Annotated in this window: 98 protein-coding genes, 1 tRNA gene, 1 other RNA gene and 1 pseudogene (1 of these 101 running past the window's edge); 50 read left to right on the top strand and 51 right to left on the bottom strand. The window is 67.4% G+C overall.

The window, feature by feature from the left end:
- The 5 genes from LTI14_RS04040 to LTI14_RS04020 all read left to right on the top strand — a co-directional run.
- A protein-coding gene (locus tag LTI14_RS04040; RefSeq protein ID WP_241475876.1) for a DUF3159 domain-containing protein crosses the window boundary here: on the top strand, positions 1–591 show its 3' portion. It extends 180 nt beyond the left edge of the window; the window shows 591 of its 771 coding nt (coding positions 181–771); the start codon falls outside the window, past its left edge; it ends in the stop codon at positions 589–591.
- 7 nt (positions 592–598) lie between these two features.
- Positions 599–2,128, top strand: coding sequence for a class I SAM-dependent RNA methyltransferase (locus tag LTI14_RS04035; protein ID WP_241471029.1), 1,530 nt, complete (start codon positions 599–601; stop codon positions 2,126–2,128).
- A 126-nt stretch (positions 2,129–2,254) separates the two neighbouring features.
- Positions 2,255–5,074: an aconitate hydratase gene (locus LTI14_RS04030; protein ID WP_241475875.1), complete on the top strand. Its 2,820-nt coding sequence runs from the start codon at positions 2,255–2,257 to the stop codon at positions 5,072–5,074.
- 177 nt (positions 5,075–5,251) lie between these two features.
- Positions 5,252–7,255 (top strand): 1-deoxy-D-xylulose-5-phosphate synthase, encoded by a 2,004-nt coding sequence (gene dxs, locus LTI14_RS04025; protein ID WP_241475874.1) that lies wholly within the window; start codon positions 5,252–5,254, stop codon positions 7,253–7,255.
- Between the two features lie 2 nt (positions 7,256–7,257).
- Positions 7,258–7,749 carry a hypothetical protein gene (locus LTI14_RS04020; RefSeq protein WP_241464865.1) on the top strand — a complete coding sequence of 164 codons (492 nt, stop codon included), beginning with the start codon at positions 7,258–7,260 and terminating at the stop codon, positions 7,747–7,749.
- A 15-nt stretch (positions 7,750–7,764) separates the two neighbouring features.
- On the opposite strand, the gene LTI14_RS04015 is transcribed toward LTI14_RS04020, so the two are convergent.
- From LTI14_RS04015 to msrB, 6 genes are all read right to left on the bottom strand, one after another.
- On the bottom strand, positions 7,765–8,196 hold the full coding sequence (locus LTI14_RS04015) for a Rieske (2Fe-2S) protein (RefSeq protein ID WP_241464864.1): 432 nt from the start codon (positions 8,194–8,196) through the stop codon (positions 7,765–7,767).
- Positions 8,197–8,363: 167 nt separating this feature from the next.
- Positions 8,364–10,523 carry a 3-hydroxyacyl-CoA dehydrogenase NAD-binding domain-containing protein gene (locus LTI14_RS04010; RefSeq protein ID WP_241475873.1) on the bottom strand — a complete coding sequence of 720 codons (2,160 nt, stop codon included), beginning with the start codon at positions 10,521–10,523 and terminating at the stop codon, positions 8,364–8,366.
- Positions 10,524–10,630: 107 nt separating this feature from the next.
- The gene (locus LTI14_RS04005) at positions 10,631–11,860 is read right to left on the bottom strand and encodes a ribonuclease D (RefSeq protein WP_241465099.1); all 1,230 of its coding nucleotides are present in this window, start codon (positions 11,858–11,860) and stop codon (positions 10,631–10,633) included.
- 19 nt (positions 11,861–11,879) lie between these two features.
- Complete coding sequence (locus tag LTI14_RS04000) at positions 11,880–12,488, bottom strand: DUF3000 domain-containing protein (protein WP_241465098.1); 609 nt, start codon at positions 12,486–12,488, stop codon at positions 11,880–11,882.
- Positions 12,489–12,616: 128 nt separating this feature from the next.
- Positions 12,617–13,675, bottom strand: a complete 1,059-nt coding sequence (locus tag LTI14_RS03995) for a threonine aldolase family protein (RefSeq protein ID WP_241475872.1) — start codon at positions 13,673–13,675, stop codon at positions 12,617–12,619.
- Positions 13,676–13,678: 3 nt separating this feature from the next.
- On the bottom strand, positions 13,679–14,095 hold the full coding sequence (msrB, locus tag LTI14_RS03990; RefSeq protein ID WP_241475871.1) for a peptide-methionine (R)-S-oxide reductase MsrB: 417 nt from the start codon (positions 14,093–14,095) through the stop codon (positions 13,679–13,681).
- Positions 14,096–14,140: 45 nt separating this feature from the next.
- On the opposite strand from msrB, the gene LTI14_RS03985 reads away from it, so the two are divergent.
- Positions 14,141–15,511 (top strand): alpha/beta hydrolase family protein, encoded by a 1,371-nt coding sequence (locus tag LTI14_RS03985; protein WP_241475870.1) that lies wholly within the window; start codon positions 14,141–14,143, stop codon positions 15,509–15,511.
- On the opposite strand, the gene LTI14_RS03980 is transcribed toward LTI14_RS03985, so the two are convergent.
- Together LTI14_RS03980 and LTI14_RS03975 are read right to left on the bottom strand one after the other, a co-directional pair.
- Positions 15,456–15,950 carry a SufE family protein gene (locus LTI14_RS03980; protein ID WP_241464859.1) on the bottom strand — a complete coding sequence of 165 codons (495 nt, stop codon included), beginning with the start codon at positions 15,948–15,950 and terminating at the stop codon, positions 15,456–15,458. The genes LTI14_RS03985 and LTI14_RS03980 overlap by 56 nt on opposite strands.
- The gene (locus LTI14_RS03975) at positions 15,947–16,837 is read right to left on the bottom strand and encodes a sulfurtransferase (RefSeq protein ID WP_241475869.1); all 891 of its coding nucleotides are present in this window, start codon (positions 16,835–16,837) and stop codon (positions 15,947–15,949) included. Before LTI14_RS03975 ends, LTI14_RS03980 begins: the two co-directional genes overlap by 4 nt.
- Positions 16,838–16,925: 88 nt before the next feature.
- Here LTI14_RS03975 and zapE point away from each other — a divergent pair, with 88 nt between their 5' ends.
- The 4 genes from zapE (at position 16,926) to LTI14_RS03955 (ending at position 21,892) form a co-directional block, all read left to right on the top strand.
- Positions 16,926–17,981 (top strand): cell division protein ZapE, encoded by a 1,056-nt coding sequence (gene zapE, locus LTI14_RS03970; protein WP_241464857.1) that lies wholly within the window; start codon positions 16,926–16,928, stop codon positions 17,979–17,981.
- 108 nt (positions 17,982–18,089) lie between these two features.
- On the top strand, positions 18,090–19,013 hold the full coding sequence (ppk2, locus tag LTI14_RS03965; protein WP_241464856.1) for a polyphosphate kinase 2: 924 nt from the start codon (positions 18,090–18,092) through the stop codon (positions 19,011–19,013).
- A 234-nt stretch (positions 19,014–19,247) separates the two neighbouring features.
- Complete coding sequence (gndA, locus tag LTI14_RS03960; RefSeq protein ID WP_241464855.1) at positions 19,248–20,708, top strand: NADP-dependent phosphogluconate dehydrogenase; 1,461 nt, start codon at positions 19,248–19,250, stop codon at positions 20,706–20,708.
- A gap of 44 nt (positions 20,709–20,752) precedes the next feature.
- Positions 20,753–21,892, top strand: coding sequence for an NAD(P)H-dependent flavin oxidoreductase (locus LTI14_RS03955; protein WP_241475868.1), 1,140 nt, complete (start codon positions 20,753–20,755; stop codon positions 21,890–21,892).
- Here LTI14_RS03955 and epsC read toward each other — a convergent pair.
- From epsC to msrA, 3 genes are read right to left on the bottom strand one after another with little or no spacing between them, the layout of a single operon-like run.
- Positions 21,889–22,476, bottom strand: a complete 588-nt coding sequence (gene epsC / locus LTI14_RS03950) for a serine O-acetyltransferase EpsC (protein WP_241464853.1) — start codon at positions 22,474–22,476, stop codon at positions 21,889–21,891. The genes LTI14_RS03955 and epsC overlap by 4 nt on opposite strands.
- A gap of 49 nt (positions 22,477–22,525) precedes the next feature.
- Positions 22,526–23,461, bottom strand: a complete 936-nt coding sequence (cysK, locus tag LTI14_RS03945; RefSeq protein ID WP_241475867.1) for a cysteine synthase A — start codon at positions 23,459–23,461, stop codon at positions 22,526–22,528.
- Positions 23,461–24,015 carry a peptide-methionine (S)-S-oxide reductase MsrA gene (gene msrA / locus LTI14_RS03940; RefSeq protein WP_241464851.1) on the bottom strand — a complete coding sequence of 185 codons (555 nt, stop codon included), beginning with the start codon at positions 24,013–24,015 and terminating at the stop codon, positions 23,461–23,463. The genes cysK and msrA overlap by 1 nt, the downstream gene beginning before the upstream one ends.
- A gap of 62 nt (positions 24,016–24,077) precedes the next feature.
- On the opposite strand from msrA, the gene LTI14_RS03935 reads away from it, so the two are divergent.
- From LTI14_RS03935 to LTI14_RS03925, 3 genes and pseudogenes are all read left to right on the top strand, one after another.
- Positions 24,078–24,965 carry a Nif3-like dinuclear metal center hexameric protein gene (locus LTI14_RS03935; RefSeq protein WP_241475866.1) on the top strand — a complete coding sequence of 296 codons (888 nt, stop codon included), beginning with the start codon at positions 24,078–24,080 and terminating at the stop codon, positions 24,963–24,965.
- Between the two features lie 61 nt (positions 24,966–25,026).
- A pseudogene (locus tag LTI14_RS03930) lies at positions 25,027–25,464 on the top strand (reverse transcriptase-like protein); the annotation flags it as partial.
- 704 nt (positions 25,465–26,168) lie between these two features.
- Positions 26,169–26,702 carry a sigma-70 family RNA polymerase sigma factor gene (locus LTI14_RS03925; RefSeq protein WP_241471037.1) on the top strand — a complete coding sequence of 178 codons (534 nt, stop codon included), beginning with the start codon at positions 26,169–26,171 and terminating at the stop codon, positions 26,700–26,702.
- A 435-nt stretch (positions 26,703–27,137) separates the two neighbouring features.
- Here LTI14_RS03925 and LTI14_RS03920 read toward each other — a convergent pair whose 3' ends face one another.
- Positions 27,138–28,667, bottom strand: coding sequence for a glyceraldehyde-3-phosphate dehydrogenase (locus LTI14_RS03920; protein ID WP_241471038.1), 1,530 nt, complete (start codon positions 28,665–28,667; stop codon positions 27,138–27,140).
- Positions 28,668–28,815: 148 nt separating this feature from the next.
- Positions 28,816–29,222, bottom strand: an RNA gene (gene rnpB, locus LTI14_RS03915) — RNase P RNA component class A.
- A gap of 103 nt (positions 29,223–29,325) precedes the next feature.
- Here rnpB and LTI14_RS03910 point away from each other — a divergent pair.
- Complete coding sequence (locus LTI14_RS03910) at positions 29,326–30,135, top strand: YaaA family protein (protein ID WP_241475865.1); 810 nt, start codon at positions 29,326–29,328, stop codon at positions 30,133–30,135.
- 90 nt (positions 30,136–30,225) lie between these two features.
- Entirely contained in the window at positions 30,226–31,908 is a 1,683-nt protein-coding gene (gene ettA / locus LTI14_RS03905) for an energy-dependent translational throttle protein EttA (RefSeq protein ID WP_241464846.1), read from the top strand.
- A 146-nt stretch (positions 31,909–32,054) separates the two neighbouring features.
- Here ettA and ssb read toward each other — a convergent pair whose 3' ends face one another.
- Entirely contained in the window at positions 32,055–32,600 is a 546-nt protein-coding gene (gene ssb / locus LTI14_RS03900) for a single-stranded DNA-binding protein (RefSeq protein ID WP_241464845.1), read from the bottom strand.
- A 252-nt stretch (positions 32,601–32,852) separates the two neighbouring features.
- Between ssb and LTI14_RS03895 the strand changes: the two genes are divergently transcribed.
- From LTI14_RS03895 to LTI14_RS03885, 3 genes are all read left to right on the top strand, one after another.
- Positions 32,853–32,925, top strand: a tRNA-Arg gene (locus LTI14_RS03895).
- A gap of 37 nt (positions 32,926–32,962) precedes the next feature.
- Positions 32,963–34,384 carry a DUF2079 domain-containing protein gene (locus tag LTI14_RS03890; RefSeq protein ID WP_241464844.1) on the top strand — a complete coding sequence of 474 codons (1,422 nt, stop codon included), beginning with the start codon at positions 32,963–32,965 and terminating at the stop codon, positions 34,382–34,384.
- A 77-nt stretch (positions 34,385–34,461) separates the two neighbouring features.
- The gene (locus tag LTI14_RS03885; protein WP_241464843.1) at positions 34,462–35,748 is read left to right on the top strand and encodes a glycosyltransferase; all 1,287 of its coding nucleotides are present in this window, start codon (positions 34,462–34,464) and stop codon (positions 35,746–35,748) included.
- A gap of 20 nt (positions 35,749–35,768) precedes the next feature.
- Here the strand turns inward: LTI14_RS03885 and LTI14_RS03880 are convergent, their stop codons facing one another.
- From LTI14_RS03880 to LTI14_RS03870, 3 genes are all read right to left on the bottom strand, one after another.
- Positions 35,769–36,806 carry an acyl-CoA thioesterase gene (locus LTI14_RS03880; protein ID WP_241464842.1) on the bottom strand — a complete coding sequence of 346 codons (1,038 nt, stop codon included), beginning with the start codon at positions 36,804–36,806 and terminating at the stop codon, positions 35,769–35,771.
- A 78-nt stretch (positions 36,807–36,884) separates the two neighbouring features.
- Positions 36,885–38,285 (bottom strand): GntP family permease, encoded by a 1,401-nt coding sequence (locus tag LTI14_RS03875; protein ID WP_241464841.1) that lies wholly within the window; start codon positions 38,283–38,285, stop codon positions 36,885–36,887.
- Entirely contained in the window at positions 38,282–38,797 is a 516-nt protein-coding gene (locus tag LTI14_RS03870; protein WP_241475864.1) for a gluconokinase, read from the bottom strand. The genes LTI14_RS03875 and LTI14_RS03870 overlap by 4 nt, the downstream gene beginning before the upstream one ends.
- A gap of 187 nt (positions 38,798–38,984) precedes the next feature.
- Here LTI14_RS03870 and LTI14_RS03865 point away from each other — a divergent pair, with 187 nt between their 5' ends.
- Together LTI14_RS03865 and LTI14_RS03860 are read left to right on the top strand one after the other, a co-directional pair.
- Positions 38,985–39,683 (top strand): FadR/GntR family transcriptional regulator, encoded by a 699-nt coding sequence (locus LTI14_RS03865; protein ID WP_241464839.1) that lies wholly within the window; start codon positions 38,985–38,987, stop codon positions 39,681–39,683.
- A 5-nt stretch (positions 39,684–39,688) separates the two neighbouring features.
- Positions 39,689–40,396 (top strand): hypothetical protein, encoded by a 708-nt coding sequence (locus tag LTI14_RS03860; RefSeq protein ID WP_241464838.1) that lies wholly within the window; start codon positions 39,689–39,691, stop codon positions 40,394–40,396.
- Between the two features lie 19 nt (positions 40,397–40,415).
- Here the strand turns inward: LTI14_RS03860 and LTI14_RS13020 are convergent, their stop codons facing one another.
- Positions 40,416–40,877 carry a globin gene (locus tag LTI14_RS13020; RefSeq protein ID WP_370642757.1) on the bottom strand — a complete coding sequence of 154 codons (462 nt, stop codon included), beginning with the start codon at positions 40,875–40,877 and terminating at the stop codon, positions 40,416–40,418.
- A gap of 282 nt (positions 40,878–41,159) precedes the next feature.
- On the opposite strand from LTI14_RS13020, the gene LTI14_RS03850 reads away from it, so the two are divergent.
- The 6 genes from LTI14_RS03850 to LTI14_RS03825 are packed head-to-tail and all read left to right on the top strand — an operon-like array spanning position 41,160 to position 46,701.
- Positions 41,160–41,633: a ribose-5-phosphate isomerase gene (locus tag LTI14_RS03850; protein ID WP_241465096.1), complete on the top strand. Its 474-nt coding sequence runs from the start codon at positions 41,160–41,162 to the stop codon at positions 41,631–41,633.
- A gap of 3 nt (positions 41,634–41,636) precedes the next feature.
- The gene (locus tag LTI14_RS03845; RefSeq protein ID WP_241475863.1) at positions 41,637–42,560 is read left to right on the top strand and encodes an Fpg/Nei family DNA glycosylase; all 924 of its coding nucleotides are present in this window, start codon (positions 41,637–41,639) and stop codon (positions 42,558–42,560) included.
- A 56-nt stretch (positions 42,561–42,616) separates the two neighbouring features.
- A complete protein-coding gene (gene thrS / locus LTI14_RS03840; RefSeq protein ID WP_370642756.1) occupies positions 42,617–44,704 on the top strand; it encodes a threonine--tRNA ligase in 2,088 nt (695 codons plus the stop codon).
- A gap of 6 nt (positions 44,705–44,710) precedes the next feature.
- Positions 44,711–45,253: an HIT family protein gene (locus tag LTI14_RS03835; protein ID WP_241464835.1), complete on the top strand. Its 543-nt coding sequence runs from the start codon at positions 44,711–44,713 to the stop codon at positions 45,251–45,253.
- Entirely contained in the window at positions 45,254–45,868 is a 615-nt protein-coding gene (gene pgsA / locus LTI14_RS03830) for a phosphatidylinositol phosphate synthase (RefSeq protein ID WP_241464834.1), read from the top strand.
- 35 nt (positions 45,869–45,903) lie between these two features.
- Positions 45,904–46,701, top strand: coding sequence for a DUF429 domain-containing protein (locus tag LTI14_RS03825; protein WP_241475862.1), 798 nt, complete (start codon positions 45,904–45,906; stop codon positions 46,699–46,701).
- Between the two features lie 143 nt (positions 46,702–46,844).
- Here the strand turns inward: LTI14_RS03825 and LTI14_RS03820 are convergent, their stop codons facing one another.
- Complete coding sequence (locus tag LTI14_RS03820) at positions 46,845–47,255, bottom strand: four-helix bundle copper-binding protein (protein ID WP_241464832.1); 411 nt, start codon at positions 47,253–47,255, stop codon at positions 46,845–46,847.
- 393 nt (positions 47,256–47,648) lie between these two features.
- Positions 47,649–49,832 carry a M3 family metallopeptidase gene (locus LTI14_RS03815; protein ID WP_241475861.1) on the bottom strand — a complete coding sequence of 728 codons (2,184 nt, stop codon included), beginning with the start codon at positions 49,830–49,832 and terminating at the stop codon, positions 47,649–47,651.
- A 103-nt stretch (positions 49,833–49,935) separates the two neighbouring features.
- On the opposite strand from LTI14_RS03815, the gene LTI14_RS03810 reads away from it, so the two are divergent.
- The 8 genes from LTI14_RS03810 (at position 49,936) to LTI14_RS03775 (ending at position 59,175) form a co-directional block, all read left to right on the top strand.
- The gene (locus tag LTI14_RS03810; protein WP_241464830.1) at positions 49,936–50,694 is read left to right on the top strand and encodes a YebC/PmpR family DNA-binding transcriptional regulator; all 759 of its coding nucleotides are present in this window, start codon (positions 49,936–49,938) and stop codon (positions 50,692–50,694) included.
- Between the two features lie 48 nt (positions 50,695–50,742).
- Positions 50,743–51,462 carry a crossover junction endodeoxyribonuclease RuvC gene (gene ruvC, locus LTI14_RS03805; RefSeq protein ID WP_241471044.1) on the top strand — a complete coding sequence of 240 codons (720 nt, stop codon included), beginning with the start codon at positions 50,743–50,745 and terminating at the stop codon, positions 51,460–51,462.
- Between the two features lie 81 nt (positions 51,463–51,543).
- Positions 51,544–52,152, top strand: a complete 609-nt coding sequence (gene ruvA, locus LTI14_RS03800; protein ID WP_241471045.1) for a Holliday junction branch migration protein RuvA — start codon at positions 51,544–51,546, stop codon at positions 52,150–52,152.
- A 38-nt stretch (positions 52,153–52,190) separates the two neighbouring features.
- Positions 52,191–53,183, top strand: a complete 993-nt coding sequence (ruvB, locus tag LTI14_RS03795; protein WP_241471085.1) for a Holliday junction branch migration DNA helicase RuvB — start codon at positions 52,191–52,193, stop codon at positions 53,181–53,183.
- 77 nt (positions 53,184–53,260) lie between these two features.
- Positions 53,261–53,602, top strand: a complete 342-nt coding sequence (gene yajC / locus LTI14_RS03790) for a preprotein translocase subunit YajC (protein WP_241464827.1) — start codon at positions 53,261–53,263, stop codon at positions 53,600–53,602.
- Positions 53,603–53,612: 10 nt separating this feature from the next.
- Positions 53,613–55,598 carry a protein translocase subunit SecD gene (gene secD, locus LTI14_RS03785; RefSeq protein WP_241475860.1) on the top strand — a complete coding sequence of 662 codons (1,986 nt, stop codon included), beginning with the start codon at positions 53,613–53,615 and terminating at the stop codon, positions 55,596–55,598.
- Entirely contained in the window at positions 55,598–56,725 is a 1,128-nt protein-coding gene (secF, locus tag LTI14_RS03780; RefSeq protein WP_241464825.1) for a protein translocase subunit SecF, read from the top strand. Before secD ends, secF begins: the two co-directional genes overlap by 1 nt.
- A 158-nt stretch (positions 56,726–56,883) precedes the next feature.
- Positions 56,884–59,175 carry a RelA/SpoT family protein gene (locus LTI14_RS03775; RefSeq protein WP_241471086.1) on the top strand — a complete coding sequence of 764 codons (2,292 nt, stop codon included), beginning with the start codon at positions 56,884–56,886 and terminating at the stop codon, positions 59,173–59,175.
- Positions 59,176–59,208: 33 nt separating this feature from the next.
- On the opposite strand, the gene LTI14_RS03770 is transcribed toward LTI14_RS03775, so the two are convergent.
- From LTI14_RS03770 to lipB, 7 genes are all read right to left on the bottom strand, one after another.
- The gene (locus LTI14_RS03770; RefSeq protein WP_241471048.1) at positions 59,209–59,934 is read right to left on the bottom strand and encodes a hypothetical protein; all 726 of its coding nucleotides are present in this window, start codon (positions 59,932–59,934) and stop codon (positions 59,209–59,211) included.
- Positions 59,935–60,056: 122 nt separating this feature from the next.
- The gene (ruvX, locus tag LTI14_RS03765) at positions 60,057–60,584 is read right to left on the bottom strand and encodes a Holliday junction resolvase RuvX (RefSeq protein ID WP_241475859.1); all 528 of its coding nucleotides are present in this window, start codon (positions 60,582–60,584) and stop codon (positions 60,057–60,059) included.
- A complete protein-coding gene (gene alaS / locus LTI14_RS03760) occupies positions 60,577–63,276 on the bottom strand; it encodes an alanine--tRNA ligase (protein WP_241475858.1) in 2,700 nt (899 codons plus the stop codon). Before alaS ends, ruvX begins: the two co-directional genes overlap by 8 nt.
- A gap of 185 nt (positions 63,277–63,461) precedes the next feature.
- Positions 63,462–64,094 carry a 30S ribosomal protein S4 gene (gene rpsD / locus LTI14_RS03755; protein WP_133726351.1) on the bottom strand — a complete coding sequence of 211 codons (633 nt, stop codon included), beginning with the start codon at positions 64,092–64,094 and terminating at the stop codon, positions 63,462–63,464.
- Between the two features lie 302 nt (positions 64,095–64,396).
- On the bottom strand, positions 64,397–65,197 hold the full coding sequence (locus LTI14_RS03750; RefSeq protein WP_241464804.1) for a DUF4191 domain-containing protein: 801 nt from the start codon (positions 65,195–65,197) through the stop codon (positions 64,397–64,399).
- A gap of 23 nt (positions 65,198–65,220) precedes the next feature.
- Positions 65,221–66,228, bottom strand: coding sequence for a lipoyl synthase (lipA, locus tag LTI14_RS03745; RefSeq protein WP_241475857.1), 1,008 nt, complete (start codon positions 66,226–66,228; stop codon positions 65,221–65,223).
- A complete protein-coding gene (gene lipB, locus LTI14_RS03740; RefSeq protein ID WP_241475856.1) occupies positions 66,225–66,968 on the bottom strand; it encodes a lipoyl(octanoyl) transferase LipB in 744 nt (247 codons plus the stop codon). The genes lipA and lipB overlap by 4 nt, the downstream gene beginning before the upstream one ends.
- A gap of 102 nt (positions 66,969–67,070) precedes the next feature.
- Between lipB and LTI14_RS03735 the strand changes: the two genes are divergently transcribed.
- On the top strand, positions 67,071–68,714 hold the full coding sequence (locus tag LTI14_RS03735) for a protein kinase domain-containing protein (protein ID WP_241475855.1): 1,644 nt from the start codon (positions 67,071–67,073) through the stop codon (positions 68,712–68,714).
- Positions 68,715–68,875: 161 nt separating this feature from the next.
- Here LTI14_RS03735 and sucB read toward each other — a convergent pair whose 3' ends face one another.
- From sucB to LTI14_RS03720, 3 genes are all read right to left on the bottom strand, one after another.
- A complete protein-coding gene (gene sucB / locus LTI14_RS03730) occupies positions 68,876–70,765 on the bottom strand; it encodes a 2-oxoglutarate dehydrogenase, E2 component, dihydrolipoamide succinyltransferase (RefSeq protein WP_241475854.1) in 1,890 nt (629 codons plus the stop codon).
- A 103-nt stretch (positions 70,766–70,868) separates the two neighbouring features.
- A complete protein-coding gene (lpdA, locus tag LTI14_RS03725) occupies positions 70,869–72,248 on the bottom strand; it encodes a dihydrolipoyl dehydrogenase (RefSeq protein WP_255727545.1) in 1,380 nt (459 codons plus the stop codon).
- A gap of 143 nt (positions 72,249–72,391) precedes the next feature.
- Positions 72,392–73,981, bottom strand: a complete 1,590-nt coding sequence (locus tag LTI14_RS03720; protein WP_241464798.1) for a leucyl aminopeptidase — start codon at positions 73,979–73,981, stop codon at positions 72,392–72,394.
- Between the two features lie 199 nt (positions 73,982–74,180).
- On the opposite strand from LTI14_RS03720, the gene LTI14_RS03715 reads away from it, so the two are divergent.
- From LTI14_RS03715 to LTI14_RS03705, 3 genes are all read left to right on the top strand, one after another.
- Positions 74,181–75,392 carry a PAC2 family protein gene (locus LTI14_RS03715; RefSeq protein WP_241464797.1) on the top strand — a complete coding sequence of 404 codons (1,212 nt, stop codon included), beginning with the start codon at positions 74,181–74,183 and terminating at the stop codon, positions 75,390–75,392.
- Between the two features lie 135 nt (positions 75,393–75,527).
- The gene (locus LTI14_RS03710) at positions 75,528–76,826 is read left to right on the top strand and encodes a DUF4192 family protein (protein WP_241475853.1); all 1,299 of its coding nucleotides are present in this window, start codon (positions 75,528–75,530) and stop codon (positions 76,824–76,826) included.
- Between the two features lie 180 nt (positions 76,827–77,006).
- Positions 77,007–78,503, top strand: coding sequence for an RNA polymerase sigma factor (locus tag LTI14_RS03705; protein ID WP_446740377.1), 1,497 nt, complete (start codon positions 77,007–77,009; stop codon positions 78,501–78,503).
- Positions 78,504–78,578: 75 nt separating this feature from the next.
- Here LTI14_RS03705 and LTI14_RS03700 read toward each other — a convergent pair whose 3' ends face one another.
- Complete coding sequence (locus tag LTI14_RS03700; protein WP_241464794.1) at positions 78,579–78,794, bottom strand: DUF7455 domain-containing protein; 216 nt, start codon at positions 78,792–78,794, stop codon at positions 78,579–78,581.
- Between the two features lie 230 nt (positions 78,795–79,024).
- Between LTI14_RS03700 and LTI14_RS03695 the strand changes: the two genes are divergently transcribed.
- A complete protein-coding gene (locus tag LTI14_RS03695; protein WP_241471057.1) occupies positions 79,025–81,106 on the top strand; it encodes a DNA gyrase/topoisomerase IV subunit B in 2,082 nt (693 codons plus the stop codon).
- Between the two features lie 173 nt (positions 81,107–81,279).
- Positions 81,280–82,263 carry a heme o synthase gene (locus tag LTI14_RS03690; protein WP_241464792.1) on the top strand — a complete coding sequence of 328 codons (984 nt, stop codon included), beginning with the start codon at positions 81,280–81,282 and terminating at the stop codon, positions 82,261–82,263.
- Here LTI14_RS03690 and LTI14_RS03685 read toward each other — a convergent pair.
- On the bottom strand, positions 82,238–82,657 hold the full coding sequence (locus LTI14_RS03685; protein ID WP_241464791.1) for a hypothetical protein: 420 nt from the start codon (positions 82,655–82,657) through the stop codon (positions 82,238–82,240). The genes LTI14_RS03690 and LTI14_RS03685 overlap by 26 nt on opposite strands.
- 299 nt (positions 82,658–82,956) lie before the next feature.
- On the opposite strand from LTI14_RS03685, the gene LTI14_RS03680 reads away from it, so the two are divergent.
- On the top strand, positions 82,957–83,760 hold the full coding sequence (locus tag LTI14_RS03680; protein WP_241475851.1) for a GAF and ANTAR domain-containing protein: 804 nt from the start codon (positions 82,957–82,959) through the stop codon (positions 83,758–83,760).
- Between the two features lie 71 nt (positions 83,761–83,831).
- On the opposite strand, the gene LTI14_RS03675 is transcribed toward LTI14_RS03680, so the two are convergent.
- Positions 83,832–84,569, bottom strand: a complete 738-nt coding sequence (locus tag LTI14_RS03675; protein WP_241475848.1) for an IMPACT family protein — start codon at positions 84,567–84,569, stop codon at positions 83,832–83,834.
- 51 nt (positions 84,570–84,620) lie between these two features.
- Positions 84,621–85,811, bottom strand: coding sequence for a transcriptional regulator (locus LTI14_RS03670; RefSeq protein ID WP_241475847.1), 1,191 nt, complete (start codon positions 85,809–85,811; stop codon positions 84,621–84,623).
- A gap of 215 nt (positions 85,812–86,026) precedes the next feature.
- Between LTI14_RS03670 and adh the strand changes: the two genes are divergently transcribed.
- Both adh and LTI14_RS03660 read left to right on the top strand, forming a co-directional pair.
- The gene (gene adh / locus LTI14_RS03665; protein ID WP_241471058.1) at positions 86,027–87,550 is read left to right on the top strand and encodes an aldehyde dehydrogenase; all 1,524 of its coding nucleotides are present in this window, start codon (positions 86,027–86,029) and stop codon (positions 87,548–87,550) included.
- A gap of 36 nt (positions 87,551–87,586) precedes the next feature.
- Positions 87,587–87,976 carry a DUF779 domain-containing protein gene (locus LTI14_RS03660; protein WP_241471059.1) on the top strand — a complete coding sequence of 130 codons (390 nt, stop codon included), beginning with the start codon at positions 87,587–87,589 and terminating at the stop codon, positions 87,974–87,976.
- A gap of 22 nt (positions 87,977–87,998) precedes the next feature.
- On the opposite strand, the gene gdhA is transcribed toward LTI14_RS03660, so the two are convergent.
- From gdhA to LTI14_RS03640, 4 genes are all read right to left on the bottom strand, one after another.
- Positions 87,999–89,357, bottom strand: coding sequence for an NADP-specific glutamate dehydrogenase (gdhA, locus tag LTI14_RS03655; protein WP_241471060.1), 1,359 nt, complete (start codon positions 89,355–89,357; stop codon positions 87,999–88,001).
- Positions 89,358–89,426: 69 nt separating this feature from the next.
- Positions 89,427–90,374 (bottom strand): sugar ABC transporter permease, encoded by a 948-nt coding sequence (locus tag LTI14_RS03650; protein WP_241464784.1) that lies wholly within the window; start codon positions 90,372–90,374, stop codon positions 89,427–89,429.
- Position 90,375: 1 nt separating this feature from the next.
- Positions 90,376–91,983: an ABC transporter permease subunit gene (locus LTI14_RS03645; protein WP_241475845.1), complete on the bottom strand. Its 1,608-nt coding sequence runs from the start codon at positions 91,981–91,983 to the stop codon at positions 90,376–90,378.
- Between the two features lie 3 nt (positions 91,984–91,986).
- On the bottom strand, positions 91,987–93,300 hold the full coding sequence (locus LTI14_RS03640) for a sugar ABC transporter substrate-binding protein (protein WP_446740375.1): 1,314 nt from the start codon (positions 93,298–93,300) through the stop codon (positions 91,987–91,989).
- A gap of 253 nt (positions 93,301–93,553) precedes the next feature.
- Between LTI14_RS03640 and LTI14_RS03635 the strand changes: the two genes are divergently transcribed.
- On the top strand, positions 93,554–95,281 hold the full coding sequence (locus tag LTI14_RS03635) for a glycoside hydrolase family 13 protein (RefSeq protein ID WP_241475842.1): 1,728 nt from the start codon (positions 93,554–93,556) through the stop codon (positions 95,279–95,281).
- Positions 95,257–96,303: a LacI family DNA-binding transcriptional regulator gene (locus LTI14_RS03630; RefSeq protein ID WP_241475841.1), complete on the top strand. Its 1,047-nt coding sequence runs from the start codon at positions 95,257–95,259 to the stop codon at positions 96,301–96,303. Before LTI14_RS03635 ends, LTI14_RS03630 begins: the two co-directional genes overlap by 25 nt.
- A 99-nt stretch (positions 96,304–96,402) precedes the next feature.
- On the opposite strand, the gene LTI14_RS03625 is transcribed toward LTI14_RS03630, so the two are convergent.
- Positions 96,403–97,617 (bottom strand): MFS transporter, encoded by a 1,215-nt coding sequence (locus LTI14_RS03625; protein ID WP_241471065.1) that lies wholly within the window; start codon positions 97,615–97,617, stop codon positions 96,403–96,405.
- Positions 97,618–97,713: 96 nt separating this feature from the next.
- On the opposite strand from LTI14_RS03625, the gene LTI14_RS03620 reads away from it, so the two are divergent.
- The 3 genes from LTI14_RS03620 (at position 97,714) to LTI14_RS03610 (ending at position 102,841) form a co-directional block, all read left to right on the top strand.
- Positions 97,714–100,764, top strand: coding sequence for a DEAD/DEAH box helicase (locus LTI14_RS03620; protein WP_241475840.1), 3,051 nt, complete (start codon positions 97,714–97,716; stop codon positions 100,762–100,764).
- A complete protein-coding gene (locus LTI14_RS03615) occupies positions 100,757–102,028 on the top strand; it encodes a hypothetical protein (protein ID WP_241475839.1) in 1,272 nt (423 codons plus the stop codon). Before LTI14_RS03620 ends, LTI14_RS03615 begins: the two co-directional genes overlap by 8 nt.
- Before the next feature lie 78 nt (positions 102,029–102,106).
- Positions 102,107–102,841, top strand: a complete 735-nt coding sequence (locus tag LTI14_RS03610) for a polyprenol monophosphomannose synthase (protein WP_241464776.1) — start codon at positions 102,107–102,109, stop codon at positions 102,839–102,841.
- Between the two features lie 108 nt (positions 102,842–102,949).
- Here LTI14_RS03610 and LTI14_RS03605 read toward each other — a convergent pair whose 3' ends face one another.
- The 4 genes from LTI14_RS03605 to LTI14_RS03590 form a co-directional block, all read right to left on the bottom strand.
- The gene (locus tag LTI14_RS03605; protein ID WP_058889192.1) at positions 102,950–103,291 is read right to left on the bottom strand and encodes an RNA polymerase-binding protein RbpA; all 342 of its coding nucleotides are present in this window, start codon (positions 103,289–103,291) and stop codon (positions 102,950–102,952) included.
- Between the two features lie 77 nt (positions 103,292–103,368).
- Positions 103,369–104,601: an SPFH domain-containing protein gene (locus LTI14_RS03600; protein WP_241475838.1), complete on the bottom strand. Its 1,233-nt coding sequence runs from the start codon at positions 104,599–104,601 to the stop codon at positions 103,369–103,371.
- A 38-nt stretch (positions 104,602–104,639) separates the two neighbouring features.
- Positions 104,640–105,155 (bottom strand): NfeD family protein, encoded by a 516-nt coding sequence (locus LTI14_RS03595; RefSeq protein ID WP_241471068.1) that lies wholly within the window; start codon positions 105,153–105,155, stop codon positions 104,640–104,642.
- Positions 105,156–105,193: 38 nt separating this feature from the next.
- Positions 105,194–106,000 (bottom strand): putative RNA methyltransferase, encoded by an 807-nt coding sequence (locus LTI14_RS03590; RefSeq protein ID WP_241475836.1) that lies wholly within the window; start codon positions 105,998–106,000, stop codon positions 105,194–105,196.
- A gap of 410 nt (positions 106,001–106,410) precedes the next feature.
- On the opposite strand from LTI14_RS03590, the gene LTI14_RS03585 reads away from it, so the two are divergent.
- Positions 106,411–107,601 (top strand): heparan-alpha-glucosaminide N-acetyltransferase domain-containing protein, encoded by a 1,191-nt coding sequence (locus tag LTI14_RS03585; protein ID WP_241475835.1) that lies wholly within the window; start codon positions 106,411–106,413, stop codon positions 107,599–107,601.
- 92 nt (positions 107,602–107,693) lie between these two features.
- Here the strand turns inward: LTI14_RS03585 and LTI14_RS03580 are convergent, their stop codons facing one another.
- The 8 genes from LTI14_RS03580 to LTI14_RS03545 form a co-directional block, all read right to left on the bottom strand.
- On the bottom strand, positions 107,694–108,830 hold the full coding sequence (locus LTI14_RS03580; RefSeq protein ID WP_241475834.1) for a sensor histidine kinase: 1,137 nt from the start codon (positions 108,828–108,830) through the stop codon (positions 107,694–107,696).
- A complete protein-coding gene (locus LTI14_RS03575) occupies positions 108,827–109,549 on the bottom strand; it encodes a response regulator transcription factor (RefSeq protein ID WP_241475833.1) in 723 nt (240 codons plus the stop codon). The genes LTI14_RS03580 and LTI14_RS03575 overlap by 4 nt, the downstream gene beginning before the upstream one ends.
- 425 nt (positions 109,550–109,974) lie before the next feature.
- A complete protein-coding gene (locus LTI14_RS03570; RefSeq protein WP_241475832.1) occupies positions 109,975–110,253 on the bottom strand; it encodes a hypothetical protein in 279 nt (92 codons plus the stop codon).
- An 866-nt stretch (positions 110,254–111,119) separates the two neighbouring features.
- Positions 111,120–111,662 carry a carboxymuconolactone decarboxylase family protein gene (locus tag LTI14_RS03565; RefSeq protein ID WP_241471073.1) on the bottom strand — a complete coding sequence of 181 codons (543 nt, stop codon included), beginning with the start codon at positions 111,660–111,662 and terminating at the stop codon, positions 111,120–111,122.
- Positions 111,663–111,722: 60 nt separating this feature from the next.
- Positions 111,723–112,433, bottom strand: a complete 711-nt coding sequence (locus tag LTI14_RS03560) for a Crp/Fnr family transcriptional regulator (RefSeq protein WP_241471074.1) — start codon at positions 112,431–112,433, stop codon at positions 111,723–111,725.
- A gap of 201 nt (positions 112,434–112,634) precedes the next feature.
- Positions 112,635–112,943, bottom strand: coding sequence for a hypothetical protein (locus tag LTI14_RS03555; protein WP_241475831.1), 309 nt, complete (start codon positions 112,941–112,943; stop codon positions 112,635–112,637).
- Positions 112,944–113,325: 382 nt separating this feature from the next.
- Complete coding sequence (locus tag LTI14_RS03550) at positions 113,326–113,529, bottom strand: hypothetical protein (protein ID WP_241471076.1); 204 nt, start codon at positions 113,527–113,529, stop codon at positions 113,326–113,328.
- 132 nt (positions 113,530–113,661) lie between these two features.
- Positions 113,662–114,123: a hypothetical protein gene (locus tag LTI14_RS03545; RefSeq protein WP_241475830.1), complete on the bottom strand. Its 462-nt coding sequence runs from the start codon at positions 114,121–114,123 to the stop codon at positions 113,662–113,664.
- 348 nt (positions 114,124–114,471) lie between these two features.
- Here LTI14_RS03545 and LTI14_RS03540 point away from each other — a divergent pair, with 348 nt between their 5' ends.
- Positions 114,472–114,966: a hypothetical protein gene (locus LTI14_RS03540; RefSeq protein ID WP_241471078.1), complete on the top strand. Its 495-nt coding sequence runs from the start codon at positions 114,472–114,474 to the stop codon at positions 114,964–114,966.
- The last annotated feature ends 377 nt before the right edge of the window (positions 114,967–115,343 follow it).

Genomic DNA, 115,343 nt, shown 5'->3' with positions numbered 1-115,343 from the left:
GCCGCGGCCTTCCTGATCGCCTTCCTGGTCACCGAAGAGCTGATCACCGCGCTGATCATCTCGGTGGCGATCGGCGTCGGATTCGCCATCGTCCGGCTGGTGCAGAAGGGCTCGCTGGTTCAGTCCCTGGCCGGACTCGCCGGCATCCTGATCTGCGCCCTGGTCGCCTACCGGACCGGGGACGCCCGCGACTTCTACGCCTGGGGCTTCCTGATCAACGCCGGCTACCTGTTGGCATTCCTCATCTCGATCCTGGTCAAGTGGCCGTTCCTGGGCCTGCTCTTCGGCGTGGTTCGGGGTGAGGGGCTGGACTGGCGCAAGGACCCGGCGCGTCGTCGGCGATACTCGCTGGCCACCTGGCTGCTTCTCGCCGTCCCCGCGCTGCGCCTGATCGTCCAGGTCCCGCTCTACCTGGCCGACGATGTGGCCGGACTGGGCACCGCGCGCCTGGTCATGGGCATCCCGCTCTATGCGCTGGCGCTGTGGGTAGGGTGGCTCATCTCACGACCGGCGCAGAGTCCGCTCGAGCCCTCCGCAGCAGAGGCCGAACAAGAGCCCGCAGAAGAGGCCGAACAAGAAAAGAGATGGTGATTCCGCGATGACGCAGACCCTGACGCTGGACATCGGACCGATGGCCCATGGCGGCCACTGTGTCGCCCGCCACGAGGGTCGCGTCGTCTTCGTGCGCCACGCCATCCCGGGGGAGACCGTGCGAGCCCGCGTGACCGAGGGAGGACCGGGCGCCAAATACTGGCGAGCCGACGTCGTCGAGGTGTTGAGTCCCTCCGACTACCGCCGCCGGCACATCTGGAAGCTCGCGGACTCGCTGCGCGCCCACGAGAACGATCGGCTCCCGGTGGGCGGTGCCGAGTTCGGCCACATCACCGACCAGCACCAGCGCCGGCTCAAGGGCCAGGTCTTCCGCGACACCATGCAGCGGATCGGGGGATTCTCGATCCACGATCAGCGCCTGCCGCTGGCCTCCGGCGACGGAGAGGTCCACGTCCACGACGTGCTCTCCGACGGGCCCTACCACGGGCTGCACTGGCGGACCCGGGCCAGCTTCGCGGTCAGCGCCCTGGGTGCGCTGAGCATGAAGCCGCACCGCAGCAACGAGCTCATCGAGCTGCGCGGGATGCCGCTGGCAGTGTCATCGATCCATGAGAGCGGCATCTTCGGCTTCAACTTCAAGGGCGTCGACCGGGTCGACGCCGTGGCCGCCGGCGCCGGCCCACAGGTCACTCTGGTGGTGCACGTCCGGCGCGGGCTTCCCGCAGTCGAGCGTGAGGAGCTCAACGAGCGGCTGCTGCACCTGCACCAGCGGGAGCCGGCCATCGCCAACATCGTGCTGGCCACGTCCGCGCCGGAACCCAACCCCAGCCGGGGTCGCGCCGGTGCCCGCGGCGCCGGACGTCGAGGTCGCGGCGAGCGATCCGGCCCCGGGGCGCGCGCCCAGGATCAGGCGTCCGCGCCGCGCCCGGAGCGGATCAGCTACACCGTGGTCGCCGGGTCCCGCACGGTCACCGAACCGCTGCCCCTGCCGCAGCCCCCGACCGCGGATTCAGCGTCACCTGCGGGGACGTTCTCCACGGTGGAGATCCAGCCCGAGGATTTCTGGCAGATCCACCGCAATGCCCCGCGCTGCCTGGTCGAAGCCGTGAACACGATGACACAGGTGCCCTCCGGCGCCTCGGTGGCAGACCTCTACGCCGGGGCCGGCCTCTTCAGCGCCTGGGCGGCCGAGCTCGCAGGCGCAGCCGGGTCGGTGCTCAGCGTTGAAGGGGCACCCGGCTCCAGCGCCAGTGCAGCACAGCTCTTCGCCGGGTCCCCGCAGGTCGAAGTGCTGCAGGCGCCGGTTGAGGCGGTCCTGGATCGTCTCGCCCAACGTGACCTGATCCTGCTGGACCCTCCGCGCACCGGAGCCGGTGAACGCGTCATCGCGGGGATCGACGCCGCGGGCCCGCGGGAGGTCCTCTACGTCTCCTGCGAACCCTCCTCCTTCGCCCGGGACGCCAAGTCTCTGATGACCCGGGGCTGGGAGCTGGCAGACCTCAAGGTCTTCGATCTGTACCCCAACACCCACCACATGGAATCGGTCGCTCTGTTCCGAGCACCTCATCGCAGGTGAACGGCGCGCCACGCTCCCTATGACGTGCGTCTCAGAAAGCTGAAAGAGTAGACTGAACATCGATCCATCGGCCCGGCTGTTCATCGGCGCGGGCTGGCACGACTGGCAACTAACAAGGAGTCCCGAGTGAATAAAGCGGACAGCTATGGGGCCAAAGGCGTCCTCAACGTCGACGGCACCGACTATGAAATCTTCCGACTCAAGGCTGTGGAGGGATATGACTCCCTTCCCTACAGCCTGAAGGTCCTGCTCGAGAACCTCCTGCGCACCGAAGATGGTGCAAACGTCACCGCCGAGCACATCAAGGCTCTGGCCCAGTGGGATGAGAACGCTCAGCCGGACACCGAGATCCAGTTCACCCCCGGCCGCGTCCTGATGCAGGACTTCACCGGCGTCCCCTGCGTGGTGGACCTGGCGACCATGCGTGAGGCCGTCAAGGAGCTCGGCGGCAAGCCCGAGCAGATCAACCCGCTGGCACCCGCCGAGATGGTGATCGATCACTCCGTCCAGATCGACTCCTTCGGCAACTCCGACGCCATCGAGCGCAACATGGACATGGAGTACCAGCGCAACGGTGAGCGGTACCAGTTCCTGCGCTGGGGCCAGACCGCGTTCGACGACTTCAAGGTCGTCCCCCCGGGCATGGGCATCGTCCACCAGGTGAACATCGAGAACCTGGCCCGCACCGTGATGACCCGCGAGGTCGACGGCGCCCTGCGCGCCTACCCCGACACCTGTGTCGGCACCGACTCACACACCACCATGGAGAACGGCCTCGGCGTGCTCGGCTGGGGTGTGGGCGGCATCGAGGCCGAGGCAGCGATGCTCGGCCAGCCGATCTCCATGCTGATCCCGCGCGTCGTCGGCTTCAAGCTCAGCGGATCCATCCCCGCCGGCGCCACCGCCACCGACGTCGTGCTCACCATCACCCAGATGCTGCGCCAGCACGGTGTGGTCGGCAAGTTCGTGGAGTTCTACGGCGAGGGTGTGGCGGCTGTGCCGCTGGCCAACCGCGCCACCATCGGCAACATGTCCCCGGAGTTCGGCTCCACCGCGGCGATGTTCCCGATCGACGACGTCACCATGGGCTACCTGCGCCTGACCGGGCGCACGGAGGATCAGCTCGCACTGGTCGAGGCCTACGCCAAAGAACAGGGCATGTGGCACGATCCCTCCCGCGAGCTGCGCTTCTCGGAGTTCCTCGAGCTGGACCTCTCCACCGTGGTGCCCTCCATCGCCGGCCCGAAGCGTCCGCAGGACCGCATCGAGCTCACCGATGCCAAGGAGCAGTTCCGCAAGGACATCCACAACTACGCCAAGAACGGGTCCACCACCAGCGGCGCCGTCGACGAGGCCTCCGAAGAGTCCTTCCCGGCCTCCGACGCGCCGTCGCACGACGCGACCGACGAGCAGTCCGCAAAGGACAAGCCGCGCGACACCTCAGGGGCCCCCGTTGACGGCCGGCCGTCGAACCCGACCCCGGTCTCCATGCCAGACGGTCGCGAGTTCCACCTCGATCACGGCGCGGTCTCCATCGCGTCCATCACCTCCTGCACCAACACCTCGAACCCGAACGTGATGATGGCCGCCGGCGTGCTGGCCCGCAACGCGGTCCAGAAGGGCCTGACCAACAAGCCCTGGGTCAAGACCTCCCTGGCTCCGGGCTCCAAGGTCGTCACCGACTACTACGAGAAGTCAGGACTGATCGAGTACCTCGAGAAGGTCGGCTTCTACGTGGTCGGCTACGGCTGCACCACCTGCATCGGCAACTCCGGTCCGCTGGAGGAGGAGATCTCGCAGAAGATCCAGGAACAGGATCTCGCCGTGACCTCGGTGCTCTCGGGCAACCGCAACTTCGAAGGCCGGATCAACCCGGACGTGAAGATGAACTACCTGGCCTCCCCGCCGCTGGTGGTCGCCTACGCCCTGGCCGGAACCATGGACTTCGACTTCGAGAACGAGCCGCTGGGCCACGACGAGTCCGGCAAGGCCATCTTCCTCGCCGACATCTGGCCGGACCCGGTCGAGGTGCAGAAGATCATCGACGCGTCCATCGACACCGAGATGTTCACCTCCAAGTACTCCACCGTCTTCGACGGGGATCACCGCTGGCAGGAGCTGGAGACCCCCGAGGGCTCCACCTTCGCCTGGGACGAGGACTCCACCTACGTCCGGAAGCCCCCCTACTTCGACGGCATGAAGCTCGAGCCCTCCGATGTCACCGACATCGAAGGCGCCCGGGTGTTGCTGAAGCTGGGCGACTCGGTCACCACCGACCACATCTCCCCGGCCGGATCCTTCAAGTCGGACACCCCGGCCGGTCGGTACCTGCTGGAGAACGGCGTGGCGCGCAAGGACTTCAACTCCTACGGCTCCCGCCGTGGCAACCACGAGGTCATGATCCGCGGCACCTTCGCGAACATCCGCATCAAGAACGAGCTGCTCGACGGCGTGGAGGGCGGCTACACCCGCGACTTCACCCAGGAAGGCGCTCCGCAGTCCGCGGTCTACGACGCGGCGGTCAACTACCAGGAGGCCGGCATTCCGCTGGTGGTCCTCGGCGGCAAGGAATACGGCTCCGGCTCCTCGCGTGACTGGGCCGCCAAGGGCACGAGCCTGCTCGGCGTCCGCGCGGTCATCACCCAGTCCTTCGAGCGCATCCACCGCTCGAACCTGATCGGCATGGGCGTGCTGCCGCTGCAGTTCCCCGAAGGCGAGTCGGCCGACACCCTCGGCCTCGACGGCTACGAGACCTACTCCATCTCCGGGGTGACCGAGCTGAACAGCGGCACCACCCCGAAGACGGTCAAGGTCACCGCGGTCAAGGAGGACGGCGCAGAGGTCAGCTTCGACGCCGTGCTCCGCATCGACACACCGGGCGAGGCCGATTACTACCGCAACGGCGGCATCCTGCAGTACGTGCTGCGCCAGCTGGTGAAGAAGTAGTCAGCCTGATCCTGGGCTGTTGAGCGGCTCCGGTCGTCTCATCCGCGAAGGGGCGCTTCGATCCACGGATCGGAGCGCCCCTTCGTGTCTGGGAATGTGTCTCGGGAATGTGTCAGAGAAAGTGTCGGAGAACCGTCAAGGTCCGTCCGCGCAGGACGCGAGAGGTAGAATGCACCAATGAGTATTCTGCAGACAATCACGTCTCCGCAGGAGCTGTCCAAGCTCAGCGACGAGCAGATGGAGAGGCTCTCGGCAGAGATTCGGCAGTTCCTCATCGCCAACGTCTCCAAGACCGGCGGGCATCTCGGACCCAACCTCGGCGTGGTCGAGCTGTCCCTGGCGATCCACCGGGTCTTCGACTCCCCGCGGGACTCCATCATCTTCGACACCGGCCACCAGTCCTATGTGCACAAGCTGGTCACCGGGCGGCAGGACTTCTCCACGCTGCGCCAGACCGGCGGCATCGCCGGATACCCGGAGCGGGCCGAATCGGTGCATGACATCGTCGAGTCCTCCCACGCCTCCTCCTCGCTCTCCTGGGCCGACGGGATATCCAAGGCCCGCGTGCTCGCAGGGGAAGCTGACCGCTGCGTCATCCCGGTGATCGGCGACGGCGCGCTCACCGGCGGCATGGCCTGGGAGGCGCTGAACAACATCGCAGCCGACAAAGACCGCCGCGTGATCATCGTGGTCAACGACAACGGGCGCTCCTATGCGCCCACCGTCGGGGGTCTGGCCGATCAGCTGGGCCGGCTGCGCCGGAACTTCCTGGACAAGGTGCGGACCCACCGCACCTATGAGAACGTCATGGACGGCACCAAGACCAGGCTGCAGAACGGCGGACCGGTCGGCAAGATGGTCTACCGCAGCCTGCACGCCGCCAAGAAGGGCGCCAAGGACTTCTGGGCCCCCCAGGGACTCTTCGAGGACCTCGGCATGAAGTACATCGGGCCGGTGGACGGCCACGATCAGGGCGCCCTGGAAGAGGCGCTCACCGACGCGAAGAACTACGGCGGACCGGTGATCGTGCACGCGCTGACCGAGAAGGGCAAGGGATACGCTCCCGCCCGGGCCGATGAGAACGACCAGTTCCACGCCGTCGGCGTCATCGACCCGGAGACCGGGGAGCCGGTGCACCGCGGCGGCGCACGCTCCTGGACCTCGGTGTTCGAAGAAGAGATCACCGCCATCGCTGATGAGCGTGAGGACATCGTCGCGCTCACCGGTGCGATGATGATCCCGGTCGGTCTGCGCAGCTTTGCGCAGAAGCATCCGGAACGCGTCTTCGACGTCGGCATCGCCGAGCAGCACGCGCTGACCTCCGCCGCCGGACTCGCCTTCGGGGGACTTCACCCGGTGGTCGCGATCTACGCGACCTTCCTCAACCGCGCCTTCGATCAGCTGCTGATGGATGTCGCCCTGCACCGAGCAGGTGTCACGGTGGTCCTCGACCGGGCCGGAGTCACCGGACCCGACGGGCCCAGCCACCACGGCATGTGGGACCTCTCGCTGCTCCAGATCGTCCCGGGCCTGCGGATCGCCGCCCCACGTGACTCGACCCGGCTGCGCGAGGAGCTGCGCGAGGCGGTGGCTGTGGACGACGCTCCGACGGTGCTGCGCTTCTCCAAGGGCTCGGTCAACGGTGAGATCGATGCGCTCGAACGTCTTGAGGATGGCGTGGACGTGCTCTGGCGCTCCGCGGCCAGCTCCGAGGCGCAGAAGCCCTACGCGCACGACGTGCTCATCGTCTCCGTCGGCACCATGGCCGAACTTTCCCTCGACGTCGCTCAGCGGCTCGCCGATCAAGGCATCAGCGCCACCGTGGTAGACCCGCGCTGGGTGCTGCCGGTGCCGTACTCGGTGGTCTCGCTGGCCGCTCGGCACCGGACCGTGATCTGCATCGAGGACGGCGTCAAGGCCGGCGGCGTGGGTTCGCGCATTCGGCAGAGCATGCGCGAGGCCGGCGTTGACACCGGCCTGAACGAGGTGGGACTGCCGGTGGAGTTCCTCCGCCACGGCACCCGCGGCGAGGTCCTCGAACGCGTGGGCCTCACGGCACAGAAGATCACCCAGGACGCCGTCGGACAGGTCCTCGGCACGAAGGTCCCCTACGCCCGTCCGCTGCCCGGTGAACCGTTTCCCACCGGCCAGATCCCCAGTCTCCGCACCCGAAAGGTCTGACATTGATCACTCTCTACCGCCGCGACGAGCAGGCCTGGAACTACCGGGAAGCCTGGTACGACGAAGCGACCGGAGAGTTCGTCATCCACCACGGGGTGCTGGGCGCCAACGGCAAGCTCTCCTCGGAGGGTGCCAGCGCGGAGGAGGCCGAGCAGCTGCTCGAGAGCTTCACCGCCCAGTGCCGGGCCGACGGCTTCACCGAACCTCCCGCCGAGGCCCAGATCGAGATGCGCCTGCTCTACCCGCTGAAGGGCGCACAGCCCAGCGCGTCTGAGGAGCGCAACATCGGCGCCGTGCACCGTGAGGTGCTCGCCACGCTGGCCTGGCGCGGCCTGGGTCTGCTCAGCGACCCGGTGACCGAGCCCCACGCCGGCGGTCACGCCTCCGTGATGCGCATCAAGACGCTGCACCAGGGCAAGGCGAAGGAGGCCGTGAAGGCCGCCATGCGCGCCGGCGACGTCCCTGCCTCGAAGATCGAGCTGCGCGTCGGCTGAGTCCGGAGGCGGACGCTACGCCTGGACCCGGATGGCTTCCCCGTCGATCTCGGCGGGGTAGCGGGTCAGCGGATCACGCGCCGGGCCGCCCTCGGCGGCCCCGGTCTCCAGATTGAAGATCGAGCCGTGGCACGGGCAGGCGAAGCGCTCGGGCTCGGTGCCCACCGCGCATCCCTCATGCGTGCAGACCGCGGAGAAGGCGTGGACCGTGTCCTCATCGCTGCGGTGCAGCAGCAGCTGCGTCTCACCGATCTCGGCTGTGCTGCTGGCCCCCACCTCCAGGTCGGCAAGCGGCATGACCTCGGTCCAGGAGCCGCCCTCGGCCCGGGTCGGCGTGGCAGGCTCGGGCGACTCATCAGTCCCGCAGGCGGTGAGCAGCGCCGCCGAGCCCGCAGTCAGGGCTGAGGCGTGCAGGAATCGACGGCGGTCACAGCATGGCGAAGTCATGGGGCCCAGTCTACGAGTGATCGGTCCGGGACCAGCCTCTGTGTCAGCACCCTGTACCGGGGCTGATCCAACAGCTGGCCCGGACCGCTGACCTGGACCAGCTGGCCCGGATCCCGCTGGCCCTGGAGCTCATCAGCCCCGGAGCTCAGCGCGGACCCGGCAGCGGCTCAGTCGCGCGCGCTGAACGTACGACCATTGACCCGCTCGCTGGCGCCGACCTGATCCAGGTAGGGGGTGATCCCACCGCGGTGCAACGGCCAGCCGGCCCCCAGGATCATGCACAGGTCCACATCCTGGCGGGAGGCGACGACGCCCTCATCGAGCATCATCCCGATCTCCTCGGCGAGGGCGTCCTGGACCGTGGTGAGCAGCTGCCCCGCGGTGCGGGGTGCGCTGCCGAAGCTCATCAGGCCGATGGTGCTGTCCTTGATGAACGGCTGCCCGGCGTCGTCGGTGCTCCAGATCTCGGTGACGCCCGCGTCGATGAGGCGCTGCAGGTTGGCCGAGACGTGGAATCGGTCCCCGAAGCTGGTGTGCAGCGACTCGGTGACGTGCTGGGCCACCGGGATGCCCACCATCGCCAGCAGCGTGAAGGGGCTCATCGGCAGGCCGATGGGCTTCAGCGCGGCGTCAGCCGTGGCCGCGTCGGTGCCCTCGTCGAAGGCCTTCTGCACCTCGGCCATCAGCCGCAGCAGCACCCGGTTGACCACGAACGCCGTCGCGTCGCTGGTCAGCACCGGGGTCTTGCGCAGTCCCGCGGCGAGGGCGAAGGCCGTGGCGATGGGCTCATCAGCGGTCTGCGGGGCCCGGGCGATCTCGACCAGCGGCATGGCGGCGACCGGGTTGAAGAAGTGGAAGCCGATGACCCGCTCGGGGTGGGAGAGGTCAGCTGCCATCTCGGTGACCGAGAGCGAGGAGGTGTTCGTCGCGAGGATCGTCTCGGCCGGCACGATCTGCTCCAGCTCGGCGAAGACCTGCTTCTTCACGCCGATCTCCTCGAAGACCGCCTCGATGACGAAGTCCGCGTCGGCGTAGACGGACTTGTCGGTGGAGCCGGTGATCAGTCCGCGCAGCCCGGCGGCCTGCTCCTGCGTGATCCGGCCCCTGCTGGCCTGCTTCTCGAGCTGGGCCGCGATGTGGTCCAGCCCCTTGTCCACTCGGGCCTGGTCGATGTCGGTGAGCACCACCGGAACCTGCAGCTGCGCGGCGAAGACCATCGCGAGCTGGGAGGCCATGAGTCCTGCCCCGACCACGCCGACCTTGCCGATGCTGCGCGGCTGGACCTCGGGCACCCCGGCGGGACGCTTGGCCCGCTTCTGCAGCAGGTTCAGGAACGCGTAGACGGTGTTGCGGAACTCATCGGTGAGCATCAGATCGCCCAGCGCCTCGCACTCGGCGGCGCGGCTCTGCTCCCGGGTGCGCTCAGGCACCTGGGTGAACAGGTCCAGCGCGCGGCGCGGGGCGGGGGCGGAGGGGCCAAGCTTGGTCGCCACGGTGCGCTCGGCGGCTTCGATCGCGCGGGTCCAGGCCTCGGGGGAGTCGTCATGGCTGCGGTGCGCGGCGAGCTGCTCCGCGGTGGCGGCATCACCGGTGATGATCCTCCCCGCGTAGGCGATGCTCTCGGCCTCGAACTGCTCGGCCTCGAGGAGCTGATCGGCGAGCCCCAAGGCGTGGACCTTCTTCCCGGTCAGGGTGCGGTTGTTGTTCAGCGCGTTGGTGAAGATGACCTCGGCGGCGGCCTCGGGGCCGATCAGGCGCGGGAGCCGGTAGATGCCGCCCCAGCCCGGGACCAGGCCCAGGAAGGCCTCGGGCAGTCCGATGCCCTTGGCCGCCGTGGAGACGGTGCGGTGCTGGGCGGCCAGGGCGATCTCAAGCCCGCCGCCCAGTGCGGTGCCGTTGATGAAGGCGAAGCTGGGCACCGGGAAGTCCTCGAGCAGCCGGTAGGCGTGGTGGCCCAGATCGGCCATGGCGGTGGAGTGGTCGCGGGATTCCACTCGTTCGGCGGCGCCCAAGTCTGCGCCGGCGGCGAGCACCCCGGGTTTGCCGATCACCGCGATGCCGGCGATCTCTCCGGCGCGGGCCCGGGGCAGCTGGGCGGCGAGGACCTCGCCGAACCCGATGAGGCTGCTCGGGCCCAGGGTGGAGGGGCGCTTGGGCTGGTCATTGTCCAGGCGCACGAGCACCAGCGTGCCGGCGCCGTCGGGCAGTGCGATGTCCTCGGCGCGAGAGTGCGTGATGACCTCGTCGCTGAAGGCTTCCGCGAGGTCCGCGAAGTGGGAGAAGTCCAGAGCCTCTGTCGGGATCTCGGGTGAGTGCGCTGATGTCATGTGCTGCCTCCGTGACGTGGGGTCGGCGCGGGGCAACCGCGCCTCGGGTGAGTCTCAGCTCACATCCTACCCATGAGTAACCAAGGAGGAAACCGCCGCCGTGGGTGTCAGAAGGACTCGAGCGGCTCCGGGTCGAGCAGGGCCACGGTGACGATGGCGGCGCACTGCTCGATCTGCCATGGCCTGGCGCCGAGCTCGCGCAGTGCGGCGCTGACGCCGTCCAGGTCCATGACCTTCGGCGGGGTCCAGCAGAGCTGCTTGAGCACGGCCGGGGTCAGCAGGGTCTCGGGCATGAGGTCGAGCTCGTCGGCGCGGTGGGTCAGCCAGTCCCGGGCGGTGCGGTAGCGGCGGAATGCCAGCGGGTTGCGGTCCTTCCAGGTCCGTGGCGGCGGGGGACCGGCGGCGCGCCGCTTGGACTCCGGAGCATCGGTGTTCTGGGCCCCGGATTCGATCGCGCGCAGCCACTTGGGCGCCTCGCGCTTGGCTGCCCGGCCGTAGAAGCCCTTGACCGAGAGCAGCTGGGGAACAGTGCGCGGCACCGCGTCGGCCGCGGCGACCAGCGCCGAGTCGGGCAGGATGTGTCCGGGGGCGATGTCCTTGGTCTCGGCCATGTTCTCCCTGGCTGCCCAGAGTTCACGCAGCACCGCGAGCTTCCGAGGTGTCTTGAGCCGGTTGACCCCGGTGGCCTTGCGCCAGCGTTCGCTGCGCGGGACCGTGATCGGCCGGTGGGTGCGCAGATGCTCGAACTCCTGCTCGGCCCAGCCCAGCTTCTCCTGCTCGCGCAGCAGCTCGGTGAGGCTCTCGCGCAGCGGGATCAGCAGTTCGACGTCGAGGGCCGCGTAGCGCAGCCAGTCCTGCGGCAGCGGACGCCGCGACCAGTCTGCTGCTGAGTGTTCCTTGGCGAGGCGCACGCCCAGCAGGGACTCCACCACCGCCCCGAGGCTGACTCGGGGCACTCCGCCCAGCCGTGCGGCGAGCTCGGTGTCGAAGAGGCTGTGCGGGTGCATGCCCAGCTCCGCGAGGCAGGGGAGGTCCTGGGTGGCCGCGTGCAGGATCCACTCGACGCCGTCGAGGGCCTCCTGGGCCGGGGCCAGGGTGGTGAACGGTTCAGGGTCGATGAGCCAGAGCCCGGAGCCTTCGCGTTTGAGCTGGACCAGGAACGCGCGCTGTCCGTAGCGGAAGCCCGATGCTCGCTCGGCGTCCACCGCGACGGGGCCGGTGCCGGCGGCAAGCGCCTCAGCGCAGCGCTGCAGGCCGCGATCGGTGTCGATGACGAAGGGAACCCCGTCCTCGGGTTCGGTCAGCAGGGGCGGCGGCCCCTCCTCGGGAGAGTCCATCGAGGTCTCCGGCACTTCGTCAGCTCCTCCTGATATGTGGCAGGGCGATCACTCCATCGGGCAGCGGCGGCAGTCCCGCGAAGGAACAGACCATATCGGCCCACGCCTGCAGGTGGGATCCGAATCCGATTCCGGTGGGGCTCCACGAGGCGCGCAGCTCCACATCGTTGCTCGGCATCCGGTTCTCCATGCTGCCGAAGCTCTCGGAGAGGATCCGGGTGGCCGTGCCGCCCGCATGACTGTACTCCACCCCGTGCTGGGCGAGGGAATCACAGAGCCAGGTCCAGGCCACGGAGGCGAGCAGCGGATCATTGCCCATCTCGGCGTCGAGCTCCGCGCGGATATAGATCACTACCCTGAAGGTCCCGCCCCAGGCCTGCTGACCTGCGGGGTCGTGGAGCAGGATGAAACGACCGGTGGCCAGGACCTCGGTGTCTTCGGGCTGCGGCCGGAGTCGGGTGACCGGATGGGCTCCCAGTGCGACGCCGCCGTGCGAGTGGACCTCGGCGCGCAGCGCGACCGCGAAGGGCGCCAGCTTCGACGGCGCCGGGACCTCCTGGACCAGCGCCTCGGCGCGCGGGGAGGCCCGGCGCAGACTGCTCAGCGCCTGCAGGAAAGAGTCAGGCAGCCCCTCGATGCCGCTGGCACCGTGGGGCGGCTGGGATGCGTCTCGCGCTGCGCCCTGCTGGTCGGGTCCGCCAAGGGGACCGAAAGCTGTCACGCCCCAAGATTAGGAACTTCGGTGAGTCTGACGTGCTAGGCGCGCCGGGCGCACTCCACCAGCGCCTCGATCTGCGCATCGGTGGTCTGGAAGGAGCACATGATCCGCAGCACCGGGTTGCCGCCGGCGGCGGTGTCCCAGACATGGACCAGGTACCGGTCCCGGATGGCTTCGGCGATCTTCGTCGGGACCTCGGGGAAGGTGGCGTTGACCTCGGTGGGCCGGGACAGCGTGACCCCAGGGATCTCTGCGAGTGTGCGTCCGAGCTTCGCGGCCGCAGCGTTGGCATGGGTGGCGTTGCGTCGCCAGAGGTCGGTGCCGAAGAGTTCCAGCAGCTGGGCCGAGACGAAGCGCTGCTTGCTCGCGAGCTGCATCGAGAACTTCTGGATGAAGTCGGTGCCCGCGACGCGGTCGGGGTTGATCACCACCACGGCCTCCGCGGCCATGGCTCCGTTCTTGGTGCCGCCGAGGCTCAGGACGTCGACGCCGGCGGCGGTGGTGAACTCACCCAGCGAACAGCCCAGGGCGGCGGCCGCATTCGAGATCCGGGCTCCGTCGAGGTGGACCCCGAGCCCGTGGGCGTGGGCTGCCTCGGCGACCTCGGCGATCTCCTCGGCGGTGTAGACCGTGCCGAGCTCGGTGGACTGGGTGAGCGTGACCGCCAGCGGCTGCGCGGCGTGGACGAAGCCCAGCGCCTTCAGCTCGGCGTGCACGTCGGAGGGAGTCAGCTTCCCTGCGGCGGTCGGGCGCGGCAGCAGCTTGAGCGCCCCGAGGCGCTCCGGAGCGGCGCCCTCATCATTGTTCACGTGGGCCTGGGCGGAGCAGATCGCGGCGCCCCAGCGCGGCAGCAGCCCCTGCAGCGCCACCACATTGGCGCCGGTGCCGTTGAAGACCGGCAGTATCTCCGCGCGCTCACCGAAGGTCTCCTTGATCACCTCGCGCAGCTGTGCGGTCACCGGATCGGCCCCGTAGGGCAGGGCCGCGTCGGCGTTGACCCGGGTCAGAGCCTGCAGGATCTCTGGGGCGACCCCGGCGACGTTGTCAGAGGCGAAGGAGGCATCGAGCAGCCGCGGCTGCGTCTCGGTGGCGGGCACGGCTCAGCTCTCTGCGGATTCGGTGAAGTCCATCGAGATGGAGTTGATGCAGTAGCGCTGGTCGGTGGGGGTGTCGAAGCCCTCGCCGGTGAAGAGATGTCCCAGGTGGGAGTCGCAGGAGCCGCAGCGCACCTCGGTGCGCTCCATCCCCATGGAGGTATCGGTGAGGTAGCGGATGTTCGCGTCGGCGGCGGGTTCGAAGAAGCTGGGCCAGCCGCAGCGTGAATCGAACTTCTCGGTGGAGGTGAACAGCGCCGCGCCGCAGGCCCGACAGGAGTAGGTGCCCTCCGTCTTGTTGTTCCAGTACTCGCCGGTGTAAGCGCGTTCGGTGCCGCCCTGGCGCAGCACCTGAAACTCCTGCGGGCTGAGCTTCTCGCGCCACGGGTCGGCGCCGGTTCCGGTGTTCTGGTTCGCACTCATGTTCCTATCTCATCACGTTCCGTGCGCCCGCGTAAGCTGAGACGCATGACGTCACGGTTGAATGAACCCGGTGCCGCAGCCGCCCGGGCGAAGGCCCTGCTCCGCCGCGCGGCCCCCACCTGGACCAGCAGGTTTCGGCGTGAGTCGGCGGTGCACACGCCATGGATCCGCGCCACGACCTTGGGGGTGGGCACCGGGCTCGCGGCCGGGATGACGCTGGCCGCTGCCGGTTCCGGGCTCGCCGGGTACTTCGCCCGCGCCGTGGTCACCCCGGTGCGCGAACGTGCCGAAGATCTCGAGATCCTCGCGGTGACCAGAGGACCAGACGGCGACGAGGTGATCCTGCCGATCACCGCGGAGACCGTGGTGGACGGCACCTACGGGTTGTTCTTCCACGGCGGGCGGTCGCTGGCGCGGATCGGGCCGATCACCACGCTGGAGCCCAAGGGCGGCACCGTCACCCGCCCGGTGGAGAAGGTCTATGGCGGGGACCTGCGCACCGCAGTGCGCGGCTGGTGGACCTCGGTGGTCTTTCTGAACCCGGCCGACGCCGGCTTCGACAGCGACGAGGTGGTCATCACGCTGCCGGGTGGCCCGTCACCGGCCTGGTACGTGGCGCCGCAGCCCCTGGCCGCCGGCCTGTCCGCAGATCACCAGGGCCCGCTGAGCGGACGCAACGTGTGGGCCATCGGGGTCCACGGACGGGGCAGCAACCGCACGGAGGGGATCCGCGCCCTGGCCGCCACCTCCGCGCTGGGCGCCGAGACGCTGCTGATCTCATACCGCAACGACGGCGAGGCCCCGGCAGCCGAGGACGGCCGCTACGGCCTGGGGGTCACCGAATGGGAGGACGTCGAGGCCGCCATCGAGTTCGCGCTGGCGCGCGGCGCTCAGGACATCATCCTCTTCGGCTGGTCCATGGGGGGAGCGATCTGCCTGCAGACGGCAGACCGGTCCCGCTACGCCGAATATATCCGCGGCCTGGTGCTGACCGGGCCGGTGATCGACTGGATGGACGTGCTCGCCCACCAGGCGAAGGCCAACCGGATCCCCGACGTGGTAGGCCGCCTGGGCCAGTGGTTCATCTCCAACCCGGGCGGCCGCCGGGTCACCGGGCTCGCCGCCCCGGTGGATCTTCAGGCGATGAACTGGATCGACCGGGCGGACCAGCTGAGGTCCCATGCGCTGATCATGCACAGCGTCGATGACAACATCGTGCCCTACGGGCCCTCCCGGGATCTCGCCCGGAAGAACCCGAAGGTCACCTATGTCTCCTTCGCCCAGGCCCGCCACGTCAAGGAGTGGAACCACGATCCGAAGCGCTGGGACGCCACCGTGATCGACTGGGTCACCGACCTGTTCAGCCGCCCTGCACCGGGGCAGACGCGGCCAGGTGAACTCGGATATTACGCTTGATCCGGCCCAGCATCGCCGTCATCCCGCGCAGCCGCAGCGGGGTGATCGCCTTGGACAGTCCGAGCCGCTCCGAGAGGTCCTCCGGCACGGCGAGGATCTCCTCGAAGCGCAGCCCGCTCAGCCCCTCGTGCAGGATCGCCGCGAAGCCTCGCGTGGTCGGGGCCTCCGGGGGAGCCGCGAAGAAGATCGCGGCGGTCCCAGCGGCGTCGTCGTACTCCAGGGTGAGGAAGAGCGGGGACTGGCACTCCACCACCTCTTCCATCTGGTCATAGCTGTTGAGGTAGCGCGCGGGCAGCTCCGGCAGCTCGCGGGAGAACTCAAGCAGCAGCTCCAGCTTCTGCCGGTCCTCCAACTCGGCGAACTCCTCGACGACCTCGGCGAGCTGCTCCGGGAGCCGCCGGGCCGCGGCGTCGCCCTGCGGGGTGGGGGCCTGGCTCATGCGCCGGGCACCGCGCCGGGCTCTTCGCCGGTGGCGATGGGCAGCCGCACCGCGTTGCCCCACTCGGTCCAGGAGCCGTCGTAGTTGCGGACGTTGTCGTAGCCGAGCAGGTGCTGCAGCACGAACCAGGTGTGCGAGGAGCGCTCACCGATCCGGCAGTAGGCGATGACCTCTTCGGCCTGACCAAGACCCGCCTGCTCGGTGTAGATCGCCTCCAGCTCGGCACGCGAGCGGAAGGTCCCGTCCTCATTGGCGGCCTTGGCCCACGGCACCGAGGCGGCGGAGGGGATGTGGCCGCCGCGCAGCGCACCCTCCTGCTCGTAGCCCTCCATGTGGGTGCGCTCACCGGAGTACTCCAGAGGCGAGCGGACATCGATCATCGGCTTGCCGAAGTGGGCGAGCACATCCTCGCGGAAGGCGCGGAAGGTGGAGTCATCGCGCTGCGCCGGCGTCGGGTAGCTCACCGAGGCCGGGGTCTGCACCTCGGTGACCAGCTCGCGGCCCTCGGCGGCCCATTTCTGCCGGCCGCCGTCCATCAGGCGCAGGTCCCGGTGGCCGAAGAGGGTGAACACCCAGAGGGCGTAGGCGGCCCACCAGTTCGACTTGTCACCGTAGAAGACCACGGTGGTGTCCGGGGTGATCCCCTTGGCGGAGGCGAACGCGGCGAACTGCTGCGGGCCCAGGAAGTCTCGGGTGACCGGATCGTTGAGATCGGTGTGCCAGTCGATCTTCTGCGCACCGGGGATGTGACCGGTCTCGTAGAGCAGCACATCTTCATTCGATTCCAGCAGCACCACGGACGGGTCGTCCTTGTGCTGCGCCACCCAGTCGGTGGAGACCAGGGCGTCGGGGTGGGCGTACTGGGAGAAGTCTTTTTCTTCGGTCATGGTGAACAGAACCTTCCGTCGTCACTGGGTCACCTTCCAGGATAGGGAATCAGCCGGTGAAACGCGCAGTCGTGGGTAGAGTGGTCACATGCCGTCCAATGCCACTCCGCTGAGCCAGCGGACCCCTCAGCTCGGAGTCGGTCAGCTGCTGGAGGGCCTGCGGCCGTCCTTCCGCTTCGCCGAAGTCTCCTTCGACTCCTACATTCCAGACCCGGCGCACCCCTCGCAGGAGAAGGCGGTCACCGCGCTGCGTGAGTTCTCCGCGACCGTGGGCGCCAGCCAGAGCGGCGGCGGGTTCTTCGGCAAGCTCTTCGGCCGGGCCCCGGCCCGTTCCAAGGTGTCCAGCGGGATCTACCTCGACGGCGGCTTCGGCGTGGGCAAGACCCACCTGCTGGCCTCGCTGTACCACTCGGTCGAGGGCCAGCGCGCCTTCGGCACCTTCGTGGAGTACACCAACCTCGTCGGGGCGCTGTCCTTCCGCCGCACCGTGGACGTGCTCAGCGACTACTCGCTGGTCTGCATCGATGAGTTCGAGCTCGACGACCCGGGCGACACGGTGCTGATGTCCCGGCTGATGCGCGAACTGGCCGACGCCGGGGTCAAGCTCGCCGCGACGTCGAACACGCTGCCCGGCTCCTTGGGAGAGGGTCGCTTCGCCGCGGCAGACTTCCAGCGCGAGATCCAGGTGCTCTCGGACCAGTTCTCCGTGATCAAGGTCGACGGTGAGGACTACCGCCACCGTGGGCTGCCTGAGGCGCCCGCTCCGCTGGGCTCCGACGAGATCGAAGACTTCGCTGCACGTCAGTACCCCGACGCCCGCATCGCGGTGGATGACTTCGACGCACTCTGCAAGCACATCACCGGGGTGCATCCCAGCCGGTACCGGCAGCTGGTCACCGACATGGATGTGCTGGTGCTCAAGGATGTCGAGACCATCGAAGCCCAGGCGCTGGCGCTGCGCTTCGTGGTGCTCGCCGACCGGCTCTACGACCAGGACATCAAGATCGTGGCCTCCGGGAAGCCCTTCGACCAGCTCTTCACCGAAGAGATGATGTCCGGCGGTTATATGAAGAAATATCACCGCACGGTCTCGCGCCTGACCGCGCTCGCCCGCGCCGGCCAGATGGGGGAGAAGGCGCTCTGAGCAGCTGCGGCTGGACGCAGACTTCCAGATCGGGCCGAGACGGTTAACAATGTGTTCATGAATTACTGATGAGCTGGCAGCAGCCGCCTCTCGAGAAAGGCTGATCTGATGAATGACCCGATCTTCCAGGTCGACGGCACCGCGCGCAAGAACCTCCGTGAGTTCATCGATGAGCTCCGCGAAGGCGGATACACGGTCTTGGACGGTCATACGCCTGACCCGGACCTGATCGATCCGCAGGGCCGCGCCGTCGAGACCTGGCACGAGAACTACCCGTACGAGAACCGACTCTCCCGTGATGTCTACGAGATCGAGAAGTATCACCTGCAGGTGGAGCTGCTGAAGTTCCAGTACTGGGCCGAGGACTATGGGCTCAAGCACGTGGTCGTCTTCGAGGGCCGCGACGCCGCCGGCAAGGGCGGCACGATCAAGCGGTTCACCGAGCACCTGAACCCGCGGACCGCGCGGGTCGTGGCGCTGAACCGGCCCTCGGACCGGGAGCTCGGCCAGTGGTACTTCCAGCGCTATGTGGATCATCTGCCCACCGCCGGGGAGATGGTGCTCTTCGACCGCTCCTGGTACAACCGGGCCGGGGTCGAGCGCGTGATGGGGTTCTCCTCCGAACAGGAGTATGAGCTCTTCATGCGCCAGGCTCCGCAGTTCGAGCAGATGCTGGTCGACGCCGGGATCCACGTGACCAAGTTCTGGTTCTCGGTGACCCAGCAGGAACAGCGCACCCGCTTCGCGATCCGTCAGATCGATCCGGTCCGGCAGTGGAAGCTCTCTCCCATGGACCTGGAGTCCCTGGACCGCTGGGAGGCCTACACCGAGGCCAAGGAAGAGATGTTCCTGCGCACCGACACCGACCACGCGCCGTGGATGACGATCAAGTCCAACGACAAGAAGCGGGCCCGGCTCAACGCGATGAAGTGCTTCCTCGCCCAGTTCGAATATGAGGGCAAGGACCACGAGGTCGTCGGAGAGCCTGATCCGCTGATCGTGCGCCGCGGCCGCGACGCGGTGGGTGACTGAGCCCGACCTCGCATCTTCAGGACTGACCCGGACCGACGGTGGAGCCGAAGCGGTAGAGTTGCAGTGCTCGCCTCGGGAACACCGAGGTTCACGACGGCGGGATCCCATGTCCGACCTCCAGCGCGCCTGCTGCGTGCACGCTGCAGCGAGGCCGCGTCACTGCGGTTCGCGCGTGCCGTCAGGGATCATGCTGCGCTGTGAGAATGTCTGACTGACCTCGACGAAGGAGAACGCATGAGTGCACATATCGGAGTGACCGGCCTGGCCGTCATGGGAGCCAATCTGGCCCGCAATCTGGCCCGCAACGGCTACACCGTCGCGCTGCACAACCGCTCGGTCGCCCGCACGGACGCCCTTCTCCAGGCCCACGGGGGCGACGGGGACTTCGTGCGCACCGAGACCCTGGCCGAGCTCGTGGAGTCGCTCGAGCGCCCCCGCCGGGTGCTGATCATGGTCCAGGCCGGCGCGCCGGTGGACTCGGTGATCGCGGATCTGGTGCCCCTGCTCGATGAGGGCGACATCATCATCGACGGCGGCAACTCCTTCTATGAAGAGACCCGACGCCGTGAGGAGAGCCTGCGCGCGAAGAACCTGCACTTCGTCGGTGTCGGCGTCTCCGGGGGCGAAGAGGGAGCGCTCAACGGCCCCTCGATCATGCCCGGCGGCTCCAAGGAGTCCTATGACTCCCTGGGCCCGATGCTGGAGAAGATCTCGGCGAAGTACAACGGCGAGCCCTGCTGCGCCTGGGTCGGCACCGACGGCGCCGGCCACTACGTGAAGATGGTCCACAACGGCATCGAATACGCCGACATGCAGGTCATCGGTGAAGCCTTCGACCTGATGCGGTCCCTCGCCGGCATCGAACCCCGCGAGCAGGCAGGTGTGTTCCGCGAATGGAACACCACCGACCTGGCCTCCTACCTGATCGAGATCACCGCCGAGGTGCTCGAGCAGGAGGATGAGACCACCGGCCGTCCGCTGGTGGACGTGGTCGTGGACTCCGCCGGCCAGAAGGGCACCGGCCGCTGGACCGCGATCTCCGGCCTGGAGGTGGGCTCACCGGTCACCGCCATCGCCGAGTCGGTCTTCGCCCGCTCGATCTCCTCCCAGCGCGAGCTGCGCGCCGTCACCAACGCCACCTTCAGCGCCGGAGTCGATGAGACCCTCTCTGCCACGGAGAAGTATGGCAGCCCCGAAGATCGCCAGGACCTCGTCGAAGACGTGCGCAAGGCCCTCTACGCCTCCAAGCTCGTCGCCTACGCCCAGGGCCTGGACATGCTCGTCGCCGCCGGCGAAGAGTTCGGCTGGGACCTGGACCTGAAAGCCATCGCCTCGCTCTGGCGCGCCGGCTGCATCATCCGCGCCGACCTGCTGGACACCATCATGAAGGCCTACGACGCGCCCCGCGACCAGCAGCCCAAGAACCTGCTGCTGGCTTCGGAGTTCAACGAGGCCATCAACGAATGCCTCCCGGCCTGGCGCCGCGTGGTCGCGGCCGCCGCGACCTACGGCGTCCCCGCCCCGGTGTTCTCCTCCTCGCTGTCTTATTACGACAGCCTGCGCCGCGAACGGCTGCCGGCCGCGCTGACCCAGGGACTGCGCGACTACTTCGGGGCACACACCTACAAGCGCGTGGACAAGGAAGGCACCTTCCACACGATGTGGTCCGGTGACCGCAGCGAGATCGACGCCTGATCCGCTGAACCAGATGTCGACTCCGACCTTGCAGAGCTGAGCGCATGAGCACCAGGACGGCCGGACTGCTGGCCTCGTCAGGCGCCACCATTCCCATGGTCGCTGCCCCGATGGCCGGCGGACCGAGCCGTCCTGAGCTTGTGATCGCCGCCTCCGAGGCAGGGGGCATCGGCTTCCTCGCGGCCGGATACAAGAGCGCCGAGGACCTGGCCGCACAGATCCACCGGGTGCGGCAGTCCACCCCGCGCTTCGGGGTCAATCTCTTCGTGCCGAACCCGGTCCCGATCAGCGCCGAGGACCTCACCCGGCACCGTGACGCGGTCCAGGCCTGGCTGGATGAGCACGCGCGGGACGCGACGCACTGGGCGGCTGAGGTGGAGCTTCCGGAGATCAGCAGCCTCGCCGGCGTCACCTGGGAAGCCGGCATCAGTGGCACCACGGGCGTCGGGTCACCGGCTCGGCTCTGGGACGACTCCTGGGAGCAGAAGCTTGCGGAGCTCGAGGCGAATCCGGTGCCGCTGATCAGCCTGACCTTCGGTCTGCCGCAGATCCAGGACATCGAGCGGATGAAGGCCACCGGGGCGCGGGTGCTGCAGACGGTCACCTCCGTGGAGGAGGCCGTGACGGCTGCCAGCGCCGGGGTCGACGGATTGATCGTCCAAGCATCATCGGCCGGAGGTCACTCCGGAACCTGGACTCCGCAGCAGGTGCCTGCGGACATCGATCTTCTCGAGCTGCTGCAGGCAGTCGCCGGGCTCACCGAGCTGCCGCTGTGGGCCGCCGGCGGCATCGCCGACGCCGAGGGGGTCAGTGTCGCACTGAGCGCAGGGGCGGAGGCCGCGGTGCTGGGCACCGCGCTGCTGAGGTGTCCCGAGAGCGGGACTAATCTGGCTCACCAACAGGCCCTGGTGACTCCACCGGGGGAGCCGGAGACCATCATCACCACGGCGTTCTCGGGGCGACCGGCGCGGGCGCTGCGAAACAGCTTCACCGACGCACTGACCATGTCCGCGCCGTCGGGTTTCCCCGCCCTGCATCAGCTGAGCAGCGGGCTGCGCCGAGCCGCCGGCGCGGCCTCAGACCCGCAGGGACTCAACCTCTGGGCGGGCACCGGCTTCGCGGCTGCGACGCAGGAGCCGGCCGCCGAGGTCATGCGCCGCCTGGCGGGCAGCCACAGCCTCTAGATGAAGATCGCCGGATCCAGCGCGTACTCGGCCGGGTCCACGTGGGGTTTCCGCTCAGCGACTCCGCGCTGACGCGCCTTTGCCGGGATACCGGTGAGGATCGAGTTGGGCGGGGAGGACTTCACGACCACGGCGTTGGCGCCCACGGCGGAGCCTGCACCGATCTCGACGGGTCCGATGACCTTCGCGCCGGCGCCCACGACGACCCCGTCGCGCAGCGTCGGGTGGCGCTTGGTCTGTTCCAGGGATCGTCCGCCGAGGGTGACGCCCTGGTAGAGCATGCAATCGTCACCGATCTCGGCGGTCTCGCCGATGACCACGCCCATGCCGTGGTCGATGAAGAAGCGACGCCCGATCTGGGCGCCCGGGTGGATCTCGACGCCGGTCAGGCCTCGGGTCACCTGAGACAGTGCGCGAGCCGGGGTCTTCAGCGGCCGGGTCTGCCACATCCGGTGGGCAACCCGGTAGGACCAGACGGCGTGCAGGCCGGAGTAGACCAGCACCACCTCGGCTGTGCTGCGCGCGGCGGGATCATGTTCACGCGCGGCTTTGATGTCCTCACGCAGACGTTTCAGAGGTCCCAAGGGGGAACCAACCTTTCACAGGGATCGAACTTCACGGCTCGTGGGCGGATCAGCCGCGGATGTCTTCGTAGAGCAACGTGGAGATGTAGCGCTCTCCGAAGTCACACGCGATGGTCACGATGAGCTTGTCCCGGTTCTCTTCGCGGGAGGCCAGCTCCAGGGCGGCCGCGACATTGGCGCCGGTGGAGATCCCACCGAGGATGCCTTCCTGGGTGCCGAGGTCGCGGGCGCAGCTCACGGCCTTCTCGAGGTTGGCCTGGTAGACCTCGTCGTAGATGCCCTGGTCCAGGATGTCGGGGATGAAGTTCGGGCCGATGCCCTGGATCTTGTGCGGACCGGCGGTGCCGCCGGAGAGGATCGGGGAGTCCTCGGGCTCCACGGCGACCAGGTGGATGCTGGGCTTGCACTCCTTGAGCCGGCGCCCGGCGCCGGTGATGGTGCCACCGGTGCCGATGCCGGCGATGAAGACGTCCACCTCGCCGTCGGTGTCCTGCCAGATCTCCTCGCCGGTGGTCCGGTAGTGGGTGGCCGGGTTGGCCTCGTTGGCGAACTGCCGGGCCCAGATGGAGTTCTCGGTCTCCGCCACGATGGCCTTGGCCCGCTCCACCGCGCCGCGCATTCCCTCGGCTCCGGGAGTGAGCACGATCTCGGCGCCGTAGGCGCGCAGCATCACACGACGCTCGGTGGACATGGTCTCCGGCATGGTGAGCACCACGCGGTAGCCGCGGGCGGCGCCCACCATAGCCAGCGCGATCCCGGTGTTGCCCGAGGTGCCCTCCACGATGGTCCCGCCGGGCTTGAGCATCCCGGACTCTTCGGCGGCGTCGACGATGGCGGCACCGATGCGGTCCTTGATCGAGCTGGCGGGGGAGTAGAACTCCAGCTTCATCGCGATGTTGCCCGGAAGGTCTGCGCCCAGCCGGTTGAGCCGCACCAGTGGGGTGTTGCCGACTGCCTGGGTGATGTTGTCCAGAATTTTGGCCATTAGTGAGTGGACCTTTCTTCCTCGGGTTTCAACCATGAAGCATAGTCTCTGCGGAGCTTTGTGACCTTGGGATCGATGATGACCCGACAGTATCCGACATCAGGACGTCGGGAGTGGAAGTCCTGGTGGACCTCCTCGGCCTCGAACACTCGGCCCAGGGGCTCCAGCGTGGTGACGACCGGCCGGTCGAAGGAGTTCTGCGCCTGCGCGATCGCGGCGGCGAACTCATCGTGCTGGGCCTCATCGGTGTAGAACATCGCGGAGCGGTACTGGTCCCCGACGTCGTAGCCCTGCCGGTTCAGCGTGGTCGGGTCGTGGCTGGAGAAGAACACGGCGTAGAGCACCTGGTCCGGGAGCACGCTCGGGTCATAGCCGATCTCCACGGCTTCTGCGTGTCCGGTGCCGCCGGAGGCGACGGCTTCGTAGATGGCCGGACCGGATCCTCCGGTGTAGACGCTGCGCACGTGATGAACCCCGCGCAGTCTGCGCGCGAGCGAGTCCAGGCACCAGAAGCAGCCGGCGGCGAGCACCACGGTCTTGAGGGAATTGTCCATGACCAGCACAACCGTCCGTGTCCCGGGCTCTATTCCTGAATCATGGCCTGTAGAAATGAGACATGTCTCCCAGCCCCGCTCCGCGTCCAGATGAGACCACCACCGATTCCCAGGTTCCCACCCTCGATGAGGTGCTGGAGACCGCCGAAGAGCTCTGGCCTCGCTCACTGGCAGAGTCCTGGGACGCCGTCGGGCTGGTCACCGGCCGTCGCGACGCGCTCGTGCGGCGGATCCACTTCGCCGTGGACCCGGTGCGGCCGGTCATCGAAGAGGCCGCGAGCTCCGGGACCGATCTGCTGATCACCCACCACCCGCTGCTGCTTCGCGGAGTCACCTCCGTGGAGGCCGGACAGTTCAAGGGAGAGATGGTCCACCGGCTGATCGAATCCGGCTGCGCCCTGCTGACTGCTCACACCAATGGGGATTCCGCGATCGGCGGGGTCAACGATGTCCTCGCCGGCGCGCTGGGTCTTCAGGACACCGCACCGCTGGCCGTCGCGGCGGAGGGCCTGGCCTCGGAGGGACTGGGGCGCATCGGGATGCTGGCCGAGCCGCTGACGCTCGGGGAGTTCGCCGCCCGGGTGTTCTCGGTGCTGCCCGCCGTGGCGGGAGGCGTGCGGGTGGCGGGTGACCGGGAAGACCTGATCCAGCGGGTGGCGCTGTGCGGCGGGGCCGGGGACTCGCTGCTCCAGGCTGCCGCGGACGCCGGCGCTGATGTCTTCCTCACCGCCGATCTGCGCCACCACCCGGCCTCGGAGGCCCGCGAATCAGCCGCCGAGGGACGCCCCTATCTGATCGATGTCTCACACTTCGCCTCGGAATGGCTCTGGCTGCCCACCGCCGCGCAGGCGCTCCACCGAGCGCTGACCGATCGCGGCTACGATGTGGAGGTTGCCGTGAGCGGCATCAACACCGATCCTTGGGACTTCGTGCTCACCCCGGGCCGCTGAGGCGCCCGTGGGCTCGAGACACCGTGACCAAGACCTGTACTGACTTGAAGGTGCGTGAGCCATGACCACTCTGTTCGTCGAGGCCGACGGCGGAAGCCGCGGCAATCCTGGAATCGCCGGCTCCGGCGCCCTGGTCCGTGATGAGGCGGGTCAGATCCTCGCCACCAAGGCCACCCCGCTGGGGAAGGCGAGCAACAACGTCGCCGAGTACACCGGACTCATCGAGGGTCTGCGACTGGCCCGTGACCTGGACCCGCAGGCCTTCGTCGAGGTCAAGCTGGACTCCAAGCTCGTGGTGGAGCAGATGAGCGGGCGCTGGAAGATCAAGCACGAGGACATGAAGCGGCTCGCCGCAGAGGCCTCCACCATCCTGCCGCCGATGCAGGTGCGCTACACCTGGATCCCGCGCAAGGACAACGGTGACGCCGATGCGCTGAGCAACGAGGCGATGGACGCCTGCGCCGCCGGGATCCCCTGGGACCCGAGTCGCAGTCGGATCCGCCCCGCGCGTTGAATCTGCCGGCCCGGCGCAGGGGCCGGTCTGTTCGGCACGTCGGGGTCAACCGTGCAGACCGTGGTGGTGTGCACTGCGCGACCGATCAGCTTTCCCGACTTGACCGGTTCCCAGGCTGACCCCTTGGGCGAGATGAGCACGCCGGTCACGCTGATCCACGTCGGTCTCGCCAGAATCTCGCGAGGACGCTCCATCTCAGGCACCTTTGTTGTGATCTAGATCACATCTAGTTGACACTAAATGTTAATTAGATAGTCTAATTAAACTACTTCAAGGGTTTACCAGATGATCGTTGTCAGTCAGCCTCCTTGCACGGAGTCCGGCCCTGGCAACGGGAAGGTCCGTTCCGATGCTTGTCTGCCCGAACACGAAGAAAAGCTTGTGCGGGAATCTGCTCACCGTCGCGACCAGAACGCACAGGTCACCCGCCCAGGAGCTGCTGACCGGCCTGAGACGATCGGCGGGGGCGCCGGTGGGAGTCTTGGGGGCAGGAGCGGCTCTCGCACTCGCCTCTGGGGGCCGTCTGCCCCCGTTGTGGGCCGGTTCCAGGTTTCACGCTGTTCCGGTGGTCCGGAGACCGAGGACAGGGTGCGTTCATCCCTTGCGTGCCCATCCAGGGTGTGACGCCGTGGGGTGTTCGGCTCCCAGAGCCGATTCCCGGTGTGCTGAACGCGTGATCGGGGCTTCCTATGCACCAGGAAGGTGACCCGGTATTCGACGTTCGTGAGGCCTTTGCCGAGCACGGTGGGGCTCTCTTCGCGTACGCGGTCAACGCGTTAGGTGACCGAGCCGAGGCGGAGGACTGTGTTCAGGAGGCCTTCATCCGTGCCTGGCGAAGCAGAGAATGGTTCAGCAGATCGCGTGGTTCGATCCGGACAGGGCTGTTCGCCATCGTGCGCGACCTCGTCACGGATTCTCTGCGGGCTCGTGCCCGTCCCCCGGCGGATCCGGAGAAGATCGAGGGGGCGAGCGATACGGTGACGGAGGACCCGCTCGCAGTGGAGCGGCTGGTCCTCTACGAGTCGTTGGCCACGCTCACCTCCGAGCACCGACAGGTGATCGCCGCTGTTCAACTCGACGGCGTGGGGTACCAGGAGCTTTCGGAGAGGACAGGGGTTCCGGTCGCGACCTTGCGGACTCGGATGTACTACGGGCTGAAATCATTGCGGACGGCACTGGGGGGTCATACGCACGATGAGCGCAATGTCTTCGCGGCGGGATGAGACTCCACCCCTGGGACTGGAGGAACGGATACTCAGCGCAACCTCCGCAGCTGCTCCGAACCACCTTGATGGGAACGGGAAGTCGGCACGGCAGGCACGACGTCCCGGCTGCGACAGCAGCACTGAATAATGCCGGACAACACCATCGGGTCGACCTCGAACCTGCAGAAGCGCGCCGTGGGTGCTCCACCGCAGGGACGCAGCATCCGGTGCATCGGCTCTCAACGGGCGTTCAGCCGGCAGGGACCGCGGGATGGGCCCCCGCGGGCCAGGAACTGAATTCCTGGACCATCTCGTTGCCTCATATCTCCATGTGACCCGGGGGCACACCTGGGACCAGCACGACGACGGCGGCCCACCCCAGCAGGGGAGGGCCGCCGTCGTCGTGCTGTCGCGAGTAAAGCGTGGTCTCAGCCGGTGGGCTGAACCGGGCGCTCAGCTGGCGGGCAGCGCGGTCTTCGTCTCAGATCCGGCGGGGCTTTCGGCGGCGCCGTTGCTGGCGGCGTTGCGCGGCTGCACCTTCGGGTACTTCACCGGGGCGCTGCCGGTCATGTGCTCCAGCACCCGGACCACCTGGGCGGAGTAGCCGAACTCGTTGTCGTACCAGACGTAGAGGATCGCCTGGCGGCCGTTGACGATGGTCGCCAGACCGTCCACGATCCCCGCAGCCCGGGTGCCCACGAAATCGGTGGAGACCACCTCGGCGGAATCGATGTAGTCCACCTGCTTGTGCAGCGGGCCCTCGAGGGATTCACGGCGCAGGAACTTGTTGAGCTCCTCCTTGGTGGTCTCCCGATCCAGCTCCAGATTCAGGATCGCCATCGAGACATCCGGGGTCGGGACGCGGATGGCGTTCCCGGACAGCTTCCCGGCCAGCTGGGGCAGCGCCTTGGCAACCGCCTTCGCGGCACCGGTCTCGCTGATCACCATGTTCAGCGCCGCCGAACGACCGCGACGCTCACCGGGGTGGAAGTTATCGATCAGGTTCTGGTCATTGGTGTAGGAGTGCACCGTCTCCACGTGCCCATGGTCGATCCCGTAGGCCTCGTCCATGAGCTTGGCCACCGGGGTGATGGCGTTGGTGGTGCAGGACGCCGCAGAGACGATCTTGTCCTGCGCGGTGATCTGCTCGTGGTTGACGCCGAAGACGATGTTCTTCAGGTCTCCCTTGCCCGGAGCAGTCAGCAGCACCCGGGAGACGCCCTTGGCCTGCAGGTGCTGGCTGAGGCCTTCCTCATCGCGCCAGCGGCCGGTGTTGTCCACGACCACCGCGTCAGAGATGCCATGGGCGGTGTAGTCCACTGCGGCGGGGTCCGAGGCGTAGATGACCTTGATGAAGGTGCCGTTGGCGATGATCGCCTGGTTCTCCACGTCGACCCGGATGGAGCCCTCGAAGGGCCCGTGGACCGAGTCTCGGCGCAGCAGCGAGGCGCGCTTGGCGAGATCGTCCTCGGCGCCCTGACGCACCACGATCGCGCGCAGCCGCAGCCCGGAGGCCGACGAGGCGTTGCCGACGATGATCCGGGCGAGCAGCCGACCGATCCGGCCGAAGCCGTAGAGCACGACGTCGCGCGGCTCAGAGAGTCCCTCACCGCCGCGGCCGAGAACTTCCGCGAGCTCCTCACGCAGGAAGGAGTCCATGTCCCCGGCGGCGGCATGCGCGGAGGCCCGATAGCGAGAGTTCAGCCGGGCGATGTCGATGCTGGCGGCGCCGAGATCCAGTGTGGTAAGCGCCTTCACCAGGGGAAGCGTCTGTGAGACTGGCAGCTCGGTCTCGTCGACCTGGCGTGCGAAGCGGTGCGCCTTGAGGATCTCGATGGCGGACCGGTTGACCAGTCGGCGACCGTAGATCCCGGTGACCACGTTGTTCTCTCGGTAGAGCTGTCCCAGCAGCGGGATCATGGCCTCAGCCTGGGACTCTCGGTCGATCCAGCTGTGCAGGTGTTCGTCTGCTTCAGTGGTCATTGTTGGACGTGTCCTCACTCGTCTAGACGTCATTGTCTACGTGGACCCATCGTGAGCTCGGTTCGTGGCGAACACCGCGATGTGTCCGTGGCTGAGTCTAGCCGAAACCCACTCACCCGGCGCCTAGGGGCACGGGGGAGCGGGTGGGGGGACGGGCCGGTCGATAAGCCGGGTTCTGTAGGCCGCGGTGATTGCTCACCGAGCCTGACCATCATCCATCTGGGCCTCGTGTTGCCACGGACCTCAAGCGATCAACCCGGATGCTCGGGCGGGCAGCCCTCGAGCACATCCTGTTCGACCTTGCACCGGATGGGGTTTGCCTAGCCGCCCCAGTCACCTGGAGCGCTGGTGGTCTCTTACACCACCGTTTCACCCTTACCGGCGACGACGAGCGCCGCCGGCGGTCTGTTTTCTGTGGCACTGGCCTGCGGGTCTCCCCGAGTGGGCGTTACCCACCATCCTGCCCTGTGGAGCCCGGACTTTCCTCGGCCCGAGGCAGTTATCCACCGTCTCCGGCGGGCCTCAGTCTCGAGCCGCGATGGTCTGGCCGACCCGTCCCGGCTCACCATGCTACGGGATCGTGACACCGGCTCCGGGCGCATCGGCGGAGTGGCTGATCGAGGTGATCGCCGCCCCAGCCGCTTGCTAGCCTTGCCCGGTGCTGATCTTCCTGCCGCCCTCAGAGGGCAAGACACCCCCGACCGATCCCGGTGCGCCCCCGGTGGACCTGCGCAGCCTGACCCTGCCCGAGCTCGACCTCGTACGCGCCACCGTGATGGATGCCCTGATCCAGGTCAGCGGCCACGAGCAGGCTCAGCAGATGCTCAACGTGGGCAAGACCATGATGCCCCAGGTGCGCGCCAACGCTCGGCTAGTCAGCGCCCCCACGGCGCCGGCGCACGAGATCTACACCGGGGTGCTCTTCGAAGCCCTCGACCCGGCATCGTTGAGCCCCGAGCAGCTGGACCGGGCCTCCCGGCAGGTGCTGGTCTTCTCCGGGCTCTTCGGCGTGACCTCGTTGACCGACAGGATCCCGGCCTACCGGCTCTCCATGGGGGTCAGCCTCAGCGCGCAGGGCACCGGTCAGGGCCCAGGTGCCGCCCCGGCGCAGCAGGCTCCCGGACGTCTGGGCAGCTTCTGGAAGGCCGCCCTGGACGAGCCGCTGAGTCGGCTCATCGGGGATCAGCTGGTCGTGGACTGCCGCTCCAGCTCCTACGGGCAGGCGCATCGGCCCGCACCGGAACAGACTCTGATGGTCAACAGCTTCACCGAGCGCGACGGGCAGCGGAAGGTCGTCACCCACTTCGCCAAGCACGCCCGCGGACTGCTCACCGGGATGCTGCTGCGCGCCCAGGGCCCGGCGCCTGAAACCGTGGACGACGTCGCCGAGCTCGCCTCCCGGCGGTGGCGCGTGGAGCTGCGTCCGGCCACCGGGCGGACCCCGCACCAGCTGGACCTGATCGACTGACCCCCGGCAGGCCGCGGCGCGTCGCCCCGAGCCGGTCAGCGCAGCCGGTCCATTAGCAGATTCTCGGCCCTGCCGACTAGCCTGGGGACCATGGCAGAGTTTATTTACACCATGATCAGCGCCCGCAAAAAAGTGGGCGACAAGGTCATCCTCGATGACGTCACCATGTCCTTCTACCCCGGCGCCAAGATCGGCGTGGTCGGACCCAACGGTTCGGGCAAGTCCACCATCCTCAAGATCATGGCGGGGCTCGATGAGCCCTCCAACGGCGAGGCACGTCTCTCCCCGGGCTACTCCGTCGGAATCCTGATGCAGGAGCCTGCCCTGAACGAGGACAAGACCGTGCTCGGCAACGTCCAGGAGGGCGTCGGCGAGATCTACGAGAAGCTTCAACGCTTCAACCAGATCTCCGAAGAGATGGCCAACCCCGACGCTGACTTCGACGCGCTGATGGCCGAGATGGGCACGCTGCAGGAGGCCATCGACGCCGCCAACGCCTGGGATCTCGACTCCCAGCTCGAGCAGGCCATGGACGCACTGCGCTGCCCGCCTCCGGAGGCCGACGTCAGCATCCTCTCCGGTGGTGAACGCCGCCGTGTGGCGCTGTGCAAGCTGCTGCTCTCCAAGCCGGACCTGCTGCTGCTCGATGAGCCCACGAACCACCTCGACGCCGAGTCGGTGCTCTGGCTCGAGCAGCACCTGGCCGCCTACGAGGGCGCCGTGCTGGCCGTGACGCACGATCGGTACTTCCTCGACCACGTCGCCCAGTGGATCTGTGAGGTCGACCGTGGTCGGCTCTACCCCTACGAGGGCAACTACTCCACCTACCTGGAGAAGAAGCAGGCCCGCCTGAAGGTCCAGGGCAAGAAAGACGTCAAGATGGCCAAGCGACTCTCCGAGGAGCTGGACTGGGTGCGCTCCAACGCCAAGGGACGCCAGACCAAGTCCAAGGCCCGTCTGAACCGCTACGAGGAGATGGCCGCCGAGGCCGAGCGCACCAAGAAGCTCGACATGGACGAGATCCAGATCCCGCCGGGCCCGCGCCTGGGCACCCAGGTCATCGAGGCCGAGAACCTGCAGAAGGGCTTCGACGACCGCCAGCTCATCGACGGGCTCTCCTTCTCGCTGCCGCGCAACGGAATCGTCGGGGTCATCGGTCCCAACGGGGTCGGCAAGTCCACGCTGTTCAAGACCATCGTGGGCATGGAAGAGCTCGACGGCGGCAAGCTCGCCGTGGGTGACTCCGTGAAGCTCTCCTACGTGGATCAGTCGCGTGCCGGCATCGATTCGGAGAAGAGCCTCTGGGAGGTCGTCTCCGACGGGTTGGACTTCATCCACGTCGGTGCCGTGGAGATGTCATCCCGTGCCTACGTCTCAGCCTTCGGGTTCAAGGGACCGGACCAGCAGAAGAAGGCCGGCGTGCTCTCCGGCGGTGAGCGCAACCGGCTGAACCTCGCGCTGACGCTGAAGCAGGGCGGCAACCTGCTGCTGCTCGATGAGCCCACCAACGACCTGGACGTCGAGACCCTGGGCTCCCTGGAGAACGCGCTGCTGGACTTCCCCGGCTGCGCCGTGGTCATCTCGCACGATCGCTGGTTCCTCGACCGGGTGGCCACCCACATCCTGGCCTGGGAGGGCACCGACGAGAAGCCGGCCGACTGGTACTGGTTCGAAGGCAACTTCGAGTCCTACGAGCAGAACAAGGTCGAGCGCCTCGGTGCAGATGCGGCTCGTCCGCACCGTGTGACCCACCGCAGGCTCACCCGCGACTGATCTCACCGCTCAGCCACGGACTGAGCCGTGAGCCGGTCCTGAGCTCGACCAGCGGCATCGACCCGGCCCGCCCGCGACACCACCTCGGTGACCGCGGGCGGGCCGAGTCGTATCCCCTCCCGCCGCCTGCGATTGCCTGTGCGGACTCAGAACGGGGCTTTCTCCGCGGAATCGACGGTCTCGGCGCGCGCGGCGCCGTTCTGTGTGCCTGATGAGCTTGAGGGACCCGTCGATCCGCCCCAGACAGAGTCCGCGGCGGAGCTGGGGGAGTCGCTGGGGGAATCCGTGTTCGACTCCGCCGCTCCGCGCGCGTTCTCCTCCCCGGACCCGGAGCCGCCGAGCCGGGTGAAGGACCCCGAACCGAAGGTCAGGTCATAGCCGATCGCCTCCGCGTCGATCTCCACCGAGGTGCCGCGCTGACCCTTGTCGTTCTCCCACTGCCTCACTCGCAGCCGTCCGGTCACCAGCACCGGGTCTCCCTTGTTCAGGCTGCTCTTGACGTTCTGGGCCAGCTGACGGAAGGCCGAGACGGTGTACCAGTTGGTGTCCCCGTTGACCCATTGCTCCGACTTGCGGTCATAGCGCCGCGGAGTGCAGCCGAGCCGGAAGTTCGAGATCGGCAGACCCTGGAGCGTGGTGAACTCCTCCACCTCGCCGCCCAGGAACCCGCGGACGGTGATCGTTTCGCTCATTGCTCTCCTCCATCTCTGTCACGGCCACTCTTGATCGGCACGGCGTGCCCTGCCCCGCCGCAGGCCGTGGCAGGCGATGACGGGGTCCTGCCAGTGTTCGTCGTGGCGCCTCCGCGGCGGGGTGATCTCGTACGGTTGTGGATGAGCAAGGCGCCAGCGGCGAGTCGAGCGGTGCGGGGGAAAACCGGCGCGGCTGAGCAGGTAGACTCTCTGCCTGGACCTGCTCAGGATGCTGAGACTCTGCGCGTCCACGCCTCGGTAGCTCAGGGGATAGAGCAGCGGCCTTCTAATCCGCCGGTCGGGGGTTCGAATCCCTCCCGGGGCACTTGTCCATATCGCATAGACTCCAGCTGGCCGCCGTCATGACGGCGGCCGCTCTGCTGTATCTCGCCCACTCCCTGCTGCGCTTCCGCAACTTCGAGGCCAAGGGTTACGATCTGGGCATCTTCGATCAGGCGGTGCGTCAATACTCGCTGTTGAAGGCCCCCATCGTGCCGATCAAGGGCGAGGACTTCCACCTGCTGGGGGATCACTTCCACCCGATCATTGCGGCCTTCGCCCCGCTCTATTGGATCTGGGACGACCCGCGGGTGCTCAACATCGGCATGATCGCGCTGCTGGTCTCCACGGCGCTGCCGGTCTACCTGGTGGTCCGCGGGTGGTTCAGCCACCTGCCCGCCCTGCTGGCCGCCGTCGCACTGCTGCTCTTCTGGCCCTTCCAGGCGCTGGTGAACTGGGACTTCCATGAGATCGCCTTCGGTGTCCCGCTCGTCGCCTGGGTGATCTGGGCCATCGAACGGCGGCGGATGTGGCTGGCCGTGGGGCTCGGCGCGGTGCTGCTGCTGGTCCGCGAGGACATGGGCGTCACCCTCATCGCCCTCAGCCTGGTCTTCGCGCTCAAACGCGCCTGGCTGCCCGCGCTGGTGACCGCCGCGCTGGGGGTCTTCGGCTATTGGTTCGCCGTGGAGCTGGTGATCCCACACTTCTCCGCCGCCGGGGAGTTCGGCTACTGGGAGTTCACCGCCCTGGGACCCAGCGCAGGTGCGGCCATCGTCTTCCTGCTGACCCAGCCCTGGAACGCGGTCGTGATCCTCTTCGATCACCCCACCAAGGTGGGCCTGTGGGCGCTGCACTTCCTGCCGCTGCTGCTGCTTCCCTTAGCCTCGCCGTATGCGATCCTCGGGGCTCCGATCCTGCTCTCCCGGCTGTTCAACGACCGGGCGAACGTCTGGTCTGTGATCTATCAGTACGATGCGATCCTCGCCCCGATCTTCCTGCTCGCCGGCTTCGACGTCGCCCGCCGGATCATCGCACGGTGGCCGCGGCTCAGACCCCTCGCCGTCGGGCTGCCCGGCACGGTCATCGCCGTCGGCCTGGTCGGCACCCTGGCGTTCCCCGGGGTCTTCCCGCTCCAGCGCACGATGACCGCTGACAACTGGACCATGGGGGAGCGGGCGCTGGCACACCAGCAGGTCACCGACGCCGTCCCCGATGGCGTCTGTGTGGAGGCCGCCGATACCGCAGTGCCGCACCTGGTGGACCGCACCTCGGTCGGTCTCAACGGCACCACCGATGAGGACGCGCTGACCTGGATCATCATCGATGACACCGTGGAGGAGCTCGGCGGGTCGAACCCGCTGAGCCCCGAGGAGGCCTTCGTCCGCGCCGAGCGGCTGGGCTTTGAACCGGTCATCGAGGACGCCGAGGGTCTCTGGCTGATGCACCGTGCATCTGCGGTCGACAGCGCCGCCGCGAGCGAGTGTGCGGAATACCTGCGGCGATGACCGCGCTGTAGCATAAGGATCGAACCACCCCACCCCTCAGCTGCGTCGCGATGCCGCGCGGCGTCATGGAGAGCCACATGTCCACCGACTGCGTCCCTGCGGGCGTCTGCGGAGCCCCGCAGACCGACCCCGACTCGGCGCGCGTGGTCATGGTCAGTCTGCACACCTCCCCGCTGGCCCAGGCCGGCAACCGGGACGCCGGCGGCCTCAACGTCTACGTCAACGCGCTCAGCGCAGCGCTCGCCCAGGGCGGCATCACGGTGGACATCGTCACCACCGACGTCGACGCCGAGGCTCCCGCAGGCGCAGACAGCGTCACCGTGCTCGACGATGGTCGGCGGATCCACACCCTCGCCGTCGGCGAGCAGGCGCGGTCGGAGAAGTCGCTGCTGCCCGAACGGGTCGATGAGCTGGCCGCCCGGGCGCTGCGCAGCCTGGAATCGATCGACATCAGCCGGGTCACCACGGTCCACTCGCACTACTGGATCTCCGGGCTGGCCGGGATTCAGCTGGCTCGGGCGCTGTCGGCGCCGCTGGTGCACACCATGCACACGATCGCCGCGGTGAAGCAGGAGCTCGACCCCACCACACCGGAGAGCCCCCGGCGCAGCCTCGCCGAGGCGATGATCGCCCGTGCTGCCGATCTGGTCACCGCCAACACCGAACGCGAGATCGCCGACCTCAAACGCCTCTTCGGCCTCGACGACGCCTCGATCGCGCTCGTCCGGCCAGGCGTCGACCTCGAGGTCTTCCACCCGCCCATGGGACAGGACCCCCGCTGCGGGCCGCTGGCCGGGCGCGCCCTGCGGCTGGCCTTCGCCGGCAGGCTGCAGCCGCACAAAGGACCGCAGGTCGCCGTCGAAGCCCTCGGCGAGCTGCGCAGGAGGATGCCCGAGGTGCCGGTGCAGCTGGTCGTCGCGGGAAGCCAGAGCGGTGACGACGTGCTGGACCTCCAGGCGCTGGCAGAGCGGGCCGGCGTCGCCGATGCTGTGCAGGCGCTGCCCCCGCTGCCACACAGTGAGCTCGCCGACCTCTTCCGCCGCAGCGACGCGGTGCTGGTGCCCTCCTTCAGCGAGTCCTTCGGCCTGGTCGCCCTGGAAGCCATGGCCTGCGGCACCCCGGTGATCGCCCACGATGTCGGGGGCCTCTCGTCCTTGATCACCCACCGCCGCAGCGGGCGGCTGATCCCGAGCCTGGACCCGGTCCTGTGGGCCGAGCAGCTGCGCTGGCTGGTGCTGCACCGGCGGGCCTGGGGCCGCTACAGCACGACGGCGGCGACGCTGGCGAGAAATTATTCCTGGGACGCCACCGCGGCCGCGACACGGCAGGCGTACCGCAGCCTGACTCTGATCACCAGCCGCTGAGCCGGTGTCGCCTGCCCGGCTCAGGTCTCCAGGTAGCGCGACGACCAGGTCTGGGAGTACTTCTTGTTGAGCGCCCGGGTGGCACGAGAGCTGTGCACCAGGGTCTGCTGCATCTTCTCGGAGAGCTTCGGTCGCAGTCCCTCGGGAGGTCGCACCATGCCCTCCTGGGCCACCGAGGCGACCAGGGCGCCGTCGCGGCTGTAGATGGACCCCTGGGCGAGGCCGCGCGCGTTCTGCGCGCTCGGGCTCTGCTGGACGTAGAGCAGCCACTCGTCGGCGCGGGCATCGCGATGCCACCACATGGCGTGATCCAGCGAGGCGACCTTCATCTCCGGCTTGGCCCAGTACAGGCCGTGGCGGCGCAGCACCGGTTCCAGCAGCGTGTAGTCAGAGGCGTAGAGGATCGCGGCCCGGTGGATGTTGGGGTCATCGGGCAGCGCGGCCTTGGTCTTGAGCCACACCGCGCTGGTGGCATGCGGATCCTGATCCGCCTCGAGGTAGATCGGGCGGTCCACATGACGGATGTCGAAGGGGCGGCCGTGCGCCCATTCATGCACGATCGGGTGCTTCACGTGTCCCACCAGCTCCTGAGGGGGTGCCAGATCCTCCGGATCCGGGACCCCCTCAGGCATCCTGCGCTGATGTGACACTCCGGCCGAGGGCCGCTGGAAGGACGCGATCATGGACAGGATCGGGGTCCCGTCCTGATAGGCCTGGCTGCGCCGCGCGGAGAAGGAGCCGCCGTCGCGCAGCCGCTCCACCGAGACCTGGATCGGTTTGCTCGCGTCACCGGGGCGCAGGAAGTAGCCGTGCACCGAATGGATCAGTCGGTCAGGTTCCACCGTGGCCATGGCGGCCGTGGCGGCCTGGGCCAGCACCTGCCCGCCGAAGACCCGCCAGTAGGCCTGCTTGAAGACCGGACCGAGGAAGTGGTCCTCGCCGCTGCGTCCCGCCGCTGCTTCATCGTCATCGGGCTTCAGGTGCTTCAGCTGCAGCATGTCCACGAGCTGCTGCACCGACTCGGCGGCGGCAGGCACCTCATAACGGCGATCAGGCATGCGACGTCCTTTCGGGCGTGGACTGGGTCAGGTGCCTCCACTCTAACGGCCCTTCAGCCCCATATAGGGGGAGCCGGGTCAGATCAGCGTGCCCACCCCGAACACGGCCCAGGCCAGCAGGAAGGCCATGATGCCGATCAGGGTCTCCAGCACGGTCCAGGTCTTCAGCGTGGTCTTCACGTCCATGCCGAAGAACTTCGAGACCAGCCAGAATCCTGAATCGTTGACGTGGGAGGCGATCACCGAGCCGGCGGCGACGGAGATGACCATGGCGGCGAGCTGGAGCTCGTTGAAGTCCGCGGCGGCGACACCGGTGGCCAGCAGCCCGGCCGCGGTGGTCAGCGCGACGGTCGCGGAGCCCTGGGCGATGCGCAGCACGCCGGCGATGACGAACCCGGCGAGGATCAGCGGGATCCCGACGCCGGAGAGCGACTCGGAGAGAGCCTCACCGATGCCTGATTCGCGCAGCACTCCGCCGAACATGCCACCGGCGCCGGTGATCAGGATGACCGCGCAGACCGGACCCAGCGCCTGGTCCATGATGTCCTGGGCGCCCTTCATGCCGCGACCACCCCGGGTCCCCATGGTTGCCAGGGCGACGAAGAGCGTGATGAGCAGCGCGACCGGGGTCTGGCCCAGGGTGACCAGGATGCTGTACCAGGCGGATTCGGTCTGCTCCGCGGAGACCACGCCAGCGGTGGCCAGGGTGCTCAGTCCGGTGTTGAGGAAGATCAGCAGCATCGGCAGCAACAGGATCATCACCACGGTGCCGAACCTCGGCGGGTTCTTCTCGGCGGCCTCATCGGCCTGGCCCAGCAGCAGCGGGATCGGCAGCTCCCAGCGGCGTCCGGCCCACTTGCCGAAGAGGTAGCTGGTCACATACCAGGTGAGCACCGCGATCGGCAGCGCCACCAGCAGCAGGATGCCGACGTTGGCCTCGAAGAACTCACTGGCTGCCACGGGGCCCGGGTGCGGAGGCACGAACACGTGCATGACGGAGAATGCGCCGGCCACGGGAAGCCCGTAGAGCAGCACCGATCCGCCGAGGCGTCGACCCACGGCGAAGACCACCGGAAGCATGACCACGAGTCCGGCGTCGAAGAAGATCGGGAAGCCGAAGAGCAGCGAGGCGACGCCGAGCGCGAAGGGAGCGCGCTTCTCCCCGAACCTGTTGACCAGCTTGTCGGCCAGGACCTTGGCGCCGCCTGAGACCTCGACGATCCGGCCGAGCATCGCGCCGAGGCCGACGAGCAGGGCCACCGAGGCCAGGGTGGAGCCGAAGCCGGAGGTGAGCACCGGGACGATGTCTGCGGTCGGAATCCCGGCCGCGGCTGCGGTGAGCAGCGAGACCAGGATCAGGGCCACGAAGGCGTGGACCTTGAAGCGGATGATGAGCACGAGGAGCACCGCGATGGAGCCGGCGGCGATGCCGAGCAGCGGGCCGGTGCCGAGGGTCTGTTCCCAGCCTTCGAGGGTCATGAGTGATTCCGTTCTTCGCTCTGGTCAGAAGTGTCGGTGTTGGTGCGGAGCCAGGTCCGGGCGGCCTCGAGGAGGTCCTCGATCGTGGCGTCATTGGTGAGCACGACGCCGTCCTCCTCCGGATCGAGGGACTCCAGCGTGTTGAGCTGGGACTCCAGCAGCGCCGGGGGCATGAAATGGCCGCTGCGGTGGGCCAGTCTGGTGTTCAGCCGCGGGATCTCCACATCCACATGGAGGAACACCACGCGTCCGGCAGCGGTGCGCAGCACATCTCGGTAGCTGCGGCGCAGCGCGGAGCAGGTGATCACGCTGCCGGTCTCCACCTGGGCGGACATCCAGTCCCGCAGGGCGTCGAGCCAGGGCCAGCGATCCTCATCGGTCAGCGGCGTCTGCGACGCCATCTTGGCGATGTTCTCGACCGGATGGAACTCATCGGCTTCGGCCATCGGCAGGTTCAGCTCGGCTGCCAGGGCTGCGGCCAGCGTGGACTTCCCTGAGCCGGAGACTCCCATCACCACCAGGTGACAAGGGGGAGCCGGTTCACCCGGGCTAGGCTGAGGTGGGGGATTCGTCATCGAATTCCTTTGTGCTGAGGGCTGGTTCTCGGATTCCCTGTGACGGGGACCACGTGCCAGCTAAGATAGCACCTTTCAGCATGAAAGGTGTGATGTTTGTTTCTGTGTTGATGAAGGAGGCTGTGTGGCGAACTCTTCCGTGGCCCGCGTGGGCCGGGACGCGATCTCCGAGACCCTCGGGCGCGAGATCGTCGACGGGGCGCATCGACCCGGAGCTGTGCTGACCCTGGAGTCGCTGCAGCAGCGCTTCGGCATCTCGCGCACCGTGGCCCGCGACAGCGTCAAGGTGCTGGAGTCCCATGGTCTGCTCTATTCGAAGCGACGCATCGGCCTGGTGGTGACCGCCGCGGAGCACTGGGACGTGATGTCTCCCGCCGTGATCGGCTGGCGGCTGGCCTCGGCCGACGCGCGCGGGGCGTTCATCGAACTCACGCAGCTGCGCATCGCGGTGGAGACCGAAGCGGCAGCTCTGGCTGCCGCCCGGCGGACCGAGGTTCAGGCCCACCAGATGCTGGATCTGGCCGCCACCATGCGGCGGCTCGGCGAGTCCGAGCAGCTCGAGGAGTTCATCGCGGCAGACATCGCCTTCCACCGGCTGATGCTCGAGGCCGGCGGAAACTCGATGTTCGCGGCACTGGCCGACGTCGTCGCGGAGGTCCTCACCGGACGCACCAAGCACGGCCTGATGCCGACCCGTCCTATGCCCGAGGCTCTCGACGCCCACGACGGCGTGGCCCGAGCGATCGCGGGCAAGGACCCGCGCGAGGCCCGGCGCTGCATGGAGGTCCTGGTCGATGAGGTGCGCTCTGCTCTGGAAGAATGAGCCCCATGACTGACTCGCTGCGATTCGCTGAAGCCGTCTCGCTCCAGGACCTCTCCACCTACATCAAACGAGCCCGCCGCATCCAGGAGCAGGGCATCCGGCTCCAGGCCGTGGGCCAGGTGCTCGCCGCCTGGGTGCCGGTGATGACCCCGGGTTCGCTGACGAGCCAGCTGCCGGCGGTGCTGGGACTGCGCACCGTCGCCCTCGCCGAGGCGTCGCGCGCCGACGTCACCACGGAGCTGAGCTCCATCAGCGAGCGCATCGCCCGGATGAACCCTGCCGAGACCGAGCTCTCGCTGCCGCCGAGCCGGCTCAGCGTGCCCTGGGCGGCGGTCACGCCCCCGCGCTCCGGCTGGGAGCCGCTGGGCAGTGTGCCCGATGACCACCTGCGCGCCCAGGCCCAGTCCGGCATCGCCCAGATCACCGAGGCGGTGCCGACCACGGCGGGCGCCGCCGTCGTCGAGCAGGTCCGGGAACAGGTCTGGGGGCGGGACCTGGAGACCGAGAACGCCTCATCGGCCGAGGACGCTCAGCAGCTCCACGAGGCCGCCATCCCCGCCGGCGCGGCCTTCGGCGCCCACGCGCTGAACTTCCTCGCCGCCGAGGGAGCCAGCGGATCCACCGCCGTGCACCGGAGGGGCCGCTGGGTCCGGCTCAGCTCGCAGGGCGGCTACATCCTGTGCCGCAGCACCCGGGAGCCCGCGATTCTGTGAAGGTCTGACCCGCTGAGGGTCAGCTGTTGACCATCGAGTGCGCGGCGCGCTCGAGGTAGTCCCACAGGATCTGTTCGTGCAACGGGGAGAGCTCTGCGGCGTCGACTCCGGCGCGCATGAACGTCAGCCACTTGTCCCGAGCCTCAGCATCCACGGCGAAGGGCATGTGCCGCATCCGCAGCCGAGGGTGCCCGCGCTGCTCCTGATAGGTGCGCGGCCCGCCCCAGTACTGCTCCAGGAACATCAGCAGACGCTCCTTCGCCGGTTCCAGGTCCGCCTCCGGGTACATCGCCCGAAAGTCCTCGTCCTGCGCGACATGGTCGTAGAAGACCTCGACGATGGTCTCGAAGGTCCTGCGTCCACCGACCGCATCATAGAAGCTCTGCTGCTCAGCGCCTGACGGCTCAGAGCTGCCGGGCGGGGGGCTGGACGGCGCGGCAGCTGCTGGTGCAGGCGTCGCCGCGGCGGGGCGGCCGGGCAGGCCGGAGACCTGGGACGGAGGCCGTCCGACGGGCCGCACGGTGGCGATCGGCGCCCCCAGGCGGTTCGAGAACTTCGGAAGCTCACGGGCGGGCTTGGACTCTTCGTCAGACATGTTCCTCCTCTTGCGCGGTGCAGGGTGCAACGATACTCGCTCACCCCATGTTCCCCGTCGGCCACGCAGCCACTGCCGGCACCTGCCTGAGCCCCGTAGGATTGACCCGGCCCCCGGCCACCCGCGTCCTCGCCCCGAAAGGTCTGAGAAGAGATCATGGTAGACAGCATGGAAGTCCACATCGCCACCGATCACGCAGGGATGGAGCTCTCCGCCCACCTGGCAGATCACCTGCGCGGTCTCGGCTACACCCTCATCGATCACGGGCCGCAGGAGTATGACGCGCTGGACGACTACCCAGCCTTCTGCATCCGAGCGGCCGCGGCCGTGGTGGCCGCCCGCAGCGCCGGCAAGAACGCGCTGGGCATCGTGCTGGGCGGATCCGGCAACGGCGAGCAGATCGCCGCGAACAAGGTCACCGGCGTCCGCGCAGCCCTGGCCTGGAGCCACGACACCGCGGTCCTCGCCAGGGAGCACAACGACGCCAATGTGGTCGCCCTCGGCGGACGCCAGCACAGCCTCGAAGAGGCCACCGGGATCGTGGAGGCCTTCTTGCGCGCCGATTTCACCAAGGATGAGCGCCACGCCCGCCGGATCGGGAAGATCTCCCACTATGAGCTGACCGGCGAGATCCTCGACTGAGAAATGCCTGAAGGTCATACCCTCCACCGGCTCGCCGCGCAGATCAACACGGTCTTCGTGGGGAGCCCGTGGCGGGTCAGCTCTCCGCAGGGGCGGTTCGCCGCCGGCGCGGAGCGGCTGGACGGGCAGGTTCCGCAGCACGCCGAGGCCTGGGGCAAGCACCTGTTCGTGCACCTCGGGCCCGAGGTCTGGCAGGTCCATCTGGGGCTCTACGGCGCGTTCAGCTTCCGCGGGGATCAGGAATTCACGGCCGAGGCCTCCATAGGCGCTCCTCGAGCCGCGGCAGTCACCTTCGAGCCGCAGTACGACGACGACGGCTGGCTCATCCCCGAGCCTGCGCAGGGGGCCGTGCGAGCCAGGGTCAGCGCCCGGCACGGCTGGGCGGATCTGCGCGGTCCCGCCACCTGCGCGGTGCTCGAGGTCGCGGACTACCACAAGATCATCGCCCGGCTGGGTCCTGATCCGCTGCGCCAGGGCCCTCCTGACCGGATGAGCACTGACCAGGGTCATGCGGGATCGGCACAGACCGACCGCGCCCAGAAGGATCAGCACCCGCGCGAGACCTTCCTGCGCAACCTCAGCCGGCGCCGGATCAGCATCGCCGCGGCCCTGATGGACCAGGCGGTCATCGCCGGGGTGGGCAACATCTACCGGGCCGAATCGCTGTTCCTCGAGCAGCTCGACCCGCACACGCCCAGCAACCAGATTGACCCCGAACGCGCCACCGCGCTCTGGGACCGGCTCACCGAGCAGCTGCGCGACGGCGTGGCTGAGGGTCGGATCCGCACCGTGCGCACCGGCGGCTCGCGGCGCCACTGGGTCTATAAGCATCAGGGCACCGCCTGTCCGCGCTGCGGGGCGGTCATCGAGGCGGCTGAGCTGCAGGGCCGCCGGCTCTACTGGTGTCCGGGGTGCCAGCGCGGCTGAGCCCGCGCCAGTTCCGCCGGGGTTCCCGTAGAATCACCTGGGTCCGCAGAACATCCATGAGGAGTACATCCCAAGTGTCCGAAAACGCAGCATCGGAAGCCCCGTCCCAGGCGTCAGCGCCGGCTGAATCCATCAGCATCACCCGCGACGGCGAGACGGCGAGCATCGAGCGCGGCACCACCGGCACCACGCTCTTCGCCGCGGACAAGAGCACCGTGGTCATGCGGGTCGACGGTGAGCTCTGGGACCTCTCCCGCGAGATCCCTGCCGGCTCCGCCGTCGAGGCCGTGGACATCTCCAGCCCCGACGGGCTCAACGTGCTGCGCCACTCCACCGCCCACGTGATGGCCCAGACGGTCCAGCAGCTCTACCCTGAGGCCAAGCTCGGCATCGGCCCCTACATCACCGACGGGTTCTACTTCGACTTCGACGTCGCCGAGCCCTTCACGCCGGACGATCTGAAGAAGATCGAGAAGGCCATGCAGAAGCTGATCAACCAGACCCAGCACTTCGAGCGCGAGGTGGTCAGCGAGGAGCAGGCCAGGACCGCGATGGCGAGTGAGCCGTACAAGCTCGAGCTGCTCGGCGTCGCCAGCGATTCCAACAGCCCAAACGGTGCCGCTGAGGCCGCCGAAGGTGCCAGCATCGAGGTCGGCGGCGGGGAGATCACGATCTACCACAACGTCGATCGCCACGGCGAGCGGGTCTGGTCCGACCTGTGCCGCGGACCGCACCTGCCCAACACCAAGCTCATCGCCAACGCCTACGCCGTGATGCGCTCCGCCGCCGCCTACTGGCGCGGCAAGGAGTCCAACCCGCAGCTCCAGCGCCTCTACGGCACCGCCTGGCCCACCAAGGATGACCTGAAGGCGTACAAGGAGCGGCTGGCCGAGGCCGAGCGTCGCGACCACCGCCGGCTGGGCTCGGAGCTGGACCTCTTCAGCTTCCCCGACGAGCTGGGCTCGGGGCTGCCGCTGTTCCACCCCAAGGGCGGCATCATCAAGCGCGAGATGGAGGACTACGTCAGAACCCGGCACATCGAGGCCGGCTTCCAGTACGTGGGCACCCCGCACATCTCCAAGGACGGCCTGTTCCACACCTCGGGACACCTGCCCTACTACGCCGACACCATGTTCCCGCCGCTGCATGTGGATGAGGAGCGCGACGCCGAGGGCAACATCACCAAACAGGGCCAGGACTACCGGCTCAAGGCGATGAACTGCCCGATGCACAACCTCATCTACCGTTCCCGCGGACGCTCTTACCGGGAGCTGCCCATGCGGCTCTTCGAGTTCGGCTCGGTCTACCGGTACGAGAAGTCCGGCGTGATCCACGGCCTGACCCGCGTTCGCGGCTTCGCCCAGGATGACTCCCACTCCTATGTCACCAAGGAACAGGCCCCCGATGAGGTCCGCCACCTGCTGAGCTTCGTGCTCTCGCTGCTGCGCGACTTCGGCCTCGATGACTTCTACCTGGAGCTCTCCACCCGGGACGAGGATTCGGAGAAGTTCATCGGCAGCGCCGAGCAGTGGGCCGAGGCCACCAAGGTGCTCGAGGACGTCGCCAACGAGACCGGTCTGGAACTGGTGGCCGATCCCGGCGGTGCGGCCTACTACGGCCCGAAGATCTCCGTGCAGGCCCGCGATGCGATCGGCCGGACCTGGCAGATGTCCACCGTGCAGTACGACTTCAACCAGCCCGAGCGCTTCGGCCTGGAGTACCAGGCCGCCGACGGCACCCGCCAGGAGCCGGTGATGATCCACGCCGCGAAGTTCGGCTCGATCGAACGGTTCCTCGGCGTGCTCACCGAGCACTACGCCGGAGCGTTCCCGGTCTGGCTCTCACCGGTCCAGGTCCGCGCGATCCCGGTCGCGGAGCCGTTCAACGACTACCTCACCGAGGTCGTCTCCAAGCTGCAGGCCGCCGGCGTGCGCGCCGAGCTCGAGGACAGCAGCGACCGCTTCCCGAAGAAGATCCGCACCGCCTCGAAGGACAAGATTCCGTTCGTGCTGATCGCCGGAGGCGATGACGTCGACGCCGGCGCGGTCTCGTTCCGCTTCCGTGACGGCAGCCAGGACAACCAGGTGCCGGTGGATGAGGCCGTGGCCCGGATCCTCGCGGCCATCGAATCCAAGGAAGGCTGAACCGGCGTGGGGTCCGAAGACGAGTTTGAACTGGCAGGCGTGCCCGACGCCTTCCAGCGCCTCTGGACCCCGCACCGTGCCGCCTATCAGAAGCGCGGCCAGGACCAGGTCAGTGGTTCCGAGGACTGTCCCTTCTGCCAGGGTCCTCAGCGCAGCGACGAGGAGTCACTGATCGTCCACCGCGGCGAGCGGTGCTTCGTGCTGCTGAACCTCTATCCGTACAACCCCGGTCATCTGATGGTCTGTCCCTATCGGCACGTCCCGGATCTCACCGACCTCGACGCCGAGGAAGCCGGGGAGTTCATCGCCCTGACCCAGCAGTGCATGCGCGTGCTGCGCGCGACGGCGAACCCTGGGGGGTTCAACCTCGGGGTGAACCAGGGCAAGGTCGGCGGGGCGGGCATCGCGGTTCACCTGCATCAGCATGTGATCCCGCGCTGGAACGGGGACACCAACTTCATGCCGATCGTCGCGCATACGAAGAACATCTCGCAGACGCTGGGGGAGACCCGCGCCATGGTGGCCGAGGCCTGGGAGGCGAACCGCTAGATGCTGAACCGATACGCGCGCGCCTTCTTCGGCGGGCTGTTCACCCCGATCGCCAAGGCTCTGCTGAGACTTGGCATGACCCCGAACATGGTCACGGTGATCGGCACTATCGGGGTCTGCCTGGGCGCACTGGTCTTCTATCCGATGGGGGAGCTGTTCTGGGGCACGGTGTTCATCACCGTCTTCGTCTTCTCCGATCTCATCGATGGTCTGATGGCCAGGATCAGCGGCAAGGGCTCTGTGCTGGGCGGCTTCCTGGACTCCTGCCTGGATCGGGTCCAGGACGGCGCGGTGTTCTTAGGACTGCTGATCTGGTTCTTCACCGGCGGAGACCACATCTGGCTCGGCATCGCCTCGGCATTCTGCCTGCTGGCGGGCAATCTGGTCTCCTATGTGCGGGCAAAGGCTGAGGCGTTGGGCTACACCGCCGACGTCGGCATCGCCGAACGCTCCGAGCGCATGGTCCTGACCCTGGTGTTCACCGGCTTCACCGGTCTGGGCCTGCACTCCTCGGTGCTGCTGGTGGTGCTGACCCTGCTCGGAATCGCCTCGGTGGTCACCATCGCCCAGCGCTTCCGCGCCGTCATCGCGCAGACCGCCGCCGCGACCGACTGACCCCTCAGGCGGGGTGATTGGGTAGCGTCGTGGTCATGAGCGATCTCCCTATGCGTACAGCCGGAGTCGATCTGGCCGCCGAGAACAAGGGGACGGCCCTCGCCCTCATCGCGTGGACCCCCGAACGTGCCCGCTTGGAGCAGCTGACTCTCAATGTCGACGACGCGGAGATCACGGACGCCGCAGCGGGGGTCGCGAAGATCGGGATTGATTGTGCATTCGGCTGGCCCGATGAGTTCGTCGCATTCATCGCCGACCACGCGAACCTCGCGCAGCCTCAAGTGCCGGACGGGCGGATGGCATGGAGGCGAACGCTCGCGTTTCGTGAGACCGACCGGCATGTCCGCGAGAAGATCGGTCGGTGGCCGCTCAGCGTCTCGACCGACCGGATAGGTCTGACCGCGATGCGCTGCGCCGGTCTCCTCGGTCGACTCGCGGCCAGCGGACTGGTCGTCGACCGGTCGGGACGGGACGGCGTCGTCGTGGAGGTGTACCCCGGCGCGACGCTGCGGCTGTGGCAGTGGGAGATTCGGGGATACCGGACAGATCCGAAGGTGCGCCGCTCATTGGTCCGGCGGATGCAGCGGGATGCGCCCTGGTTCGATCTCGGTGAGCACGCGGAGCTCATGGTGGAGTCCACCGACGCCTTCGACGCTGTCGTGGCCGCCCTCGCTGCACGCGCTGCCGCAGTGGGACGGTATGAGCCTCCGCCGTCGAAGCATCAGGAGCGAGCCGAGCGGGAGGGCTGGATCGTGCTCCCGTCCTGTGCGCTCGGCGCCTTGCTCTCACCTCCACACGCCTCAGAACGACCGTTGTCCTACACCGTGACCTGACGGCGGTCGAGGACGCGAAAGACACCACCGTTCCGGCCTAGGGCACTGGGACCGAATCGCAGGTATGTATTCTTCGGGTTCTGCGACTTGGGCCCCGGGAAAGGCCGCGCCAGTCCGCCCGTGGGAGATGCCCGGTATGTCACCTACCCCAGGGAGGCCAGCAGGTCGGCGCAGGCCTGCTCGCAGCGTCGGCACGCCTCGGCGCAGATGCGGCAGTGATCGTGGTGGTCTGCGTGCTGGGAGCACTCGTCTGCGCAGGATCTGCACGCAATGCCGCACGCTTCCAGGATGGCGCGGACGGCATCGATGTTGTTGCCGGTCTGCCGCAACAGGACGTTGCCGGTCGCCGTGCAGATATCGGCGCAGTCGGCGTTTCTCCTGATGCAGGTGGTCAGCTCTGCGACCATGTCTTCGGCGAGGCACGCGTCGGCGCAGGCAGTACAGGTTTGAGCGCACTCGAAACACGCTTCGATGCACTCAGCAAGCTTCTGCTCGTCCACCCACTCAATGGTTCTGGGGTGGGTGTCCAGCATTGATGTCACGTGGTGAGTCATGGTGCTGCTCCTTCTCTCACACTGCGGCTCAGGCGGTATAAGGATCTGGTGCTCGGCGGCTTCGAAGCATGCCGTCGGAGACACAGTAGCGTGGGCCCGAGGATTCGGGAACGGCGCTGGACGGATTCCACATCGGAGAAGACGCTCTCCGGTGCGACCTCCAAGAACTCGCGGCAGGGTTTTCGCGCAGGACGGGACGAGTTCGGGAGGGCTGCGTCGTCCGGCGCAGCGGCTGGTCCGGCCGGCAGTGAGCGCGAGCGTCACGGGACATGCTCCCGCGGCGTGCCACCAGGAGGCACTCCGCCGTCCATTTCGGCTCGGTGCGCTCCCCCTTGCACGTGAAGGTCCGACCCCGGGACTCCACACCGCCGACCCAGCTTCAGGGTCCCAGCCTCAGAGTCCCAGCTGGCGCAGCAGGGCTTCCATCCCAGGCTTCCTGCCGAAGGTGATCCGGTAGGACTCCAGCGGGTCCCGAGTGTTCCCGCGTGCCAGCAGCTCGCGGCGCACATGGGATCCGGCCGCAGCCAGCGCCTGGTGACTCTGCTCGGAGCTGTCGTGTGGGCCCAGCTGCTCGCGGTACCACTGGGAGGCGTCGGCGGCGAGCACCTGGGCCCACAGGTAGGAGTAGTACCCGGCGGCGTAGCCGGATCCGGCGAAGATATGTTTGAAGAAGCCGGTCCCGTACCGCGGGGGCACTAGCGGGTGATCCAGCCCCCAGGCCGCCAGCGCGGCGGCGGAGAAGGCTTCAGGATCGTCGGCGGCGACCTCGGCCCCTTCCACCGTAAGCGTGTGCCAGGCCAGGTCCAGGACGACGGCGGCCACGTGTTCGAACGTGCTGAACCCCTTGCCCCAGAGATCCTCCGCTGCCGGCGCCTGCCCAGCCTCGGTGAGGCCCCCGCTGAAGAGCTCCTGGAAGATCTCATTGACCTGGGACGGGAACTCGACGTTGTCGCGCGGCACCGCAGTGCCGGAGAGCTCCTCGAACTCCGCCTCGGCGAGCAGGCCGTGCAAGGCGTGGCCGAACTCATGGAAGAGCGTGCGCATGGCCGTGCGTGTCAGTGCGGCCCTCTCCCCGGGGGCCGGGGCGGTGATGTTCAGCGTGTTGATCACCACCGGCGCGGAACCGGTCAAGGTCGAGGCCACCGAGAAGGAGTTCATCCATGCCCCGCCGGATTTGCTCGGCCGAGCATAGAGGTCCAGCAGGAACAGGCCGATGCCGGCACCGCGGCGCTGCACTGCGGAGTGCTCGAACACCTCGAAGGAGCGCGCCCCGGGGGCGAAAGCGGGCAGGTCATCGCGTTCGACCACCGTGATGCCGTAGAGCCGGGACGCCGCGTCGAAGACCCGGCGCAGAGCCTCCTCCAGGGGCACATCCTGCCCCTGAGTCGCTGCTGCGTGCCGGCTCGTGCTGTGCATCTCATTCGAGTTCCGCTGCTTCGCCGCGGCAGCGAGGCCGAAGCTGATGTCCCAGGGCTGGAGCTCTTCGGTGCCGTCTGACTGGGCGCCGTCAGGGTCCCCCGAGTGGGCCTGCCCGCCCTCAAGCACCCCAGTCTCACGCAGCGTCAGGATCTCGGTGTCGAAGCGAGCCAGGGCGCCGTCGGCGATGGTGCGCAGCATCGCCTCGATGCTGGCGCGGTCCTCGGCCGTCCGCGAAGGCAGGACGCTGTCCAGGTGATGCTCGAAGCCAAGCATCCGCGCGCGGCGCGCCCGCAGCACGGCGATCTGCCCACCGATCTGACTGGTCGTCCGGCCCTGGGCGTCGGTCAGCGTGCCGCGGGCGACGGAGGCCTGGTGCAGCCGACGGCGCGAGGAGCGCCGGGACATCCGTTCCAGAGGTCCCTGCTGGACAGGAAGGTTCAGGGGCAGCAGCGCTCCGCTTCTGTGGCCTGCCTCCCGCGCCGCTGCCTCCGCGGCGGCCAGCTCCTGGTCGCCGAGTCCTTCCAGCTCCGCTGGATCGGAGAAGAAGGCCGCGTGGGCGGCAGCCTCATGCCGTTGCAGCTGTTCATAGGCGGTCTCAGCGGCGGTGAGCTCGAGGTTGAGCGCGCGCAGCTGGTCCTGAGTGACCTCCTCAAGCCCAGCACCGGCGGCCCGGGCCTGGTCAAGGGTCTTCTGCAACATCCTCCGCTGCTCCGCGGTGGCCCTGGTGCGCCCCTCCGCGAGAGCAGACTCCAGGGCGGCGAGGCGGCGGAAGAGCCCGGGGTGCAGCGTGAGCCAATCCCGGTGCCCGGCCAGCTGCTGGGCCATCTCCCGCTGGACCTGCTGTCGCTCATGCGTGGCGTGCACTGAGAACATGCAGGAGGACGCCCGCTCCACATGGGAGAGCAGCCGATGGGAGCGGCCCAGCGGGTGCAGCACGGTGGACACCTCAGCGGGGGAGCCGTCGGCGGCGATGGCCTCCACCGCGTCGCGCTGGGCGGTGATCCCGGCTTCCAGCGCAGGCAGCCAGTGCTCGTCCCGGACCAGGGAGAGGTCAACCAGCCCATAGTCCAAGGCGCCGTCCGCGAGCAGCGGATTCTCCGCAGCCGGCTCGATCGTCGTCGTGCCGTCCACAGCTGCCGGGCGCTCGGTGTGCTCCATGAGACTCAACGTCCTCTCCGCTAGGCTGGTGGAAAGACTATACGACGGTTGCTTCGGGCAACTGTTAACTCTGATCATTCGGACGTCATTCACGAGGAGAACCATGGCCGGCCATTCCAAATGGGCCAACACCAAGCACCGCAAGGCTGCTGTGGATGCCAAGCGCGCCAAGCTCAACGGGCGCTATATCAAGCAGATCGAGGTGGCGGCGCGCAACGGCGGCCCCGACCTCGCCGGCAACCCCGGGCTTGAGCTCGCCGTCTCCAAGGCGAAGAAGAACTCCGTGCCCAACGACAACATCGACCGGGCCATCAAGCGTGGCGCGGGACTCTCCGGGGACAGTGTGGAGTACGAGGAGATCACCTACGAGGTGCGCGGCCCGCAGGGCTCCGCCCTGCTCGTGGAGTGCCTCACCGACAACCGCAACCGCGCGGCTTCGGAGGTGCGCATCGCGGTGACCCGCTCCGGGGGCACCGTCGCGGACCCCGGCTCCGTGGCCTACATGTTCCAGCGCAAGGCCGTGGTGCAGCTGCCCAAGGCCGAGCTGAGCGAGGACGATGTCCTGGCCGCCGTGCTCGAGGCCGGCGTCGAGGACCTCATCGAACACGACGCCAGCTTCGAGATCCGGGCTGAGCCGCAGGACCTGCACGCGGTGCTCAAGGGCCTCGAGGAGGCCGGTATGAGCTGGGACAACGACGAGGTCGAGTTCGTCTCCGATGTCACCGTGGACCTCGACGTCGACGCCGCCAAGAAGTTCTTCAAGCTCCACGACGCGCTGGAGGACCTCGACGACGTGCAGAACGTGCACACCAACGCAGACCTCAGCGCCGAGACGCTGGCCGCCCTCGAGGCCGAGGACTGAGGCAGGCGCAGTCCCCATGCCTGAACAGACGATGATGCGGGGGCCGCGATGAGCCCGGCGGGCGTCGTCTCGGGCACCGCCGGAACCTCACGGACCGCGCAGCGGATCCTCGGGGTGGACCCTGGACTGACCCGCTGCGGCTTCGCCGTGGTGGAGATGAACCTCAACCGCACCGGCGAGTCCCTCCACGTGGAGGTCACCGGCACCAAGGCCGCGCAGGACCTCGCCGAGCGGATCCTGGCGATCCAGCGCTCCGCAGAGGCGCTGCTGGACCGGTACGCCCCGGACGTCCTGGCCATCGAGCGGGTCTTCGCGCAGAACAATGCGCCCACCGTGGTGGCCACCGCCCAGGCCTCCGGCGTGATCATCGCCGCCGCCGCCGCGCGGGGGATACCCGTGGCCTGGCACACCCCCTCGGAGGTCAAGGCCGCCGTCACCGACGACGGCAACGCCGACAAGCAGGCAGTGGCCCGGATGGTGCAGCGGATCCTGAAGCTCCCCGGCCTGCCCACCCCGGTGGACGCCACCGACGCCTACGCGGTGGCCATCTGCCACGGCTGGCGCTCCGGGATCGGCGCGCGGTTCAACATGTCGGGCTCCACGCAGACCCACCAGGGCGCCACCACCGCGCTGCAGCGTGCCCAGCAGGCAGCAAGTTCGAAGCCTGCCGGTTCGAAGTCTCCTGGGCCAAAGAGCGGAGCCAGGTCCGGCGCCGCGCTGACTCCCGCCCAGCGCGCCTGGATGGAAGCCGCCAAGCGGGCGCGCTAGAGTGTTCGAATACATGTTCTAATGGCGCCGGGGGCACCCCTGGTCCGTGACCAGTCGCCAGCGGCGACGGTGAGGTGAGAAATGATCTCTTCCATCCGTGGCGACGTGCTCCACGTCGGCACCGACCACGCAGTGGTCGAGGTCTCCGGCTTCGGCCTGCACGTCTCGGCCACCCCAAGGACCCTGGGAGAGCTGCACCGCGGAACCGAGGCCCGTCTGCACACCAGCTTCGTGCCGCGTCAGGACGATGCGCCGCTGCTCTTCGGCTTCTCCGAGCTCTCCGAGCGGATCATCTTCACCACTCTGGTCTCGATCTCCGGGATCGGACCCAGGATGGCGCTTGCAGTGCTGGCCGTGCACACTCCGCACGAGGTCCACCAGGCGATCGCCGAGTCCGACACCGCCGCATTCACCAGGGTCCCCGGCATCGGGAAGAAGACCGCGCAGCGGATCCTGCTCGAGCTCGCCGGCAAGCTGGTGATCGACGAGCCCGCCTCACCGGCGGCCGCCGCACCCGCTGAGCCTGAGGTGGCCGTACAGGTCCGCGAGGCGCTGGTCTCGCTGGGCTGGACCGAGAAGGACGCCCGCACCGGCGTGGAGAAGCTGCTGGCCGCTCAGCCGGAGCTCGTCGAGGCCGATGTCTCCACCGTGCTGCGGCAGGCGCTGCGCAGCCTCGGAGGTGCCCGGTGAGCGCAGAGGCTCCCCGCGAACTGGTGGGCGGCAACTCGATGACCGAGGAGCGCGCCATGGAGGCGGCGCTGCGCCCGAAGGCGCTGAGCGACTTCGTCGGGCAGCAGACGGTGCGCCGTCAGCTCTCCCTGGTGCTGGAGTCCTCCCGGATCCGCGGCACCGCCTCAGACCATGTGCTGCTCTCCGGGCCTCCCGGTCTGGGCAAGACCACCCTGGCGATGATCATCGCCGCGGAGATGAACGCCCCGCTGCGGATCAGCTCCGGACCGGCCATCCAGCACGCCGGGGACCTCGCCGCGATCCTGTCCTCGCTGACCGAGGGTGAGGTGCTCTTCCTCGACGAGATCCACCGCATGTCCCGGCCGGCAGAGGAGCTGCTCTACATGGCCATGGAAGACTTCCGGGTCGATGTGATCGTCGGCAAGGGCGCCGGCGCGACGTCGATCCCGCTGGAGCTGCCGCCCTTCACCCTGGTGGGGGCCACCACCCGCGCGGGCCTGCTTCCCGGGCCGCTGCGCGACCGGTTCGGCTTCACCGGGCAGCTCGAGTTCTACAGCACCGACGAGCTCGAACTGGTGCTGCGCCGCTCCTCCGCGATGCTGGACATGAACGTCGCCGGTCAGGGATTCGCCGAGATCGCCGCGCGCTCCCGCGGGACCCCGCGCATCGCCAACCGGCTGCTCCGCCGGGTGCGGGACTGGGCGCTGGTCCACCGCGTGCCCCAGGTGGATCGGGCGACCGCCGCCGAGGCGCTGGAGATGTACGAGGTCGACGAGCGCGGCCTGGACCGGCTGGACCGGTCGGTGCTCGAGGCGCTGTGCCTGAAGTTCAACGGCGGGCCGGTGGGACTCTCCACGCTCGCTGTCCTCGTGGGGGAGGAGACCGAGACCGTGGAGACGGTGGCAGAGCCATACCTGGTGCGCGAGGGCCTGCTCGCCCGCACGCCGCGCGGGCGCGTCGCCACTGACCAGGCCTGGCGGCATCTGGGACTGACTCCGCCGGAGCGTCACCCTGATAGTCTGTCGGGTTGAATGCCCGGCCAGCTCCCACGGGTTGAAGATCCGCCAGCTGGCCGAGAACATCCCGCGACGAGAGATTGGCCCGATCCGTGAATGCTTCGCTCTACTACGCCCAGCTGTCAGCCGCTGAAGGCGGCGGCGGCGGTCCCGCGCTGGACCCGTTCCTGCTGATCATGATCGCCATCCTGGCGATCTTCATGTTCCTCACCTTCCGTCGTGGGAAGAAGATGCGCGACGAGCAGACCAAGGCCCGCGGCGGCGCCGTGGTCGGTGCCCAGGTGGTCACCGCCGGCGGAATGGTCGGCACCGTGGTGTCCCGCGATGAGGAGGCCCAGCGACTCACCCTGGAGTTCAGCTCCGGTGACCGCGTGGACTTCCTGATCGGCGCCATCCAGCAGGTGGTTGAACCCGCCGCCACCACAGAGGACTGATCCTCCTCCTATGGCTCCACGCACCCCCGTCGCGAAAGCTCGCGGCGCCCTGATCGCTCTGCTCGTGCTCCTGCTCGGCATGGGCGGGCTTCTCGCCTTCGCCGTACAGGACGACCGCGCCCAGTGGGCGCCGCTGCTCGCCCTGGACCTCGAAGGCGGCACCCAGATGGTCCTCTCACCACAGGTCGAGGGGGATGCGCAGATCGACGGCGAGCAGCTGGACCAAGCGGTGGAGATCATCCGTCAGCGTGTCGACGGCTCCGGCGTCACCGAATCCGAGATCGCCACGCAGGGCGCGGAGAACGTCGTCGTGGGCATGCCCGGCGTGCCCGACGAGGAGACCCGAGAACTGATCCAGGCCTCGGCGAACATGGAGTTCCGTCCCGTGATCCAGGTGGAGCAGGATCTCGACTTCCTGCAGCAGACGCTGCTCGACGACGAGGACCTCACCGAGGAGGAGGCCGAGGCGCTCGAGGAGGAGCTCGCGGCCACCGAGGAAGAGGGCGACGACGCACCGGCCGCTCAGCCCGAGGACTTCGAGGAGCCCACGGCGGAGCCGGAGAACGGCTCGGACCCGAACTGGATCACCCCCGAGGTCGCGGCCGATTTCGCGAACTTCACCTGCAGCACCGAGATCAGCCTCGAAGAGCGCGCCGCCGCAGCCGACGACGAGCCGCTCAGCGCCTGCGATCCCAATTCTGGCGTGAAATACCTGCTGGGGCCGGTGGAGGTCCCCGGGACCAACATCGCCGACTCCAGCTTCGGGATGGAGCAGTCACCCGGTGGCGGGTCCACCGGGCGCTGGGCCGTGACCATCAACTTCGACTCCGAGGGCACGGAGTCCTTCCGCGACACCACCACCCGCCTGGTCAACCTCGAGGCTCCGCGCAACCAGTTCGCCATCATGCTCGACGGGCAGGTCATCTCTGCCCCCACCACGCAGGCAGCGATCGTCGACGGCCGCCCGCAGATCACCGGTGACTTCACCGAGGAAGAGGCGCGCGGGCTCTCCGAACAGCTGCGCTACGGCTCGCTGCCGATCAGCTTCGAGATCGAGTCTGAACAGCAGATCTCCGCCACGCTCGGCGAGGAGCAGCTGCGGCTCGGCCTGATGGCCGGCATCATCGGCCTGGTCCTGGTCGCCGGCTACGCGTTGTTCCAGTACCGTGCACTGGGCCTGGTCACGATCGCCTCGCTGGTGGTCGCCGGCGTGATGACCTGGTGGGCCATCGCCCTGCTGGGCTGGACCGACGGATACCGTCTCTCCCTTGCCGGCATCGCAGGCCTGATCGTCTCGATCGGTCTGACCGCGGACTCCTTCATCGTGTACTTCGAACGCGTCAAGGACGAGCTGCGCGAGGGGAGATCTCTGCCCGGCGCCGTGGAGGCCGGCTGGGCCCGCGCCCGACGCACCATCCTCGCGTCCAAGGCCGTGAACATCATCGCCTCCGTGGTGCTCTACCTGGTGGCCGTGGGCAACGTGCGCGGTTTCGCCTTCACCCTCGGTCTGACCGCGATCATCGACATCATCCTGGTGTTCCTCTTCACCCACCCGCTGATGCAGCTGCTCGCCCGACGGAAGTTCTTCGCCGCGGGCAAGCGGTTCTCCGGGCTCTCGGAGAAGGAGCTCGGGGTGGACGTGCTCTACCGCGGCCGTGGCCGCTTCGCCCGCAGCAGCGTGGTATCGGCAGGACCGGCGGGACCGATGACCCCGCGCGACTCCACCGTAGACCCCGGCGGTGGAGGGCTCCGGAGCAGTCCGCTGCCCAGATCGGCAGAGAGCCCCGACGACGTGCGGGAGGCCCGGATCCGGGAGCTGCCAGAGATCTCAGATCACGAATGGGGCCAGATGACCATCGCCGAGCGGCGCCGAGCACGCGCCGCCGCAGCCCGACAGCGCAGCTCCGAGACGACACCGAACGACTCAGACACGCCGGATGAGCGCCTGACCCCGCGTGAGACTGTGACATCTAGTGAGACCGAGGAGGACCGCTGATGGCTGCAGGATTCGCCAAGACCGGCAACCAGCTCTACACCGGTGAACGGTCCTACCCGTTCATCCAGCGATCAAACCTCTGGTTCCTGCTCGCCGGGATCCTGGTGCTCGCCTCGATCGCCGTGCCGTTCTTCCGCGGCGGGTTCAACCTCGGGATCGAGTTCACCGGCGGTTCGGAGTTCACGGTCTCGCAGACCGACAACACCGAGATCGCCGTCGGTGAGGACGCGGTGGCAGACATCTCCGGCCAGGAGGCCGTGGTCACCAACGTCGCGCCGAACACCGTGCGGGTGCAGACCGCCGAGCTCAGCGACACCGAGACCCTGGAGGTCGCCGAGGCGCTCCAGCAGGGCTACGGCGTCTCCGCCGAACAGGTCAGCTCCACCTTCATCGGCCCGGTCTGGGGCGAGCAGATCTCCCAACAGATGCTGCTGGGCCTGGTGATCTTCGTGGTGCTCGTCGCGCTCTACATGGCGTTCTACTTCCGCACCTGGACCATGTCCCTGGCCGCGATGCTCGGGCTGGGCTTCGTGGTGATCACCACGGTGGGCATCTACTCGCTCACCGGATTCGAGGTGACGCCCAGTGCGATCATCGGGTTCCTCACGATCCTCTCCTATGCGCTCTACGACACCATGGTGGTCTTCGACAAGATCCGCGAGAACCTGGAGCCGCTGAAGGACCAGAAGGACCAGACGTTCACCGAACGGGTCAACCTGGCGGTGAACCAGACCCTGGTCCGTTCGCTGAACACCTCCGTGGTGGGCATCCTGCCGGTCGGCTCGATCCTGTTCATCGGCTCGATGCTGCTCGGGGCCGGCACGCTGCGCGACATCTCGCTTTCGCTCTTCGTCGGCATCATCGTGGGCACCCTGGCCACGATCTTCATCCAGGCCCCGCTCTACGCCCGGATGCGCCGCAACGACGGCGACATCAAGGCCCACACCGAAGAGGTGCTGAGGCTCCGCGCGCTCCGCGGCGTGCACGCGGTCACCTACTCCGGCACCGCGCTGGACGAGGACGGCCGTCCGGTGAAGTTCCCGCCTCTCCCAGAGCCCGAGCCGGAGGATGAGCCTGAGGAGGAAGACGGCTACCAGGTCCTCATTCAGGCCCCGCACGAGCACTGAGTCTCAACAGTGCCCAGAATGGGGCTACAATTGCCGACACGCCGTCTTCAGCATCCCGGCTCAGCCCTAGGGAAAGCAGGTCCGCACTGGTGAACGAGGAACGCCCGGCAGCAGAGGGCACCACGCGGCTCGCCGCAGCGAGCGCGGCCTCACCGCCCGTGGTCCGACGAGCGCGCGCCGTCGGAGTGGTCAGTGATGAGGCCTCTTCCTCGCCGCTGCTCGAGCCGCTCCTGCGCGCCATGCGGGCCAACGATTCGCAGCAGGACTTCCCGCTGGTGCAGCGCGCCTTCGAGGTGGCCAATCACCACCACCGGGATCAGAAGCGCAAGAGCGGTGACCCCTACATCACCCACCCGGTGGCCGTGGCCACCATCCTCGCCGAGCTCGGCCTCACCGGCTCCACCCTGGCCGCGGCGCTGCTGCATGACACGGTCGAAGACACCGAGTACTCGCTGGATCAGCTGACCAAGGAGTTCGGCGAAGAGATCGCGCTGCTCGTCGACGGCGTCACCAAGCTGGACAAGCTCAAGTTCGGCGACGCCGCGCAGGCCGAGACGGTGCGCAAGATGGTCCTGGCCATGGCCAAGGACATCCGGGTGCTGATGATCAAGCTCGCCGACCGGCTGCACAACGCGCGGACCTGGCGCTACGTGGCCGCGGAGTCCAGCGCCCGCAAGGCGAAGGAGACCCTGGAGATCTTCTCCCCGCTGGCCCACCGGCTCGGGATGAACACCATCAAATGGGAGCTCGAAGACCTCTCCTTCGCCGCCCTGTACCCCAAGGTCTATGAGGAGATCGTCCGGCTGGTCGGGGATCGCACCCCGCAGCGTGAGAAGTTCCTCTCCGAGGTCCGCGAGACGATCGCCGACGACCTCAACGAGGCGTCCATCTCCGCGACCATCACGGGCCGTCCCAAGCACTACTACTCGATCTATCAGAAGATGATCGTGCGCGGCAAAGAGTTCGACGACATCCATGACCTGATGGGTGTGCGGGTGCTCGTGGACACCATCCGGGACTGCTACGCGGTCCTCGGCGCGCTGCACGCCCGCTGGAACCCGCTTCCGGGGCGGTTCAAGGACTACATCGCGATGCCGAAGTACAACATGTACCAGTCGCTGCATACCACTGTGCTCGGCCCGTCGGGCAAGCCGGTGGAGATCCAGATCCGCACCCACGAGATGCATCGCCGCGCCGAGTACGGCGTGGCCGCACACTGGAAGTACAAGCAGGACTTCTCCGCCACGGCGCCGCATTCGGCGGTCAACCAGCCCGCTGGTGGATCCCTCGCCGGGACCGCGACCCAGCAGTCCCAAGCCACCGAGGACATCGGCTGGCTGAGATCGCTGGTGGACTGGCAGTCCGAGACGAAGGATCCCGACGAGTTCCTCGATTCGCTGCGCTTCGAGATCAACGCCAAGGAAGTCTTCGTCTACACCCCCAAGGGTGAAGTCATGGCCCTGCCGGCGGGCTCCACCCCGGTGGACTTCGCCTACGCGATCCATACCGACGTCGGACACAAGACCATCGGGGCAAGGGTCAACGGCAAGCTGGTGCCGCTGAACTCCGAGCTGCAGCACGGAGACTGGGTGGAGATCTTCACCTCCAAGTCCGAGACTGCGGGTCCCAGCAATGACTGGCTGATGTTCGTCAAGAGCCCACGGGCGCGGAACAAGATCCGACACTGGTTCTCCAAGGAGCGCCGCGAGGAGTCGATCGAGCGGGGCAAGGAGAGCCTGACCAAGGCCATCCGGAAGTCCCAGCTGCCGCTGCAGAAGGTGATGAACCCCGAGGTCCTCGACACCGTCGCCAGGCAGCTGCACTACACCGAGGTCGCCGGGCTCTACGCCGGGGTGGGGGAGGAGCACGTCTCCACCCAGAACGTCATCGAACACCTCACGGCGCTCTTCGAACCCGAGGAGGAGGAGTCCGAGGAGCACGACACCACCCCGATCACCTCCCCCGGCACTCCGACCAACCAGTACTCCGACGCGGGAGTCATCGTCAAGGGCGCCGGGAACGTGCTGGTCAAGCTGGCCCGCTGCTGCACCCCGGTGCCGCCGGATGAGATCGAAGGATTCGTCACTCGGGGCCAGGGGGTCTCGGTGCACCGCGGAGACTGCCGCAACGTCCAGCAGCTGCGCGAGCAGCCCGGACGTCTGGTGGAGGTCGAGTGGGCGCCGACGAAGTCCTCGGTGTTCCTCGTCGAGATCCAGGTCGAGGCGCTGGACCGCAAGTCGCTGCTCTCGGACGTGACCCGGATCCTGGCCGAGTCCCAGGTCAACATCCTCTCCGCCAGCGTGCAGACCTCGCGGGACAGGGTGGCGATCTCCCGTTTCTCCTTCGAGATGGGGGACCCCCGCTACCTGAACCACGTGTTGAACTCCGTTCGCCGCATCGACGGCGTCTATGACGTCTACCGCACCGTGGGCAAGCGCCGGGAACACTGACCCTGGGGCTGGCGGGCATTCGTCGAGAGTCGTTCACCCGCTGAACACCCGGGCGGCGAGCAGCCCTTCGATCCGGTCCCGGCGTCTGCGTGAGCCATCATCTCTTCCGTCGTGGTGCCCACCGAGCTGAGCCTGGATCTGCTGGAGAAGAGCGGCCGGCTGAATCTGCTTCGGGTTCGCAACGCAGAGCCGCCGGATCGCCGCCCACCGCTGCGCGCACCCGTCATTGCTGCCTGCGCCGGTGGTGGGAGCTGGGCCTGGGTTGGAAGCCGCGGCAGGTCTGGACGCTGCGCGCGGCGCATCCAGGGCTCGGCGGCTCTGCACGGTGCCGACGCCCAGAAAGATGTCGGCGGCGGTGCGCAGCGGCGTGGTGACCGGCACCCCCTGCAGCTCGAGCTGGTCATCGGGCGAGAGCGGCACCTGGTGGACCTGCCAGGGGATCGGACCAGCCGTGCGGCGCCGATACACCCCGGCGGTGATCACGGTGATCCGTGAGGGTGCCGTCCCGGCGCCCAGATGCACCCATGCGGCGGATTCCCCGCAGAGCACCGCGTGGGCGCGCAGTGAACCGCTGAGCAGCGCCCGGCAGGCCAGGGCTCTCAGCCTCGGAGCGTCCGGCAGTGCGGTGCAGGCGTAGAGGTCGCCCAGCAGCGGACGCACGGCGCCTTCAAGGACCATGGCGTGGAGTTCGGCGGCGGAGAACCCTGATCCGGGGCGGTAGAGGCCCTGGGGAAGACTCTGGACTGTGTCGGTGCGCATGCTCACAGCCTCCCCGAAGGCACGGCCGGGCGCACCGGTCTATACCCAGTTGTGGAGGAGCCCCGCGATTCGGTCCGGGGTGGCACAGGCTGTGGAGAGCGCCGCCGGCTGGCAGGGCGCTGTCAGGGTGCGGAGACCGGTGTTCCGGGTTCCCGTCCCCAGGACTGACGCAGGTCCAGGGCGTGGGTGAGGATCTCCACGGCCGCGGCCTGGTCGATACGAGTCCGCTGATCCTTCGAGGCCACACCGGAGGCGCGCATCTTGGTCGCGGCGGAGACCGTGGAGAGCCGCTCATCGATGAGATAGACCTCGGTCGGCAGCTCGGCGGCCTGGATCATCCCAGCGAGCTGACCGGCGTAGTCGCGGGCCTTCTGCGTGGAGAGGGTCTCGCCGCCGGAGAGCGAGAGCGGCAGCCCGACGTAGACGGCACGGGCCTGTCGGTCCTTGATGATGGTGATCAGCATGGTCAGATCCGAGGCCCGGTTGGGGTCACGGCGCAGCGTCATCACCGGGGTGGCGATCAGCGCGTCGGGATCTGAGGAGGCCAGCCCGACGCGGGCGTCGCCGACGTCGATGCCCAGCCGCACCCCGGCCCTTGCTGTCGGGCGGGGGGCGCTGGCCGCAGAATCTCGTTCGGGCTGCTCAGTCACGCTGGCCCACCGCCGAGGTGACTTCCTGCAGGGCTGTGGGGATCTTGGAGGCATCCTGGCCGCCGCCCTGGGCGAGGTCGGCCTTGCCGCCGCCTCCGCCGCCGAGCACCGCGCAGGCGCGCTTGACCAGGTCACCGGCAGAGACTCCCTGTTCGCGGGCGGCCTCGGTGGTCGCCACCACGATCACCGGTCGGCCCTTGGCCTCACCGGCCACCGCAACGGCGGCCGCGCGGGAGCCGAAGCGTCCGCGCAGGTCCAGCGCGAGGGCACGCAGATCATCGGCGCCGGCCACGGCGCCGGCGTTGTGCGCGAGCACATCGACACCACCGGCGTCCACGGCCTGGGACAGCAGCTCGCCGGCCTTGGCCCGCAGCTGCGCGCTGCGCAGCTTCTCCAGCTCGCGCTCCACGTCCTTGAGCTTGGCCAGGGTCGCGGCGATGCGGTCGGGAACCTGGTCCGCCGGGACCTTGAGCATCTCGGTGAGCTGGTTGACCAGGGTCCGCTCGGCGGCGAAGTGGTGGAACGCGTCGAGCCCGACCAGCGCCTCGACGCGTCGGTTGCCCGCGCCCACGGAGGCCTCGGACATCAATGCGAGGGTGCCGATCTCGGCGGTGGCGTCGACGTGGGTGCCGCCGCAGAGCTCACGGGACCACGCCCCATTGATCTCGACCATGCGGACCTCATTGCCGTACTTCTCGCCGAAGAGCATCATCGCGCCCAGGGCCTGCGCCTCCTCCAGCGAGGTCACGCGGGTCAGGACCTCGTAGTTGTCGCGGATGGCGAGGTTGGCGGCGGCCTCGAGCTCCTGTCGGGCGGCGCCGCTCATCGCGGCCTCGGAGGTGAAGTCGAAGCGCAGGTAGCCTTCCTTGTTGAAGGAGCCGGCCTGCACTGCCTCGGGCCCCAGCACGTCGTGCAGCGCGGCGTGGATCAGGTGGGTGCCGGTGTGTGCCTTCTCCGCGTCCAGCCGGCGGCGCACATCGATGGCGCCCAGCGCCTCGGCGCCGGCGGGCACCTCCCCGGAGAGGACCCTGGCGCGGTGCACCGAGAGGCCTCTGATCGGGGACTGCACGTCGATGACCTCGAGCTCGAAGCCGTCACCGGTGATCCGCCCCGTGTCGGGGGCCTGACCGCCGGCCTCGGCGTAGAAGGGGGTGGCGTCGAGGACCAGCTCGATGTCCTCTCCCGCGGAGGCGCTCTTCCGCGCCTCACCGCCCACCAGCAGTCCGCGGATCCGGGACTCCGTGGTGTGTTCTGTGTATCCGGTGAAGTGGGTGGGGGAGTCGGCGCACAGCTCCTGGTAGACCTGGGTGTCGGCGTGCCCGGACTTCTTGCCCTTGGCGTCGGCCCGGGCGCGCTCGCGCTGCTCGGTCATGAGTTCGCGGAAGCGGGTCTCGTCGACCCCGACCCCGGCCTCGGCGGCCATCTCCAGGGTCAGGTCGATGGGGAAGCCGTAGGTGTCGTGCAGCGCGAAGGCGTCGGCGCCGGTGACGGCTGCGCCGGCGGTCTGCGCGGTGCTCACGGCGGAGTGCAGCTTGGCGGTGCCGGCGGAGATGGTGCGCAGGAAGGCCTGCTCCTCCTTGACCGCGGTCTGGTGGATCTTCTCGAAGCCGGTCTCGACCTCGGGGTAGACGCCCTTCATCGCGTCCTTGGAGACGCCGACCAGTTCACCGAAGACCGGCTGCTCCACTCCCATGAGCCGCATCGCGAGGATCACCCGGCGGATCAGGCGGCGCAGCACGAAGCCGCCGCCTTCATTGGAGGGGCGGACCCCGTCGGAGATGAGCATCAGCGAGCTGCGCACATGGTCGGCGATCATTCGCAGCCGCACATCGTTGGCGTGGTGCGGGTCGGCGGGATCCTCGGTGGAGGTGTACTCGATGTCGGCGAGCTCCGCGGCGCGGTCGAGCACCGGGCGGACCTGGTCGGTCTCGTACATGTTCTCCACGCCCTGGAGCACCATCGCGAGGCGCTCGAGGCCCAGGCCGGTATCGATGCTCTTGTTCTGCAGCGGGCCGGCCACCTCGAACTCGGTCTTCGAGTGCACGGCGGAGAGCCGGTACTGCATGAAGACCAGGTTCCAGATCTCCACGTAACGGGTCTCATCGGCCGCTGGGCCGCCCTCGACGCCGTAGGCGGGGCCGCGGTCGTAGTAGATCTCAGAACAGGGGCCGCCGGGGCCGGGCTGGCCGGTGTTCCAGTAGTTGTCCTCGGGGCCGAAGCGCTGGATCCGGGCCTCGGGGACTCCGACCTGGTCGCGCCAGATGGCGTAGGCCTCGTCGTCGTCCTGGTAGACGGTGACCCAGAGCCGCTCGGGATCGAGCCCGTAGCCGCGCACGCCCGTCACCGGGTCGGCCTCCCGGGGGTGGGTCAGCAGCTCCCAGGCCATCGGGATGGCGGTCTCTTTGAAGTAGTCGCCGAAGGAGAAGTTGCCGCACATCTGGAAGAAGGTGCCATGGCGGGCGGTCTTGCCGACCTCTTCGATGTCGGCGGTGCGGATGCACTTCTGCACGGAGACGGCACGTGCGTAAGGGGGCTTCTCGGTGCCCATGAAGTACGGGATGAAAGGCACCATCCCGGCGATGGTGAACAGCACCGAGGGATCCGGGGAGATCAGTGATGCTGATGGGACGCGCTCATGCCCCTTGGCGGCGAAGTAGTCGTACCACGTCCGGGCGATGTCCTCGGTCTTCATGAGTTTCTCGGGTCCTCCTGCTGATGGTCGCTGCGAGTCGGCCGTCGAAGTCTCATGTCTGTGACTTCGCCGGATCTGCGCCGGGACCAGCTTAGTGGAAACACAGAGCCCGCTGCGGCCTCCGGTGGGGGAGGGCAACGGGCTCTGTGGGTTTCAGAACGGTGTTCTGAGTGATCGTCTTCAGATCAGCGTGCGTAGAACTCGACCACGAGCTGCTCTTCGCAGGTGACCGGAACCTCTTCGCGCTTGGGCTTGCGGGACAGAGTCGCCTGAAGCTTCTCGATCTCGACGGTGAGGTAGCCGGGAACTGTGGGCAGCGCATCCTGGTGGGTGCCTGCGGCGGCCACCTGGAAGGGCTCGAAGACCTCGGAGCGCTCGTGCACGTGGATCATCTGGCCGGGCTTCACGCGGAAGGACGGGCGGTCCACGCGCTTGCCGTTGACCATGATGTGGCGGTGCACCACGAACTGGCGAGCCTGGGCGATGGTGCGGGCGAAGCCCGAACGCAGAACCAGGGCGTCAAGCCGGGACTCGAGCAGCTCGACCAGGTTCTCACCGGTCAGGCCCTCGTGCATGCGCTTGGCCTCTTCGTAGTAGCGCAGCATCTGAGCTTCGCGGATGCCGTACTGGGCGCGGAGACGCTGCTTCTCCTTCAGACGCACCGCGTAGTCGGAATCGGTGCGACGCCGGGTCCGGCCGTGCTGGCCGGGGCCGTAGGGGCGGCGATCCAGGTACTTCTGGGCCTTGGGGGTCAGCGCGATGCCAAGGGCACGCGATGCTTTCACAGTACGACGACTGCGCAATGGTGATGTGGGCATTGACTGCCTTCCTGTCTTGTCGGCGAATGATGTTTATTCCTGACCGCGACAAACGATCAGGTACCTGGCCTCCGCGATCCGTGGTTCGGAGAGTGTGAGCCGCCGAAGGCTCACTGCACTGCGACATCGCACCGGCACACGCGGACCCCATCAGAGTTCTGCGGGGAGCCTGTGTGCAGGGATCTTCTTCAGAGGTGCGAAGCCTGCCAGACAGCACAACAGCCTAGCACCGGGGATGACAGAACCCCAATCATCACGGGGATGATCGGGGTTCTGGGAGGGTGTATCAGCCTTCGCAGGAGCTAGCCGCGCAGCGCCTTGCGGTCGGGGCGGGTGCGGTAGGGGTCGACGCCCTTGGGGATCGGCGGCCGGGAGATCGGCAGTGCGGTGAGCCGGCGGTCCACCGCGTTGACCTCGTGCTTGGTGAGCTTCTTGTCGAGCTTCTTGATCGTCTTGGCCAGCTTCTGCAGCGGGACCTGCTGGTCCCCGCGTCCGGACTGGATGATGTGGATCGGCACGCCGGTGTCCCGAAGGATCGGGCTGAACCGCTTGCGGGTCTTCTCGACCAGCTTGTTCACCCGGCCGGCGGGTCCCTCGGTGACGAGCACCAGGCCTGGCTTGCCGAGCACCCGGAAGATCGCGTCCTGCGTCTTCGGGTCCATCGCGACCGGCTCCTCGGTGACGATCCAGCCGCGCTTGAGCGTGCTCAGCGCGGCGGCGGCGGCACCCGGACGGCCCTCGATGCGGGAGAAGGCTGCCTTCTCGGCTCGTCGGTTCATCACGATCATCGCGGCCAGCAGGCCGAAGGGCAGACCGATCAGCAGACCGGTGACCCAGTTCATCAGCAGGGTGAAGAGGAGGAAGAACACGCCGAGGGTGGCGAAGAAGGCCAATGCCATCCACCACCCGATGTTCGGGTCATAGGAGCGGGTCATGGTGAAGACCTGCTTGATCCGCGCGAAGAAGCCTTCCTGCTTATTGGCCTTCTTGCGGGCCTTGCGGTCCCGCTGTTCAGCCTTCTGCTCGGCCTTGAGGTTCTTGAGCGCGGCCTTTGCCTCTGCCTTGGAGGAAGCCTTGGGAGGTGTGGAGTCTGCTGGTGCCATAGTGATCTCAGTCTACCGCAGGCTCAGTAGCCTGCGGCGACCAGCGTGGCGGCCTCCTGCTTGGTCGCCCCGGAAGGTTCGATGTGTGCCAGGGCGGCGGGAATCTCCAAGCCCTTCTTCTGCATCGCCTTGGCCCAGAGGGACCCGGCGCGGTAGGAGGAGCGCACCAGCGGCCCCGACATCACACCCAGGAATCCGATCTCTTCGGCCTCCTGGGAGATGTCCAGGAACTCCTGGGGCTTGACCCAGCGATCCACCGGGAGGTGCCGAGGGGTGGGCCGCAGGTACTGGGTGATGGTGAGCAGGTCACAGCCGGCGTCGTGGAGGTCGCGCAGAGCTTCGGAGACCTCCTCACGGGTCTCGCCCATGCCCAGGATCAGGTTGGACTTGGTGATCATGCCGTGGCCGCGTCCCTGGGTGAGCACGTCCAGGGAACGTTCGTAGCGGAACGCCGGGCGGATCCGGCGGAAGATCCGCGGAACCGTCTCGACGTTGTGCGCGAACACCTCCGGGGCGGCCTCGCAGATTCCGGCGATGTTCTCCTCGCGTCCGGAGAAGTCGGGAATCAGGATCTCCACTCCGGTGCCGGGGTTGAGCTCGTGGATCTTCCGGATGGTCTCGGCGTAGAGCCACACGCCCTCATCGGGGAGGTCATCGCGGGCGACGCCGGTGACGGTCGCGTAGCGCAGCTGCATCTCATTCACCGACTGGGCCACCTGCAACGGCTCGGACTCGTCCACGGCGCCGGGGCGGCCGGTGTCGATCTCGCAGAAGTCGCAGCGTCGGGTGCAGGCGGAGCCGCCGATGAGGAAGGTGGCCTCGCGGTCCTCCCAGCATTCGAAGATGTTGGGACACCCTGCTTCCTCGCAGACGGTGTTCAGGCCCTTCTCTCCGACCCGCTTCTTCATCTCGGTGAACTCGGTGCCGATCTTGACCTTGGTGCGCATCCACTCGGGCTTGCGCTCCACGGGGATCGAGGCGTTGCGTGCTTCGACGCGCAGCATGCGTCGGCCTTCAGGTGCCACAGTCACTGTGGTGCTCCTTCTGTAGTTCGGGACATCTCACAGGTGCCCTGGTCTGCGCCGTGGCCGGTGGTTCCGGCAAGGGCGGGCGCGTCGTCGTCGTGGCGGTGCAGCAGCGGAGGCAGCGCGCGGCGCAGCTCCTCGGTGACCCGGTCGGCCACCTGTTCGGGGGTGACCTCGTAGCCCAGCTCGGCGCTGATGCTGGTGGTCTTCGCGTCGGTGATCCCGCAGGCGATGATGTTCTCGAAGGGCGCGAGGTCGTTTGAGCAGTTCAGGGCGAACCCGTGCATGGTCACCGAGCGGTGCACGCGCAGACCGATGGCGGCGATCTTCCGGTCGGGGCCGTCTGAGGTGATCCAGACCCCGGAGCGTCCGGGCACCTGGGTGCCGGTGATGCCGAAGTCCGTTGCGAGGATCCTGATTAGCGTCTTCTCCAGCACGCAGACATAGTCCTTGACCAGGGATCGATCGCGCAGGTGCAGGATCGGGTAGCCGACGAGCTGGCCGCGGCCGTGCCAGGTGATCTTGCCGCCGCGATCCACATCCACCACCGGGGTGCCGTCTTCAGGGAGGTCCGCAGGTTCGGTGCGACGGCCGGCCGTGTAGACGTCGGCGTGCTCGAGCAGCAACACGGTGGAGGGCGCCGAGCCCTGCTGCACCGCGGTGTGCAGCCGCCGCTGGAGACTGAGCGTCTCGGAGTAGTCGAGGAGCTGCGGGTCGAACCCCAGCTTCGTGAATGAGAGCTCCATGACACCAGCCTAAACCGATCGGGCCGCGCTGCGGGAACTGCGGCCGCAGATGACCTGTGGATAACCCATGGGCGGGGTCTGCGGGCGGTCAGAATGGGTGTCATGGACGGTGACATCACCCGGGGCACCACCCGGGGCATCACGGGGCCCGCCCCTGATCGGGCCGAGCCGCTGGAGCGGTTCGCGCGCGGCTTCGACGCTTCGGGGACCGGAGGCTGGGACCCTCCGGCGGCCCGAGGCATCAGGGTGGAACGGCTGCTCGGGGTGGGCAGCAGCGCCCTGGTCTGGCTGGTGTGGTGGGATTCTCCCGCGGAACCCGACTGGCAGCTCGTCGACGGCTTCCCGCCGGCGGCCTTCGCCCTGAAGGTCCCCCGCGCGCATGCAGCCGGGCGTCCGCCCCTGCACACTGTCGCGGCCGAGCTTCAGGCGCTGGACATGCTGCGTCATGGTCATCTGGTCCGCGCCTATGGAGCCCTGGAGACCTCCCAGGGGCTCGGGCTGATGCTCGAGCCCTACAGCGCCGGATCACTCGCCGGGCTGCTGGGCAGCGTCGGCAGTGTCAGCCTCGGAGAGGTCGTCACCGTGCTGACTCCCATCGCGACCGCCCTGGGGGCGCTGCATCAGGGCGGAGTCGCCCATGGGGACGTCTCACCGGGGAACATTCTGCTGGCCGCCGACGGCAAGCCTGCGCTGGGTGATCTCGCAGACGCCGTGATCCTCGGGACGCCGCGCTCCGACACCGGGACTCCGGGGTTCGCCGCCCCAGAACGAGAGTTGGAGGGTCGACTGCCTCAGGGCGCGGATTCGGCTACGCGGCGAGAAGCCCGCGCTGGGCTGGCCCCGGAGGCCGACGTGTATTCCCTTGCTGCCGTCGCATGGTTCGCGCTGACCGGGTCGGTGCCCGCTCGGGGCCGTCGGCGGGCACCGCTGCGGAGTCTGCGCCCGGAGCTGCCTGAGTCCATCACGCTGCTGCTGGAGTCGGCACTCCACGGCGATCCGCGGCTGCGCCCGAGTGCGGAGGACTTCGCGGTCGAGCTCTTTCGCTGCGCAGCACCTGCCGCCCTGGACCTGTCACCGCATGTGCACGAAGAGGTGGTGCCCGAGCTGCCCACCCTGCACGGCTCCGACACCGGCCGCCGGCGCTGGGCGCCCAGGTTCGGAGCGGTCGCTCTGGCGGCCCTGGTGTTCGCCGGGCTCTGGCTCTCGGCGGGCATCTTGACCCCCACCCCGACGACGACGCCCGCCCCGGCCTCGCTGACCGCGCAGCCCGCTCAGGAGCACAGCGACGAGAGCGGGTCCGAGGACTCCCTTCCGGAGGACCCGCGCCCCTGGCAGCTGCTGCACCACCGGGACCCGGTGCAGGCTGCGGAGGGCCTCGCGGCCCTGCGGACCCAGGCGCTGCGCGAGGTCTCGCGGGAGCAGGTGCAGCGCTACACCGCAGCAGAGAGCCCGGCCCGAACGGCTGAGCTGGCACTCATCGAGGGTTTCACCGAGCGCGGGCTGACCTACCAGGGCGCGCCGCTGGAGATCAGCGTCAGCGAGGAGCGGGACCCAAGCGGATCCGATCGGCAGGTCCAGGGCCTCGACCGGCAGACACAGCGGGTCGCCGAGCTGCGCGCCTCGGTGACGGCCACAGGGCTGGAGACCGGCGCTCCGGAATCCCAGGAGGTGGTGCTGGTGCTGCACCGGCAGGACGGGAAGTGGCTGCTGCACGCCGTTCGTGAGCTCAGCTCCGCCGGAGGATGACGCTGCCACCGAGGACGATGTGGCATCGGTGGCGGAACCGGGCCAGACGCAGAACAGGGCCCGTCCGAATGGACGAACCCTGTTCTGCGTAGCGAGGTTCGAGGCGGCCGAGCCGCCCGGCTCAGGCTCCTGAGAGTCCTCGCCTGAGCGTCTGCCGGTCTCTAGAGTCCCAGCTGAGCTTCGAAGTTGCCTTCTTCCAGGCGAGCCTTCAGCGTCTGCATGAAGCGACCGGCGTCTGCTCCGTCGACCAGGCGGTGATCGTAGGTCAGCGAGAGGTACATCATGTGCCGGATGCCGATGGACTCGTTGCCGTCGGCGTCGGTGACGACCATCGGGCGCTTCACGATCGTTCCGGTGCCCAGGATGGCGACCTGCGGCTGGTTGATGATCGGCGTGTCGAACAGGGCCCCGACGGAACCGAAGTTCGTGATCGTGAAGGTGCCTCCGGAGAGTTCACCCGGGCCGATCTTGGACTGACGGGTCCGCTCGGCCACATCGGCGATCTTCTTGGACAGTCCGGCGATGCTGAGATCTCCGGCGTCGTTGATCACCGGCACCAGCAGGCCCTTATCGGTGTCGACCGCCAGGGCCAGGTGCTCGCTGTCGTGGTAGGTGATCTGCTGGTTGGCCTCGTCGTATTCGGCGTTGAGCTTCGGGTGCTGCTTGAGCGCCTCGGTGACTGCGGTGCCGATGAAGGGCAGGTAGGTGAGGTTCACACCGTTCTGCGCCTTGAAGGAGGCCTTCGCCTTGGCGCGCAGGTTCACGATGCGGGTCATGTCGACCTCGTGGACCTGGGTCAGCTGCGCGGAGATGTCCAGCGACTCGTTCATCCGCTGGGCGATCACCTGGCGGATCCGCGGTGCCTTCTCGGAGGAGCCGCGCTTGCTTGTGTCCACCTCGACCTTGGGTGCAGACTTCGCGGTCGCGGGAGCCTCGGCAGGGGCTTCAGACTGAGCCTGGGACTTGCTCGCCTCGGCGGCGTCGACCACGTCCTGCTTGCGGATGCGCCCACCGACCCCGGAGCCCTTGACATCGGCCAGGTCCACGCCCTCGTTCTTGGCCAGGCGGCGCACCAGCGGGGTCACGTAACCCTCGGCGGAGGAGTCCGAGGACTCTGCCTTCGGCTCAGACTTCGACTCGGTCTTCGGCTCGGTCTTCGGCTCGCTCTCAGCCGGCGCGTCCTTCGCGGTGCGCTCCTCGGGAGCGGGCTCCTGCTCCGGCTCGGACTGCTCGGGTTCAGCCTGCTTCGGCGTCGATTCCTCGGTGGCCGGCTCGGCTGCCTTCTCCTCCGCCTCAGCGTCCTGCTCCTGCTCGGCGTCGGCGGATGATCCGCCTGAGCCTGAGCCTGAGCCTGAGCCGATGAGGGCGAGCACGGCGCCGACCTCGATGGTCTCGTCCTCGGAGACCTTGATCTCCTGGATGGTGCCTGCCACGGGGGAGGGGACCTCGGTGTCGACCTTGTCGGTGGAGACCTCCAGCAGCGGCTGATCGACCTCCACGGTGTCGCCGACCTCGACGAGCCAGCGGGTCACGGTGCCCTCGGTGACGGACTCGCCGAGAGCCGGAAGAGTGATCTCCTGGGTCTCGCCGCCGTCGGAGGACTCTGAAGAGGAGTCCGAAGAGCTCTCCTCGGAGGTGTTCTCCTGCGCGGCCTGCTCGGTGGCCTCGGGCTGCGCGGCCTCTGTCGCGGCATCCTCTGCCTCTTCGGCCTCGGACCCGGACCCTCCGTCGCCCGAGGGCTCAGGCTCGGACTGCTCAGGCTCGGCGGACTCCTCGGCGGAGTCGTCCGAGGAGCCGGAGTCGCCGGAGCCGGACCCGTCACCGATCCTGACCAGCGGGGCACCCACTTCGATGGTCTCGTCCTCGGCGACGAGGAGCTCCTCGATGGTGCCGGCGGCCGGGGAGGGGACCTCGGTGTCGACCTTGTCGGTGGAGACCTCCAGCAGCGGCTGGTCGACCTCGACGGTGTCACCGACCTCGACGAGCCAGCGGGTCACGGTGCCCTCGGTGACTGACTCACCCAGGGCTGGAAGGTTAACGGTTTCAGACATGGTGTCCGACTCCTACTCTCAAAATTCGACACAGCCTCACGGCTGGAACATTTATCTCTACGGGCAGTTCTGGAAGGGCTCCCGGGCGTCCGGGAGACGCGGGTCAGCCGTGCAGCGGGTGGCCGAACAGCGCCATCGCAGCCTCGCCCATGGCTTCGTTCTGCGTGGGGTGTGCGTGGAGCAGGGTAGCGACGTCCTCCGGGTAGGCCTCCCAGTTCACGATCAGCTGGGCCTCGCCCACCTGCTCGCCGATCCGGGTGCCGATGCCGTGGACTCCGACGATCGGGCCGCCCTTGACGCCGACCATCTTGATCAGGCCGCCGGTGCCCAGGATGGAGGACTTGCCGTTGCCCGCGAGGTTGTACTCGGTGATCTCGATCTGGTCCTTGCCGTACTTCTCCTCGGCGGCGGGCTGGGTGTAGCCCACGGACATGATCTCCGGCTCGCAGTAGGTCACCTTGGGGATGTTGATGTCCTCGACGATCACGGGGTTGTTGCCGGCGATCTCCTCGGCGACGAAGATGCCCTGCTGGTAGCCGCGGTGCGCCAGCTGAAGACCCGGGACGATGTCGCCGATCGCGTAGATGTTGCCGACTCCGGTGTGCAGCCGCTCGTCGGTGATGACGAAGCCGCGGTCCAGGGTGATGCCGGCGTCCTCGAAGCCGAAGCCCTCGGTGACGGGTCCGCGACCCACGGCGACCAGGCAGATCTCGGCCTCGAAGGTCTTGCCGCCTTCCAGGGTGACCTTGACGCCGTCGTCGGTCTCTTTGACCTCGTTGAAGAAGGTGCCGGTGTTGAACGTGATGCCGCGCTTCTTGAAGGTCCGCTCGAGCTGCTTGACGATCGCCGGGTCCTCATTGGGCACCAGCGAGGGCAGACCCTCGATGATGGTGACCTCGGTGCCGAAGGAGGTCCAGGCGGAGGCGAACTCGCAGCCGATCACGCCGCCGCCGAGCACGATCGCCGACTTCGGGGTGTAGTCCAGCTCGAGGGCCTCGGTGGAGGTGATGATCTTCTTGCTCAGCGGCAGACCGAAGGTCTTCGAGGTCGAGCCGGTGGCCAGCACGATGTTCTTGCCGGTGTAGCGGGTGCCGTCGACCTCGATCTCGTTCTCCGAGACCAGCTTGCCCTCACCGGAGATGACGGTGACCTTGCGCATCTTCAGCAGTCCGGTCAGACCCTTGTACTTGCCGGCGACGATGCCGTCCTTGTACTCGCGGACCTTGGCCATGTCCACGCCTTCGAAGTTCATCTTCACGCCGTACTTCTCCGAGGTCCGCGCCTCATCGGCGAGCTCGGCGGAGTGCAGGTACGCCTTGGTCGGGATGCAGCCCCAGTGCAGGCAGGTGCCGCCGAGCTTGTCCTTCTCGATGAGGCCCACGGTGAGTCCGTGCTGGACTGAGCGAAGCGCAGCGGCATAGCCTGCGCTGCCCCCTCCGAGGACGAGTACGTCGAATTCCTGAGGCTGGTCGGCCACGGTCATTGCTCCCTTGCATTGAGTGAGACGTGAAGATCATTGTTCGGTCTGAGAGAGGCCCTCGGCGGGCGATCAGGCCCGCCCAGGAGCCTCTCCCAGGTGTTCACTGCGTTCAGCCTATCGCTTGTGCGCAGGCATCAGCCACTGGATCAGCGGCTCAGGCCTTCGAGGTAGCTGATCAGTGTGCGGACCATCACGCCGGTGCCCGATTTCGGGGTGTACCCGTAGGCGCCCTTCTCATTGAACGCCGGACCTGCGATGTCCAGGTGGGCCCACGGGATGCGCGTGGTCTCGGGGTCCAGCGGGTCGGTGGCGGCGCCGGCGCGGTCACCGACGAACTCGCGCAGGAAGGCGGCCGCATTCATCATGCCGCCGAAGCGGTCGCCGAGGTTGGTGAGATCGGCCACCTCGGAGTCGAATCCGGAGCGCGCCTCCTCGGGGATCGGCATCGGCCAGAGGCTCTCGCCGGCCTGCTTCGAGGCCATCAGAAGGGCTTCACGGAGCTCCTCGTTGCCCATCACGCCGGTGGTGCGCACGCCCAGGGCGATCATCTGCGCTCCGGTGAGCGTGGCCACGTCGATGATCGCGTCGGGCTGCTCCGCGGAGGCCGCGACGAGACCATCGGCCAGGACCAGGCGACCCTCGGCGTCGGTGTTGAGCACCTCCACGGTCTTGCCGCCATGGATGGTGATGACGTCCTCGGGGCGCTGGGCGGTGGAAGAGGGCATGTTCTCGGCCAGGCACAGCCAGCCGGTGACCTTGACCGGCAGGTTGAGGTCAGCGGCCGCCCGGACGACGGCGGCCACCGTGGCCGCACCACCCATGTCCAGCTTCATCGTGGTCATCGCGGCGGCAGGCTTCAGCGAGAGCCCGCCCGAGTCGAAGGTGATGCCCTTGCCGACCAGCGCGATGTGCGCCACCGGCTTGGCGGGGGAGTGTTCCATGCGGACCAGGCGGGGCTTGCGGGAGGACCCGGCGCCGACGCCGAGGATGCCGCCGAAACCGTCGCGGGCGAGCTCCTTCTCACCCCAGACCTTGATCTTGAGCTTCGCGGCCCGTGCGGTGCCGCCCTGCTGAGCCGGGGCCTTGGTCCGGTCACCGAGCTCGGAGACGACGTCGGCGAAGCTCTCCGGGTAGAGGTGGCTCGGGGGAGTGTTGACCAGGTCGCGGGCAGCACGCACCGCGGAGCCGACGACGACGGCCCGGTCGATGGCGGGCCGGGTCTGCTTGTCCTTGAGCTCGGTCAGCACCTGGATGTCGCTGACCGGGGTGGCCGAGCGGGACTCCTCGGAGGTGCGGAAGTGGTTGAAGGAGTACGCGCCTATCGCGGCACCTTCGGCGATGGCTCCGACCTGCTCCACCGAGGCCGCGGGCAGCGCCAGGGCGACGGAACCGATGCTGCCGAGCTGGCGGACTGCGGAGCCGGCGGCGCGGCGAAGCGCCTCAAGGGTGATTCCGCCGGTGGACTCACCGGTCAGCGGCCCCACCCCGATGAGCACCAGCGTCTCCGACGCGAAGCCGTCCATGCCCGGCAGGCGCAGCAGCTGATCCGCCGCTCCCGTGGCGCCCAGCGCCTTGAGCGAGTCCGCCACGCCCTTGGCGGCATCGTCGGCGAGCGGATTTGGGAGCAGGATCGGCCCCTGGGGTCCCTTGGCGACGCCGAGCACGAGGGCGTCGGTGTCGGTCTTCTCGACGGAGGTGGAGACGGCGGAGAGGCTGGGCTGGAAATCGTGGATCACAGTGGTCCTGTCTGATTCCTGGGATGGTGGAATCGGGATAGGTCGTCTTGGTTCTTCTTGATCATCGATCCTAACCAACTTCCATGCGGGAATGCCCGCAGGTGGCATCCTGTTGTACATACGACTCACTGAGCTGACCCGGCTGCGACCAGCGTGACCGACGAGGCTCGGACCCCATATCGGAAAGAGGACCCCTCAGGTGAAGGACCCCCTGGATCTGCTGCATGTCCATCCCGCAGCCGATGGAGATGATGAGTCGAACTCCTCCATCAACCTCGGCGCCCAGGACGGGCATGAGTCCAGCGTGAGCGCCGAAGGCGGCGCTCTGGTGCTCCGCACGGACCAGCCGCCCGCAGAGCGGCTGAGCCTGCTGGTGTCCTGGTCCGGCCACACCGATGCGGGCAGCCTCAGCGAGCAGGTCTCCGAATCCCTGCTTGGCACGCTGCCGCATCGGCGGCTTGCCAGCTTCGACGTCGATGAGCTCTTCGACTACCGGTCCCGGCGCCCGCAGATCACCTTCACGGACAACCGGTTCAGCAATTTCGAGGCGCCCTCGTTGGAGCTCTACGAGGTGCGCGACGCCCTGGGCCGACCGTTCCTCTTCCTGACCGGTGACGAGCCCGACTACCAGTGGGAACGGGTGTCCTCTGCGGTGCTGCAGCTCGTGGACCGCCTCGATGTGAAGCTCGTGGTGCTGGTGGACGCGCTCGGGCTGCCGACCCCGCACACCCGTCCGATCGGAGTGACGGCCCATGGCAACCGAACGGACCTCATCGAGGGCATCTCCACCTGGGGTCCCAGTGCGCAGATCGAGGCTGGACTGAGCCAGTTCCTGGAGCTGCGCGTCGCCGAGGCGGATCGCGACGTGGTGGGCTATACGCTGCACGTCCCGCACTACCTCGCCGGAGGACGGTTCCCGCATGCTGCGGTGGCCGCTCTGGAATACGCAGGTGCGGCGCTGGAACTGATGCTGCCCACCGACGAGCTGCGCGAGTCCTCGCGGATGGTGGAGCAGGACATCTCCCGGCAGGTGGAGCAGAACTCTGAGATCCAAGGCATGGTGGACCGGCTCGAGCGCAACTTCGACGAGTACGCCACCCCGCAGCAGCGGTCGCTGCTGGTCAAGGACGACGACGCGGTGCCCGACGCTGAGGAGCTCGGTGCCGCCGTGGAGGCGTATCTGCGCCATCACGATCCAGCTGCCGACGCCGAAGCCGCTCGCGCCGGCTCGATCGAGGGTCTGCTCGGGGAGTCCCCGACGGGTCCGGCAGGGGAGTCTGAGCCCGCAGGGGAGTCTGATCCGGCTGCCGCCCAGGACTCCGATCCGGTCGACTCTGCCCCGGAGGACCACCCGGAGGACCACCCGGAGAGCCCCGAGACCGAGCCGGAAGATCACGACCGCCGCGAATAGCGGCTGCGCCCGACGGAGGCTCCGGCGGGGTGCCGGGTTTTCCCCAGTGACGGCCAGCTGGACCCCGACAGCGGTGACGTCCACAGCCAGCCGCTGCACGGCTCGGTTGCCGGGTGATGCGATCACGCTGGCTTCATGGACGCACACACCCACGCACAGCATCCGCTCGACGGCTCGATTCAGGGCAGGCCAGCGCCTCCTCAGGGTCCGCTCGACATCCAGAAGCCGGGGGACTGCCTGGCCCTGGTGCGGCACACCTTCGGAAGGCTGCCGCGTGAGTCCCTCGTCGTCATCGGGCTGCTCAACGGCTACACCGGTGGCCACATGCGGATCGATCTGACGCCGGCCCTGCGCGAACCCTTCAGCTCCGCCCGGCTCATCGCCGACTGTCTGGCGGGGGAAGGATCCTCTCCGGCACCCGAGGCGGCCCTGGTCGTGCTGATCGGCGACGGCCCTGCTTCTGCGACCCAGGACGAGGCGTGGCGCTCCTGCCTGAAAGCGCTGCGGATCATGCTCGACTCCGAGTACTGCGTCCGGATCGTCCAGGCCTGGTTCGTCTGCGCGGGCCACGTCCGCGACCCGCTCGGTGCAGACCCACGCGGCGACGCCCTTCCGGGCCGCCGCATCGAGGATCTCCGGATTCCCACGCTGGGAGGTCTCCCCGGCCACACCTCCCGCCGGGAGTCCCCGCCCCTGGACCAGGCGGCCGTCTCGTTTCTCGAGCGCGCGCCGGCCGCTGACCCGGCGCTGGAAGTCCTCCTCGGAGAAGCCCGGCGGCAGCACGATCCGCAGAGTCACGAAGGGAGGCTGCGTCGTCGGCTGGAAGCCTGGGACCTCGCGCTGTGTCAGCAGCTGGACGCAGGTGAGCACGCGTCCCGCACTGCCCCCGCGCCGCGGGAGGGCACTCGGGCACGCACGCCCCAAGAGCTCAGAGCGGACGCTGCGCGCCTCAGAGAGCTCCTCGGGCAGCTGCACACCGGGTTCGACCGGGACCTGCTCATTCCGCTGGCCACGCTGGGACTCGATCACGCCATCATCGGGCTGCGCCATCGGCAGGGCGTCGAAGAGGCTCCCATGGACAGCGCGGAACAACACATGCTGCGGCGCTATGCCGCGTCCTTCCTCGGTGAGACCCATTCTCGCCCCGACTGGGAACGCGTCGACGCGCTCGAAGCAGTCCTCGGCGACCTGGTGCCCTATGCCCGAGCCGCCGAGCGGGAGAACCTGCTGTGCCTCATGGCGTGGATCGAATGGGCCAGAGGCCGAGGCAGCGCAGCCGGATCCTTCATCGATCGGTGCCTGCAGGAATTCCCCGAGAACGAGTTCAGCCGGCTCATCGAGCGACTGATGCAGCTCAAGGGCGTGTGTCTATGGGCCCGCGTCAAGCAGCACAGCTGGTCATGGGCAAGGAGCGCCGTTCCGAGCGCCGACTGACCCGGAAAAGACGCTCAGATTGGGAATGCGGGCGGAACAAGCTATGTTGTGATGCATTGAGACCCTGCAACCATCGTAGGATCATACCCACCGAGGGGCTGTTGACAGCTCCTCAGACAAGTATGATTTTTACAATGGCCTTGACAGGGTCATAGGTGTGTTGACCGACAAGTTCATCGCATCTGCACCATATGTCTAAGTCGGAAGGTCACCGTGCCCACTACTGCGTCCAAGTCCACCGAAGAGAACACGGCCGCTGCAGAGGCTGAGAAGAAGACGCCCGCCAAGAAGAGCCCTGCAGCTCGCAGCACCGCCGCCAAGTCGACCGCGGCGAAGTCCACCGCGGCGAAGAAGAGCCCCGTCTCTTCAGCCGCCAAGGCTCCCGCGAAGAAGGCGCCGGCCGCTAAGACGACCGCAGCCAAGACGACCGTCGCGAAGCCCACTGCGGCCAAGACGGCGGCTGAGAAGAAGAGCGCCGCTGCCGCGACCACCAAAGCGCCCGCGAAGAAGACCGGAGGCCGCAAGAAGGCCGCCGATCCGGTCGACGAGGTCCTCGCCGAGGCGGATGCCGAGGAGAAGGCCGCCCCCACCGCGGCCCTGGAGAAGGCCGTCGCGAAGGCCGTGGCCGATGGGGAAGACCCTGAGGCCATCACCGAGGCCTCCGTGAAGGCCAAGGAGGGCGAGGAGGAGGAGTCCAAGGGTCGCGGCTTCGTCATCTCCAACGCCGATGAGGACGACGCCCCCGCGATCCAGGTGGTCTCCGCCGGCGCGACCGCAGACCCGGTCAAGGACTACCTGAAGCAGATCGGCAAGGTCGCACTGCTGAACGCCGAACAGGAGGTCGACCTCGCGCTGCGCATCGAGGCCGGACTCTTCGCCGAGCACAAGCTGGCCAAGCAGAAGATCACCGACCGCCGGCTGCGCCGCGACCTGGAGCTCGTGGTCGCCGACGGCAAGCGCGCCAAGAACCACCTGCTGGAAGCCAACCTTCGTCTGGTCGTCTCCCTGGCCAAGCGGTATACCGGGCGCGGAATGCTCTTCCTGGACCTGATCCAGGAGGGCAACCTCGGACTCATCCGTGCAGTGGAGAAGTTCGACTACACCAAGGGCTTCAAGTTCTCGACCTACGCCACCTGGTGGATCCGCCAGGCGATCACCCGCGCCATGGCGGACCAGGCGCGCACCATTCGCATCCCCGTGCACATGGTGGAGGTCATCAACAAGCTTGCCCGCGTGCAGCGCCAGATGCTCCAGGACCTGGGCCGTGAGCCCACCCCGGAGGAGCTGGCGCAGGAACTCGACATGACCCCGGAGAAGGTCGTCGAGGTGCAGAAGTACGGCCGCGAGCCGATCTCGCTGCACACCCCGCTCGGCGAGGACGGCGACTCCGAGTTCGGTGACCTCATCGAAGACTCGGAAGCCGTCGTGCCCTCGGACGCGGTGAGCTTCACCCTGCTCCAGGAGCAGCTGCACTCGGTGCTGGACACGCTCGCCGAGCGCGAAGCCGGCGTGGTGGCCATGCGATTCGGTCTCACCGACGGTCAGCCGAAGACCCTCGACGAGATCGGCAAGGTCTACGGCGTGACGCGCGAGCGCATCCGTCAGATCGAGTCCAAGACCATGTCGAAGCTTCGCCACCCGAGCCGCTCGCAGGTCCTGCGCGACTACCTCGACTGAGTCTGAGCCGGACATAGAAGAAGGGTGCGGCCCGGATTTCTCCGGGCCGCACCCTTCTTCGTCTGGTGCTGCGTGCTACTTGGCAGTCACGAGCCGATCTGATTCATCGATCCACTCGACGGTCTTTGGTCGCAGCGAATCTTCGACCTGCCGGCCGTGGTGATTGCAGAAGAGCAGAACACCGGATGTGAGCGCCGCTCGCACGTAAGCCTGTGCTCCGCAGCGGTCGCAACGGTCAAGGGCAGTCAAGGTAGTGGGCTGGTTTTCCACGGTGCCAGTTGTGCCGGTCATGCTCTTCGCCTCCTCAGGTCTATTCTCCAGAGGTCCCGCAGCCGGGAAGGCCCGACCCGGGATCTCTTGGTGTTCAATAGAACCACGAACCGGGCTGTTTCATTCACAGCAGCACCCCGAAACCGCTCTGCTTTCGCTGTGCGCGTACCGACTGCGGCGCTTCTGCGCGGCCACGGAGCCGCGCGCGCTTACGATGACACTGATTCACCCCCACCACAGGAGGACACTGCGTGGCCAAGCGCTCGGAGTATGACGCCCGGCATCTGTCGGTGCTCGAAGGTCTCGAAGCTGTTCGCAAGCGTCCCGGGATGTACATCGGCTCGACCGACTCGCGCGGACTCATGCACTGCCTCTGGGAGATCATCGACAACTCCGTGGACGAGGCTCTGGCCGGCCACGCCTCCACCATCAACATCACCCTGTACCCGGACGATTCGGTCGAGGTCAGCGACGACGGTCGCGGCATCCCGGTGGACATCGAACCGCGTACCGGGCTCTCCGGCCTGGAAGTGGTCTTCACCAAGCTCCACGCCGGCGGCAAGTTCGGCGGCGGCTCGTACAACGCCGTGGGTGGTCTCCACGGTGTCGGGGCGTCGGTGGTCAACGCGCTCTCGGCTCGCCTGGACGCCCAGGTGACCCGCGGCGGGAAGGTCCACCAGCTGTCCTTCCGGCGCGGCGAGCCCGGAGTCTTCTCCGGTTCCCGCCCTGACCCCGACGCGGAGTTCACCCCCGCCCTGGACGGCTCGCCGCTGGACATCATCGGCAAGGCCAAGCGCGGGGTCACCGGAACGACCATCCGGTACTGGTCCGATCGCCAGATCTTCACCTCCGACGCCGGCTTCAACGACATCGAGATCGCCAATCGCGCCCGGCAGACGGCATTCCTGGTGCCGGGACTGCGCATCACCGTGCGTGACGAGCGTGGCCCGGAGCCCCTGGAAGAGGTCTTCCAGTACGACGGCGGCATCAGCGAGTTCGCCGATCACCTCTCTGCCGATGCCTCGGTCACCGACATCTGGCGCATCCAGGGGCATGGGAAGTTCACCGAACGGATTCCGGTGCTCGCCGCCGACGGACGCAGCCACATGGAGGACGTGGAGCGCGACTGCGAGGTCGACATCGCGCTGCGCTGGGGGATCGGGTATGACACCACCGTGCGCAGCTTCGTGAACATCATCGCCACTCCCAAGGGCGGCACCCACCTGACCGGCTTCGAACAGGCGCTGCTGAAGTCCCTGCGCAAGACGGTGGAGTCGAATGCGCGCAAGCTCAAGGCTGGCAGCGACAAGCTCGAGAAGGACGACGTGCTGGCCGGACTCACCGCGGTGGTGACCGTGCGCATCGCAGAGCCCCAGTTCGAGGGGCAGACCAAGGAGATCCTCGGCACACCCGCGGCCCGCCAGATCGTCTCCAAAGTGGTCAGCAAGGAGCTCGAGGCCCGGCTCAGCTCCACCAAGCGGGGTGACAAGCAGCAGGCGACCGCGGTCCTGGAGAAGGTCGTCGCAGAGATGAAGTCCCGCATCTCCGCAAGGATGCACAAAGAGACCCAGCGTCGGAAGAACGCGCTGGAGACCTCCTCGATGCCGGCCAAACTCGTGGAGTGCCGCTCCAAGGGCGTGGCGGAGACCGAGCTGTTCATCGTCGAGGGCGACTCCGCCCTGGGCACCGCGAAACTGGCCCGCTCCTCCGACTTCCAGGCGCTGCTGCCGATCCGAGGCAAGATACTCAACGTCCAGAAGGCCTCGGTGGCGGACATGCTCTCGAACACCGAGTGCGCCGCCCTGCTGCAGGTCATCGGAGCAGGCTCCGGGCGGTCCTTCGACCTCGACGCCGCCCGCTACGGCAAGGTCGTGCTGATGACCGATGCCGACGTCGACGGCGCCCATATCCGCACCCTGCTGCTGACCCTGTTCTTCCGATACATGCGCCCCCTGATCGAGGACGGTCGGGTCTTCGCCGCGGTGCCCCCGCTGCACCGGGTGGAGATCATCCACCAGGGCCGCAGGGCGAACGAGGTCAGGTACACCTACTCCGAGGCAGAGCTGAACCGGCTCCTTGCCCAGCTGGAACAGGACGGGCTGAACTACAAGGAGCCGATCCAGCGGTACAAGGGTCTCGGCGAGATGGACGCCGACCAGCTCTCCGAGACGACCATGGACCCACAGCACCGCGCGCTGCGTCGAATCCGGGTCCAGGACGCCGAAGCAGCCGAACGGGTGTTCGATCTGCTCATGGGTTCGGTGGTCGCGCCCCGCAAGGACTTCATCATCGAAGGGTCCCAGGCGCTGGACCGAGGCCGCATCGACGCCTGAGTCCGAGGCCGCACGGCGAGGACTCGCACCGCCGGGCCGCGCCACGCCGCCGCTACTTCTACCGCATGTAGAAATAATTCGTCGAACAGGCCGGTCGACCCTCCTGACCTCTTTCGCGACCGGTACACTGAACGACGACGACGAGTGCACCTCGACCCCATGTGAGCTGAGACGTGACCCAACAGACTTCTGTCGCCCCAACCGGCGATTCCGCAGCCCGAGCAGCTTCTGCTGCCCCAGGCGCGGAGGCTTCGCAGCCTCAATGGCGACGCAAGGTGGCCGCCTATTGGTCCCTGACCAAGCCGCGCGTCATCGAGCTGCTGCTGGTCACCACCCTGCCCACCATGTTCTTCGCGCAGCAGGGCGTCCCCGATTTCTGGCTGGCGCTGGCCACGCTGGTCGGCGGCGCCATGGCTGCCGGATCCGCCGGAGCGTTCAACTGCTATATCGATCGCGATATGGACAAGCTGATGAACCGGACCAAGAAGCGTCCGCTGGTCACCGGCGAGCTCAGCCCCCGCGAGGCGCTCATCTTCGCCTCGGTGCTGGGTGCCGCCGCGATCGCGGTCCTCTGGTTCGGCACCAATCCGCTGGCCGCAGGACTCGGCGCAGCGGCGATCTTCTTCTACGTCGTGGTCTACACGATCATCCTCAAGCGCCGCACCGAGCAGAACATCATCTGGGGCGGCATCGCGGGGTGCTTCCCTGTGGTCATCGCCTGGGCCGCCGTTCGCGAGACGCTCGAATGGCCCGCGGTGGTGCTGTTCGTGATCATCTTCCTCTGGACCCCGCCGCACTACTGGCCGTTGTCGATGAAGTACCGGACCGACTACCAGACCGCGCATGTGCCCATGCTCGGCGCCGTCGCCACCGCAAAGACCGTCTCAGTGCAGGTGGTGCTCTACGCCTGGGCGACCGTGATGTGTTCGCTGCTGCTGATCCCGATGGGCTGGGCCGGCATCACCTACACCGCCTTCGCGCTGGCCTCGGGGGCCTGGTTCATCTACGAGGCGCATGTGCTGCACCGGCAGGCCGAGAACGGCACCCTCACGGACAAGAAGGCCATGAAGGTCTTCCACCTCTCGATCCTCTACCTCACCCTGCTGTTCATCGGGCTCTGGATCGACCCCTTCATCGGGTCTCCGTTGATGGGCTGATCCTCCCGGCCCTGATGGACTGGCTGTCTCGCCGCCAGGCGTCGATGCTCTCGGGCATCAGGATCCCGGCCGGCTGGTCCTGATCCATCACCAGCAGCGGTCTCGTGGTGTCGAGGGCGGCACTGACCAGCAGCTCACGGATCGGAGTTCTGCGCTGGACGGGCTGATCGGATGTCCGGACCAGACCGGCACAGCGCCGCTTCGACCAGCCCTGCGGGTCTTGCTGCCGCACGGCATTGAGATCCGCGCAGGTGATGAGTCCGATGGCCCGGTACGAGAGGTTCAACACCACTGCCGGGTCGGATTCCTCGAGAACCTGAGCGGCATCGGCCAGTGACCGTGTGCCCAATATGGTGGCACCTAGGGGTGCCATGATGTCTCCGATGTCGGTCATCGCCACGCTCCTCTGGGGGTAGTCGCGTTCCGTCTCTGACCCCGAAGCAACCGGTGTGTGGCGGGCGTTCAATGCGGAAACCGCGAAGCCGTGCGGCGCGCCTAGCAGTGGGCGGATCATGTCTGCTCCTAAGAGTGATGTGATGAGCCCCCTGCTGAACTCAATTCCAGTGTAACCACAGACCACACTCCCGGGAACCCGCCGATAATCAGCTCTGGACAGAGCAGACGACGCTCAAACATTCAAGTAAACTTGTGCCGTCGCTGAGGGCGGCGCCCACGTTCGGAGCGGAGATCACGATGAGCACAGAGTTCAAGCTGAGCGAACAGTTCCTGGACACCGACACTGCCGACGACGCCGTCCTGGATGCGATCGACACCGACGCCGCGGATCGTGACGTCTCGGCCGATCTGCAGATGCTGATCCAGCAGGACAGCGACATCTCAAGCTTTCTGCAGGGACTTGCCCAGGTGTCCGCCGAGCGGTTCAGCGGGACGCAGCCCGTGCTGTGCAGTATCATTCTTGACCGGTCCAAACGCAACGTCGTGGTCGCGGCCAGCAGCCCGGAGGCGGCACGCCTGGATGAGGTCCAGGCCGGCTTCGACGAGGGACCCTGCCTGGAGGCCCAACGGACCGATACCGTGATCAGTGTCGCCGATGTGCACTCCGAGCGACGCTGGCCCGGCTACATGGCAGCTGTGCGGGAGTTCGGCATGCGCAGCGTGCTCGCCCTGCCGCTGACCCTGCAGTCAGAGTCCGCCGCAGCGATGAACCTCTACACCAGCACGCCCGAGGCATTCGGTCCGGCCGAGATCGAGGCCGCCCGCCGCTACGCCGGGCTCGCCTCCAAGGTCGGGGTGATCGCTCTGCGCCTCGCGGCTTACTCGGAGAACGTCGAGCATCTCCAGGCCGCCATGGAGTCGCGCACCGCGATCGACATCGCCATCGGTGTGGTCATGGCGCAGAACCGCTGCAACCAGGATCAGGCCTTCGAGATCCTTCGCAAGGCCTCGAGCCACCGCAATATGAAGCTCCGAGTTCTCGCTGAGGAGCTGGTGGCCACGGTCGGACGCCAGTCAGCCTCCACGGTCTTCGACACCTGAGCCGCTGGGCTGCATGCTCAGCTCCCACGTGACAGGCCGCGCGCGGTTGGATCCCTGCGCGGACGTGGACCTCAGCGCGGACCCGCCTGGTCGACCCACCGCTGACCGGCCGCCTCCGGGGTCGTCGCTCCGGCACTGAGCGCGGCGACCCTCCGGTGCAGATCGGCGATCTGCGCGTCGGTGTCGGGCACCGAGAGCCTGATCCGTGCCTGGGCGCCGTCTGCGCTGTAGTCAGTCGCCGTCACCAGCGTGCCGGCGGCGCGCAGCTCATTCTCCCAGCGGCCCGCCTCTGTGATGGGCGCCTGCACGTCGAAGAGGCGCATGTGTTCCCTGCGTCGGAGCTGACCCTGCTCGCGAGCGCCGGTCAGGGCGCCGGTCACCGAGTCGGAGTAGGCGCTGACCAGTCCGCCGGGTCCGAGCAGGGTTCCGCCGAACCAGCGCAGCACCACGGCCACGACATCACTGAGGTCGGCGTCTCCACCGGGCATCTCAGACTTCAGCAGCGCCGCCAGGATCGGGGCCCCTGCGGTGCCGGAGGGCTCGCCGTCGTCGAGTGCGCGCTGAATCAGCCGGTCGGCGCCGATGACCCAGGCGCTGCAGTGGTGCCGTGCGCCGGGGTGGGCCTTGCGCAGCTGCTCGACCCAGGACTGTGCCGCCTCTGCACTGTCGGCTCGGCGCAGGTGTGTGCGGAACAGTGAGCGTCGACGCTCGATCTCATGAGTGATCTCTGCGGTCGGGCGCAGCACGGTATAGGGCCGGAGATGCTGGGGGAGGTCTGCTCCGGCGGGACCCACGGCGAATGTGGACATGTCTGAGGAGTCTACGACGCCGGGTGCGACGCCCGCGGCAAGGGCGTGCTTCTAGAATGTGCTCCGTGCCACCAGGGCGGCGCGGCGAGGGGACTCTGGAGGCATCATGCGCAGTGCGGTCCGAATCGCGTCCGGGTCCTCGGCCGCCTCGGGGAGCTGCAGATAACGCCACAGATCCTCAGCGGAGCCGTCGGAGAGCACCGCCTCACGCAGCAGCGCCGAGAGCTCCCGGCGGATCCGCAGGACTCCCGGAGCTTCGCTTCCCGGCAGCAGCTCGCCCCGGTAGAGGTCCAGAGCCCTCTGTCGGTCACCGGCGGTCAGGGCCGCGCAGGCGTCGCGGGCGTCCAGCTGCACGGGGGCGCTGAGCCGGTAGGGGCGGGAGAGCAGGTCGATGCTGGGGGAGCGGTGCTGAGCGAGAAGCCGGCGAAGTCGGACCAGTTCGGCGCGGACCGCGACCTCGTGGTGGGCCTCACCGTAGAGCAGCTCGGCGAGCTCCTCAGCGGTGAGTCCGCGCTCGGCACCGCGATCCGCCTGCCATCCCAGCAGGAAGAGGATCTCCGCGTGACGCAGACCCAGCTGCTGCTGCGCATCGGAGGTGCCCAACACGGCCGGGCCTGCTCCGAGTGTGGTCAGTGTGGCCTGGGTGGTGGCGGCTGGTCGAAGCTTCAGCTCCGCCTCAGCCGCGGAGACCGCGGCGAGCAGCAGCGGCAGCGAATGTACCGCGACGGCCTGCGCGTCCCCGGTCAGGTCCACCACGCCCAGCATTCGTCCGGTGGCCGGGTCGCGCACCGGCACCGCTGAACAGGAGAACCGGTGTGCGGTGTAGGAGAAATGCTGCTCCCGATGCACCTGGGCGCCGCGGCCGGTGGCCAGTGCGAGGCCCGGAGCCGAGGTGCCGATGGCCGTCTCGGACCAGTTCGCACCTGGCTGGAAGGCGGAGCGCTCCGCCTGGCGCAGCGTCTCGCGTGCCCCTTCCACCCAGAGGAGTCGTCCTGCCGCGTCTCCGATCGCCACGATGAGCCCGGCCTCGGTCGCGGGTTCGATCAGCAGGCGCTTCAGCACCGGCAGCACCAGCCGCAGCGGGTGGTGCTGCCGATACTCGCGCAGCTGGACATCGTCGAGCTCGATGGGAGGCAGTGCGCTGATCGGGTCTCGCACGCCCCCGGCGGAACGCAGCCAGGACTCGCGCAGCGCGTGCGGCAGTGCGGTCCAGGTCTTCGGTTCGGTGGGCAGAGCCTCCATGGCACTCCTTCGACGCTCCTGGCGTGCGCGGGGGCTGCGGGGCAGCACGGCGCACCATAGGTGAATGTGTGCTGGCCCACAGTCTAACCATGCAACTGTCCTGCAACCTGGATAGTTCTACGCTGGGTGCATGTGAGGCACATCACAGCGTCGGCCGTGAATCTTCGGAACTCGGAGCGGATCGCAAGGCGCAGCGACATGGGAAGGAACCCGACATGACCATCTATGCACAGCCCGGCTCCGACGGGGCACTGATGAGCTACAAGTCCCGCTACGAGAACTACATCGGCGGAGAGTGGGTCCCGCCGGTGGGTGGCGAGTATTTCGAGAATCCCTCTCCGCTCACAGGCAAGAGCTTCACCGAGATTCCCCGCTCTAAGGCCGAAGACATCGACCTGGCCCTCGACGCCGCCCACCGCGCCGCGCCCGCCTGGGGCAAGACCTCGGTGGCCGAGCGGGCCGTGGTGCTGAACAAGATCGCAGACCGGATCGAGGAGAACCTCGAGATGCTGGCGGTCGCCGAGACCTGGGAGAACGGCAAGCCGGTGCGAGAGACTCTCGCGGCGGACCTGCCGCTGGCCGTGGATCACTTCCGCTACTTCGCCGGTGCGATCCGGGCCCAGGAGAGCGGGATCAGCGAGATCGACACCGACACGGTGGCCTACCACTTCAACGAGCCGCTCGGCGTGGTGGGGCAGATCATTCCGTGGAACTTCCCGATCCTGATGGCAGTGTGGAAGCTGGCGCCGGCGCTCTCGGCAGGCAACGCCGTGGTGCTCAAGCCCGCAGAGCAGACCCCCGCCTCGATTCTGGTGCTCATGGAGGTCATCGGAGACCTGCTGCCGGCCGGGGTGCTCAATGTGGTCAACGGCTTCGGCGCCGAGGCCGGCGCCCCGCTGGCCTCCAGCCCACGGATCCGCAAGATCGCCTTCACCGGCGAGACCACCACCGGGCGACTGATCATGCAGTACGCCTCACAGAACCTCATTCCGATGACCCTGGAGCTCGGCGGCAAGAGCCCGAACCTCTTCTTCGAAGACGTCGCCCGGGCTGATGACGCCTTCTATGACAAGGCGCTCGAGGGCTTCACCATGTTCGCGCTGAACCAGGGCGAGGTCTGCACCTGCCCCTCGCGTGCGCTGATCCAGTCCAGCATCTACGACGAGTTCCTCGAGAAGGCCGTGGCGCGGACCAAGCTGGTCAAGCAGGGCAACCCGCTGGACACCGACACCCAGGTCGGCGCCCAGGCCAGCAACGACCAGCTGGAGAAGATCCTCAGCTACATCGATATCGGTCAGCAGGAGGGCGCGGAGGTCCTCACCGGTGGAAACCGGGTGGACCTGGGTGGGGACCTCTCAGAGGGCTACTACGTGGAGCCCACCATCTTCAAGGGCCACAACTCCATGCGGGTCTTCCAGGAGGAGATCTTCGGTCCGGTCGTCTCGGTCACTGAGTTCAAGGACTACGCCGAAGGCATCCAGATCGCCAACGACACGCTCTATGGTCTGGGCGCCGGGGTCTGGTCCCGCGAGGCGAACATCGCCTACCGGGCAGGTCGGGACATCCAGGCCGGACGCGTCTGGACCAACTGCTACCACCAGTACCCGGCACACGCCGCCTTCGGAGGCTATAAGAACTCCGGGATCGGCCGAGAGAATCACCTGATGATGCTCTCGCACTACCAGCAGACCAAGAACATGCTGGTCAGCTACAGCGAGGACAAGCTTGGGTTCTTCTAGGCGGAATGACCAGGGGGAGAGGAGCATGATCACGCGATGAGCACTTCACGGATCGCCGTCACCGATGCGGCCGCGGCGCTGCTGGTCCAGCTGCGAGACAGCCACGGGCAGCCGCTGATGTTTCATCAGTCAGGAGGCTGCTGCGACGGATCGGCTCCGATGTGCTTCACCCAGGGGACCTTCCTCACCGGCCCAGCGGATGTGCTGCTGGGCCGGCTGGACCCCGGGACCCCGGAGCCGGTGCCGGTCTGGATCTCCCAGGCCCAGTTCCAGTACTGGTCCCACACGCACATCACCATCGATGTGGCACCGGGCCGAGGCGCTGGATTCAGCATCGAAGGACCTACCGGCCAGCGGTTCATCATCCGCTCCCGGCTGTTCACCGATGCCGAGACCGAGGCGCTGGAGCCGGTGACCACCGGCTGAGCCCAGTGGACTCGGGGACGACTCAGATGACGCCCTGGGCGATCATCGCGTCGGCCACCTGGGTGAACCCCGCGATGTTCGCGCCGGCGACGTAGTCCCCGGGGACCCCGTACTCATCGGCGGTGCCGGCGCAGCGGGCGTGGATGTTCTCCATGATCTCCGCGAGCCGGGCCTCGGTGTACTCGAAGGTCCAGGAGTCGCGGATCGAGTTCTGCTGCATCTCCAGGGCCGAGGTCGCCACGCCACCGGCGTTGGCGGCCTTGCCTGGTCCGAAGAGCGCCCCCGCCTCGCGGAGCCGAGCGATGGCTGCCGGCGTGGTGGGCATGTTCGCGCCCTCGACCACCGCTTTGACGCCGGCCTTGAGCAGGAGCTGCGCGTCGTCGTCGTCGAGCTCGTTCTGCGTCGCGCAGGGCAGCGCGACATCGATGTCGTGCTTCTCGGCGACGGCCCATACCGGTCTGTCCGCGATGAACTCGGCGGTGTCGCGCTGGGCGGCGTAGTCACTGATGCGTCCGCGCTGGACCTGCTTGATCTCGCGCATCAGCTCAAGGTCGATGCCCTTCGGGTCATGGACGGCACCGGAGGAATCGGAGGCACCCACCACGAGGCCGCCCAGGGCGTGGATCTTCTCGATGGCGTAGAACGCGACATTGCCGGATCCCGAGACCAGCACCCGCGAGCCGTCCAGGCTTCGGTCGGTGGCGCCGAGCATGTGTTCGGTGAAGAACGCGGTCCCGTAGCCGGTGGCCTCGGTGCGCACCAGGGATCCGCCCCAGGAGGTTCCCTTTCCGGTGATGACCCCGGCCTCATAGCGGTTCACGATGCGCTTGTACTGGCCGAAGAGGTAGCCGATCTCTCGGCGCCCGACGCCGATGTCGCCGGCCGGGACATCGGTGGAGGAGCCGATGTGGCGGTAGGCCTCGGTCATGAAGGACTGGCAGAAGCGCATGATCTCGCCGTCGCTGCGGCCCTTGGGATTGAAGTCGCTCCCACCCTTGCCGCCCCCGATGGGCAGCCCGGTCAGCGCGTTCTTGAAGATCTGCTCGAACCCGAGGAACTTCACCGTGCCGAGCATGACCGAGGGGTCGAAGCGCAGCCCGCCCTTATAGGGACCCAGCGCCGAGTTGAACTGCACCCGGAAGCCGCGGTTGATGTGGACCCGGCCGGTGTCATCGATCCACGGGATGCGGAAGATGATCTGCCGCTCCGGCTCGCAGATCCGTTCCAGGATCGATTCCTCCACATATTCGGGGAACTTCGTGAGCACCCGGCCCAGCGAGTCGAAGACCTCCTTGACGGCCTGATGAAACTCAAGCTCCCCAGGATTTCGCGCGATGACCTGGTCATACACTGTGGCGATGCGCTGGCTGCTGGGGCTCATGGTTGTCTCCTCGACGATCACGCGCCCGTTCTGGACGGCGAAACCCACCCTAGTAGACGCCGGCCGGCGTCACTTCACGCTGCCTGCGACCAGACCCGAGACGATGTATCGCTGCAGCGCCAGAAACAGGGCCACCGGGATGATCGCCGCCAGGACCGCTCCGGCGGCGAAGACGGACCAGTTCTGTGAGGTCTCCTGCGAGATGAACTGGTAGAGGCCGACCGCCAGGGTCTGCTTCTCCGGGTCCCGCAGCAGCACCGAGGCGATGACGAACTCGCTGAGCGTGGCCACCAGGGACAGCAGCGCGACCACCGCGAGGATCGGGGAGACCAGCGGAAGGATGATGGTGAAGAAGATCCGCGCGTGGCCGGCCCCGTCGATCCTGGCGGCCTCGTCGATGGAGACCGGGATGGTGTTGAAGAAGCCGTACATCAGATAGGTGTTCACACCCAGGGCGCCCCCGAGGTAGACCATGATGAGGCCGATCTGGCTGTTCAGCCCGATGGCCGGGAAGATCTCACCGATCGAGAGCATCAGCAGGAAGATGGCCACCATGGCCAGGAGCTGCGGGAACATCTGCACCAGCAGGATGGTGATCAGACCGAATCGGCGCCCGGTGAAGCGCATCCGGGAGAACGCGTAGGCGGCCAGGGCGCCGAGCATCACGCTGCCGGCGGAGGCGCTGAACCCGATGAACAGGGTGTTGACGTACCAGGCGGCGAAGGGCTGCTGCGGACGATTGAACAGGTCCACATAGCTCTGCAGGCTCAGGTTCCCGAACAACGTGTTGGCCGTGATCAGCGTGCCGCCGGGGTTCAGTGAGGCGGAGAACACGTAGACCAGCGGGAAGGCGGCGAAGATGACGACGGCGACGCCGACCAGGTGGCGCCATCCGGTCTGGGAGAACCAGCGTCGGAAGGAGCGCAGGCGGGTGGGTGCGCGGGGCGTGGGCGTGCCGCGGGTGACTGGGTCGGAAGTGGGCTGGCGGGGGGTGAGCGTGCGCTGTGACAGGGCCATCTCAGTTCAACTCCTCAAGTGCTCGGGTGCGCCGGAAGGCGATCACGGAGATGGTGCCGACGATGAAGAAGATCAGGATGGAGAAGGCGCTGGCCAGCCCGTAGTCGCTCTGGGATCCGACGAACGCCACCTTGTAGACCATCGAGATCAAGATGTCCGTGGAGCCCACATTGATCCCGGCCTCGATGTCCCGGGGCCCACCACCGGTGAGCATGTACACCAGGTTGAAGTTGTTGAAGTTGAAGGCGAAGGAGGAGATCAGCAGCGGAGCGATCGAGACCAGCAGCAGCGGGAACTTGATCTGCCGGAACGCCTGGAACGGTCTGGCCCCGTCCATCTGGGCGGCTTCGGTGAGCTCCTCGGGGATCGACTGCAGCGCACCGGTGCAGACCAAGAACATGTAGGGGAAGCCCAGCCACAGGTTCACGATCAGGATGCTCAGCTTGGCCAGCCATGGATCGCTGAGCCAGGGGATCGATGCCCCGCCGAAGAGCACGTTGTTGATGAACCCGAACTCCTGGTTCATCATCCCGGCCCAGACCAGCGCGGAGAGGAATCCCGGGAAGGCGTAGGGCAGGATCATGATCAGGCGGTAATACTTGCGGGACTTCATCCGGGGGTCGTTGAAGACGATCGCCAGGAACAGGCCCAGGATGAACGTGGTCGCCACCGAGAGGAACGCGAACGCGAAGGTCCAGGCCGTGACGTAGAGCAGCGGTCCACGGATGGACTCCTCGGTGATGGCGCGGACGAAGTTGTCCAGACCCACGTTGACCCGCCAGCCGGGCATCAGCTGATCCCCGGCCGCGGTGACGAACGCACCTTCCCCGCCGTCGGTATACGTCTCTCCGCTCTGCGTGTTGGTCAGGGTGTCCGCGGCCTCGTCATAGACGAAGCGTGAGGTGTAGACATACGCCCGCTGCCCGTCCTGGGTGCGCAGCGCTCCGGCGTTGGGGTCGTCTGAGAGTGGAACAGCGAGTGTGGTCAGCTCCTGCTGCCGATCTACGAGCTCGGCGAAGCTCAGCACCTCATGGTCGGGCACCTGAACCACGCGATCGTCTTCGACGACGGCGCCCCGAACATCATCCAGAGGGGTCTCAGCGGACCCGAGAAGCACCTCGCCGGCCTCCGTGGTGACCGCGAATCCGAGCTCCCCGGAGCGTTCCACAACGGTGAGCTGATACGTCGGCGAATCCGGCACCCGGTCCTGGGTCTGGAGCATGATCGCGTGGATCGCGTGGTCCTTGGTGCTGTTGTGGCCGGTCCCATAGTTGGTGAAGGCGACGTAGCCGGAGTAGAGGATGACGAAGACCTGGAAGATCAGGAGGAACACCACTCCTGGGGCGAGATACTTCGCGGGAAGTGCTCCGCGCTGGAAGTAGATCCAGGTCAGGAAGGCACCGCTGACCACCACCAGAGTGCCGATGAGCCACCTCTCGTTGAAGAAGAGCACCATGGCGGCATACACCGAGGCGGCGTTGAGCAGCCCCAGCACGGTGATCTTCAGCAGCAGCAGCTTCCACCCGACGCCTGCGGCCTCGGCGGTGCGCCGGGCGCGGCGCCCGTCGGCGGAGCGGTCATCGGTTCTGGTGGTGGTCAGTGTGCTCATCGATCAGTCGATCGCAGAGGTGATGTCCTGGGACATCTTCTGCCAGAGTTCCACCGGGTCGCCGTCGCCCTTGATGATCGCGGCCTGGCTGGATCCCCAGTCGTCCCAGACCGCGCCCATCTCGGGGATCGCCGGCATCGGCACAGCCTCTGCACCGACCTCGCCGAATCCGGCGACGATCTCATCCTCGCTCAGGGCCTGGTCGAAGGACTCGGTGAGTGCGGGCGCGCGTCCACCGGTCTCGTAGAGCGCCGTCTGGACCTCCGCGGTGCCGACGTAGTTGATCAGGAAGTTGCTTGCGGCCACGACGTTCTCGCTCTGCGAGGACAGGAAGAATCCCTGTACTCCGGCGAAGGGCTGCGCGTCCTGGTCTCCGGCGGCCGGGATCGGATCCACCGCGACGTCGATGCCGGCCTCCTGCGCGCCGGTCACGTTCCAGGGACCCGTCAGGAAGAACGGCGAATTGCCGCCGTTGAAGCTCTCCTGCGCCAGGTCTCCGTCGATGTTGAGGTTCAGCACACCGGCCTCGCCCTGTTCCGCCAGCCAGCCGGCGAACTCTTCTCCGCCGGCGTCGGCCATGGTCAGCTGCGAGGAGTCGTAGCTCCCGTCCTCGTCAGTGCCGAAGACCGGGGCCCCGAAGGAGGTCTGGAAGGGGTAGAGGTGGTAGGGGTCGCTCTCGTTGGGGGTCAGGCCGACCAGGAACGGATATTCGGTGCCGGCCTCCTCGCCCATCTGGATCATCGCGTCGAAATCGGCGGGGGCCTCGGGAGCCAGCTCGGTGTTGCGCAGCAGCGCGATGTTCTCGATCGAGTAGGGGAGGCCGTAGGTCTGCCCTTCATAGGTCCAGGCGTCCACGGCGATCTCTTCAAAGTCACCTGCTGTGTCACCGAGCTCGACCGGGGCGACCACGCCGTTGTTCACCAGGACCCCGAGCCAGTCGTGGGCGCCGACGGCGATGTCGGGGCCTTCACCGGTGGGGACCTGGGAGACGAACTGGTCTCGGATCTCCTCGAAGTCCTGCTGCAAGATCTCCACCGAGATGCCGGTGTCGGACTCGAAGTCCTCCGCCACGTCGGCCAGGACCTCTGCCCGGTTGGCATCGGCCCAGATGGTCAGGCTGCCGGAGGCGGCTGCTTCGCCGCTCTCAGAATCGCCGTCCTCGGACTCCGTCGTCTCGGCCTCTGTCGTCTCGGTCTCAGCCGGATCGGCTGCGTCAGCGTCGGGGGAGTCGCCTCCCGAGCCGCAGGAGGTCAGTGCCAGTGCCCCCAGCCCCAGGAGCGCGGTCATCGTCGTGAATCTTCCGGTGTTCACCGTCATCGGTGTCCCTCTCTGTGAAGAAGCGGAGTCGATGACCCCGCCGTCCTGAGTGCAAGCGCTTCCAGTATGGGGACAGAATGTGATCCACGCAACCCTGAGCGGGCAGTCGGCAGTGAGGGGAGGAAAGGCCCTGTGGCCAGCGCTTATGGTTCATGATGCGCTGTTTCTGTTGTGGCAGCCACTTTTTCAGGGCGGTGCAAGCGGTTGTGTGCCGGGGCGTCCAGGTGGAAGCGCTTACATATATGCTGGAGACATGACTGTTCACCAGGACCTGCGCACCTCCACCTTCACCGCCGACGTCGCCCCTCGAGGAGCTGCGACGACCGAGGAGCATGGGACTGCCGCCGAATGGTGGCGCAGCGCAGTGATCTACCAGATCTATCCGCGCTCATTCAGCGACTCCACCGGCGACGGCATCGGGGACCTTCCCGGAATCACGGCCCGGCTCGGAGAGCTGCATGGTCTCGGTGTGGATGCGATCTGGCTGAGCCCCTTCATGACCTCACCGCAGAAGGATGCCGGCTATGACGTCGCTGACTACTGCGACGTGGACCCCATCTTCGGCACGCTGGCCGACTTCGACACCCTGCTCGCGCGCGCCCACGAGTTCGGCATCCGCGTGATCGTGGACCTGGTGCCCAACCATTCATCGGATCAGCACGAATGGTTCCGACAGGCCCTGGCCACGGCACCCGGGAGCCCGGAGCGCGCCCGCTACATCTTCCGCGACGGCTCAGGAGCCCAGGGGGAGGAGCCCCCGAACAACTGGCAGTCGATCTTCGGCGGACCCGCCTGGACGCGCATCACCGAGCCCGACGGCACGCCGGGTCAGTGGTATCTGCATCTCTTCGACTCCAGCCAGCCGGACTTCGACTGGTCCAAAGACGAGGTCAAGGAGGAGTTCCGGCGGATCCTGCGCTTCTGGCTGGACCGCGGAGTCGACGGCTTCCGCGTCGATGTGGCCCATGGACTGGTGAAGGATCAGGACTTCCCGGACTACACCCCGGATGTCGACGCCGCATCGATGGGCGGCGAGGAGACCCCGGCGCCCTACTTCGAGCAGACCGAGGTGCATGAGGTCTACCGCGACTGGCGCCTGGTCCTTGAGGAGTACGAGGGCGACCGGGCGCTCTGCGGTGAGGCGTGGGTGTCCTCCGTGGAGAAGGCGGCCCTATGGGTGCGACCGGATGAGATGCACCAGACGTTCAACTTCCAGTACCTGGAGACCCCGTGGGATGCGGGACAGCTGCGTGGGGTCATCGATGACTCCCTGCACGCCTTCAACTCCGTGGGTGCCCCGAGCACCTGGGTGCTGTCGAACCACGATGTGGTGCGCCACGCCACCCGGCTCTCGCTGACCGGGGAGAACCCGCAGGGAAGCGGCATCGGGCCAGACCATCCGGGCCTGCCTGATCGGCAGACCGGTCTTGCCCGTGCACGCGCCGCCACCGCCCTGATGCTGGCGCTGCCGGGCTCCTCCTACATCTACCAGGGCGAAGAGCTCGGCCTCGACGAGGTCCACGACCTGCCCGATGCGGCCCGCCAGGACCCGACCTGGTTCCGCACCGCGGGAGAACGCTTCGGCCGTGACGGATGCCGGGTCCCGCTGCCCTGGGTCGCCGACGCTGACACCTTCGGGTTCACCGCAGGCGGCACGCCGTGGCTTCCCCAGCCGGAGCGCTGGAAGAGCCTAGCCCGGGACGTCCAGCGCGTCGACCCTGACTCCACGCTGAACCTCTACCGGCGGATGCTTGCACTGCGCGCGGAACACGATCTGGGCCTCGGGCAGCTGCGCTGGCTGCCCGGGAACGAGGGTTCCGTGCTGATGTTCGCCAACCAGGACGTGACGGTGCTCGCAAACACCGGAACGCAGCCGGTGGCGCTGCCCGCCGAGCACGACGTGCTGCTCGCCACCGCTGCGCTGAAGGGGGCTGAGGTTCCGGCCGACTGCACCGTGTGGCTGCGCCGGCACGCCGGCTGATGACGAGCCTGGATGATGTCGCCAAGGCCGCGGGGGTGTCCGCCGCGACGGTCTCCCGTGCGCTGAGCGGACGGGGCAACGTCTCGACGAGCACGCGGGCCAAGATCCTGAAGGTCGCCGCGGAACTTGACTACGTGGCCTCCTCCGCGGCGTCCAGCCTGGCCTCAGGCCGGATGCGCAATCTCGGGGTGATCATGCCGGAGCTGCACCGGTGGTTCTTCAACACCGTGCTCACCGGCATCTCCGACGAGGCGACCAGCGCGGGCTACGACGTGACCCTGTACAACGTCACCGGAGACCCCGAGGTGCGTCGAGAGATCTTCAGCGCCTTCCTCCGACGACGCCGGGTCGACGCCGTCGTCGTCGTGGCCCTGGAGCTCAGCGAATGGGAGGAGCTGGAGCTGAAGCGACTCGGCATCCCCGTGGTCATCATCGGCGGCACCTCCGGCACGCTGCCCGGCGTCGCGATCGATGACCTGGCCATCACCGAGCTTGCCGCAGCGCATCTGCTCGATCTGGGCCATGAGGTGCTGGGCTTCATCGGCGGTGCCGAACGGTTCGACGCCGACTACAAGGTCCCGAGCCAGCGTCGGGAGGGCTTCGACCGGGCACTCCGACGCCGGGGTCTGCAGACCGACCCCGCCCTCATCGGTGAAGCAGACTTCACCATCCCCGGTGGCTTCCATGCGGCCCGCCAGCTTCTGGGCATGCCTGGCACCGGGATGACCGGACTCGTGGCGGCCTCTGATGAGATGGCGATCGGGGCGGTCCTCGCGGCGCGCGAGCTGGGGATCAGAGTTCCCGAGGACCTCTCGGTCGTCGGGATCGACGGGCACGAGCTCGGTGGGCTCTTCGAGCTGACCACGGTGGACCAGCACGCCCAGAGTCAGGGAGCGACGGCGGCGAAGCTCATCCTCGCCACGGTCGAGTCAGGCGGCACACACCCGGAGAATATGGATCTGAGCTTCGATCTGCTGGTCCGGCGCAGCACCGCAAAGGCTCCGGGGGCGCTGCCCGTCTGACCGCGTGTCGCTGCGCGGTCGCTGCTCCAGCCCAGCGGCCCTCCGGGTCACTCGAGCCCTGCGGCCCTCCGGGTCACTCGAGCCCTGCGGCCCTCCGGGTCACTCGAGCCCTGCGGCCCTCCGGGTCCGACGACTGGCGTGGACCGAATAGCGCGGCAGCCAGCGCAGCAGCCCTGCGCTTGCCAGCGGACCCATGGCGGAGGCCACCCAGATCCCGGCCGCCAGGGAACCCAGCGCCGCCCCGGCGGCGAGGGTCAGCGGACCGGCGGCGATCCCGAGATCCTGCATCAGCCGCCAGGCGCCGAGGAACTGCGGGCGTGCGTCGGAGGGTGCGATGTCCGAGGCGATCGTCATCATCACCCCGGAACCCAGCCCGTTGCTGATGCCCAGCAGCACCGCCACCCCGGCGAGCACCGGCACCGAATGCGCCAGCGGCACCAGGGCCATGGCCAGCCCGAGGCAGATCATCGAGGGCACCCCGATCCAGAGCCGGCCGAATCGGTCCATGATCTTGCCCGCGGGGTAGAACAGCAGCATGTCGATGCCACCGGCGAGGCCGAACAGCAGCGAGATCGTGGTGGGGTCCAGCCCGATGTGCTCACCCCAGAGCGGAAGCACCTGCTGACGCGCCCCGCGGATGGCGCCGACCAGCATCGACGCCATCCCCAAGGTCAGCAGCAGGTCGCGGTGGGTCGCGATCACCTGGGCGAATCCGGCCCGGGCGACGCCGGGCGCGCGGGCGGGCCGGGTGTCGATCTCCGGTGCCAGCAGCACCGTGACCCCTGCGGCGACTGCAGTCAGCAGCGCCAGCGCGAACACCGCGCGCAGGTCTCCCAGGACGATCACCCCGGCGCCGAGGAAAGGTCCGATGAACTGCCCTATCCGATGCACCCCGCCCAGGGTGGAGAGCACCCGGGCGCGCTGATGCACCGGGGTCACCTCGGTCAGATAGGAGTGCCGCGCCAGGTGGAAGACCGCATTCGCGGCACCGACCAGAGCGACGGCGGCGCCCAGGGTGAGCAGGGACGGGGCCAGCCCTGCGGCCAGGAAGCCGAGCGCGGCCGCACCGGCGGCCAGCAGCATCGCACGACGATCGCCGACTCGGGCCGCCAGCGCACCGGCGGGCAGATCCGCGAGGATCTGACCCAGCGGGAGCATCGCGGCGATGATGCCCGCCACCGCGAGGGTGGCGCCCCGTTCCACGGCGAAGGGAGCCAGGATCGGGATCATGGCACCGGCGCCGACGCTGAAGATGAACGCCGGCAGCAGCGCCCCCAGCAGGATCTGTCGCCGGGGAGAGGGAGCCGTGGTCATCGCTGCAGTCTAGCCAGCTCGCGGGGCCCGGGATGAGCTGACGGAGGCGGAGATGCCACGTGAAGTCGAGCCGGCGCGATGTCATAGGCTGGAAGCATGAGTTCACCGGCCGAGCGCTACGCACAGTCACGTCGACGAGCAGCGGAGGCCAAGACTGAGCTCGGGGTCTTCCGCCAGGCTCAGGCCTTCGACCTCGATGACTTCCAGGTCCAGGCCTGTCAGCACCTGGAAGCAGGACGGGCCGTGCTGGTCGCGGCCCCGACCGGGGCGGGCAAGACCATCGTCGGCGAGTTCGCCGTCCACCTCGGCCTGGCCCACAACACCAAGACGTTCTACACGACGCCGATCAAGGCGCTCTCGAACCAGAAGTATCAGGAGCTGGTGGAGGTCCACGGCACCGACAAGGTGGGTCTGCTCACCGGGGACACCTCGATCAACTCCGAGGCGCAGATCGTGGTGATGACCACCGAGGTGCTGCGCAACATGCTCTACCAGGACTCCGCGACGCTGCGGGATCTGGGCTACGTCGTGATGGACGAGGTCCACTACCTGGCCGACCGTTTCCGCGGCGCCGTCTGGGAGGAAGTCATCATCCACCTCCCTGAGCACGTCCAGGTCGTCGCTCTCTCGGCCACGGTCTCCAACGCTGAAGAGTTCGGCGCCTGGTTGGACACGGTGCGCGGGGAGACCTCGGTGGTGGTCTCCGAGCACCGTCCCGTGCCGCTGTGGCAGCACATGTTCGTGGACAACGAGCTGCACGATCTCTTCATCTACGAGGAGGACGACGACGCGCCGACGCTGGTCAACCCCGAGCTGCAGCGCCTCGCGCATCAGAGCGAAGGGCCCAGTTCCCGGCGCAGCGGCGGAAACCGGTCTCGCGGAAACGGCCGGGGACCCGGTCGAGGTCCGGGTCGCGGCGCGGTTCGCGGCTCTGGCAAGGGCGGACCGGGCGGCGGCCCCCGCCAGGAGCTGCGCAGCAGCGCCTCCTCTAGCCGAGGCGGGGCCGGCAGCCGCGGCGGCGCGGGGACCTCGGGCGCCTCCGGGATCTCCGGATCCGGCGCCGGGCGCCCGCGGCTGAACCGGCCCAAGATGATCCGGGCTCTCGACCGCGACGGTCTGCTCCCCTGCATCGGGTTCATCTTCTCCCGAGTGGGCTGTGAGGCCGCTGTGGAGCAGTGCCTGAACGCCGGCATCGTGCTGACCACCCGGGAAGAGGCCGCCGAGATCACTTCCCGGGTCGAGCAGATGGGCTGGGACCTCCCGGCCGAGGACCTCGCCATCCTGGGCTTCGAGAGCTTCCGTGAGGCGCTCATCAACGGGGTCGCCGCGCACCACGCCGGCATGCTCCCACCCTTCAAAGAGCTCGTCGAGGCGCTCTACGCCGAGGGGCTGCTCAAGGTGGTCTTCGCCACCGAGACCCTGGCGCTGGGGATCAACATGCCCGCCCGGACCGTGGTCCTGGAGAAGCTGGACAAGTTCAACGGCGAATCCCACGTCGATGTCACGCCGGGGGAGTACACACAGCTCACCGGCCGTGCCGGACGGCGCGGAATCGACGTGGAAGGCCACGCCGTCGTCGTCTGGCAGCCGGGCATGGATCCGCGGCAGGTCGCGGGACTCGCCTCCAAGCGGACCTACCCGCTGAACTCCAGCTTCAAGCCCTCCTACAACATGGCGGTGAATCTCACCGCCCAGTTCGGACGACGACGCGCGCGCACCATTCTGGAATCCTCCTTCGCCCAATTCCAGGCCGACCGCTCGGTGGTCGGCGTCGCCCGGGATGTGGCGAAGCGGGAATCCTCCATGGCCGGCTATGAGGAGGCGATGGCCTGCCATCTGGGGGACTTCCGCGAATATGCCGCACTGCGCCGCAGACTCGGTGAGGCGGAGAAGGACCAGGCCAAGGCGCGCCAGCGGCAGCGTCGACGCGAGATCATCCGGGTCCTCGCGGCGCTTCAGCCGGGCGACGTCATCGAGGTCGGCGGCAAGCGCGGCTTCGGAGAGTCCCTGGTGGTCCACAGTGCGCCCGAACATGACCCCCGGCCCGGAGTGATCACCGCCGACGGCAAGTTCCGCAATGTCACCGCCGAGGACTTCGCCCAGCCGCCCGAGGTCATCTCCAGCGTCCGGCTCCCGCGCAAGCCCCAGGTCAAGGTGCCAAAGGTGCGCCGGGACCTCGCCTCCTCGATGCGTGCCGCGATGCACGAGCGGGTGCCGCCGCGGTCCAACGCGCCCACCCCCGGTTTCGGCTTCCGCGAGGAGGAGACCGAGGCGGAGTCGCTGGAGCAGCTGCAGAGCGCCCTGCAGCGCCACCCCTGTCATGGCTGCAGCGAGCGTGAGGACCACGCCCGCTGGGCCGAGCGCGCATGGAAGCTGCAGCGCGAGATCGATCAGCTCAAGCTGAAGATCGACCGCCGCACCGGCTCCATCGCCAAGACCTTCGACCGGGTCTGCGGGGTCCTGCATGAGCTCGGACACATGGAGGCGGTGGACCCGGAGCTGATGCCACACGTCCCGCCGGCAGACCCGGGACAGCTGATCTCCGTCGAGCCGGCGCTTCAGCGTCCGGGATTCACCGCGGAGGAGTGGTTCGCCACCGAATTCGCGGTGACCGATCGCGGACAGCAGCTGCGCCGCATCTACGGCGAGCGAGACCTGTTCACCGGGCTGCTCATGGAGCGCGGAGTCCTCTCCGGGCTCACCGCGCAGGAACTGGCCGCCTTCGTCACGGTGCTGGTCTACCAGGCCAAACGCGAAGATGAGGGGGCCATGCCGGTGATGCCGACGAAGCGCCTGGCCCAGGCTGCGCGGACCGGGATTGAGGTTCACGCTGAACTTGAAGCTCTGGAGAAGCGTCATCACCTGGAACCCACCGCCGCCCCGGAGCTTGGCCTGGTGCTGCCCATGTACGCCTGGGCGGACGGCCAGAGTCTGCGCAGCGCGCTGGACGACTCGCCGCTGGCCGCAGGAGACTTCGTGCGCTGGACCAAACAATGCATCGACACCCTGGATCAGCTGAGCAAGATCCCACATACCCCGGCCAAGCTCTCGGCGCGCTGTCATGAGGCAGTGCAGCTGATCGGCCGGGGAGTGGTGGCATACTCCTCGGTGGCCTATCAGAACCTGGAGGAGCCAACTGATGACTAGCACCGGTGCCGCGCACCCGCCGCGACTGCTGACCAACGGCACGATCCATTCCCCTTCTGAGCCCTACGCAGACGCGATGCTGGTCGAGGACGGACTGATCGCCTGGGTCGGCTCTGACGAGACCGCCGCAGAGCGCAAGGACGCCGACCTGGTCATCCAGGACCTGGACCGGGCCCTGGTGGCGCCCGCCTTCGTGGGCTGGGTGGACCTCGATGCCGCCGAACATGCCGCCGGAGATGCTGCAGCTGACGCGGCGCCCGGCACCGCCGGCGTCGGCTCCTGGGGCACCCGGATCGCTGCGGCGCTGGACGCGGCGGCAGCCCTGGGCTGCGGCGCCGTGCGGCTGAACATCGAACTGCCGGTGCCCGCGCTGAGCGAGGCCGAGGTGGCCCAGGAGTTGTTGAACACTGCATTCAGGGCCGCCGCGGAGCACCGGGTTCGCGCCTACCCGGTGCTCACGCTCACCGGGCTCGCCGAATCCGGCGTGGCTGACCGGCTGGACGCCGTGCGGGCCGCCGCGGAGCTGCTCCGCACCGTGGATGCGATACTCGGCCGCCCAGCGGCGCTGCAGCTCCCCGCTGAGGACGTGCTGGAACAGCTGCTGAGCATCAGACTCGCAGCCGCGCTGGCCCAGCGTCAGCTCATCCTGCGCATGAGTCAGAACATCACCCCGGCCACCATGGTGGCGGCCCTGGTGGATTCCACCGGCGAGATGCGCGCCAAGCGGCAGAGTCCACCAGGTGGGCTGCCCACGGTGCTCCACGGCTTCGACTCCGCGTCCCGGGAGGAATGGGAGTCGCTGCTGGACACCGGCGTGCAGGTGGTGCTGCGCGGTCGCGGCCACCTGGCCACCGCACTGAGCGTCGGCGTTCCGGTCAGCGCCGTCGCCGAGGCAGGACAGAGCCCCTGGGCAGCGGTGAGCGCACACGTCCACCACGAGAGCGATCCGGTCTCGGTGCGGGCGGGGTTCAACGCGCAGACTCGCGGCGCCTACCGGTCGCTGCCCGAGTCCAGCGGCACACCCGCCACCTCGGCGCAGCTGGACCCTGGGGCCCGGGCCACCTACGCCATCTGGGAGGTGGACTCGTTGGCGGTGCAGACCCCTGATTCGCGGACCGCGGCGTGGAGCACCGATGTGCGGGCCCGGACCCCGCTGCTGCCCTATCTCGACGGCGCGACCCTGCCCACGCTGATCTCCACTGTGATCGACGGCGTCGAGGTGACTCATCCTGTCGCTCGATCCGGCGCTGGAGCCCAGGCCTGAGCGCCAGCACGTGACCGTAGACTGTCCTCGACCCTCCACCCTCATCTCCACAACCCCCAGAAGGACGCGAAGCGACTCGTGAAGATCCTGACGATCATCCCGACCTACGACGAGATCGATGCCCTGCCGGGCACCGTGGCACGTCTTCGTGCGGCAGTTCCAACCTCAGATGTGCTCATCGTCGATGACAACAGCCCCGACGGCACCGGAGACTTCGCCGACGAGCTCGCCTCCCAGGACGCGCAGATCAACGTGCTGCACCGCACGGCCAAGAACGGGCTCGGCGGCGCCTACATCGCAGGATTCCGCTGGGGACTCGAACGCGGCTACGACGTCCTGGTCGAGCTCGACGCGGACGGGTCGCACCAGCCCGAGCAGCTGCCGAAGCTGCTGGCCAAGATCGATGAGGCTGACCTGGTCATCGGATCACGCTGGGTGCCGGGAGGTTCGGTGGTCAATTGGCCGCTGCACCGGATCGCGATCTCTCGCGCCGGCAGCCTATACTCCCGGACGCTGCTGGGTCTGAAGGTCCGCGACATCACCGCCGGATTCCGGGTGTTCCGGCGCTCGGTGCTCGAAGAGATCGATCTGGGCAGCATCGAATCGGTGGGCTACGGCTTCCAGGTCGACATGACCTTCCGGGTGGCGGGCATGGGCAAGACCATCGTCGAGGTGCCCATCACCTTCGTCGAGCGCACGCTGGGTGAGTCCAAGATGAGCTCCGACATCGTTGTAGAGGCGATGGTCAACGTCACGCGCTGGGGACTTCGCGCGCGGGCCCGGACATTGGGGCAGAAGCTGCGCCAGCGCTGACGATCAGCACACACAGACGGCGACGGCGTCCGTCCCGATCTCTCGGGAGGGACGCCGTCGCCGTCTGTGAGCAGGCTTCTGTGCTCAGCATCGCATCAGCTGCGGGAGTCAGGCGGCCTCGCCGCGACGCTCCTTGAGCAGCTTGAGACGATCCTGCAGGATCACCTCGAGGTCCTCTGTGGAACGTCGTTCCAGCAGCATGTCCCAGTGGGTCCTGACCGGCTTCTCCGGCTCGGCTTCGGGCCTGTCGACGTCAACGCGCAGGCCTTCCTTGCCGGTGGGGGAGACCCAGGTTGCGGGGACATCGGCCTCAGCCGAGAACATCACCCGCATCCGCTCGCCATCCTCAGTGAGATACTCGATCTCCTGACGCGGCGCCGGCTCGACGCCCTGCTCGGTTTCCATGGACTGCGCACCAAGGCGCATTCCGCGCAGACTGCGATCACTCATCGATTATCCTCCAGTGTGATGGGCAGAGTCATTCCTAGCTATAACTCTAGAGCACCGCGGAGTTATTCCCATCTCGATCAGCGCTGCGGGTCCTCCATGGGCTCGGGCTGCTGCTGGAAGACCGGCTGCTCGGTGAGCCCGGTGCCTTCCTCGGCGGGAGCCTCAGTGCGTGACTCGGCGACTGCCGCATTGCCGACCTGGGCCTTGCGGGCCTCCTGCTCGACCTCTTGACGGCTGGTGTAGTGCGGGTTCTCATCGGTGACCGAGGTGCTGCGGGCTGACTCTGCCATATCCGCGATGGCCGAGGAGATGGCGGGCTTGCCCTTGTTCTGTGCACTCTCCTGGGCCTTCTCCAGCCGACGCTGCTTCAGCCGCTCCGTGCGAGCTGCTCGTTCGGCCTCTCGGTCCTCGAGGCTGATGCCTGACTGCTGGGCCGACTCGGGTCCGCCGAAGGCTCCGGAGAGGTTCTTCAACGCGTCGCTGAACTCGCCGGGGATCATCCACATGGTGTTGGACTCTGACTTGGCGATCTCCGGGAGGATCTGCAGGTACTGGTAGGAGAGCAGCTCAGGGCCGGGTTCCGAGTCGTGGACCGCGTTGAACACGGTCTCGATGGCCTGCGCCTCAGCGTTGGCGCCGAGGATCCGGGCCTGTGCGTCACCTTCTGCGGCGAGGATCGAGGCCTGTCGCTCACCTTCAGCGGTGAGGATCGCGGCCTGCTTGGTGCCTTCGGCGGTGAGGATCGCGGCGCGGCGTTCGCGCTCGGCGCGCATCTGCTTCTCCATCGAGTCCTGGATAGAGTGCGGCGGCTCGATGGCCTTGAGCTCGACTCGGGCGACGCGGATGCCCCAGCGTCCGGTGACCTTGTCCAGCTCCCCGCGGAGCTGACCGTTGATGCGATCACGTGAGGTCAGGGCCTCTTCGAGGTTCAGTCCGCCGACCACGTTGCGCAGTGTGGTCGTGGTGAGCTGCTCCACCGCGATGATGTAGTTCTGGATCTCGTAGGTTGCGGCCTTCGGATCGGTGATCTGGAAGTACACCACCGTGTCGATGGAGACCACCAGGTTGTCTTCGGTGATCACGGGCTGGGGCGGGAAGGAGACGACCTGCTCGCGCATGTCCAGCATCGGCAGCAGTCGATCGATGAAGGGGACGAGCAGGGTGAGTCCCGGCCCCTGGGTGCGCTGGTACTTGCCCAGGCGCTCGATCAGTCCGGCGCGAGCCTGCGGCACGATGCGCACGCTGCGGGCGATGATGATCACCACCAGGGCGACGAGGACCAGGAGAACTACAAGTGCAGTGACTTCCATGACGTTCCGTTCTTTTCAGTGGCGCGCCTGAAGATCTCTCAGGCGCCTTCCGGTCGGGGAGTGTTGGGCCCGATGGTGTCGGGGCCCGCCTCATCCCATTTGATCTGTCGCGCAGGTCGCAGGTAGACGATCGCGCCGTCCACCGATTCGACGACGGCGTCCATCCCGGGTTCGATCCGGACGTCACCGATGGTGCGGGCGGTCCAGGTGTCGCCGTCGACCTCGGCGAGGCCGGCGTCGCCGGTGATGGCTTCCAGCGCATGGGCTTCCATGCCGGCCATCCGGTCGATGTTGGTCAGCTGGTTCGCCGGGCCCTTCTTGAGATGTTTGAGGGCGATGGGCCGGACGGCGCCAAGCATCAGCAGGGCGGTGGCACAGCCGACCAACACCTGCAGCCAGGGCTCTCCACCGGCGAGGGCCACGGTGGTGGCGGCGGCGGCTCCGACGGCGAGCATCAGGAAGAGCAGATCGAGCGTGATGGCCTCCAGCACGAGGAGTCCCAGGGCAATTGCGAGCCAGGGTGCCCAGAGGTTGTCGCCGAACCATTCGATCATCTCAGCTCCTCATCAACCCATATACCTGTGACTTCAGCCTATCCGCGCCACAGGCTCACGTCGAGGTCGACCGTGACGGCGGCCACGTCACGGGCCTGCAGACTCTCGCGCAGCGCATCATGATCCCGATGATGCCCGGCCGGACCCATGAACACCAGGTCAGCGGCGAGACTGGCGTCGACTGGGACCCTGCCGCTGACCTGGGCGTTGAGTTCGGCGGCACCGAAGGTGGGTGTCATCTGGTCCTTGAGCTGCCGCAGCTTCTGGTCGTGGATTCCGAGCATGCCTGCCTCGCGCAGCTCGGTCAGGTGCACGTCACCGGGGGTCACAACCACCGCCAGTCCACCCGGGCGGAGCACTCGGGCGTATTCACTCACGTTGCGGGGAGCGAAGACATCAAGCAGCAGGTCCACCGAATCTGAGGCCAGGGGGAGTGGCTGCCACAGGTCCCAGGCCAGCGCGAGGGTTCGCGGGTGCCTGGCGGCACGCTTGAGCCCGGAGATGGACAGGTCCAGAGCGATTCCCCGGGCCTGCGGGGCAGCGTCGAGGAGCTGGTGCAGGTAGTGCCCGGTGCCGGCGCCGCAGTCCAGCAGCAGCCCAGGCTCGCCAGGGTGGGCCGGTCTGTGCACCGGAATCTGCTCCGCGAGGATCCTGACCAGCTCCGTGCTGAGTGCGGCGAAGACTCCGGCGTCCTGGACACGTTCGCGGGCCATGATCATCTGCGCCGAATCCGGGGTGAAACGGGTACCGCGACCGGAGAGCAGGTTGACATAACCCTGACGTGCCGCATCGAAGCGGTGGCCGGAAGGGCAGCTCAGCGCCTTGAGCGGCTGCGCCGACTTCAACGCCGGCTGCTGTGGCTCAGTGTCCCGTGGCGCCACGGGACCTGCGATCGCCTCGGTCCTTGCGGCGGTCTCGCCACCGGTCGATGCAGCTGGGGAATCCGGCGTGGGTGTCAGTTTCAATGGTGCATCGCATGCGGGGCAGGTCAGGGGCCAGGGTGAGGTCACGCCCTCAAGGCTAACGGGCTCCCCTTGAGTCGATGACTCGTGGAGTCTTCATGGAATCTTGAGGATCCCGCGACCTGGGCTCTAAGTGCAGCGGACACCCTGGAACTAATACGTTCCCGGGCGCTCCGGGACCACAGCGACGGCCATTGGCCGCAGGCTTCACCGCCCCTCACGGGACGGGCAGGAAAGGGAAGAACATGAGTGGAACATCAGAAACCGAAGCGGGGGGCATCGAGAATGGTCTGGTGCGGTCCACGCGCCGGTTGGTGGGGATCGATGCGGCACGAGGACTGGCTCTGGTGGGACTGATGGCCATTCACCTGCTTCCGGCTTGGAACGAGGAGACCGGGGAGGCCAGCTGGTCGTGGCGGATCTTCTCCGGGGACTCAGCAGCGCTGTTCGCCCTGCTGGCCGGGGTGGGACTGGCGCTGACCTCCGGCGGGCGGAACCCGCACACCGGCAGGCGGATGACCGCTGACAGGCTGGGACTGGGAGTGCGGGCGGTGTTGATCGCAGTCGTAGGTCTGTGGATCGGGACCCTGATGCCGGAGGACCCTCCGGCCTACGGCATCCTGCTCTACTACGGAGTCTTCTTCCTGCTGGCGATCCCATTCCTGCACTTGGGCCCCAAGGCGCTCTTCATCTCTGCTGCGGTCTTCGGGATCGTGTCCCCGATGCTCATGCAGAATCTGCTCAGCCAACTGCCCGCGTGGAGCTCCTACAACCCCACGTTCGCTGACGTGTTGAGCGAGCCGGGGGCCACCGCGTCTCAGCTGTTGCTGACCGGTACCTACCCGGCTCTGCCGTACATGACCTATCTGCTGGTCGGCCTGGGGCTGGGGCGACTGAATCTGCGCAAGACCGCCGTTCAGATCCGAGTGGTGGTCGTGGGAGTGGGGCTGACGATCTTCGCCCACACAACCTCGTACATCCTGCTCTACGCGCTCGGCGGCTACCAACGACTCCTGGACACCTCTTGGATGAGTAGGTACGAGCTGGATCAGGTCCTGATCTTTGGTCCGGACTCGTTGCCGGCTTCCACCGGATGGTGGCTGGCGATCGCGACCCCGCACACCAACACTCCGCTCGCGATCGCGGCCAGCCTCGGGGTGAGCCTGACAGTGTTGGGTGTGTTTCTGCTGATCGCTCCGAAGATCGGCAAGTGGTTGCTGCCGCTCTCGGCGATGGGCGCGATGACCTTTACCCTGTACACCGTCCACCTGGTGACCCTGTCGGTCGAGGCGCACTACGGGCTGCCCTACGTGTGGTTCGTGGTCCACGTGGTGGTGGCAGCCGTGTTCGCGGTGGTGTGGCAGCGGGCTCTGGGGCAGGGGCCGCTGGAGAAGCTGGTCAGCACCAGTGTCAAGCGCACCCGTCGGCTGGTGCTCGGAGATCTGTCGGAAAGGGGCTCCGATAGCGAGAAGAGCAACAAGTGAGAGGCCGAGTCCGCAGCACGGGGCGTCTGATCCTGGGGGAGGTGCGTCTCGTTTCGGGAGGTTCTCGGGGTGGTCCGTGAGATGCGCGCGGGTTACTCCGGGTCTCTGTTGCGGGGCAGGCGAATCCGGAAAGTGGCTCCGTGACCGAGTCCGTCGCTGGCAGCTTCCAGGGTCCCGCCCTGGGCTTCGACCAGAGACCTGCTGATCGCCAGCCCCAGGCCTGAGCCTGCGCGGTGAGCTTCACGGCCGGTGTGGACGCGGTAGAAGCGCGCGAAGACGTGTTCCAGGTGCTCGGGACTGATGCCTTCCCCGGTGTCGGTGACGGTGACGGTGACCGCTTCAGGTGCGTTATCGGTGTGGACGGTGATGGCACCCCCGGGCGGTGTGTGGCCCAAGGCGTTCTCCAGCAGGTTGCCCAGCACCTGACCCATCCGTTCCTGATCCAGCAACACCGGTGTCGCCATCGGGCCGCCGCTGCTGGTTGTCACCGCGATGTTCTTGACCGCGGCGGCGGGCTCGATGGCCGCAGCCGCCTGGCAGGCCAACACACCGGGGTCCTGGAGGGTGAGCTGCAACCTGGCGGTGGCCTCCTCGGCCGCGGTGAGCTGGCGGATGTCGCGGGCCAGGCGTTCCATCCGGGCAATCTGAGCGTCGAAGATTCCGATGGTCCGCTCATCCCACTCCACGACGCCGTCCTCGATGCCCTCCAGATGGCCCTTGAGGCTGGCCAGTGGCGTGCGCATCTCGTGGGCCAGATCCGCCAGCAGCTGGCGTCGGGTGGTGTCCACCGCGGCCAGCTTCTCGGCCATGTCGTTGAAGGAGTCGGCCAGCAAGTCGAATTCCGGACCCAGCTTCGTGGAGGTCACGTGCACGTCGTAGTTGCCAGCGGCCACCTGCCCGGCCGCAGTGCTGAACGATGCCAGGGAACGGCCGATGGTGCGGTAGAGATAGAAGCTGAGCATCCCGGCGATGAAGAGGGCCGGCAATCCGCCGATCACCAGAGCGGTCAGGATCACCGATCGGAAGGCATCTTCCAAGTGGACCAACCCGAAGGCTGCATAGGCGTGACCGGACTCGATGAGCTCTTGGTAGAACATGGAGGGTCCCACCAGCACCGCGGTGACCACCACGATGATCAGCCCCACCACCAGCACCGCGGTCTGGGCCAGCATCAACCGCACCGTCAAGGGGCTCCAGGACCACCGGCGGTCGGTCGCGGTGGAGCTCATCGTCCAGTTCCCATCCGGTACCCGATCCCGCGGATGGTGTGGATGAACCTCGGACTGGAGGCATCATCATTGAGCTTCTTACGGATGCGCCCGATGTGCACATCCACCAGATGATCATCCCCGGTCCAGCGTGTGTCCCAGACCAACTCCACCAGCTGTGTCCTGGACAACACCTGTTGCGGGTGAGTGGCCAGACACGCCAGCAGATCGAACTCGATCCGGGTCAAGGCCACTGGCTCTCTTCCCAGTTGCACTTTCCGGGCAGCCTCGTCCACCACCAGGTCTTCGATCACCAGCGCCGGCCCGGGGGAGTCTGGCCCTCCGGAAGTCTCGCTGTTGCTGGTGCGGGCTCGGCGCAGCATGGCCTGGACTCGGGCGACGAGCTCGCGGGGGCTGAAAGGTTTGGTCACATAGTCATCAGCTCCCACCGACAGGCCAATGATCTTGTCGATCTCGTCGTCCCGGGCGGTGAGCATCAGCACGTGGCAGTCGGAGAGGGTCCGCACCTGCCGACACACCTCGATCCCGTCGATGCCGGGCAGTCCCAGATCCAGTACCAGCACGTCCGGGTCGAAGTCGCGCACCGCGGCCACGGCTTCAGTTCCGTCATGGCGCACGGCGACATCCAGCCCGGCTTTGCGCAGGTACCCCTCGATCAGCCGGGCCAGATCGACCTCGTCGTCGACCACGAGGATTCGGCCGGTCTGTGCTGTGTGCATCTGCGCTCCTTGATCGAGGCGGGGCCACGCGTTCGGTAGGGACTCGGGCGTCACATAATCGGCATTTCTCACACGTCCCATCAGCATCTCGCGACGGGTTTAATGGCCCTTCCCAATTGAACGTGTGGTTGCCACAAGTCAAGAGGCTCGTGAACTTGCTTGAGGATGGATTTTGCGACGAATCTATCCTGGTTCACCCGCGTTAAGCGACATGTCCCAGCGTCAGTGCAATCCCCTGACCCTGCTTGCTCGCATCGCCGCCGATGAACCGACCCGCCACGCAGCGTCTGTGATGTTCAACCTCTCGAACCACACCGTCATCGGGGCCGCTGGTCTTTCGCTCGGAGGCAGATGCGTCGTTCTGAGTGTCTGATCAGATGGGCGAGCTGCTTAGCCCGGGCAGTGAGCCCGACGACGGAGCATTCTCAAAGCGCGCGTGCCTTTCCCCGAGTCTTGGCACCTAGGATCGCATAGTCGATCACGGCGTGGCTGCCCGCACGTCGGTCATCTTCAGCGCCGGTGCCCTTACCGGTCTCGCAGTCGACTTCCAGCACCTGGACCGAGCCGAAGTCGTCCCATCCGTCGGGGCAGACCTGCTGCTCCCAACCGAGTTCTTCGAGCGCACCCTTGGTCGCAGCGTAAGGTTCATCGTCGAGGACCAGGAGCACATCCTCCTCGGTGAGGCGCAAGCGCAGCCCGTCCATCGCCTCTAGAAGGGGCGCGTTCAATATCTGGTGCCACCCGGTGTGCCGATGCCTGAGCCATTCTGTGCTGGGGGTCGGCGGGGCAGTGGCGACATCACAGCCATCGATCCCATCGGACTCTCCCTTGGCAGCTCTGCCGCGACGAGAAGGGGGAGAAGCTTCAACGACTGGCACCCCGTTGCGGAAACGGCTCGGACGAATTGGGCGGCGCAGCTGGCAGCTCCTTCAACCACCCAAAAGGCCGCAGAGGCGCCACGAAACTCCGTAGGGTTTCCGCTGCGATGCACAGTGGAAGTTCGTACGTCGCTTGGGGCGTCAGCGGAGAGATCGCCGGACCGCCTCTCTCTGGGCACCGGGGTGACGATTGGCGCCGCGATAGCGCGGCCACTCACCGGTGCGATTCGCGCCCACGAGGCCCATCCACCGCGAATTACTCCAGCCGCCTCTAAAGGCAAGGGTTGCAAGACATAAGTTGTGGCGGACGTGTCCCTGGATCCATTGGTCAGAACTCTCAGCAGACCTGAGCTCCGTTGATCCCAGTCAGGCAGCGGAGCCCCGGTGGATATCTCAGGGGTGCACGATGACCAACATCAACTCGCCGGAGTGCCGGCGGTGACCAATGCTGCCGCGAGAGGGCGCATACCAGACAGGGTCTCGTTAACGTCGAAGAGCACCACCGAAGGCGGGGAGCCATGCGGGTCTCCCTATCACGGTCCAGGAGAGAGGGATGCTCGGGAGCGGTGGGCGCAGCGTTCTGGAAATACGGCCGACTACATTCGCCCCGAGGCCCGCGATGCCTGCGTGGTGCAGCCATCACGGACTTCGGCCAGCGCGCCACCGGGTTTCCCGGAGTTCCGTGGAGAAGCCTAGAGGGCGGGTGCCGCAGGCACGTCGAGCTCGGTCTCGACCATGTGGTTGAAGTAGTTGGTGTAGAGGTTCAACGCCACATGGGTGGTGAGTTCAGTCAGTTCCTTCGTACTCCATCCGGCGTCGAGTCCTGCCTGCCAGGTGGCGTCCTTGACGTTTCCCTTCTCGGCAGTCGCCTCGCGGGCCACCTGCAGCAGAGCAGCCAGCTTCGGGTCGAAGTCGACATCGCCGCGGCGGATCGCCACGGTCTGATCCTCGCTGAGGCCGGCAGCCTTGGCGCCCTGGGTGTGGGCGGACTGGCAGTAGGTGCACTCGTCGACGTTCCCGACGGCCAAAGCGATGGCTTCCCGCGTCTGGGCGTCGAAGGTCCCGTAGTCCTCGATGACCTGCTGGATGGCGATGTAGGCCTGGAGGACCACGGGCGATGATGCCATCGCCCCGTGGATGTTCAGGACCTTGCCGAACTTCTGCTCCAGGTCCTTCAGCTCAGCCTGCGCGTTCTCTGGTGCGGACTCGACGGTTTCTACGGTGATTCTGCTCAATGTGGTGCCTTTCGTCTGTATGGGCTCCGCCACTCCGATAGGTGTGAGAGGCGGAAGAATTCAGGATGTGGTCCTGGCTGTGGATTGCAGGCGCTCGGGATCTTTGACCGTGATGCGTCCGCGGGTCTGCCGGATGTACCCTTTGGTGGCAAAATCAGACAAGATCTTGCTGGTTGCCTCCCGGGTGGCTCCGAGCAGCCCAGCGAGCTGTTCGTGAGTGATCCGGATCGCGCCGCCGTGTCCCAGTCGAGCGCTGAGGGCGTTGGTGGGGGCAGATTGGGCCAGGGTGAGCAGGGTCTTGGCTGTGCGGGCAGCCAGGGGGCGCAGAGCGAGGTCGGTGAGTCGTTCTTCCAGATGAGCCACCTGGTCACCGAGGAGCTTCGCGATGCGCAGTGCGATCCGCGGGTCCCCGATCAGGTGTCGCTCGACGTCCTCGACGGTGAGCTGGCAGATCACTGAATCTTCGATGGCCTCGGCGTAGTTCTCATACATGCGCTGACCCACGAGCAGCATTTCGCCGAAGACTGCCCCAGGTTCCAGGATGGCAAGTGTCAGTGTCTTTCCATCCTCGGCGACTCTGAAGACCCGCACTCGGCCTGATCTCAGCACGAAAAGGGCACTGACGGGTTCAGACTGTGAGAACACCAGTTCGCCGGGGCCGAACCGGCGCTCAGGGACCATCAGGTGCATGGCCTCTACCTCAGCGGGGCTGAGGTCAGCGAAGAGGTCCACTTCGTCAAGGCAGGTGAAGCCCTCGGTTGTGGAGTTCAATGGGTCTTTCTCCCGTCTCTGCGGAGACCATGGTTGATTCCCGCACGTTGAAGCATGGGCGAGGCTGTGTGCACACGCTCTGTGTGTCTCCATGATGGACATCTCATTGCCTCCTCTCCAACTTCGACGGCTCTGTCCACCGTATGGGTGCACCGGGGGCGGGTCTGCAATCCAGCACACACTCGAAGAACTGCCGAGCGTCTAGAGCGGAGTCGCCCATCCGGTGATGACGTGCATAGTGACCCCGGTGATGTACCTTCGGCCTACGGCGGGGGTTCCCGTGACTTCCACGGCCGCATTGGTTGGTTGTTGGCCCGGGTCGGATTCAAGTTCCATGCGTGCCGTGGTCGTGCACATCTCTGCGGTGTCCTGGGCGAGGCGGATGGTGGTGCGCAGCTGAGCGACCGCATCTTCGGCCAGGCAGGCATCGGCGCAGGAGGTGCAGGCCAGAGTCGCGTCTGTGCAAGCTTGGATGCACCCGGCCAGAACGTCCGGGATCGATGGGTTCACACGGTGAGCTGAAATCATTGACGCTGCGGTGCTCATATAGTCCTTGTTCATCTGGCCTCGGCAACTACTGGGCCAATGGCATCGGAATTCTTCACTGCTGGAGGGCCAGCGTGGGATCTCCCGCAGGCACCTCCAAGCCCTGTTCGAGGAGTTTCCGGAGGTGGCTTTCCACGCAGAGGTTCGCGGACATTCCAGCCAGCAGGATCTTGTTGATCTCACGTTTGCCCAGTTAAAGGATTAGGTCATTGGTCTGGGGGCCGTAGGGCCTGTACTGAGGCATCCAGTCGGCCCCGGGTCCTTGGAGTCCCTCCATGTTCAGGGGTCCGAGTCGGTCGAACATGCCGATCTCTTGCATCTACTGCTCAAGAGTGCCGCCGAAATCCTATTGGTGATCGCGAGGGTGGTAATAGTGCGGGGAGACGAAGACCTCGCAGTTGGCAGGTTTGGCTCCTGCGAGGAGGTGCTCGACGGTGTTGTTCTCCTCGACGTTGCGCCCCACCAGTTCCCAGGCGACACCGTAGGAGCTCGGGAAATCGATCTGTGCGCCGGTGACGACCAGGGCGGTGTATGTGGGGTCGAAATGCATATGTCCTCCGCAGTGTCCTGAGCCGCGGAGCTTATGGCGCTGACGTTGAATACGGTGTGTACCTGACCTTCGGGGACCGTGGGAGACCGAGGCGTGAGCACGTCGAATTGAGTGTGGCCGGGGATCAGGTCTCTACCTGCGTCGGTTCAGGACCGCGACGGCGGTCAAACCGAGGACCAGGCCGTAGATGAGGTGCCCCATCAAGCTCCACAGTCCCGCCGCGTCTACAACGAACACGGGCATCCCCATCATCAGGGGCATGATCAGCAAAGGGCCCAAGACCCACCAGAGACCACCGTAGAGCAGGCCGAGGATCGCGCCTCGACCGTAGCTCGAGAGCGCGCCGCTCAGCAGACTTGTCAGACCCAGGCCAATGAGGATGGAGATGACGAGGTGTACAACGAGGCCGACACCAGCAGAGGTACTTCCGACCATCATGGCGATCATCGGCAGCATGTCCATCATCGCCATGAGCGCTCCGAAGACGAGTCCGCCGATTATTCCTCCTATGGCCCCAGCGGAGATCTTGTGCCTCATCGTTGTGGCGGGCGCAGTGGTTCGTGGTGTTCCGTGTGCTGTGGTGGGAACAGACATCGGACTGTCCTTTCTGGAGGTGAGAACCTGTGACTTAAATCTAGGGCGACCGTCACACTGGTTCTGCGACCCAGGACACACAACGAGAGATGATCTCCAGCGGTTGCAGGACGCTGAACGCGGCTCCAGGTCGTGCTGGCACGACGACTGAAGGCGTCTGGAGATTTACGAGGGAGGCGCCATGTCTACTCATGGCCCAAAGAGCTACGCTATTCGCCTTCCCACCGAGAGACTTACAGACGGTTCCGTCGCACGGATAGGTGAGAGCTTGACCTGAACTACTGAGGTGGCAGTTACCTGTGCCCCCGGGACAAAGTGATGGGGTTGCCTGGCCGTAGGGTAAGTTTCATGTCCACATCTTTTGTCGTGATGCTCATCGCGGTCGTTCTTGCCTTGCTGGTCTTCCGATGGGTGGCCCCAGGCTTACCCCTTGAGCGGGTGACCAGACGCCTGACGGTGCTGGACCTCTTGCTTATAGTCCTTGGAGTCCTGGGCCTGATCCTGCACTGTGCTGCGATGTTCTTCCGATCATGGGTCGCGGCAGTGCCCGGCACCGGCGGGGTGATCAACCAGATCAACTCGATGGGTGTTGCGAGCATGGTCTGGTACGCCGTTCCTGCGCTGCTGGTGATGATAGGCCTGCGCCGCCAGCACTGGATTGGACTCGTGCTTCTGGCCGCCTCGCTGCTGGCTGTGGGCGTGACCATGTATGACGGCAGCACTCTTTCAATTCACCTTGCCACGATCTTCATCGCTGGCGTGATGATCGCCGCAGTACTCTTACTCCTCAGCACACCACCCTGGGCCCGTCCCACATCCCCCACGCCCGCCGAGGCTTGTTAGCTAGCCGCATCCCGCTCTTCCGCGGTCAGGACCGTCGCCCAAGACGGGTCTGCCGCACCAATAGATGACAGTTTGACCTGACCTACAGGCTGGTTTCCCCGACACCTCGCTAGCCGATGGCCTCCATGGAAGGTTGTTCACCATGCCACGCCCCTATCCTCCGGGGTTCGAGGACAGCGGCGGCACGCAGCCACAGCGGCACCGCCACACGCCCGTTCCCTGCGGAGCGGGAACGGGCGTGTGGCGGTGCCGCTGGAGCTTTGGCCGGGGCGGTGATGGGTCAGCCCACCAGACCCGATTCGACGATCATCTCCACAGAGGTCTCCAGGTCATCGAGACGGTTGAGATCGATGTCCGGCGCGTCGAGCTCCTCGAGG

The sequence above is a fragment of the Nesterenkonia sp. YGD6 genome (genome assembly GCF_022565895.1).
In the GTDB taxonomy this organism is placed as follows: Bacteria; Actinomycetota; Actinomycetes; order Actinomycetales; family Micrococcaceae; genus Nesterenkonia.
Note: the sequence above shows the minus strand (reverse complement) of the source record. Positions and strands in the feature narration are given on the sequence as shown.

Bases quoted from the DNA above. Each gene is read 5' to 3' on its own strand.
- LTI14_RS04035 (WP_241471029.1), top strand. From the start codon at position 599: ATGACGCAGACCCTGACGCTGGACATCGGACCGATGGCCCATGGCGGC.
- dxs (WP_241475874.1), top strand. From the start codon at position 5,252: ATGAGTATTCTGCAGACAATCACGTCTCCGCAGGAGCTGTCCAAGCTC.
- LTI14_RS04015 (WP_241464864.1), bottom strand. From the start codon at position 8,196: ATGACTTCGCCATGCTGTGACCGCCGTCGATTCCTGCACGCCTCAGCC.
- LTI14_RS04010 (WP_241475873.1), bottom strand. From the start codon at position 10,523: ATGACATCAGCGCACTCACCCGAGATCCCGACAGAGGCTCTGGACTTC.
- LTI14_RS04005 (WP_241465099.1), bottom strand. From the start codon at position 11,860: ATGGACTCTCCCGAGGAGGGGCCGCCGCCCCTGCTGACCGAACCCGAG.
- msrB (WP_241475871.1), bottom strand. From the start codon at position 14,095: ATGAGTGCGAACCAGAACACCGGAACCGGCGCCGACCCGTGGCGCGAG.
- LTI14_RS03985 (WP_241475870.1), top strand. From the start codon at position 14,141: ATGACGTCACGGTTGAATGAACCCGGTGCCGCAGCCGCCCGGGCGAAG.
- LTI14_RS03980 (WP_241464859.1), bottom strand. From the start codon at position 15,950: ATGAGCCAGGCCCCCACCCCGCAGGGCGACGCCGCGGCCCGGCGGCTC.
- LTI14_RS03975 (WP_241475869.1), bottom strand. From the start codon at position 16,837: ATGACCGAAGAAAAAGACTTCTCCCAGTACGCCCACCCCGACGCCCTG.
- zapE (WP_241464857.1), top strand. From the start codon at position 16,926: ATGCCGTCCAATGCCACTCCGCTGAGCCAGCGGACCCCTCAGCTCGGA.
- ppk2 (WP_241464856.1), top strand. From the start codon at position 18,090: ATGAATGACCCGATCTTCCAGGTCGACGGCACCGCGCGCAAGAACCTC.
- gndA (WP_241464855.1), top strand. From the start codon at position 19,248: ATGAGTGCACATATCGGAGTGACCGGCCTGGCCGTCATGGGAGCCAAT.
- LTI14_RS03955 (WP_241475868.1), top strand. From the start codon at position 20,753: ATGAGCACCAGGACGGCCGGACTGCTGGCCTCGTCAGGCGCCACCATT.
- cysK (WP_241475867.1), bottom strand. From the start codon at position 23,461: ATGGCCAAAATTCTGGACAACATCACCCAGGCAGTCGGCAACACCCCA.
- msrA (WP_241464851.1), bottom strand. From the start codon at position 24,015: ATGGACAATTCCCTCAAGACCGTGGTGCTCGCCGCCGGCTGCTTCTGG.
- LTI14_RS03935 (WP_241475866.1), top strand. From the start codon at position 24,078: ATGTCTCCCAGCCCCGCTCCGCGTCCAGATGAGACCACCACCGATTCC.
- LTI14_RS03925 (WP_241471037.1), top strand. From the start codon at position 26,169: ATGCACCAGGAAGGTGACCCGGTATTCGACGTTCGTGAGGCCTTTGCC.
- LTI14_RS03920 (WP_241471038.1), bottom strand. From the start codon at position 28,667: ATGACCACTGAAGCAGACGAACACCTGCACAGCTGGATCGACCGAGAG.
- ettA (WP_241464846.1), top strand. From the start codon at position 30,226: ATGGCAGAGTTTATTTACACCATGATCAGCGCCCGCAAAAAAGTGGGC.
- ssb (WP_241464845.1), bottom strand. From the start codon at position 32,600: ATGAGCGAAACGATCACCGTCCGCGGGTTCCTGGGCGGCGAGGTGGAG.
- LTI14_RS03890 (WP_241464844.1), top strand. From the start codon at position 32,963: ATGACGGCGGCCGCTCTGCTGTATCTCGCCCACTCCCTGCTGCGCTTC.
- LTI14_RS03885 (WP_241464843.1), top strand. From the start codon at position 34,462: ATGTCCACCGACTGCGTCCCTGCGGGCGTCTGCGGAGCCCCGCAGACC.
- LTI14_RS03880 (WP_241464842.1), bottom strand. From the start codon at position 36,806: ATGCCTGATCGCCGTTATGAGGTGCCTGCCGCCGCCGAGTCGGTGCAG.
- LTI14_RS03875 (WP_241464841.1), bottom strand. From the start codon at position 38,285: ATGACCCTCGAAGGCTGGGAACAGACCCTCGGCACCGGCCCGCTGCTC.
- LTI14_RS03870 (WP_241475864.1), bottom strand. From the start codon at position 38,797: ATGGGAGTCTCCGGCTCAGGGAAGTCCACGCTGGCCGCAGCCCTGGCA.
- LTI14_RS03860 (WP_241464838.1), top strand. From the start codon at position 39,689: ATGACTGACTCGCTGCGATTCGCTGAAGCCGTCTCGCTCCAGGACCTC.
- LTI14_RS03850 (WP_241465096.1), top strand. From the start codon at position 41,160: ATGGAAGTCCACATCGCCACCGATCACGCAGGGATGGAGCTCTCCGCC.
- LTI14_RS03845 (WP_241475863.1), top strand. From the start codon at position 41,637: ATGCCTGAAGGTCATACCCTCCACCGGCTCGCCGCGCAGATCAACACG.
- thrS (WP_370642756.1), top strand. From the start codon at position 42,617: ATGAGGAGTACATCCCAAGTGTCCGAAAACGCAGCATCGGAAGCCCCG.
- pgsA (WP_241464834.1), top strand. From the start codon at position 45,254: ATGCTGAACCGATACGCGCGCGCCTTCTTCGGCGGGCTGTTCACCCCG.
- LTI14_RS03825 (WP_241475862.1), top strand. From the start codon at position 45,904: ATGAGCGATCTCCCTATGCGTACAGCCGGAGTCGATCTGGCCGCCGAG.
- LTI14_RS03820 (WP_241464832.1), bottom strand. From the start codon at position 47,255: ATGACTCACCACGTGACATCAATGCTGGACACCCACCCCAGAACCATT.
- LTI14_RS03815 (WP_241475861.1), bottom strand. From the start codon at position 49,832: ATGGAGCACACCGAGCGCCCGGCAGCTGTGGACGGCACGACGACGATC.
- LTI14_RS03810 (WP_241464830.1), top strand. From the start codon at position 49,936: ATGGCCGGCCATTCCAAATGGGCCAACACCAAGCACCGCAAGGCTGCT.
- ruvC (WP_241471044.1), top strand. From the start codon at position 50,743: ATGAGCCCGGCGGGCGTCGTCTCGGGCACCGCCGGAACCTCACGGACC.
- ruvA (WP_241471045.1), top strand. From the start codon at position 51,544: ATGATCTCTTCCATCCGTGGCGACGTGCTCCACGTCGGCACCGACCAC.
- ruvB (WP_241471085.1), top strand. From the start codon at position 52,191: ATGACCGAGGAGCGCGCCATGGAGGCGGCGCTGCGCCCGAAGGCGCTG.
- secD (WP_241475860.1), top strand. From the start codon at position 53,613: ATGGCTCCACGCACCCCCGTCGCGAAAGCTCGCGGCGCCCTGATCGCT.
- secF (WP_241464825.1), top strand. From the start codon at position 55,598: ATGGCTGCAGGATTCGCCAAGACCGGCAACCAGCTCTACACCGGTGAA.
- LTI14_RS03770 (WP_241471048.1), bottom strand. From the start codon at position 59,934: ATGCGCACCGACACAGTCCAGAGTCTTCCCCAGGGCCTCTACCGCCCC.
- alaS (WP_241475858.1), bottom strand. From the start codon at position 63,276: ATGAAGACCGAGGACATCGCCCGGACGTGGTACGACTACTTCGCCGCC.
- rpsD (WP_133726351.1), bottom strand. From the start codon at position 64,094: ATGCCCACATCACCATTGCGCAGTCGTCGTACTGTGAAAGCATCGCGT.
- LTI14_RS03750 (WP_241464804.1), bottom strand. From the start codon at position 65,197: ATGGCACCAGCAGACTCCACACCTCCCAAGGCTTCCTCCAAGGCAGAG.
- lipB (WP_241475856.1), bottom strand. From the start codon at position 66,968: ATGGAGCTCTCATTCACGAAGCTGGGGTTCGACCCGCAGCTCCTCGAC.
- LTI14_RS03735 (WP_241475855.1), top strand. From the start codon at position 67,071: ATGGACGGTGACATCACCCGGGGCACCACCCGGGGCATCACGGGGCCC.
- sucB (WP_241475854.1), bottom strand. From the start codon at position 70,765: ATGTCTGAAACCGTTAACCTTCCAGCCCTGGGTGAGTCAGTCACCGAG.
- lpdA (WP_255727545.1), bottom strand. From the start codon at position 72,248: ATGACCGTGGCCGACCAGCCTCAGGAATTCGACGTACTCGTCCTCGGA.
- LTI14_RS03710 (WP_241475853.1), top strand. From the start codon at position 75,528: ATGGACGCACACACCCACGCACAGCATCCGCTCGACGGCTCGATTCAG.
- LTI14_RS03700 (WP_241464794.1), bottom strand. From the start codon at position 78,794: ATGACCGGCACAACTGGCACCGTGGAAAACCAGCCCACTACCTTGACT.
- LTI14_RS03685 (WP_241464791.1), bottom strand. From the start codon at position 82,657: ATGACCGACATCGGAGACATCATGGCACCCCTAGGTGCCACCATATTG.
- LTI14_RS03680 (WP_241475851.1), top strand. From the start codon at position 82,957: ATGAGCACAGAGTTCAAGCTGAGCGAACAGTTCCTGGACACCGACACT.
- LTI14_RS03675 (WP_241475848.1), bottom strand. From the start codon at position 84,569: ATGTCCACATTCGCCGTGGGTCCCGCCGGAGCAGACCTCCCCCAGCAT.
- LTI14_RS03670 (WP_241475847.1), bottom strand. From the start codon at position 85,811: ATGGAGGCTCTGCCCACCGAACCGAAGACCTGGACCGCACTGCCGCAC.
- adh (WP_241471058.1), top strand. From the start codon at position 86,027: ATGACCATCTATGCACAGCCCGGCTCCGACGGGGCACTGATGAGCTAC.
- LTI14_RS03660 (WP_241471059.1), top strand. From the start codon at position 87,587: ATGAGCACTTCACGGATCGCCGTCACCGATGCGGCCGCGGCGCTGCTG.
- gdhA (WP_241471060.1), bottom strand. From the start codon at position 89,357: ATGAGCCCCAGCAGCCAGCGCATCGCCACAGTGTATGACCAGGTCATC.
- LTI14_RS03650 (WP_241464784.1), bottom strand. From the start codon at position 90,374: ATGGCCCTGTCACAGCGCACGCTCACCCCCCGCCAGCCCACTTCCGAC.
- LTI14_RS03645 (WP_241475845.1), bottom strand. From the start codon at position 91,983: ATGAGCACACTGACCACCACCAGAACCGATGACCGCTCCGCCGACGGG.
- LTI14_RS03640 (WP_446740375.1), bottom strand. From the start codon at position 93,300: ATGACGGTGAACACCGGAAGATTCACGACGATGACCGCGCTCCTGGGG.
- LTI14_RS03635 (WP_241475842.1), top strand. From the start codon at position 93,554: ATGACTGTTCACCAGGACCTGCGCACCTCCACCTTCACCGCCGACGTC.
- LTI14_RS03625 (WP_241471065.1), bottom strand. From the start codon at position 97,617: ATGACCACGGCTCCCTCTCCCCGGCGACAGATCCTGCTGGGGGCGCTG.
- LTI14_RS03620 (WP_241475840.1), top strand. From the start codon at position 97,714: ATGAGTTCACCGGCCGAGCGCTACGCACAGTCACGTCGACGAGCAGCG.
- LTI14_RS03615 (WP_241475839.1), top strand. From the start codon at position 100,757: ATGACTAGCACCGGTGCCGCGCACCCGCCGCGACTGCTGACCAACGGC.
- LTI14_RS03605 (WP_058889192.1), bottom strand. From the start codon at position 103,291: ATGAGTGATCGCAGTCTGCGCGGAATGCGCCTTGGTGCGCAGTCCATG.
- LTI14_RS03600 (WP_241475838.1), bottom strand. From the start codon at position 104,601: ATGGAAGTCACTGCACTTGTAGTTCTCCTGGTCCTCGTCGCCCTGGTG.
- LTI14_RS03595 (WP_241471068.1), bottom strand. From the start codon at position 105,155: ATGATCGAATGGTTCGGCGACAACCTCTGGGCACCCTGGCTCGCAATT.
- LTI14_RS03580 (WP_241475834.1), bottom strand. From the start codon at position 108,830: ATGAGCTCCACCGCGACCGACCGCCGGTGGTCCTGGAGCCCCTTGACG.
- LTI14_RS03575 (WP_241475833.1), bottom strand. From the start codon at position 109,549: ATGCACACAGCACAGACCGGCCGAATCCTCGTGGTCGACGACGAGGTC.
- LTI14_RS03570 (WP_241475832.1), bottom strand. From the start codon at position 110,253: ATGGACGGGCTGCGCTTGCGCCTCACCGAGGAGGATGTGCTCCTGGTC.
- LTI14_RS03550 (WP_241471076.1), bottom strand. From the start codon at position 113,529: ATGCATTTCGACCCCACATACACCGCCCTGGTCGTCACCGGCGCACAG.
- LTI14_RS03545 (WP_241475830.1), bottom strand. From the start codon at position 114,123: ATGTCTGTTCCCACCACAGCACACGGAACACCACGAACCACTGCGCCC.
- LTI14_RS03540 (WP_241471078.1), top strand. From the start codon at position 114,472: ATGTCCACATCTTTTGTCGTGATGCTCATCGCGGTCGTTCTTGCCTTG.